Here is a 113,941-nt window from a genome sequence, read left to right on the forward strand (position 1 = left end):
CTCGACCGCGACCTGCCCGGGATGTCGGGCGACGAGCTGTGCCGCGAGATCGTCGCTTCGGGCGAGCTGACGCGGGTGCTCATGCTCACCGCGAGCAGTTCCGTCTCCGACCGGGTCGACGGGCTGTCCCTCGGTGCGGACGACTACCTCGCGAAGCCCTTCGCGTTCCCCGAGCTGGTCGCCCGCGTGCGCGCGCTCGGCCGCCGCGCGACGCCGGCCGCGCCACCGCTGCTCACGGCGGGCGACGTGGAGCTGGACCCGGCGAAGCGCATCGTGCGCCGCGCGAGCGGGCCGATCGACCTGACGCGCAAGGAGTTCGGCGTGCTCGAGGTCCTGCTGTCGGCTTCGGGTTCGGTGGTCAGCAGCGAGGAGCTGCTGGAACGGGTGTGGGACGAGAACGCCGACCCGTTCACCACGACGGTGCGGGTGACCGTGATGACCTTGCGCAAGAAGCTGGGTGAGCCGGGGATCATCGAGACCGTCGTGGGCTCGGGCTACCGCGTGCCGGTCGCGGAGGCCGGCGCGTAGTGAACCTGCCCGGCACACGCAGCCTGCGGGCCCGGGTCACGATCCTCGCGACCGTGCTGGTGGCCGCGGCCGGGCTGCTCCTGCTGTGGCTGGCGTGGTCGCTCGTGGGCGACGCGGTGGACGCCGTGCCGCACATGCCGCCCGGCACGATCGTGCGTGTGGACGGAGTCGACGTCGACGCGTCCACGCTCGCGCAGCACCTGCGCACGCACGCCGTGAACCGGGTGCTGATCTTCGGCTCGCTGGCGTTCTGCTTCGTCGTGGCCGCGGCGGCGATCCTCGCGTGGACCTTCACTTCGCGCGTGCTGCTGCCGCTGCGCGAGATCACCGGCACCGCGCGGCGGCTGTCGGTGGAGTCGATGGGCGAGCGCATCGGCGAGATCCGCTCGCGCGACGAGCTGGCCGAGCTGGCCCAGACCTTCGACGACATGCTCGACCGCCTGCAGGCCGCGTTCGACGCGCAGCGCCACTTCGTCGCCAACGCGAGCCACGAGCTGCGCACGCCGCTTTCGGTCATCCGCACCGAGCTCGACGTCACGCTGTCTGACGAGGAAGCCGACGAGGCGGAACTCCGGCGGATGGGCGGCGTGGTCCGCGACGCCACGGAACGCGCGGGCCAGCTCGTGAACTCCCTGCTGCTCCTGGCCCGCACCGACGGCGCCGGCTTGGTGCTGCGGGAGCCGGTGGACTTGGCGGTGCTCGTCGGACGCGCGTGGGCGGCTGTGCGCGCGGAGGCTTCGGCGCGTGGCCTGCGGGCCGAGTTCGCCACCGTCGCCGCGCCCGCGTTCGGCGACCCCGCGCTCCTCGAACGCATCGCCGGCAACCTCGTCGAGAACGCTGTGCGCCACAACGTCGACAACGGCTGGCTCGAGGTCACCACGACACCGGGCCCCCAGTGGTCCACGCTGCGCGTGCGCTCGTCGGGCGGCCTGTTGGACCCGGCGGCTGTGCCGGAGCTGTTCGAACCCTTCCGCCGCGCCGGCGTCGCCCGCACCGCCCGCTCCGGCGCGGGCCTGGGCCTCTCGATCGTCCGCGCCGCCGTCCAGGCCCACGGCGGCGCGATCTCCGCGGAACCTGTGGTGGGCGGCGGGTTGACGGTGACAGTGCACCTTCCGGCGGGTCCGCAAGGAGTTCCCGCCCGGTAACGTTCCCGCGCGCCGCGCTGATGATCGTGCGTGGGGATTCGCTTGTGGCGCTGGTTGGCGCCTGTTCTCGTGGCCGCGCTCGGCGCGGGTGTCGGCTTGGCCTTCGTGGTCGGCATGGCCGTGCGGCCGGATCCGCTGCCGATCGACCGCACGCCGGTGCCGCTCGCCGCACACCAGCTGTGCCGGGATGTGCAGGCGTACTTCGACACCGACGAGCAGATGCGGCGCGCGGCCGGCTCGTTCCACGACGATCCCGACGCGCGGCTGGTCTTCGTCGAGACCAAACATGAGTCCTTCCTCTCTCTGCGCGACGGCTTCAAGGACCATCCGGAGATCCTGAACGGCCTGGGCGGCGAGGAGAGCTCGCCCGCGGTGGTCACCGTCGTGCCGCCGCCCGCCACCGACCTCGTCGCCTACACCGCCCGCCTGAAGACCCGCTTCCCGGACGCGCAGGAGGTCTACTCCCTCGACGTCAACGCCTTCAACGAGAAGTTCGGCAAACCTCGCGACGCCCCGACCTGCCCACGTGCGGGCGAGTACTGACGGGGACCGGTCCCGGCCGCGTGGGTGATGATCGAATGATGGGGATTCGTATCTGGCGCTGGCTCGCCCCGGTGCTGGTGCTCGCACTGGGCGCGGGCGTCGGGCTGGCGTTCGTCGTCGGGGCGGCCGTGCGGCCGGCTCCGCTGCCGGTGGATCGCACACCGGTGCCGCTGGCAGGGCATCGGCCGTGCGCGGCCGTTCAGGTGTTCTTCGACGCCGGTGCGCCCGGGCGGGATCTCGACCAGGAGATGCGGAGGGCCGCCGCCGCGCTCGCCGACGACCCGAAGGCGCGGCGCGTGTACACCGAGACCCAGGCCGAGGCGTGGGTGCGCTTCCAGGAGCTGTTCAAGGACCACCCCGATCTGCTGGCCGAGGCAGGCCCGGAGAACATGCCGGCCTCGGTGACCGTGATCCCCGTGCCGGGCACCGACCTCACCGCCTACGCGACAGAGCTCGGCAAGCGGTTCCCGACCGCGAAGAACGCCCAGCCCTTCGACATCAATGCCGTCAGGGACAAGCTGGAGCCGGACAAAAGGGGCCCGGCCTGCCCGCGCGCGGGAGAGTTCTGACGGGTCAGGAAGAATCGGCGCATGGGGATTCGTTTGTGGCGCTGGCTCGCGCCCGTCATGGTGGTTGCGCTCGGGGTGGGCGCCGGTGCCGCGTTCCTCGTCGCCGGGGCGGTGCGGCCCGTGGTGTTGGCGGCGAACCGGACATTGCCGCCGACAACCGGACATCAGTCTTGCATGGCCGTGCAGGTCTACTTCCGCGACGACGATGCGATGCGGAGCGCCGCCGCCGTGCTCCGGAACGACCCGAAGGCCCGCCGGGTCTACCTCGACACCCAGGCCCTGACCTGGATGGAGTTCAAGAAGATCTACCAGCAGGATCCGGCGAAAATCGCCGCGACGAGTGAGAGCGCCATGCCGGCGACGGTGGCCGTGCTTCCGGTGCCGGGCACCGACCTCAATGCTTACGCCGCGGAGTTGAAGCAGCGGTTCCCGGACGCGCAGAAGACAAAGACGTTCGACCTCGAGGCCGCGCAGGAAAAGTACGCCCCGGAGGCACAGGGCGACGTCTGCGCGTAAGCGCCGAACCGGGGCGGCCGTCCACACAGGACAGCCGCCCCGAGAACATCAAGCCACCGGCACCGAAGCCACACCCGGAGCCAGGAACGGCTTACCGTTCACCCGCTCCGAAACCCCCGCGCGGTCCAGGTACGGCGTGATGCCGCCGTTCCAGAACGGCCAGCCCGCGCCCAGCAGCAGGCACAGGTCGATGTCCTGCGCTTCCGCGACCACGCCCTCGTCGAGCATGATGCGGATCTCCTCGGCGATCGCGTTCAGCGCGCGGTCACGCACCTGCTCGGCCGTGGAGGGCGACCCGCCGCGCGTCCAGAGGGCGTCGACCTCCGGGTCGACGGACGCGGTGCCCGAGGAGTCCCAGGTCCACACGCCCTTCTTGCCCGCCTGCACGAACTTGGCGAGGTTCTCGCTCACCGTGAAGCGGTCGGGGAACGAGCCGTGCAGCGTCTCGCCCACGTGCAGCGCGATGGCGGGGCCCACGAGCTGCATCAGGTTCAGCGGCGACATCGGCAGGCCGAGCGGCTCCAGCGCCGAGTCCGCGACCTCGAACGGCGTGCCCTCGTCGACGGACACCAGCACCTCGCCGAGGAAGCGCAGCAGGAGCCGGTTGACGACGAACGCCGTGGCGTCCTTTACCAGCACGCTCGACTTCTTCAGCTGCTTGCCGACCGAGAACGCCGTGGCGAGCGTGGCGTCATCGGTCTGCTCGCCGCGCACGATCTCCAGCAGCGGCAGCACGGCGACCGGGTTGAAGAAGTGGAAACCCACCACGCGCTCGGGGTGCTGCAGCTTCGAGGCCATCGCCGTGATCGACAGTGACGACGTGTTGGTCGCCAGGATCGCCTCGGGCGACACGTGCTGCTCCAGCTCCGCGAACACCGCCTGCTTCACGCCCAGCTCTTCGAACACGGCCTCGATCACGAAGTCGGCGTCGGCGAACGCGGCCTTGTCGAGCGACCCGGTCACCAGCGCCTTGAGCCGGTTGGCGCCGTCCGGCGACACGCGCTTGCGGGCGAGCAGCTTGTCGATCTCGTCGTGGACGTAACCCACGCCCTTGTCGACGCGTGCCTGGTCGACGTCGGTGAGCACCACCGGCACCTTGAGACGGCGCACGAACAGCAGCGCGAGCTGGCTCGCCATCAGGCCCGCGCCCACGATGCCGACCTTGTTCACCTTGCGCGCCAACGACTTGTCCGGCGCACCGGCCGGCCGCTTAGCGCGCTTGTTCACGAGGTTGAACGAGTACAGCCCGGCGCGCAGCACGTCGGACATCAGCAGCTCGGCCAGCCCGTCCGTCTCGGCGGCGTACCCGCGGTCGAGATCGTTCTCCCGCGCCAGCTCCAGCAGCTCCACGGCCTTCGTCGCGCCCGGCGACGCGCCGTGCGTGCGACCGTCCACGATGGACTTCGCCCGCGCGACGGCCGCGTCCCAGCCGGCGCCCCGGTCGATGTCGCGCCGGGCCGGGGTGACTTCGCCGTTCACGACCTTGGCGAGCCACAGCAGCGACTGCTCGAGGTAGTCGGCCGAGCCGAACACCTCGTCCACGATGCCGAGCTCGGCCGCCTGCTTGACGTTGAGCATCTTGTTCTGCGCCAGCGCGTTCTCGATGATCACGGTCACGGCGGCGTCGGCCCCGATGAGGTTCGGCAGCAGCTGCGTGCCGCCCCAGCCCGGGAACAGGCCGAGGAACACCTCGGGGAACGCGATCGCGGCGGTGTTCTCCGACAGCGTGCGGTAGTGGCACGACAGCGCGAGCTCGAGCCCGCCGCCCATCACCGCGCCGTTGACGAAGCCGAACGTCGGGATCGTCGACTCGGTGAGCCGGCGGAACACGTCGTGGCCGGTCTGCGCGATCTTGCGGGCCAGCGCCGGGTCCGACACGGCCTCCACACCGGACAGATCCGCGCCGACGGCAAAGATGAACGGCTTGCCGGTGACCGCGATCGCCGCGGGTTCGGCCTCGAATGCCACGTCGAGCGCGGCGTTGAGCGACACGAGGCCCTGCGGGCCGAACGTGCTCGGCCGGGTGTGGTCGTGGCCGTTGTCGAGCGTGATCAGCGCGACCGGCTTCGCGAGCCCGGGCACCTTCACCAGGCGCGTGACGGCGGTGGTCACGACCTCGTCGGGGAACGCGGCCTTGGCCTCTTCAGCGGTGAAAGTCATTTACTTCGCCCCCTCGAACGCCGGGTTCTCCCAGATCACAGTGCCGCCCATGCCGATGCCGATGCACATGGTGGTCATGCCGTAGCGCACGTCGGGGCGCTCGGCGAACTGGCGCGCCAGCTGCGTCATCAGCCGCACGCCGGACGAGGCCAGCGGGTGCCCGCACGCGATCGCGCCGCCCCACTGGTTCACGCGCGGGTCGTCCTGGTCGATGCCGAAGTGGTCGAGGAAGGCGAGCACCTGCACGGCGAACGCCTCGTTGATCTCGAACAGGCCGATGTCGTCGATCGACAACCCGGTGCGCTTGAACAGCTTCTCCGTCGCCGGGATCGGGCCGATGCCCATGACCTCGGGCTCGACGCCGGCGAACGAGTAGCCGACCAGCCGCATCGCGACGGGCAGGCCCAGCTCGCGCGCGGTTTCCTCGTCGGCGAGGAGCGACGCGGTGGCGCCGTCGTTGAGGCCCGCGGCGTTGCCCGCGGTGATGCGGCCGTGCGGCCGGAACGGCGTCTTCAGCTTCGCCAGCTGCTCCACGGTCGTGCCCGGGCGCGGCGGCTCGTCCTCGGTCGCGAGGCCCCAGCCCAGTTCCTTCGACCGGATCGCGACCGGCACGAGCTCCGGGCCGATCTTGCCGGTCTTCACGGCCTCGGCGTAGCGCTCCTGGCTGCGCGCGGCGTAGGCGTCGGTGCGCTCCTTGGTGATCTCGGGGAACCGGTCGTGCAGGTTCTCCGCGGTCTGGCCCATGACGAGCGCGGTCGGGTCCACGAGCTTGTCGGCGATGATGCGCGGGTTCGGGTCCACGCCCTCGCCCATCGGGTGGCGGCCCATGTGCTCGACGCCGCCGGCGATGGCGATGTCGTAGGCGCCGAAGCCGATGCCGCTCGCGACCGTGGTCACGGCCGTCATCGCGCCGGCGCACATGCGGTCGATCGCGAAACCCGGCACGGACTTCGGCAGGCCGGCCAGCAGGGCGGCCGTGCGCCCGATGGTCAGGCCCTGGTCGCCGATCTGGGTCGTCGCGGCGATGGCGACGTCGTCCACGCGCTCGGGCGGCAGCTCGGGGTGCCGCCGCAGCAGCTCACGGATGGCGTTGACGACCAGGTCGTCCGCGCGGGTCCCGGCGTAGATGCCCTTGTCACCCGCCTTGCCGAAGGGGGTGCGTACCCCTTCGACGAACACGACGTTGCGTACCCCACGCGCGGTCGGCGCAAGAGGCGGCGTTGCTGGTGCGGCCACGAATGCTCCTGAAGTAGACAGAAATCCTGTCCGCACGATAGCCCTTGTTACCCACGGGTAACCAGGGGAGTGGCCCGGACGAGTGGGCGACGGCACACTCCCGGGCGGCCCCGGCCCTCAGGAACGCAGGTGGGCGAGCCAGCCACCTTTCGCCGAGATGTCCTCCGCGGCGGCGAGCGCCGCGGGCTCGCACAGGAACCCCGAGACCTCCGAACCGTCGTGCAGGCGCACCCGTCCGATTGCCAGCGGTGCCGGGACCGCCGCCACGAACGCGCCGAAGCCGGCCACCGGGAGGTCCCACACTTCGGCCGCGATCGCGACACCGTCTTCGGCCACGCGCACGAGCCCCGGTTTCGGCGGGGTCGTGGCCAGCGCGTGCAGCCGGTACTCGGGCGCGGTCTCGGTTTCGGCGACGAAGCGGCCGCCGCGCGAGGTCAGCTCGTGGTTGAGCGGCTGCCCCCGCAGGTGCGCCCCGACGACGGCCAAGCGCACACGATTCTCGACGCCGCGGGCCAGCGCCGCCAGCTTCGAGTCCGCGTTGGCCGGGCCGACGAGCATCACCCCGAACGGTCGCCCGCCGACCGTCCCCGCGGGCACGGCGAGCGCGGACAAGCCGAGCAGGTTGGCGAAGTTCGTGAAGCGGCCGAGGGCGGCGTTCGTGCTGACCGGGTCCGCGGCCACCTCGGCGAGCGTCGGGTGCCCGGTGGTGGTCGGCAGCAACAGGGCGTCCACAGTGGAGAGCACGGCATCGGCCTCGCGCTTGAGCCCGGCGAGCGTGGCCCGGTCGGCGAACACCCGGTGCGCGGGGAGGTGGCGGGCGGCGGTGATGATGCCCGCGACGGTCGGGTCGACGTCGTCGCGGTGCTTCTCGACGAACTCGCCGACGGCGGTGTAACGCTCGGCGACGAACGAACCCTCGTACAGCAGCCGCGCCGCGGCGAGAAAAGGCGACAAGTCCACAGTGGTCACCACCGCGCCGGCCGCGGCGTAGTCCGCCACCGCGGCGGCGTACGCCTCGGCCCAGCCGTCCTGCAGTGGGCCCAGGGAAGCCGGGACACCGATCCGGACCGCGCCCTCTTTCGACAGGCACCGCAGCGCGAGCTCCGCCTCGCCCACCGTGCGCGCGAAGATCGACACGCAGTCGATGCTCGCGCAGGCCGGCACAACGCCGTCCGTCGGCAGCAGCCCCGGCGTCGACTTCAGCCCGACGATCCCGTTGAACGCCGCCGGGACGCGGCCCGAGCCCGCCGTGTCCGTCCCGAGCGCGAGATCCGCGATCCCCAGCGCGACGGCGACCGCGGACCCCGAGCTCGACCCGCCCGACACGTACGCCGGATCGATCGCGTTGCGCACCGCGCCGTACGGGCTGCGCGTGCCGACCAGCCCGGTGGCGAACTGGTCGAGGTTCGTCGTGCCGAGCACCAGCGCACCCGCCGCCTTCAGCCGGGCGACGACGGGTGCGTCCGTTTCGGGCTCGTAGGCATACGCCGGGCACCCGGCGGTGGTCGGCAACCCGGCGACGTCGATGTTGCCCTTGACCGCGGCGAGCCGCCCGTAGAGCGGGAGCGGATCCCCGGCGGTGTACCGAACCTCGAGTGCTTCGGCTTCGGCCAGCAGTTCGGCCTCCGGGCGCAGGTCGACCCAGATTTCGGGCCGGTCGACCTGCTCGATCCGCCGGTAAGCGGCGTGCACGCGTTCGCGGATCATCCGAGCACCACCAGCGGGGTACCGGGCGCGACCTGGTCACCGGGGGACACGAGCACCTCGAGCACCTTTCCGTCGGCGGGCGCGGGGATGCGCGCCTCGGTTTTCATGGCTTCCAGCGTGACCAGCGACTGCCTGTGGTCCACCCGCGTGCCGGGCTCGACGTCCACCCGCCAGACCGTGGCGGCGAACGGGGCCTCGACGACGTGGCCGCCCGGCGGTGCCTGCACGCGGGCCGGCGGCCTCGTGACGGGTTCCGGCTTCGGGTCGAACTCGCCCGCGGCGGCCCACGCGCGGCGTTCCGCCTCGAACGCCGCCGACTGCGTGGCACGGAACCCGGCGATGCTCTCGGCGTTGTCGGCGAGGAACCGCTGGTAGTCGGCGAGGCGGAACTCCCCGTCGGTGATGTCGAGCTCCAGCTGCCCGGCGGAGCCGCGCGCCCGCAGGTCCAGCAGTTCGTCGGCCGACACCGGGTACCACGAGATCCGGTCGAAGAACCGCAGCAGCCACGGCGACCCCGGCTCGAACGCACCGCGCTGGTGCCAGCCGCTCCACACCTGCACGGTGCGGCCGACGAACTGGTACCCGCCCGGCCCTTCCATTCCATAGATGCACAGGTAGGCGCCGCCGATGCCGACGGAGTTCTCGGCCGTCCACGTCCGGGCCGGGTTGTACTTCGTGGTCACCAGCCGATGCCGCGGGTCCAGCGGGGTGGCGACGGGCGCGCCGAGGTAGACGTCGCCGAGGCCGAGCACGAGGTACTCGGCGTCGAACACCGTGCGGTAGACCTCGTCCACAGTAGACAGACCGTTGACGCGGCGGATGAACTCGATGTTCCACGGGCACCAAGGGGCGTCGTCGCGCACGCCCGTCATGTACCGCTCGATCGCCTCGCGCGTCGCCGGGTCGTCCCACGACAGCGGCAGCCGCACCCCGCGGCTGGGCACCACCAGGTCCGCGGTGCCCGGCAGGTCGCCTTCCAGCTCGCGCACCAGGCCGAGGGCCTTGCCGACCGGGAGCGCGTCCGGGTCGACGTGCACCTGCAGCGACCGGATGCCCGGCGTGAGGTCGACGATCCCCGGCACACCTTCGGCGGCCAGCCGCTCGGCCAGCGCGTGGACGCGCATCCGCAGCGCGAGGTCGAGGGTCATGTCGCCGTATTCGACGAGCAGGTTGTCGTCGCCGCTGCGCCGGTAGGTCACCGACGGCTCGCCGTCCTGCGCGGTCCGCCGGGCGAGCACGCCGCCGTCGTCGAGGGCGTCTCGGCTGGCGAGCAGCGGCACCGCCGGTCGGCGGCGCAGGGCCGCGGCGTGGTCGGTGTCGATCGGGACGAAGCGCACGGTGTCACCCGGGCGCAGCTGGCCGAGTTTCCAGCGCTCGCCGGTGGCGACCGTCGCGGGGCACACGAACCCGCCGAGGCTCGGGCCGTCCGGGCCCAGCAGGATCGGCAGGTCGCCGGTGTAGTCGACGGCGCCGATCGCGTAGGGCGTGTCGTGGATGTTGGACGGGTGCAGCCCGGCTTCACCACCGTCCTCCCGCGCCCACTGCGGGCGCGGCCCGACGAGCCGGACGCCGGTGCGCGCGGAGTTGAAGTGCACCTGCCAGTCGGTGCGGTAAAAGGTCTCGATGTCGGCCGGCGTGAAGAACTCCGGTGCGGCGTGCGGTCCTTCCAATGCGCCGATCGTCCACTGTGTACCCAGCCGCGGCCGGTCGCCGGCGGGGACGGCGCCGGCGACCGGGTCCGCGGGCTCGGCGCCGGGCGTGAGCACGTCGCCCGCCGCGAGCGCCCGGCCGCCGTGGCCGCCGAACCGGCCGAGCGTGAACGTCGCCGCGCTGCCGAGGAACTCGGGCACGGCGAGCCCGCCCCGCACGAGCACGTAGCTGCGCAGCCCGGCCGTGCCCGCGCCGACATCGAGCGTGCCGCCGGCCGGAACCACGATCGGCGTCCACCCGGGAGCCGGGGCGCCGTCGAGCAGCACGGGTGCGGTGGCGCCGGTGACGCAGACGGTGGTGTCGGTGGAGAACCGCAGCGTGACACCGTCCACAGTGCACTCCAGGCCGGCCGCGCCCTCGGGGTTGCCGAGCGCCAGGTTGCCCAGCCGCAGCGACAGGTCGTCCATCGGGCCGGACGGCGGCACCCCGACGTGCCAGAACCCGGTGCGGCCCGGCCACTCCTGCACGGTGGTCATCGTGCCCCCGCGCACGACGTCGATCCGCGGCTCGTCGTCGGTGACGCCGTCGAGCGTGGCGGTGTCGTGAGTGGCGCTCGTGAACGCCGGATCGACGGCCGCGGCGCGGAGCTGGCCGAGGTTGGTGCGCAGCCCGCCGACAGCGGTGGCCGCGAGGGCCGCACGCAGGTTCGCCAGCGCGTCCGCGCGATCGGTTCCGGTGCAGATCACCTTGGCCAGCAGGGGATCGTAGTGCGTGGTGACGGTGGTGCCGGCCTCGATCCACGTGTCCACGCGGACGCCCGGCGGCAGCGAGACGCCGGTGACCAGTCCGGCGCTCGGCCGGTGGTTCGCGCTCGGGTCCTCGGCGTACACGCGGGCCTCGAACGCGTGCCCGCGCGGCTCGGGTGCGGTGGTTCCGGGTGCGGTGGCGAACATCCCTCGGTCGCCCTGGGCGAGCCGCAGCATCCAGCCGACCAGGTCGATGCCGTACACCGCCTCGGTCACCGGGTGCTCGACCTGCAGCCGCGTGTTGACCTCGAGGAACGCGGCCTCCTCGCGGACGGGGTCGTAGACGAACTCGACCGTGCCGGCCGAGCGGTAGCGCACCGACGAGCACAGCGCCACGGCCGCGTCGGCGAGCTGCCGCCGCACCGCGTCCGGCAGATCCGGCGCCGGGCACTCCTCCACGACCTTCTGGTTGCGCCGCTGCAGCGAACAGTCGCGCGTGCCCAGCGCGAGGATCTCGCCGGCGCCGTCGCCGAAGACCTGCACCTCGACGTGCCGGGCGCTCGTCACCAGCCGCTCCAGGAACACGCCGGAGCTGGCAAAGCTCTTGGCTGCGACGCTGCGCACGGTGTCCCACGCGGCGGACAGCTCCTCGGCCGACGCGCACGCGCGCATCCCGATCCCGCCGCCGCCCCCGGTCGCCTTGAGCATCACCGGGTAGCCGATCCCGGCCGCTTCCGCCAGGGCTTCGTCGAGGTCGCCGAGCAGCCCGGTGCCGGGCAGCAACGGCACCCCGGCCGCGATCGCGGCCTCGCGCGCGGTGTGCTTGCTGCCGAACACCTCCAGGTGCTCCGGCGCCGGGCCGACGAACGCGATCCCGGCGCTCTCGCAGGCACGGGCGAACGCGGTGTCCTCGCTGAGGAAGCCGTACCCCGGGTGGATCGCGTCCGCCCCGGTGTCGAGCGCGGCCCGGATGATCGCGTCGGCCCGCAGGTAGCTTTCGGCCGCGGGTGCCGGGCCGAGCCGCACGGCCTCGTCGGCCAGGCGGACGTGGGGTGCGGTGCGGTCGGCGTCGGAGTACACGGCGACGGTGGGGATGCCCAGCTCGCGGGCTCCGCGCAGCAGGCGCACGGCGATCTCGCCGCGGTTGGCGACCAGCAGCTTCACGCCGCACGCTCCGGTTCGGTCACGACCATCCGCACCGGCGTCGGGTCGAACCCGTTGCAGGGGTTGTTGATCTGCGGGCAGTTGGACACGAGCACGAGCACGTCGGTCTCGGCGCGCAGCCGGACTTCCAGGCCCGGCGCGGAGAGGCCGTCGACGATGCCGAGCGTGCCGTCGGCCTCGACGGGCACGTTCATGTACCAGTTGACGTTGCTCACGAGGTCGCGTTTGCCGAGGCCCCACTTGCTGCCCTCGATGAGGAAGTTGTCGGCGCAGGCGTGCTGGAACCGGGTGTGCTGGCCGTAGCGGAGGCTGTTGGACTCCTTGCTGCACGCGCCGCCGAGCGTGTCGTGGCGGCCGCAGGTGTCGGCGACGACGGTGACCAGCGGCGCGCCCTCGCCGGTGCGCAGCACGCTGCCCGTGGTGAGGAAGATGTTCCGCTGCGCGGCGATCGTCACCGCGGCGCTGTAGCGGCGGGAGGTGTCGTTCGCGTCGTAGCAGAGGAAGTCGACGGCCTGGTTGCCGCCGAGGTCGATGATCGTGAGCTCCTGGCCGCGGCGCAGCACGGTGGAGAACGGCGCCCGCGCGGGCACTTCGACGTCGAGCACGGTCGTGGTCATGCGAGCCCCCGGGCGGTGAGGTAGTCGGCGGTGTTCTCGAAGGCCCGCCGAGCTTCCGGAGTGTGGGTCCACTCCGGACTGTCCGGAGTGCTGGGCCGGTCCCGCCAGGCGAGGATGCGCAGCGGCGTCACGGTGTAGTCCTCGCGCGGGTCGAGCGGATGCGCGGTGTTGGCCAGGAGCACGACCACCGGCAGTTCGACGCGCAGGTCGACCGAGGCCCCGGCGCCCGCGGAGCCGGTGAACTCGAGCCCGCCCTCCGCGTCGACCCGCACGCCCTGGAAGAACGACAGGCTGGGCGGCAGATCCCGTGGCCCCAGGCCGTTTTTCGCCGCCGCCAGCGTGAACAGCGGTACCCCGGCCGGCGAGGGTCCTTCAGGTGCGCCGTCGCCGTAGCGCTCGGTGTTGCCGTCCACAGTGGACGTGCCGCACAACGCGTCGTGCCGGCCGCCGGTGTCGGCCACGACGGTCGCGAGCACCCGGGCCTGGTCCGAGAGCAGTGCGACGGATTCCCCGAGGTAGGCGTTCCACTGCACCTTCACGGTGTCGGCGACGTTGAGCCGTTCCCAGGGCCCGTCGGCGTTGAACAGCAGGAGGTGCGCGCAGGCGTCGCCCTCGAGGTCGGTGAGCCGCAGCCGGGTGCCGCGGGCGAGGACCTTGTGCGTGTAGCCGCCGCCCGCCACGGTCTCGGCCCAGGTCAGCGTGGCGGGCTCGACTCCGGGCGGCGCGGGCCACCCGGTCGCCGGGATCGTCGGCATCGTGTCGACGACCGTGCCGGCTTGGGCGCGGGCGTGGTCGCGCGCACCGTGCGTGGTTGCTGTGGTGCTCATGGACGTCCTCTCAGACCGCGGGTTCGAGGGCGGGGGCGGTGGTCCGGCGCAGCCGCAGCCAGCAGAACCAGCCGATCAGCAGGGCGGCGCCGACGAACTCGACGGGGAACAGCAGCAGCCAGGGCGAACCCGAACCGGCGAGGTCGTAGATCTCCGCGCGGGGCCAGGCGATGTTCACGATCATCACCACGCCGTAGGCGACCGCGGCGACGTTCACCGGGACCGCCCAGCGTCCCAGCGAGAACAGACCCGGCTCGGCGGGGAAGCGCCCGCGCAGCCGGCGCACCAGCAACGGGCCGGTGACCAGCAGGTACGCGAGGTAGACCACGACCACCGAGGTGCCGGTGATCGTGCTGAACAGCGTCGGGTTGCCGACGTTCACGCCGAGCAGCGCGATCGCCAGCGCGCCGGAGATGACGGCGGGCCACAGCGGGGTGCCGGTGCGCGGGTTGACGCCGGACAGGCGTGCGGAGAACGGCAACGCGTTGTCGCGGGCCATCGCGTAGATCAGCCGGATAGTGCCGGTCTGGATGGTGAGCGTGCAGACGATCACTGCGATCGCGACGTCGGCGAGGAAGACCCGGCCGAAGGTGTCGCCGAAGACGGCCGTGATCACGTACGGCAGGCCGTGTCCGGCGAGCTCGCCGTCGGTGAGGCTCGGTGCGGCCATGAGCGCGGTGAGCACCACGGCGAGGCCGCCGAGGCCGGACACCAGCACCGCGCGCAGCACGGCTCGCGGTGCGGCCCGGCGGGCGTCGCGCGTCTCCTCCGCGACCGAGGCCGCGGTGTCGAACCCGTACAGCACGTACGCGGCCATCAGCGCCGAAGCGAGCACGCCGCCGATCCCGGCCGCGGAGGCGCCGTCGCTCACCGGGACGCTGTGCACCACGACCTGCGGCCCGCGCACGGCGAACAGCGCCAGGCCGCCGATGAGCACGACGACGCCGATCAGCTCCGCGGCGACCCCGACGTCGTTGATCCGGGCCATCACGCGGACTCCGGCGGCGTTGACCACCGTGGTGAAGACGATTAGCAGCGTGCCGAGCAGCACGGCGTTCGTGGCACCGGTCGGCGACGTCACCGACGGGTCGCCGCCGACGAGCTGGAACCCGCTCCACACCGAGGGGAGCACGATCTGCAGCGCGATCGCCGCGGCGGCGAGCGCGACGACGCAGCCGAGCAGCATCATCCAGCCGGCGAGCCAGCCGGCGAAACCGCGCGCGAGCTGCTTGGCCCACTGGTAGACGGATCCGGCGAGCGGGTAGCGGGCGGCCAGCTCCGCGAAGACGAGCGCGACGAGGATCTGCCCGGCGAGCACGAACGGCCACGACCAGAAGAACAGCGGGCCGCCGAAGGTGTAGCCGAAGCCGAAGAGCTGGAAGACGGTGGTGAGGATCGAGACGAAGGAGAAGCCGGCCGCGAAGGCGGAAAAGCCGCCCAAGCTGCGGCGGAGCTCCTGGCGATAGCCGAACTGCGTGAGGTCGTCGGAGGGGACCGAGGGCGCGGGCATGCGAGGCTCCCGTCTGCTGGCGGGTATTTCGATCGGTTGACCGAAATTAAGCCGCCGGTGGGTCGCTGCCGTCTCGCCCGCGTAAGGCGAGTGTTAACGCGTGTTTCCGGAAGGGGCTGTCGCGCGTAACACGGCGGGGCGCCTGGCAGGATCGGTCGGGTGGGCGGGAAGGCGACGGGAGTGGGGCGGCCCCGCGCGAGCGGCGCGGCGGCGAGCCGCCAGGACGCGCGCGAGGCGGTGCTCGACGCGGCGGGGGAGCTGTTCACCGGCGCCGGGTACGCGGCGACCACCACCCGCGCGATCGCCGAGCGGGCGGGCCTGCGGCAGGCGTCGCTGTATTACCACTTCCCGGCCAAGGAGGACATCCTGGCCGAGCTGCTGGCGGCCACGGTCCGGCCTTCCCTGGCGGTCGCGGTCGGGCTGGTCTCGTCGCCCTCGGCTGAGCCGGCGAGCGTGCGGCTGTGGGCGCTGGCCTACGCGGACGTGCGGCTGCTCGGCGGGGCGCGGCACAACATCGGCGCGCTGTACCTGCTGCCCGAGGTGTCGTCGCCGAACCTCGCGGGGTTCCGCGCGGAGCGGGCCGAGCTCAAGGCCGCGTACGGCACGCTCGTGCGGATCGCCGGTGCGCCCGCGATCCGCACTGACCTGGTGTTCGGCCTGGTGGAGAGCACCGCGATCACGCGCCGCGACGACCCGGCGCTCGACGTCGAGGCCCACGCCCGCGAAGCGGCCGACGCCGTCGTCCGGCTGGCCGGCCTCGGCGAACCGGACGACACGCTGCGAGCGGCGGCCCGCGCGCTGCTCAATCCGCCTGGTCGGACATAATGCGCATTGTGGACACGTCGTGGGGGTGGCGCTCGTGAAGTTCTTCCGCTCGCGGCCGGTGGACGAGGCGTCCGCGCTGCGTGGATCGGTCGCGTGGTCGCGCGGCCGGGAAGGCGCGCGTGACCTGCTGGAGCGCTTCGGGGTCGCCGTCCGGCTGGGCGAACTGGGCGAATGGCGCGACGCGGAGCCGGTCTTCCGCGAGCTGGTCCCGCCCATGACCCGCGAGTTCGGCCCGCGCAGCAAGGAGACGCTGGGCCTCTGGGTGCAGCTCGCGATGTCGTGGTCCGGGCAGGGCCGCCCCGACGAGGCCGTGCCGCTGCTGGCCGAGACCGAGGACGTCTACGAGCAGACCTGGGGCGCCGAGGCTGCCACGATCTGGTGCCGCCGCATGCTCGTCGAGGCCCTCGGCGTGGCCAACCGCATGGACGAACGCGTCGCCGCGTCGGCGTCGGTGGTTCGCTACTGCGCCGCCGAACTCGGCGACGCCGACCCGCTCACCCGCGAAGCCCGCTTCGGCGACCTCATCGCCCTGTGCGACGTCGACCGCCAGGACGAGGCGCTGCGCGAGCTGGCCGAGAAGATCGTGCCGTTCTTGAAGAAGCCCTTCGACCTCGACTGGGCGGAGGCCGCGCGCCTGGAGATCACCGCCGAGCAGGGCGACCCTGCCCTTGCGGTACCGCCATTGCGCGAACTCGCCGCCCGGCACCCGCGCCACGGCTTCTTCCGCCAATGCCTCGCCGACGTGCTGGTTCTGACCGACGACCACCCCGAAGCGGCCTCCCTGCTGACGTCCCTGGTCGCCGAGTCCTGGAGTGGCTGGCGCCAGACGCTGCGCAACCGGGGGACCCTGGCCCAGATTCACCCGGACCCGGAAGTGGCGGCGTTCCACGCCCGCGCGGTCCTCGCGGCGGTGGCGTGGCCGGTGGGCCATCCGGAAGTCGTTGCGGCGCAGGAGGTTCTGGACCGCCTGGGCTGAGGTCAGCGGGTCCACACGCGAAGGGCCCCGTCGCGCAGCTCGGCGAACCGGCCGGTGCGGGGATCGGCCGCGGTGGGCCGAAACCCGGGGACGAACGCGATCCGGGCGCCGTCAGCGGGGTCCCAGACTTCGAAGCCGCCGGCTGCGGTCACGTAAAGCAGGTTCTCGACCGCCCACATCGGACCGTTCGGCCCCGCGAACAGCCCGCGGCTTTCCTGCGTGACCGGGTCGAACAGCTCGACTCCGTCGATCGTCTCGCCCTCGTCCGGGCCGGGTTTCTGCAGGGCGAGCAGGTCGTCGGAGATCCAGGCCATCGGCGTGTCCCACACGTATCCACGGTCGGTGAGCACGGGCAGGTCGCGGGGTGCCCGTGCATCGCCGCCGAGCCAGGCCGAAAGGTCGATCACGGCCGGGACGCCGGCCGGGTGCCATACCCAACCGTCGTCCACGAGCCAGCGGCCCGACGGACTCGCGGTGAGACGGCCGTGGAAGTAGTCCGGGTCTTCGTCGTCCAGCGGCAGCCGGTCTCCGGTGGCGGCGTCGTACAGGTCGAGCCGGTTCCACGCGCTCGCGGCGACGAAATACCCCGGGAGAAAGGTGAACGGGAAGGGCACCTGCTCGCTGTTGTAGTCCCCGATGTCGAGCCACCGGATTACCTCGCCGGTGCGCGTCGCGAGAACCACTCCGTGGCTGCCGTAGTCGGTCACCACCGCGGTGCGTTCGCCGTCGGCCGACGTGGACAGCGCTGGACGCGGTTCGCGCATCCGCAGCGCCTTGTGCTTCTCGGCGGGCAACTGGATCGGACCGGTCAGTGGTTCGGGATCGCCGTCGTCCGGCAGAGCCACGAGGCCCTCGGCGGTCAGCGCGAGCCAGCCGTCGGGCAGGGGCGCGAGGCACTCGTCACCCCACAGCACGACCGCGCACGGGCGGGTGCACCAGGTGCCGCCGAGAGGTGAATCGCGATGGATCGGCTGCGGGGTGCCGACGAGGCGTTCGACGTGGATGGGCTGGTGCGTGGCCGCGACACAGCGCGGGCAGATGGTTCGGAGCTCGGCGGCAGGCCCGTCGGCGCAGGGCTCACAGAGCAGGTCGAATTCACTGGCGACTCCAGTGAAGACCAGACAATGGCGCGGGGAATCAGGAAAACCCAGGTGCGGGCACCGGCGGGTGGCCGAAGCCGGACCCGGGTGCCCGCAGGAAAGCACGTTCACAGCCATGAGCGTGGTAGCTCACGAGCCACCGGCGCACGTGAATTTCAGGCCGCAGCCGTCGTGTGCAACGCCTTGCTCAGCGCCCCCACCGTCAGCTCCACCTGCCACGGCCGGGCCCCACCGGCCTGCAGCACCGCGGCCACCCCGTCTTCCGACAGGTCGGCCGGCGGGCGCCAGCAGGTGCGGCGCACGAGGTCGGGCAGCATGAGGTTCTCCACCGGCAGCCGGCGGTCCTCGGCGATGGCGGCAAGGGCCGCGCGCGCTGCGGAGAGGCGGGCGGCCGCGTCGGGATCCTTGTCGGCCCAGCGGTTGACCGGGGGTGGGCCGTCGGACGGCTGGGTGGGGCTGGGGAGCTCGCTCGCGGGCAGCGTCTTGGCCGCCTGCAGGTGCCGCAGCCAGCTGGCGGTGTACTTGCGCTGCACGCGGCCGCTGAACACCGGCAGGGCCTGCAGCTCCTCGACGGTCTTCGGGTCGGAAGTCACGGCGTTGACGATGGCGCTGTCGGGCAGGATGCGGCTGGGCGCGCGGTCGCGTTTGCGGGCCAGCTCGTCGCGGGCCTGCCACAGCTCGCGCACGGCGGCGAGGCCGCGCGGGCTGCGGATCTTGTGCACGCCCGACGTGCGGCGCCAGGGTTCGGCGCGCGGGGCGGGCGGCGGCGCGGTGCGCACGGCCTCGAACTCCTGCCGTGCCCACTCGAGCTTGCCCTGGGACTCCAGCTCGACCTCGAGGCGTTCGCGCAGCTCGTTGAGGAGCTCGACGTCGAGGGCGGCGTAGTTGAGCCAGTCGACGGGCAGCGGCCGCTTCGACCAGTCGGCGGCGCTGTGGCCCTTCTCGAGCGTGTAGCCGAGCAGCAGTTCGACGAGCGTGCCCAGCGCCACGCGTTCGTAGCCCGCCAGCCGGCCGGCCAGCTCGGTGTCGAAGAGGCTCTTGGGGTGCAGGTCCAGCTCGGCCAGGCACGGCAGGTCCTGGGACGCGGCGTGGAGCACCCACTCGGTGTCGTTGAGGACTTCGCGCAGGGGCGCGAGGTCGTCGGCCAGCGCGATCGGGTCGAGCAGCACCGTGCCGGAGCCTTCGCGGCGCAGCTGCACGAGGTAGGCCTTGGGGAAGTAGCGGTAGCCGGACGCCCGTTCGGTGTCCACGGCCACGGCACCGGTTCCGGCGGTGAGCCGCGCGCACGCCTCGGCGAGCGCCGCCGGATCGGTCACCACGGGGGGTGTGCCTTCGGCGGGCTCGCGTAGCAGCACGGGCGATCCGGCGTCCTCGGTGGTGGTCTCTCCGGTCCGGGCGCCGTCCGCCTGTGCACTTCCCATAGCTGACGACCCTACGGGACGGGCGTACCGCGCCTGGTCCGCCCGCCCCGCAGGGCCTCTGTCTGCCTTCGTCAGCGGATCACACCGGCGCGCATAGCCAATGCGACCATCTGTGCCCGGTCACCCGTGCCGAGCTTGCGCCCGATGCGGGAGAGGTGCGACTTCACGGTGAGCGCGGAGAGGGAAAGCTCCTCCCCGATCTCCTTGTTCGACTGCCCGTCGGCGACGAGCTGGAGCACCTCGACCTCACGGGCGGAGAGCTCACGCGGGGTGTTGTCGGTACCCGCGACCCGCGTGCCGGTCGCCAAAACCGGGGCCACGCTCGGGTCGGCGTATACGCCGCCTTCCAGGACCCTGCGCACGCCGTCGGTGACAACCACCGGCGACGCGGACTTCAGCAGGTACGCCTGGGCACCGGCCTGGAACGCCGACCGAACCGCGTACGGGTCGTCGGACGATGCGAGCACCACCACGCGCGGCCATCCGTGGCTACGGAGTTCCGTAACCAGCTCGATGCCGCTGCCGTCCGGCAGTCCGAGATCGAGGATCGCCAGGTCGCACGGGCCGGTGGCCTGTGCTCGCGCCCTCGCCTCGGCCACCGTGGCGGCTTCGTGGACCGTGCCCGCACCCATCTGTGCGAGTCGTGCTGCGATTGCCTCCCTCAACAGCGGGTGGTCATCGACCACCAACACGGAAAAAAGCTCTTCCCGCGGGTGCGGAACCATGCTCGCCGGCAATGCACCGGCTGGCGTGGATCGAACGGCCTGAGAAATGCCGACGGTAGCCACGTCACTACCTCCCTGGAGTCGGTCGTGCCCCCCGACCGGCACCGGGACCTTCGGCCGTTCAGCCGCGCCAGCTTTAGACCGAAAGTGGTGTCGTCGAAGGCACTGTAGCCGCCCCAGGGCCGTTACGGGGGGATCGAATGGGTATCTATCTGAAACGACTCGTCACTCAGGGCGTTCACCGTCACACGATCGGGCTAGTGCTGAGCCCGTTGCTAACGGAACGGCTTCCGGAGGCGATGCAACAGAGTTACCGAACCCGAAACGCCCGTGCAGGTGGGCCGTGCACCTGCGGGTGCTTCCGCTCGGACGTCTCGTGAGCAGTCCACCAGACACCGGAAATCGCCCTCCTCCGGGGCAAGATCAACTTTCTTCACGTTTGCACAGAGGGTCTTCGAGGGGCTCCGGGCGAGGCTGTGTCGGGGGCTCCGGGGGTCTCGGGTGGCTTTGTGGGCGTGACCAGGGCATGACAGCCCGTGATCATGGGGTCTTCACGAACGTGGGCGTCCGCGCGTGCTAGCGCGTGCGGTCCCAGGTGGACGGATGTGAACGGCTCTCAGAATCGCGTTCGGTCCGCCGCCGGTGCCGTCGGTTGTCCAGACCACTTCGGGCGCTTCTGAACGTTCTGAGGGCGCGAGAAGGCGCCGGACGGGCGGCCCGTCCGGGTGAACTTCGGTGGATCAGGAGCTCTGGCGCTGTTCGAACAGCGTTACGCCGACCGGCGGCAGCCCCACGACGCTCGCCATCACCTGGCAGAACGCGTAGCCGTGGGCGCGCAGCGCGGCGTCGGTGGGCGTCCAGGACGCCCGCAGCTCGAGGTCGTCGGTGCGCGAGGGTCCGGAGATTTCGCCGAACCGCGCCGACGAGGTTTCCGTGACCGTGCCGCCCAGTGCCGTCCACGAGGCGCCCGAAGATTCCAGCGCATCGGTCAGCCACGACCAGCCGACGGCCGGCAGGAACGGATCGGTCGCCAGCTCGCGGTCGAGCTCCGCCCGCACGTACATGACCAGCCGCAGGACGCCGTCCCAGCCTTCTTGGCCGTCGGGGTCGTGCAGCAGCACCAGCCGCCCCGACGCCAGCACGTCCGCCGGCCCCTCCACCTCACAGCTCACGGCGAACGACCACGGCGCCAGCCGCTGCGGCGCCCGCATGGTCTCCAGCCGCACCTCGGGACGCGGCCGCACGGACTTCAGCGCCGCGACAGCTTCGCGGAAGAGTTCGGGCACTGGCGTCATCGCGGTCACGCAACGACTGTAGGGCGGCGACGCCCCGTTGCGGACGCAGGCGCGCCGAGGGACGACCCGACCGGCCCAGTGGTCCGCCGGGGCGTCGCCAGGGCGGACGAATCGGGTGCGGAGGCTTGATCAGGACGGCTTTCGCGGCAGTGCTGGTCGGAGCTTCGTCGTGGCGGGAACCGCGTCTGTGTGCTGACCGAACTCCTGCGATCGGATCCGATGCGCCCGGACTGCGTCGTCCGCCGGCCGCTTGTCCGGCGGGGTGATTCGGGCGCGGCGGCTTGAACCGGCCGGAAGGCTGGTCGAACTTCGCCGGGGCAGGCCGGCGGAGCGCGAGGACCGCGTGTGTGGGCAGGCGTGGCTTGACCGGAGGTCAGCGGCCGCTTGCGGCCGGAGCGCCGGTTGGGGTTGTGCGGCCGGTCCGGTGGCGTGATCGGTGCCGGCCGGCCGAACCTTCCGGCCGCTCGGTTGGCCCGACCACCACTCCGGCCGCCGCGGCTTGTATCCGGCCGGAGTGGTGGTCGGGCGGCCGGTCCGACAGCACGACCCCGGAGGCCACCGAGTGGCCCGCCGGCGCGTCGCCGGGGCGGACGAATCGGGCGCGGAGGCTTGAGCAGGCCGGCAGTGCTGGTCGCGGCTTCGGCGGTCGGGCCGAGGGGGTCGGGGAACAATGGGAGCCGACCCGGCGAGGGCGGAACGCAGCTCGGCGACCGGATCCGAAGGGCTGGGCGCGCAGGCCGCCGAGTGGCCCGCCGGCTGCTCGCCGCCCGCGAGCAACGGAGGACGAACGCGCCCGAACCCGGCGCTGGGGCCGCCCCGCCCAGGCGGGAGCACCAGGCGTGGGACGATGGGCTTCGTGCCTGAGCTTTCGTCTGTGTCTGAGTCCTTCGCGTCCGAAACCGCCCCGGCTGTCGCCGCGCGGCGTGTGCTGGCGGAGTCGCCGTTCCTGGCCGCGGCGCGCGGGGAGAAGCCCGTGCGCACGCCCGTGTGGTTCATGCGCCAGGCCGGGCGGTCGCTGCCGGAGTACCGGAAGCTGCGCGAGGGCGTCGCGATGCTCGACGCGTGCTTCGACCCTGAGATGCTCGCCGAGATCACGCTGCAGCCGGTGCGCCGGCACGGCGTGGACGCGGCGATCCTGTTCAGCGACATCGTCGTACCGCTGAAGGCCGCGGGCCTGGACATCGACATCGTGCCCGGCACGGGGCCCGTGGTGGCCGAGCCGGTGCGCGACCGCAAAGCCGTGCGGGGGATTCCGCTGCTGGAGACCGAGCAGGTCGAGCGTGTGGCCGAGGGCGTGGGCCTGCTGGTGGAACGCCTGGGCGACACGCCGTTGATCGGCTTCGCCGGCGCGCCGTTCACGCTGGCCAGCTACCTGATCGAGGGCGGCCCGAGCCGCAACCACGAGCACACCAAGGCGCTCATGCACGCCGAACCCGAGCTCTGGCACGAGCTCGCCGGCCGCCTCGCCGACATCGCGCTCACGTTTCTCCGTGCGCAGCTCGACGCGGGCGCCGACGCCATCCAGTTGTTCGACTCGTGGGCCGGCGCGCTGTCCGAGCGCGACTACCGCGAGTTCGTCCAGCCGCACTCGGCGAAGGTGCTGGCCGGCGTCGCGGGCTACGGCGTGCCGCGGATCCACTTCGGCGTCGGCACGGGCGAGCTGCTCGTGGCGATGCGCGACGCGGGCGCCGACGTCGTCGGGGTCGACTGGCGCGTGCCGCTCGACGAGGCCGTGCGCCGGCTCGGCGGCACGGCCGTGGTGCAGGGCAACCTCGACCCGGCGCTGCTCTACGCGGGCTGGCCGGTGATCGAGGCCGAGGTCCGCCGGATCGTCGACGAGGGCCGCGCGGCCGACGGGCACATCTTCAACCTCGGCCACGGCGTGCTGCCGAGCGTCGAGCCCGAGGTCCTCACCCGCGTCGCAGAGCTGGTGCACTCGCTGTGAAGCACGTCGCCGTCGTCGGCGGCGGCATCTCCGGCCTGACCGCGGCCTACCGCCTGCGGACGCTGCTCGGCGACGCCGTCGCGATCACCGTCTTCGAAGCCGCCCCCGCAGTCGGCGGCAAGCTCCGCACGGCCGAGGTCGGCGGCGTGCCCTACGACGTCGGCGCCGAAGCCTTCCTCGCCCGCCGGCCCGAGGTCACGGCGCTGGTCGCCGAGGTCGGGCTGGGCGAGCACCTGGTCCACCCCACGAAGGCGCGCGCCAAGATCCACGCCGGCGGCACCGTCACGGGCCTCCCGCCCGGCACGGTCATGGGCGTGCCCGCCTCCGCCGACGCCGTGGCCGGCGTGCTCTCGGAAGACGGCCGCCTCGCCGTCGAGAAGGAACGCTCCCTCGGCCCCGTCGAGCTCACCGCCGCCGACGTGGCCCTCGGCCCGCTGCTGCGCACCCGCTTCGGCGACGAGCTCGTCGACCGGCTCGTCGACCCGCTGCTCGGCGGTGTCTACGCGGGCGGCGCCGACGGCCTCGGCCTGCGCGCGACCATGCCCGGCCTGGCCAAGGCCGTCGCCGAGGGCGCCGGGTCGCTCACCGACGCCGCGGCCGCCCTGCTGCCGAAGACCCCCGGCATCGCGCCCGTGTTCGGCACGCTGACCGGCGGCCTGACCACACTCCTGGACCGCCTGCGCGAGCTGTCCCGCGCGACCGTGCGCACTTCCGCCACCGTCCGCGCCCTGACCCGCACCGCGAACGGCTGGCGCCTCGACGTGGGCGCCGCCGCCCCGGCCCACGCTCCCGAGGACACCCCGGTGGACGTCGACGCCGTCGTGCTCGCCGTGCCCGCCCCCGCCGCGCGCAAGCTGCTCGCCGACCTCGTCCCGGCCGCGTCCCAGGCGTTCGGCGAGGTCGAGCTGGCGTCGATGGCCGTGGTCGCCCTCGCGCTGCCGCCCGGCACCGACCTGCCCGACGCGTCGGGGATCCTCATCGGCGCAGGCGAGAAGGACGCCGAGGGCGTGCCCTACGCGTCGAAGGCCTTCACTTTCTCCGCCAACAAGTGGGCCCACTACGGCGCCGCCGGCCCGGTGCTCGTCCGCGGCTCCGTCGGCCGTTTCCGCGAGCCGGGCGCGCTGAACGGCGACGACGAAGCCCTGGTGCACGCCGTCCGCGACGACCTCGCCCGCCTCACCGGCGTCACCGCCGCGCCGCTCGACACGCTGGTCACCCGCTGGGGCGGCGGCCTGCCGCAGTACGGCGCCGGGCACCTCGAGCGCGTGACGCGCATCGAAACCGCCGTCAACGAGCTCCCGGGCCTGGCCGTCGCGGGCGCGACGCTGCACGGCGTCGGGCTGCCGGCGTGCGTCGCCACCGCCGACGCCGCCGCGAAGCGGATCGCGGCGAGCTTCACAGTGTGACGTGACGGAGGCGCTTGGCGCCCGAATGCCGCGCGGTGCGAGGATGGAGCCATGGCGCGGCTGAACTACAACGAGCTCAACGACAGCATCCGCTACACCGCCTGGTCGGTCTTCCGGGTCGAGCCCGGCCGCCTCGGCGAGGACCGCGGGACCGCGGGGCAGGAGACGGCGGAGTTCCTCGACGGGCTCGCCGACAAGGGCGTGGTGGTGCGCGGCGTCTACGACCTGTCCGTGCTCCGGGCCGACGCCGACTACATGGTCTGGTGGCACGCCGAGGAGATCGAGCAGGTCCAGGCCGCCTACAACGGCTTCCGGCGCACGCCGCTGGGCCGCGCGTCGACCCCGGTGTGGAGCCAGGTCGCGCTGCACCGCCCGGCGGAGTTCAACAAGAGCCACATCCCGGCGTTCCTCGCCGGCGAGGAAGCGCGCAAGTACATCTGCGTGTACCCGTTCGTCCGCTCCTACGAGTGGTACCTGCTGCCGGACGAGGAGCGGCGCAAGATGCTCGCCGACCACGGCAAGGAAGCCCGTGACTACCCGGACGTGCGCGCCAACACCGTGGCGTCGTTCGCGCTCGGCGATTACGAGTGGATCCTCGCGTTCGAGGCCGACGAGCTGCACCGCATCGTCGACCTGATGCGCCACCTGCGCGCGACGGAGGCCCGTCGCCACGTGCGCGAGGAGATCCCGTTCTACACCGGCACGCGCGTGGCGCCCGCCGAGCTCGTCGCGGCACTGCCGTAACCGCCGTGCAGGACGTGCTGGCCGGGGTGTGGCAGACGCTCACCGGAGAATCCCTCCCGGCCGTGTCCTTGACCGGCGACGAATCCTTGCTGCCCGGCACTTTCCGGGTCGAGGCCGCCGCGACGGCGGGCATCGCGGCCGCCACGCTCGCCGCAGGTGAGCTGCTGCGCCTGCGCGGCATCGACCCCGGCACGGTGGGCGCCGACACGCGCCACGCCGCGGCCGCCGTGCGCAGCGAAGCCTTCGTGCGCGTGAACGGCGAGCTGCCTCCGAGCCCGTGGGGTCCGATCGCCGGCGACTACCTCGCGTCCGACGGCTGGGTCAAGCTCCACGCGAACTACCCGCGCCACGAGGCCGCCGTGTGCTGGTCGCTCGGCGTGCCCGCGCAGCGCGAGTCCGTCGCGAAGACCGTGGCCGCCAAGACGGCCGCCGAGGTCGAGTCCGCCGTGGTGACAGCGGGCGGCGCGGCCGCGCTCATGCGTTCGCGCGACGAGTGGCTCGCGCACCCGCAGGGCCAGGCCGTCGCAGGCCTGCCGCTCGCCGAGATCCGGCAGATCGGCGACGCGCCGAAGAACACGCTGTTCGACTCCGACCGGCCGCTGGGCGGGGTCCGGGTGCTGGAGCTGACGCACGTGCTCGCCGGGCCCGTCGCCGGTCGCGTGCTCGCGGCCCACGGCGCGAACGTGCTGCACGTCGGCGCCGCGCACCTGCCGCGCATCCCCGCGCTCACGATGGACACCGGCCACGGCAAGCGTTCGGGGTTCGTCGCGCTCGACACCGAGGGCGGCCGCGCGCGGCTGAAGAAGCTCATCGCGCGCGCCGACGTGGTGCTGCAGTCGTTCCGCCCCGGCGCGCTGGAGCGAATCGGATTCGGTCCGGAGGTGTTGGCCGAGCTGAGGCCGGGTCTCGTCACGGTCGACCTGTCGGCCTACGGCTGGGCCGGCCCGTGGGCCCGCCGTCGCGGGTTCGACAGCCTGGTGCAGATGGCGTCGGGCATCGCCGAGGAAGGCGCTCGCGTCGCCGGCACAGACCGGCCGACGCCGCTGCCCGCGCAGGCGCTCGACCACACCACGGGCTGGCTCGCGGCCGCGGCGATCATGACGGCGGTGCGCCGCACGGTCGTCGAGGGTGGCAGCTGGAACGTGCGGTTGTCGCTCGCGGGAACGGGCCGGTGGCTGGATTCGCTGGGGCGCAAGGAGTCGGCTGTGTCCAGTGTGGACTCAGCGGATTACGGCGACCTCGTCGAAGAAGTCGACAGCGACTTCGGCAAGCTCACCCGCGTGAAGATGGCGGGCGACCTGCCGGGCGCCCAGCCGCACTGGGACCACGCGTCACACCTGCCCGGAGCCGACAGCGCGGTGTGGCACCCGGTCAGCTCCTGAACCAGCGCCGCCGCTTCGCGGGTTCTCGGGCGGCGACCCAGGCCGCGAACGCGTCGGCGTACTCGCGCGCCCGGATCGCGTCGGTTTTCGGGTGCGCGCCGGCGTAGGCGTCGAAGAGCGGGCCGAAGCGCTCGCCCAGGCTTTCGGCCAGGTCGGGGCGCAGATACGCTATGAGCCGGCGGCGTTTGGTGAGCAGGACGTCGGCTTCGACGCGCAGCCGGTCCGGCGCGAAACCCGGCGGGGGCGGGGCGCCGGTGAGCAACGCGTCGAGCAGCGCGGCCTGCCGAGCGGCGAGCTCCTCGCGGCTCACGCCGTCACCGTCGCGCGCAATGCGGCGAGCTCCGCGGCCAGCTCGGTGTCGGTGGGGTAGTCGTCGTCGCGTTCCAGCAGCACGCCCGGCGGGTCGGTGCGGCGGCGCAGCTCGGCGAGCAGGTCGAGCACCTCGGGCAGCACCGGGTGCGCGTGCGTGTCGTGGTAGACGCCGTCGCGCTCGACGCCGCCCGCCATGTGCACGTAGGCCAGGCGTTCCCAGGGAATCCCGTCGAGGAACGCCACCGGGTCGGTGCCGACGTTGCGCGCGTTGGCATACAGGTTCGCCACGTCGATGATCAGCAGGCACCCCGTGCGCTCGGTCAGCTCGGCGAGGAACTGCTCCTCCGACAACGTGTTCTCCGGCCACTGGAGCACGGCCGCGATGTTCTCCAGTGCCAAGGGGACGTCCACAATGGACTGGGCGAGGCGGACGTTGGCCACGAGCACGTCGAGCGCTTCGCGCGTGCGGGGTAGCGGCATGAGGTGCCCGGAGTCGAGCCCGCCCGCGCGGACGAAGCACACGTGGTCGCTCGCGAGCGGCGCGTCGAGCGCCCGGGCCAGCTCGGCGAGGTGCTCGACGCGCTTCGTATCCAGCGGCTCCGCCCCGCCGAGCGAGAGCGACACGGCGTGCGGCAGCACGGGCAGGCCGCGTTCCCGCAACGCCAGCAGGCTCTCGGGCAGGTGCGGCGCGTGAAGGTTCTCGGCGACGACCTCGACCCAGTCGACGCCCGGCAGCCGCGCGATCGACAGGTCCAGCTCGGCCCGCCAGCCGATGCCGACGCCCAGCCGGTCAACCACCGCAACCCCCGCCACCGCATGAGGAACCACTGCTGCACGAGGAACCACTGCTGCACGAGGAACCACCGCTGCACGAAGACCCGCTGCTGCAGGAGGACGAGGTGCTGCACGACGAACCACCGCTCGACGAGCCACCGCCGGACCCGGCGAACGGCTGGAACGGCGGGATCAGCGCCGCACTCAGCTCGTCGTCCGGATACATCGCGAGCCCGCCCAGCGCCACGGCGCCGGCCGCTCCGGCGAGCAGCAAGGCCGGCCGCACCGCACCCTGCGTGCGGCTCGAGAACCGGGCGTGCGTCAGAGCCCCCTGGCCCCTCGGCGTGATCCCCACGCGCTTGCGGCCGCGCACGACGGAGGCGACCACCGTCAGCACGAGGGCCACCACGAGCAGCAGGAAGAGCCAGCCGACAGGCCGGCCGTGCGACGCACCCGTCACGAACCGCACGGCGCCGATCGCCAGGAGAACCAGGAAGGCCAGCAAGATCGTGGTGTGGAACGGACGCGCTTCGCTGCCGGAGGTGAGCAGGCCGGCGCGCTGCATCTCGGCCTCGAGGTCGCTCATCGCCTTCGACCGGGCGGCCTTGGCCCGCAGGCTGCGCGTGGTACCGCCCTTGGCACCCTTGGCGCCTTCGTGCACCGAGCGTTCGATCTTGTGCCACGGGTGTTTCCCCGCGGCCGTCACGAGCCCTTCGCTGTTCACGCGCAGCAGGCCGCGGTCCACCAGCGCCGCGATCGCCGTGTCGGCCACGCGCTCGGGCCCGCCGGCGAGGTACGCGAGGTGGTAGACGTCCGGCAGTTCACCGGTGTGCTCGACCGCCCGCGTGCGCGCGACGCGCGGCCACACCACCTGCACCGCGAGCACGAGAGCCAGCGCTATTCCGTACCACGCCAGGAACTGCGGTCCTGAAATCCCCCAGGTTTCGTCCACGGTGTGCCTCCCTCACCCTCGCGATCGCCGGACCCTACCGACCCGGTTCACCGGGTGGGTCGGCACAACTGACGCCGTCCGCGGCGCCTCGGTTCCGTCAACAGCTGCCGGAACCGCCGCCGCACCCCGAGCCGCCACCGCAGCTTGAGCCGAGGTAAAGCCTGCCACCGCCGAGACGGGCGGGCCGGTAACCGATCTGAAGGGGCTTGGGTTTCCGGCCGGGCGGAGGAGACGTTCCGTGGCGCGGCCTGCCGCCGGCTCGCGGCTCGAGAACAGCGGAGGCCGCGCACCTGGGCACGCCGATCACAGTCCCGGCGATGGTGGCGATGAGTGTCATGGCGCCTCCCCGGTGCGTCGTGCCTGATGCACGCGGGAGAAAGCGCTGTGGTTGCCCGAAGACAGAAAAAAGCGCCCTCCCGGTGGGGGAGGGCGCTCTTCGGTGATCGTCGGTGTTACTCGGTCTCGGGAACGAGCTTCAGCGAGATCGAGTTGATGCAGTAGCGCTGGTCGGTCGGCGTGTCGTAGCCCTCGCCCTCGAAGACGTGGCCGAGGTGGCTGTGGCACGAGGCGCAGAGCACCTCGATGCGTTTCATGCCGAGTGTGCGATCTTCGCGCAGCAGCACGGCGTCGGAGTCCGCCGGGTCGAAGAACGACGGCCAGCCGCAGTGGCTTTCGAACTTCGTGTCGCTGCGGAACAGCTCGGCACCACAGGCGCGGCACTCGTACGCGCCGGTGGTCTTGGTGTCGGTGTACTCGCCGACGAACGGCCGCTCGGTGCCGGCCTGGCGAAGCACCGCGTACTCCTCGGGGTTGAGCTGCTCGCGCCACTCCTGCTCGGACTTCACCACACGGGGCGTGGTGCCGACCACGGGTTTCATACCTTTCACGTCGCCCACGTTACCCCGCCAGGAAAGCGATCGCGTGGGTCACGATCTGCCATGCGGTCACGATCACCCCGAGCACGATCAACGCCGCGATGAGCGCCGAAACCCAGTAGCGCAGCCCGCCCGCGCGGCTGCTGGAATCGGCGAAGTCGGAGACCTGGTCGAGGCACGCTTCGACGGTGAACGTCGGGCCCGTGCGCTCCATCCGGTCGAGGTGCGCGGCGAACGCGCGCGCCTCCGGGTCGTACGGATCCAGCCCGACGAGATCCTCGTGGAACCGAGGATTCCAGCCCGGCTGTACAGCTCCGCTCTCGGCCATGGCTCCACGGTAGGCCATCACCCCTGTTCACCACACTCCCCGCGCGGCGAGTCTCACTGGTTCGCCACCGTGGTGTAGCTCCTGGTGACGGCGGTGCCCGGCGCGTCAAGGGCACTGAGCGCCTACGGGCATTCCGCCCAGAGAATCGCCTTTGAGGTAAACGGCACTGATGAAAAAGGAATGCACGCCGTTCTCGACGCCGGTGGAAACCCAGACGTCATTTCTCACGACACCATTGTCCGAAATGGGTTCCCCGTGTGCCCAGCAGATGCCGAACACCGTGTAGTTGGCGGGGTAACTGCCTTGTTTCTTGCTGGTCGACCACGGAGTTTGCCGGATGTTGACGGCCTCGTAGGTGGTCACCATTGTGCCCGGAGCTCCGCTGGTCACGGCGTGGGGCGAGGCGTCGGCCTGGCTGCTGAGGCCGACCGTCAGCGCGGCGGCCGAAAGTGCGACAGCCAATGCCCGCTTTGCGAGGGATCTACGGTTTCGGGAATTCGTCCGATTGATCACCAAATGAAGCTATTGCATCGAGCTGTAGCGGCGTAAGTCGTCGGACGGGTGACAATTCCGATTTGTGTCGCGGTCAGCGGAATCCCGTGTCGGCGCGGGCGCGAATCAGCCCTGGGTGGCGTCCTTCTGACTCTTCGTGTTCGAGTCGATCAGGATCTGCCCGCCGGAGTTGACGACGCGGAACACGCGGGGCTCCGAGTGGTCGGGGAACACCACGGTGACCGAGATGGTCACCGAGTTGTCGGCGTTGTAACTGCCACGGGCGACCCTGCTGTTCACGTTGCCGAACTGCTGCCAGTACTGGCCGAACGCCGCCTGGTTGCCGTAGACCTGCTGGGCGGCCGGGGTGAGCATCGCCCACGCCGCCGCCGTGTCCTGCGGGAAGCTGTAGAAGTCGATCACCCGCTGGCCGGCGGGTGAGAGCGCGAGCTTGCCGCCGTCGTTCGGCGTCTGGCCGAGCCCGGCGACCGGCGGCGATGCGGACGGGCCGGCGCTGGGGGTGTTCGGCGCGCCGGTCGAGTTCGTCTGCTGCGGCTGGTTCGCGGTGTTCGAACCACCCGGGTCATCGCTGCCCGAGCTCAGCACCAGGAACACCACCACCGCGATCACGACCACGGCCGCGGCACCGCCCGCGAGCAGGGCGAACTTGCGCTTGTTGTCCGACGGCGGAGGCGGCGGCGTGCTCGACGCGTTGCGGTAGTTCGGCGCGGCGGCCGTGGGGGCCGGGCGGGGCTGCTGCTGCGTCGGCCGGACCGGGGGAGCCGGCTGGGGCCGCGGCGGCGTGTTGGGCGGCGCGGCGGGCGAGCGCATCGGCATGAACGCCGCCGTCGGGGTGCGCGGCGGGTTCGACGGGGCCTTCTGCGCGGGGATCGGGGCGCCGGGCTTCGGGCCGTCGACGCGCTGCCAGGGCGGACGTGAGCCGCCGCGGTCGAGGCGTTCGGTGGGGCCCGACGACAGCAGCTCGGGGCCGGCCGGCTCGCCCGACGCGAGCTTCGCCAGGCCTTCGCGGGCTTCGGCCATGCTCGGGCGCTCGCCGGGCTCGCTGCGCAGCAGGCTCATCAGCAGCGCGGTGGCCGGGCCGGCCTGGGTCGGCGGGTTGATCTGGCCGTTGGCGGCCGCGTAGAGCAGCGCGAGCTGGTTGGTGGTGTTGCCGTAGGGCGTCTGGCCCTCGATGGCCTGGTAGAGCGTGGCGCCGAGCGCGAACACGTCGGAGCTGGGCACCGGGTCGGCGCCGCGCGCCAGCTCGGGCGCGAGGTATGCCGGGGTGCCGCCGATGAGGCCGGTCTGCGTGAGCGTCATGTCGCCGGCCGCGCGCGAGATGCCGAAGTCGGTGATCTTCGCGGTGCCGGTCTCGTCGATGAGGATGTTGCCGGGCTTCACGTCGCGGTGCACGATCCCGGAGCGGTGTGCGGCGACGAGCGCGGCGGCCACCTGCTCCCCGATGCGCGCGACCTGGCCGACGGGCAGCGTGCCCTGCTCGGCCAGCACGGCCGAGAGGCTCGGGCCGTCGAGGAACTCCATCACGAGGCAGGGGTCGCCGCCGTGTTCGGCGATGTCGAAGACCACGATCGCGTTGGGGTGCTGGAAGCGGGCCGCGTTCTTGGCCTCGCGCATGGCGCGCTGGCGCATGTTGTCGCGTTCGGCCTCGGAGACGCCCGGCTGGGGGAGGATCTGCTTGATCGCCACCGACCGTTCCAGGCGCACGTCGACGGCGCGCCACACCACACCCATGGCACCGCTACCAATGTGCTCGACGAGGCGGTAGTGCCCCGCGATCAGCTGACCGGTGTCGATGGCGACCGCTCCTGACGAAATCCCGGTGATCGTGGCCTTACTCAGCGCGGATACCCCTCGCGCACCCGAACGAGTGTAGCGGTCGAGTGGATGTTGCCGCCGTCAGCCAGCCGGTGCGGAGACGGCGGGCTCTTCCTCGCCGACGGCGGGAGTGCGCTTCTTCAGCACCCTGACCAGGCCGACGGCTCCGGCCGCGGCGAAAACGGCGTAGCAAGCCAGGAGCACGGGCGGCGTGTCGCCGGTCAGCGCGTCGGCCAGCACCACCACGGCGACCGTGCCCGGCACGCTCCCCAGCAGCGTGCCGACGAGGTACGGCACCAGCTTCACCGTCGACACTCCGCACAGGTAGCTCAGCGGCGCGAAGGGGACGACGGGGATCAGCCGCAGCGAGGTGATCGCCAGCACACCGCCGCCGGAGAGCCGTTCGTTCACGATGCGCACGGGCGCCCGGTGCAGGTGGCGCAGCACGAGGTCCCGGCCCAGCAGCCGCGCGAGCGCGAACGACAGGCCCGCCGCGATCGTCGTCGCCACCAGGCCGATCGCGATCCCCGCGACGCTGCCGACGAGCAGCCCGGCCGCGAGGTTGAACACGGTGCGCGGAATGGGTGCAACGGTGAGCAACGAGTACGCGACCAGCAGCACCAGCGGCGTCGCCGGACCGGTCGCCTGGGCCCAGCGGCGCAGGTCCGACGGGCCGGGGATCGGCAGGAACACCGCGGCCGCCGCGAGGAGGGCGAGCACGGTGAGCGCGAGGATCAGCTTGGTTCTGCCGGACACCCGGTCCACGGTAGAGGAAAGCGTGATCGGCAGGCGCGCAGCGTGGATCCGGCTACGGTGGGCCCATGCCCAAGAACGGCGATCCGGTCGAGTACCAGGTGGGGGAGCGCACCGTCAGGGTCACGAGCCCGGACAAGGTGTACTTCCCGGAGCGCGGCATCACGAAGCGGCAGGTGGTGGAGCACTACCTCGCGGTGGGCGAGCCGTTGCTGCGCGCGATCGGCGAGCGGCCCACCACGCTCAAGCGCTACGTCGACGGCGTGGCGGGCGAGTGGTTCTACGCCAAGCGCGTGCCCAAGGGCGCGCCGGACTGGGTCCAGACCGCGCGGATCACGTTCCCGTCCGGACGGACCGCTGACGAGGTCTGCCCGACCGAACCCGCCGTGTTCGCGTGGGCGGCGAACCTCGGCACGTTCGACTTCCACCCGTGGCCCGTTCGGCGGTCCGATGTGGACCATCCGGACGAGCTGCGCATCGACGTCGACCCGCCGGACTCGGCCGGCTTCGACGACGCCGTCGCGGTGGCGCGCGTGGTCCGCGAGGTGCTGGCCGCCGCGGGGCTCACCGGCTACCCCAAGACGTCCGGCGGACGCGGGGTCCACGTGCTCGTGCGCATCCGGCCGGAGTGGGACTTCATCGCCGTGCGCCACGCGGTGATCGCGCTCGGGCGCGAGGTCGAACGCCGCATCCCGGACAAGGCCACCGTTTCCTGGTGGAAGGAGGAACGCGGCGGCCGCGTGTTCCTCGACTACAACCAGGCGGCGCGCGACCGCACCGTCGCCTCCACGTGGTCGGTCCGCGGGACGCAGCGCGCGACCGTGTCCACGCCCCTGACCTGGGCAATGCTCGACGACGTGCACCCGGACGACTTCGACGTGCTCACCGTGCCGGCCTTCCTGGCCGAGCACGGCGACCTCCATGCGCCGATGGACGAAACGGCGTTCGGCCTCGAAACCCTGCTGGAGTGGTACGAACGCGACGACCGCGACCTCGGCGGCGCGGAACTGCCGTACCCGCCGGACTACCCGAAGATGCCGGGTGAGCCCAAGCGCGTGCAGCCGAGCAAGGCGCGGCCCGACACCGAGTGATCGTCTCGTCGCCGCGGGTGCTCACCGTCCGTGATCAACTTCGGCGAACGCGAAGAATTCCCACCTTTACGGCTGCGTAACGTTCCCGCAGGTCAGGCTGGGAGTGGAGTAGCGTCCGGCGGGCTCGGGTTGTCCCCTGCGGCACATCCGGCGCGTAACGCCCCGGCGCCGCGCGGCGACTATCCCGCGCCGGAGGAGTCCGGCTCGAGGAGGGAGGCCTTTCGTGGACGACCTGATCGCGTTCCTCGCCGCGCGGGTGGGTCAGCGGCAGGCGCTGATCATGCAGGCGGTGCAGAAGGCGAAGACCGGCGAGGCGCTCAACCGCGGCGAGACGAAGGTCGCGGTCGAACAACGCGTGCGCGCGCTCGGCGACACCGACCTCGACGTCGTCAACCAGATGATCAACGAGGTCGAGGTCACGCGCCGCATCATGCTCGCCCACCGCACTACGGTGTCGGAAAAGGTCCCCGGTTTTCCTTTGTACGGCAGCGAATACTGGTGCGAGACCTGTCACGTCCCGGCCGACGAGGCGGGTTCGAACTGGTGTCTGACGCTGCGGCTGCTCGCCCTGCCGCACGCCGAGCACCCGGACTACAGCGAACGCTGGCGGCCGTAGCTCGTCACGCCGGGGAATCCGCGGCCACGCGGCCGTGTTGATCCAAGCGTGACGTTCCGGATCTCCGTGCTCGACCGTTCGCCCGCCAGGCGCGGGCGGGGTAGCGCGCAGGCGCTGCGGGACACCGTCGCGTTCGCGCGGGACATCGAGGGGCTCGGGTACCACCGCTTCTGGGTGTCGGAGCACCACAGCGTGCCCGGGGTGGCCGGGTCGGCGCCGACGGTGCTGGTCGCGGCGGTCGCTTCGGTGACGTCGCGGATCCGCGTCGGCACGGGCGGCGTGATGTTGCCGAACCACCGGCCGCTGGTGGTCGCGGAGCAGTTCGGGGTGTTGGAATCGCTGTTCCCGGGTCGGATCGATCTGGGGCTGGGCCGGTCCGTGGGCTTCACCGACGGCGTGCGGCAAGCGCTCGGGCAGGGGCGCGAGGCGGCCGAGGACTTCGGCGGCCAGGTGCGCGAGCTGCTCGCGTTCTTCAGCGGCGACCAGACGGCCTACCCCGGCGTGCACGCGATCCCGGCCGAAGGGCTGAGCCTGCCGACGTTTCTGCTGGCCACCGGCTCCGGCGCGGACCTCGCCGCCGAGCTGGGCCTGCCGCTGGTGATCGCGCCGGCGCGCGGGGAGCGGGCGATGGTCGAGGCCATCCGTCGGTACCGGGACACATTCGCAGGAGCGGGAACCGAGCCGTATGTCGTCGTGTCGACATCGGTCGCCGTCGCCGATACCCACGAACAGGCGCGCCGGCTGCTGGTGCCCGAGGCGTGGTCGACGGTGTACTCGCGCAGCCACGGCGTCTTCCCGCCGCTCTCGCCCGTCGACGAGATCCTGGCGCTGCCCAAGACCGACCGCGAACGCACGCGCCTCGACGACATCGTCGCGAGCCAGATCGGCGGCACCCCCGCCGAGGTGACCGGCCGGCTCGGCGAGCTGGTCGAGGCCACCGGGGCCGACGAGCTCCTGGTCAGCACGAGCACCTACGACCAGGTTGCCCGCGTCGAATCGTTCGCCGCGCTCGCGGAGCTGGCCGGGCTTTCGGTCTCAGCCTAAAAACGCTTACCCGCGGCGGAACACACTGCTACGGTGAACGCATGACTGCCGGGTCGGCCGAGAGCCGTGAGCAGACGGGGTACCCGGCCTTGCCGTGACCCCCCGGTGGGCCCGTGGCCCACCCTCCTGAAGCGAACTTCCGAGGACATTCCTGCGGTTCGCGAAGGGAGGTGAAATCGTTTGTCCACATCGGAAACCAGCGCCGCGGAAACCACTTGGCGCTCCTGGCTGTCCGAGCACGCCACGGGCGGAGTGCTCGACGGCGTGGTCGTGCAGCAGTTGCCGTTCGGCGCGTTCGTCGAGGTGGCGCCCGGCATCCAGGGCCTGCTCGTGACCGACCGCGGCGCCGCTCCTGAAGTCGGTGCGAGCCTGTCGGTGCGCATCGAGCAGATCGACGTCGAACGCCGCCGGTTCAGCCTCGTCACGGCGTGACGCGCGGGGCTGGGGCAGAAGTGCTGCTGCCCCAGCCCTCAGCTCACCTTCTTCAGTTCACCGCGGCCGAAATCGTGCGCGCCACCTCGGCCGGCGGCGTGCCCGCCGTGTCGACCACTGTGGCCGATTTCTCAAGCCACGGCAGGGCTTTCTCGTACGCGTCGAGGTGATCGAGCCGCCACTGCCGAATACCCGGCTCGTCGGCCTCGATGCGCCGGCGCAGCTCGTCGCGGTCGGCGTGCAGCACGAAGTGGTGCACCGTTATGCCGCTTGCGGCCAGCCCGTCGAAGATCTCCCGCGCGTACCGCTCGACGAGGATCGTCTGCGGCGCCACGAGCGGTCAATCCAGCTGCCCGGCGAGCTCACGCGCGGTCGTGGTCTTGCAGGCGCCGAACGTGCCGTTCAATCAGACGATCATCCCAGCGCCACCGGCCCGAAACCGTCCCACGACGGCGGAGCGGGCAGCCGGCCCGTCGCATACAGCAGCGCTTCCCGGTCGTCTTCCGACGGCAATGGCTGACCGGCGACGCCCTCCACGATCGCCCGCGTCGCAGCCAGTGTCGACGCCGGCGGACCGTCCACACCGGACAGGTGCAGCGTCAGGTCGAGGTGGTGCAGCGTCGCTTCGACCACGTACGTCGTGAGGAAGTCCGCGACCGTCAGCACTTCGTCGCGGGTTTGCACGCGAGTGGCGGGATCCGCGGCCGCCGCGGCTTTCCCGGCGGCGACGGCCAGGTCGTCGAAGTGGTGCGTGAGCGAGGCCGGCCCGGAGTACGCGACGGCGCCGCGGCGGACGAACGCCGACTCCGCGTCCGTGCCGGCACCCGGTTCGCCGGGCTCCCAGTAGGTCACGGCGTCGCGTGTCGCGGGCGCGTCGGTGGTCGTCACGAGCGTGACGAGGATGTCCTGCGCACCGATGACCAGGTGGAACACGAGGTCCTGCACCAGCCACCCGGCGCAGCCGGACGGCGCGACCCACTGCGCGTCGTCGAGGGAGTGGACGGCTTCCTGCAGGGCGCCCCAGGCCCGGGGGAAAAGATCCATGCCGCACCCTAGCGAGGCCGCACTCCGCCCCGCACAAGGTTTCTACAGCCGCAGCTGCAGCTGTGTGAGCAGCCGCTGAGCCGGATCCCCGAGATCGACACCGGATACCTCCGCTGCCCGCCGCACGCGGTACCGCACGGTGTTCGGGTGGATGTTCAACGCCTTCGCGGCCGCGCGCGCATCCCCGAACGCGTCGAGGTACGCGAGCACCGCCGGCACGAGGATGCCGCCGTGGTCGGCGTCGTGCGCCAGCAGTTCGGTCAGCCGCGGGTCGCGGATGCGCGGCTGGTCCGCGAGGTACGCCAGCACCTCCGACAGCAGCACGTCGGCGCGCACATCCGCCAGCGACGCGACGGCTTCGGGCCAGCGCCCGCGCGCCATCGCGAGCAGCACGCGGTCCGCGTCACCGCGAGACGCGACCGCCTCGGACAGCCGGGGGACCACGCCGCCGAGCGCGGCACGCACCGGCACGTCGAGGTGCCGCTCCGCCGCCGTCACGATCTCCTTGGCCAGAGCCAGAACCGCCGCGTCCGAATGCTCCGGCAGGTCGGGCAGCAACGCGTAGACGCGCGCGCCCAGCACGCTCACCAGGGCACTGCGCCGGTACGCGGCGGTGTGCACCGCGATCAGGTGCACCAGCTCCGCGCGCCGCAGCAGCCGGTCCGACGCGGCGGGACCGGTCGACGACAACGCGAACGTCAGCACCTGCGCGGGCCGCGCGGGATCGGCGCCGATGTCGTCGGCCACCGACTCGGCGTCGACGCGGCCTTCAAGCAGCCCGGCCAGCAGGTCTTCGCGCAGCCGCAGCTGGGGGCTCGGCAGCGTGCGGGCCCGGATGAGCTGCGGCGCCAGCGTGCGGCTCGCGCCGAGCAGCGCCACCTCCGCCTGTTCGGTGAGCGGCGTGGCGCCCTCCTGCACCCAGATCGTGCCCAGGGGCTGCGACCCCGCGTGGATGCCGGCCGCGATGCGCCGGCGGATGCCCAGCTCGGGCCGTTCGTCGATCCGCACGATCCCCTCGCCCGCGCGCAGCCGCTGGTAGACGCCCCATTCCCGCAGCATCGCCAGGTACCGCTCGGGTCCCTCGCGCCCGAGGATCGACAGCCGGCGCAGCTCGTCGACCTCGTCCGACGATCGCGAGTACGCCAGCACGCGGCTCGCGGTGTCCTCGATGCTGACCAGGCCGCCGGTGAGCGTCGCGACTGTCTGGGCCAGGGCGAACAGGTCGCCCAGCACCTCGCCGGTCTCGGCCTCGCCGCCGGCGCGGGCCGCGTCGACGACCCCGCGCGCCAGCGCCTCCACCTGCTCCCACCGCGCCTCGGCCCCCACCGTGAGCAGTGCGACGCCCGCGTCGGCCGCCACGTCCGTGCCGCCCTCGCCCTTCACCGCCACCGCGGCCGCGCCGCCGCGCCCGGCCGCTCGGATGGCCGCGGCCGCCGCCCGGCCGCGCGCGCCGATCACCAGCACGAGGTCACCCGGGTGGGCTTCCGGCGGGTCTTCGGGGTCGAGGATCACCACGTCGTCGACCCGCACGCCCAGCCCCTGAGGCGCCACGAGCACCCGTACGAGCGGCTCGCCCAGCGTCGCCAGCACGTGGCGCAGCGAGGTGGCGGGCAGGCCATCGGAAGCTTCGGCTGTCACCGGGCCACCTTCATCCGATCGGACAAGTTCATCACCCTGATTCTAGCCGGTCGGACAAACCTGCCGGCGCGTTACGGAGTTACCGTTCGGGCATCCCAGCAGTACAGAGCACCAGTACCTAGAAGCACCGCAGAAGAAAGACCCGAGGGAGCCGCCGTGGACGCCGTGACCCAGACACCCACCCCGAAGAACGAGCCGGTGTACACCTACGCACCGGGCAGCGCCGAGCGCGCCGAGCTGGAAGGGGCGCTGAAGAAACTGGGTCAGGCCGGTCCGGTCGACCTGACCGTGACCGTCGGCGGCGAGCAGCGCGCCGGGGGCGGCGAGAAGATCGACGTCGTCGAGCCGCACAACCACAGCCACGTGCTCGGCACCATCACCAGCGCGTCGAAGGAAGACACGCAGGACGCCATCGCCGCCGCCGGCAAGGCCGCCCCGGAGTGGCGCGCGCTGTCGTTCGACGACCGCGCCGCCGTGCTGCTGCGCGCCGCCGACCTGCTCACCGGCCCGTGGCGCGCCACGCTCAACGCCGCCACCATGCTCGGCCAGTCGAAGACCGCCACACAGGCCGAGATCGACGCCGCGTGCGAGCTCGCCGACTTCTGGCGCTTCAACGTCGAGTTCGGCCGACGCATCCTCGCCGAGCAGCCCTCCAGCTCGCCCGGCGTGTGGAACCGCATGGAGCACCGCCCGCTCGAGGGCTTCGTCTACGCGATCACGCCGTTCAACTTCACCGCGATCGCCGGCAACCTGCCCACCGCGCCCGCGCTCATGGGCAACACCGTGCTGTGGAAGCCCTCGCCGACGCAGAGCTTCGCCGCGCACTTGACCATGCGGGTGCTCGAAGAAGCCGGCATGCCGCCGGGCGTGATCAACCTGCTCCCCGGCGACGGCAAGGCCGTGTCCGAGGTGGCGCTGACGCACCGTGACCTGGCAGGCATCCACTTCACCGGTTCCACGCCGACGTTCCAGCACCTGTGGAGCACGGTCGGCGCGAACATCGCCGGCTACCGCGGCTACCCGCGTCTGGTCGGCGAGACCGGCGGCAAGGACTTCGTGCTCGCGCACCCGTCGGCCGACCTCGACGTGCTGCGCACGGCGCTGGTCCGCGGCGCCTTCGAGTACCAGGGCCAGAAGTGCTCCGCGGCTTCGCGTGCGTACGTGCCGCGCAGCCTGTGGGAGCAGCTGAAGGACGGCCTGGTCAGCGAGACCGAAGCCATCACCTACGGCGACGTCAGCGACCTGTCGCACTTCGGTGGCGCTGTGATCGACCGTCGCGCGTTCGACAAGCACGCGTCGCTGTTCGAGCGGGTGAAGGGCGACGCCGAGGTCGAGATCCTCACCGGCGGTACCGCCGACGACAGCGTGGGCTACTTCGTGCAGCCGACCATCCTCGTGTCGGGCAACCCGAAGCACGAGATCTTCAGCACCGAGTACTTCGGCCCGATCCTGTCGGTCCACGTGTACGAAGACGCGCAGTTCGACGACCTGCTCAAGGTCATCGACGAGACGGCCTCGTACGCGCTCACCGGTTCCGTGATCGCCAACGACCGCACCGCCGTCGCCAAGGCCTCGCAGGCGCTGCGCTACACGGCGGGCAACTTCTACGTCAACGACAAGCCGACCGGTGCCGTCGTCGGGCAGCAGCCGTTCGGCGGGGCCCGCGCTTCGGGCACCAACGACAAGGCCGGCTCGATCTTCAACCTGCTCCGCTGGACGAGCCCACGCTCGATCAAGGAGACGTTCGTGCCGCCGACCACCGTGCGCTACCCGCACCAGGGCTGAGGGAGAGACCGCCATGCTGCGTGCCCCGCTGCTCGCCGCCGCCCGATCCCGGCGGATGCGCGCGTTGATCGAAGCAGTGCCCGCGACGCGATCCGTCGTGCGCCGCTTCGTCTCCGGGTCCACGACCGCCGACGCCGTGCGCGCCGCGCGCGAGCTGGCCGCCGACGGCCGGTCGATCACCATCGACCATCTCGGTGAGGACACGACCGACGCCACCCAGGCGGCCACCACGGTCCGGGCCTACGAGGACCTGCTCTCGGCGCTCGCCGATCAGGGCCTCGCCGCCGGTGCCGACGTCTCGGTGAAGCTCTCCGCCGTCGGGCAGTTCCTGCCCGGTGACGGCGAGGGCGTGGCGCTGGAGAACGCGCGCAAGATCTGCGCGGCGGCCGAGGCGGTCGGCGCGACGGTGACGCTCGACATGGAGGACCACACCACCACGGACTCGACGCTCGCGATCCTGCGGGAGCTGCGCGGCGAGTACCCGTGGGTCGGTGCGGTGCTGCAGGCCTACCTCAAGCGCACCGAGCAGGACTGCCGCGAGCTGTCCGGCCCGGGGTCGCGCGTGCGGCTGTGCAAGGGCGCCTACGCGGAGCCTTCGTCGGTGGCGTTCGAGGACAAGGCCGAGGTCGACACGTCCTACGTGCGCTGCCTGCGCGTGCTGATGGCGGGCGAGGGCTACCCCATGGTGGCCTCGCACGACCCGCGGATGATCGCCATCGCGAAGAAGCTGGCCGCCGACAACGGCCGCAAGCCCGGCGACCACGAGTTCCAGATGCTCTACGGCATCCGCCCGGAGGAGCAGAAGAACCTCGCGGCCGAGGGGCGCACGATGCGCGTGTACGTGCCGTGCGGCGACGAGTGGTACGGCTACTTCATGCGCCGGCTCGCCGAGCGTCCGGCCAACCTGGCGTTCTTCCTGCGCGGGCTCGTCACCCGCTCCTGAGGACCTGCGAAGGCCCCCTCCACCACGTCATCCGTGGTTGAGGGGGCCTTCGTCGTTCGTGGCCCCTTGCTCGGGGGTGGTGCGTCAGGCCTGCTCCGGGGCGGCCTGCTCGGCCTGCTCTGCGGCGGCCTTCTTGACCTCGTCCATGTCGACCTCGCGGGCCTGGCGGATGAGGTCCTCCAGCGCCGGCTCCGGCAGCGAGCCCGGCTGCGCGTAGATCAGCGTCTTGTCGCGGATCACGGCCAGCGTCGGGATCGACCGGATGTCGAACGCGGCGGCCAGCTGCTGCTCGGCCTCCGTGTCGACCTTGGCGAAGACGATGTCGGAGTGCTTCTCCGACGACTTGTCATACACCGGCGCGAACTGGCGACACGGCCCGCACCAGCTCGCCCAGAAGTCGATCAGGACGAAGTCGTTGTCGGTCACGGTCTGGTCGAAGTTGGCGGTGGTCAGCTCAACGGTGCTCATGATGGGGTCAACGGACGGCGCCGGGCGGGAATTCCCCGGCGGCGGGTAGCGTCATGGGCCGGTTAGTACGAGGTGAGGAGGACCACCCATGGCGAACGGCGAGATCCTGGGCCGCATCGACGAGCTCATCGCGGAAGAGCACCAGCTGCGGTCGCGTTCAGTCGGTACCGGGCTGTCCGGTGACGACCAGACGAAGCTGACGAAGGTGGAGCAGGAGCTCGACCAGTGCTGGGACCTGTTGAGGCAGCGGCGCGCTCGGACGGAGTTCCACGAGAACCCGGATGAGGCGTCGGTGCGGTCTGTGGGTGAGGTTGAGGGGTATCGGCAGTAGGTTTTTGGGTGCCGGCTCGGCGCGCGGAGCGCACCATTGCCGGATATAAGGGTGTGTGGGTGGGCACCCCGATTATTAATTGTCACTACGGTCTGGGTCGGTTTGTCAAGGCGGGAAAGAGTACCTTGACAAACCGACCCAGACCGTGTTGTGGAAAAGAATCGGGGGGCCGGCCGGGGGAAGGTTGCGGGGAGGGGATAGGTGGGCTGGTGGGTTGCGCTGCCGGGTGGTGGTTGACTGGGGGCAAGAGCGGCGCAATTCGGGTGGTGTGGTTGCCTTTGAAATCGCGCGCAGTTATGCGGCCCCGGTTCGCTCAATTCTGAGTATTTTCGCCGCTTCCGGCTGGTGATGCGCCCTTCGGCTAGCCGGACGTCTAGCGCCGAAACGCTGAGTCCCAGTCCCAGCCCATACCCTGCGCCCCGCCTGCCGCCCGCCTGCACCGCACCTACCTCGGCGGCTTTTGCGACCTCTCAGTTCCCGGCCGCACATAGAACCCGCCACCCCCTCAATCCTGCGGGCTCTGGCCTCTACCCGCCTGCCTCGCGGCCGCGCGACTCACCCTCCACCCAAGCCCCCCTCGCTCTTGCCTCTACTCACCCTCAGCCCGGCGACGCAACTCACCGCCTACCTGACCTCCCCGCGTTCTTGCCTCTACCCAACCCCCACCCGGCAACGCAAACGAAGCTCTCCCAACCCCTCCCCGCAACCTTCCCCCGCCCGGCCCCCCGATCTCTACCGTAGTGACGATCAAAAATCGGGGTGCCCATCTCCGCCCCCGATATCCGGCAATGGTGCGCTCCGCGCCGAGCCGTCCCTACTTGGCTTTCCGAGAAACCATCTCCGCAATCCAGACCGGCGCATACGGCGACGTACAATTCGCCGGCGTCGGATAATCCTTCAAAACCCCCAACCGCTCCCCAATCCCCACCGCGCGACCCCTCAAACCCGGATGCTCAATCCCAATCTCCGCAAGACAATGATTCATCGCCCACTGCAACCGCTCGGGCGAATCCTTCATCTCACCCTCAATAACATCCAGCAACCCACCAAGATCCAGCCCATCAGGAGCCTTCGCCACAAGATCAGTAGTCAACGCCCACCCAGCACTGGCCACCACCGGATCCGAATCACCGAACCACGCAACCCGCAGCTCCTCAACATGAGGACACTTCTTCACGACATACCCCACCAGCCAGTCATGCACCTTCGGCGTCCGAGCCCCGCGCAGCATCGCGTCCAACTCAACAGGCTCAAACAACTTCGGCCGGCAAATCAGCACCGCCACCAGCCTCGCAGCACTGTCCCCAGTAGCCCAAAGCTCAACAGCAAGCTCATGCTGCGTCTTCAACCTCTTGGCCAGCGCACGCAACTTACCGAGATTCACCCCATGGTCATCACCATGTTTCTCGTTCACCGCACGAGATCTCGGGTCCTCGAGGGCGGCCAATTCGGCCAGCACCTCGGCCACAGTGCTGTCGGTCACGGTGAACCCCCTGTCAAGCCGGGCACAGAGTCCCGTCAGTCGGAACCTTCCCATCGATCAAAAACGCCTGAACAGCCGATGTCACACACGGCGACTGCCCGACCGCCCCATGCCCAGCGCCCTGCCACGAAATGGTCACCGCACTCGGCATCTGATCCGCAGCCCGCGTGGTCCCGATCTCCGGCGTCACCGGGTCAGCAGCCGTCGCAGCGACCAAAATCGGCGGTGCGCCAGGTGCCCCGGCAGCAGGCAACGGCTCCCGACGCACCGGCCACGCCCCACACCACGCGAGCTCCTGCGCAACAGCCGACCCGAACTGCGGATACTTGGCCCGCATGCCCTCGTCGACCTTGTTGATCTGATCAGCAGGCAGCCGGGTAGCCGCGTCGTTGCACCGAGTCGCCATCACGCCGCCGATCCGCGACGTACGCCCCTGCGCATCGACGATCACCGGGTCCGCGAACGACTCCAGCGCAGTCACGTCGCCGGACTTGGCCGCAGCCAGCGCATCGGCAAGCGCAGGCCACCGCGTGCGGTCAGCCAACCCGAGATACACGGCGTAAGTCGCGATACCGGGAGTCACCGTGACCCCGTCCGGAGTCGTCTCCGGCGCCGCGCGCAAGCGGTCGGTCACGGCCTTCAACGCCGCCTTCGGATCCCCCATCGAACACCCACGAGCCGCGCAATCAGCCCCGAACGCATCCAACGTCGCCTGCGCACCCGCCGCGACAGCGTCCAGCACCGCAGCACGATCCTGTCCAGGATCCGGCAGGCCGTCCAGAACCATCCGCCCCACCTGCGCGGGATAGCGCACGGCGTACTCCGACAGCACCTTCGAGCCATCACCGCGCCCGAGGGCGTTGAGGTGCGGCACGCCGAGCTGGGTCCGCAGCACCTCGAGATCGCCCGCGGTGCGCCAGCTGTCCAGCGCCGTCTGGGCCGTGTCGAGGTCGATGGCGCACTGCTGGCCGGCGCGGCGAGACGCGTCGAGGACGTCCGAGAGGTCGCCCTGGGCCGGGTCGGCGCCGAGCAGCGCTTCGCGTGCTTCCGGGGGCACGCATTGCACGCCGCCCGAAAGGCCGGTGCCGCGGCGGTCCACGCCGATCAGCGAGAACTTCTGCAGGAACGCGGGTGGCAGCTGCGAGGCCAGGCGCGCGGCGAAGACGGAGCCGGGTTCGCCGCCGATGTCGTTCACGACCACGAGCGGGATCGGGCCGTCGCCGGCCTTGAGCACGAGGATGCGCGCGAGCAGGTGCTGTGTGTCGTCGGGCGCGTCGAGCGGGCTGGTCAGGCGCGCGCACGTGAAGTGCAGCGAGTCCGGCGCGGCGGGGGAGCCCATGCGCTGGCGGGTGTCGTCGTCGCAGTCGGTCCAGCGCAGGCTGGACCCCTGCGGTTGCGCGAGCGGCGGCAGCGGCACGGGCGCGGCGCTGGGGGCCGGCGGCTGCGTGGCCTGACCGTCGTTGTCCACCACCGCCGGGCGCACCGACGGTCCCGTGGTGCAGCCCGCGACGGTCAACGCCGCCACCAGCACTGCCACCAGTGCACGCAGACGGGGGCGGCTGGTGGAACGGCGGCGCACGGGCTGGTCCTCACGTGGTATCGGTGGAGCTGTCCGACGAGCTTGGCACGCCGGGTGTGACGCGGAAGTTAGCGGGTCCGCACGACTTCGCCGCGGAACACCGCCGACAGGTCGTAGCGCGCCGGTTCGTCCAGCTGCGCGTAGCCGCACGACGCCGGTTCCCGGTCCGGGCGCCACCGCTTGAACTGCGCGGTGTGCCGGAACCGCGCGGGCTCGCCGCCCTCGGTGTGCTCGTAACCCACCTCGACCACGCGCTCCAGCTTCAGCGGTACCCACGCGTGCTCGGTCGAGCGCCAGCGCGTAATGCCGCCGGGGATCCGCTGGCCCTCGCGCACGGCGTCGCCCACCCACGGGTGCCCCTCGCCGTCGGTGATCAGCGGGGCCAGCTCCTCGGCCAGCTCACGGCGCCGCTTGACCGGGAACGAGCCGACCACGCCGACGTGGTGCAGCAGCCCGTCGGCGTCGTACAGCCCGAGCAGGAACGACCCGACGGCCTCACCCGGCTCGCCGTCGACGTGCCAGCGCAGCCCGGCCAGCACGCAGTCCGCCGTGCGAGAGTGCTTGTACTTGAACAGCACGCGCTTGCCCGGCGAGTACGGCTCGTCGAGCGGCTTGCCGATCACGCCGTCGAGCCCCGCGCCCTCGAACAGCTCGAACCAGTGCCGCGCGGTGTCCGGGTCGGTCGTGGCCGGCGTGAGGTGCACGCCTTCACCCGCGATGCCCTCCAGCCGCGCACGCCGCGCCGACGTCGGTTCGTCCATGAACGACTCCGAGCCCAGCGCGAGCACGTCGAATGCCACGAACTCGGCGGGCGTCTCCTTCGCCAGCAGCTGCACGCGGGAGTCGGCCGGGTGGATGCGCTCGGTCAGCGCGTCGAAGTCGAGCTTGCCGCCGCGGCCCACGACCAGCTCGCCGTCGAGCACGACCTGCTCGGGCAGCGTCGCCAGCAGCCGCTCCACGACCTCCGGGAAGTAGCGGTTGAGCGGCTTTTCGGCGCGCGACTGCAGGGTGAGCTCGTCGCCGTCGCGGAAGACCAGGCAGCGGAACCCGTCCCACTTGGGCTCGAACAGCAGCCCGCCGGTGTCGGGGATCGCCTTCGCCGGCTTGGCGAGCATGGGCTTGATCGGAGCCTGCACGGGGAGGGCCATGCGGGCATTCTGTGCGAAACGCGCGGTCAGCGCACGCGTGCCGGGCCCGTCGTGTCGAGTTCGAGCCGCACGGCCGTGGGCAGCGAGTCGAGCCCGAGCGCCTCGCGGGCGCGGGCGAGCACGTACGTGTCGAGGTCGGTCCAGATGCGCCGGACGTCGGTGCCTTCGCTCAGCCACAGCGTCACGCGCAGCGCCGGCTCGGCGGACGTGCCGACCGCGCGCGCCCTCGCCCGGGTGACGCCGGCGATGGTTTCGGCGTCGGTCTGCACCGCGCCGGCGAGCGCGCCGGCGGTCACGGTGAGCTCGGCGCCCGGCGTCTCGTCGAGCGCCAGGTCGGGACGGCGTTCGGGGCGCAGCGAGCGGAAGAACCACCACAGCCCCAGCACGAACAGCAGCACGCCGAGCACGACGGCGCCGATCCGCGCGGACAGCTGGTGCCCGGCCAGCCAGCTCACGGCCATCGGGTCGAGCAGCGGCCGCTGTGCGCGGAACTCGCCGAGCCAGCCCTGTCCGACCACGAGCGCGGCCGCGCCCGCGAGGACCGCGACCAGTCCGAGCAGGAACGTCAGCGTGCGCTCGGCGCTGTGTGAACGGGCCAGCGCACGGGCCGATGTACGGCTTGCGGTGGAGCCTGTCATCGGCGGTCCTTCGGTGAGTCGACGACCACGGACACCTTCGGCCGGCGCTCGAGCGGGACGTCGTCCAGCACCGTCGCGACGGTCTCCAGCAGCCGCGGCCGCAGCTGTTCCTCGTTCTCCAGCCGGCTGGTCGCACGCACGCGCACCTTCCGGGCGCTCGCCGTCACGCTCGCGCCGGTGACATTGGCCTGCGCGCGCACGGCGAGCCCGACCAGGCGCGCGAGTGCCCGCGGCGACGTGCTCACGCAGATCCCGTCGGCCGGGTCGGCCATCCGCACGGCCTGGCTGCCCGCGGTGAGGGCGAACAGCACGAACAGCAGCCCGGCCACGAGCACGACCACCGCCGTGACCCGCACGGACGTGCTGGTCCACGACAGCGCGGCGAGGTCTTCGCGCCAGCGTTCCCACGGCACGATCAGCGGTGCCCGGCCCGGCTGCCACCAGCGCCACCCGACCTCGATCGCCAGCAGGGCCCCGCCGACCGCGACTGCCAGACCGAGCACAGTGGACAGGAACCGCACGAGGAACCGCATCAGCGCACCCGCGCCCGGACGTCGGGCAGCAGCGCGGAAACCGTCACGGCGATCGAGCGCACGTGGTACGCCGTGATCCGCTCGACCTCCTCGGTCACCTTCGCGCGCACGTCACCCGTCACGGTCCGGACCGGCGCCGGGTACCGCAACGCGAGCTCCAGCGCCAGGTCCACGTCGTTGTCCTCGCCGTCGACCTTCGCGCTCGCGCCGGATCGGCCCCGGGTGAGGCCGGCGACGCGGCGTTCGGTCTGCACCGTGCCGGGCACGAGGTCCGCGGCGTGCTGCGCGACCTTGCGCACCACGGCGTGGGCGATGCTGAGGCTGCCGCGCTCCTCGGGTTCGGCCAGGTCGCCGCGCGGCAGGTCGACCGGGAGCGGCTGCCCGGTCACTTGTCGCGGCCCCGGCCGAAGAGGTCGCCGAGGTCGAGCTCACCGTCGACGACGCGGCCGATGACCAGCCCCACGACCCCCACGGCGAACGTGACCAGGAAGGCGGTGAACCCCTGGGTTGCGGCGAGGCCGAGAATCAGCCCGGCGAGGATCCCGGTCTGCGTTGCGTTCAACGTTTCCTCCTGGTGCTGGGTGGTCGGAGAGTCGCGCGGCGCTATTCCACGCGAGAGGACTCGGGTTCGTCGTCCTCGTCGGGCAGGTGGACGTCGTTGACCGCGATGTTCACCTCGATCACCTCGAGCGCGGTGATTTGTTCCACGGCCTCGATCACGTTGCGCCGCACGGCTCGTGACACCTCGACGATCCGCGCGCCGTACTCCACGACCAGGTCGAGGTCGATCGCCGTCTGCTTCTCGCCCACCTCCACGGCGACGCCCGCGGTGGACGTCGTGCCGGAGCCGGGAATCCGCTCCTTCAGCGCGCCGAACGCGCGCGACACCCCGCCGCCCAGCGCGTGGACGCCGGCGATCTCGCGTGCCGCGAGCCCGGCGACCTTCTGCACCACCAGCGACGAGATCGTGGTCCGGCCGGCGGACCCCTCCTCGTTGAGCGGTGTGGTGATCGCGGTTCCCGGAACATCGGTCCGGCGGGGGCTCGGCTGCACCATGGAGTTCGCTCCTCGCTGTCGGTGGGGGACGGCGCCGCTGGTGTCGGCGCCGGAAGCTTGCCCACTCCTACGATGTCCGAACCGGGGAAAAGCTCACGGCGGGTCACTCGAACGGGTGAGTTCGGCCCGGTGAGCGGTCGGTTCGGGGCGAGGGAACGACCGTGGCCGCCAGGGGATGCGGCCTCGGAACAGCGATTCGGAGATTCAGAGCTTGCGCGCCACGCCACCCGCGATGATCTGCTGCGCGATCGTCGGCTTCGTGTACCGCGGGCCGTCGGGCCACCACTCGGCCACGGGCACGATGTCGGCCTCGCCGACGGCGCTGGACGGGATGATCTCCAGCTCGTGGAACAGCTCGCGGATCTCGGTCTTGGTGCGCGCGGTGATGTCCCGCATGGAGCCCCGGCGGATGACCTCGAGGGTCGCCTGGAGCGTCGAGTCGTACTCGGAGCCGTCGTCCGGGTCGAGCACGTGGCTGATCACCACGAACGAGCCCGGCGGCAGGCGGTCGATGAACTGCTTGGTCACCTCGGCCGGGCGGCCCCGGTCGCCCTTGTAGTGGTGCAGCGCGGCCACGAACAGCAGCGCGATCGGCTGCGACCAGTCGAGCGCGCCGAGCACCTCGGGGTTGTCGAGGATGCTTTCGGGCTCGAAGATGTCGGCCCGCACGAACTTCGTGTTGTTGTTCTCCTCCAGCAGCGCGCGCCCGTGGGCGGCCACGACCGGGTCGTAGTCGACGTAGACGACCTTCGCCTCGGGGTGGATCCGCTGCACCACTGGTGCACGTTCTCGGCGGTCGGCAGGCCCGAGCCGCAGTCGAGGAACTGGCGCACCTCGGTGTTGTTCGCGAGGAAGCGGCACACGCGGGTCAGGAAGTTGCGGTTCTCCCAGGCAACGTCGGGCACCTCGGGCATCGCGGCGATGATCCGCTCGGCCTCGTGGCGGAAAGTCGACCGCGCGGGGTTGCTCCGCTTGGCCGGTGAGCGCTGGTTGTTCAGCCGGGACGCACGTCGACGACGTGGACGTTGACCCGCGGCGGCCGAGCTCGCAGCAGCCGGGTGAGCTCCGCGGTCAGGCAGTGCTGCAGCACGCGCGCGGCTTCGTCGGCGATCACGCCGAACCGGATCGTGGCCAGGATCTGCAGCTCGCCGTCGGCCAGGGCGACGGCGGAAACCGTGACGCCGTCGACGTCTTCGGCTTGATCGGTGGCCACGGTGCGGGCCAAGCGGACCAGCGCGGCTTCCGAAACGGTCAGCACGCCGTCGTCGCACGGCAGCTGGAGCGGCGGGCCCTGGCGGACGGCGGTCAGCGAGCGGAGCACGCGGCCGACCAGGCCGGGCGGCGTCGCGACGTGACGGCGGGCGGCGGCACGCACGAGGTCCCAGCGAGGATCCCGTTCGGGGTCCTCCGGGCCGCCGGCGCCCTCGTCCGTCATCACCGCTCCCTCAGCTGGCCGAGCAGCGCCACCCTGGCCCGGTGCAGGCGCGAGCGCAAGGCCGGGACGCCGACTTCGAGCACTTCGGCCACTTCTTCATAGCTGAGGCCTCGAGTTCGCGCAGCACGAGCGGTACGCGCTGCGCCACGTCGAGCCGGGCGATCGCCCGCAGCACGGCGTCCACCTGCTCGGCGTGCACGACCTGGCGTTCGGGCGTGCCGTCGGCGACGAGGTCCGGTGCCTCGGCGATCGACACGCTTTCGATCGACACGGTGGGGCGGTGGCGGCGCAGCAGATCGAGGGCGCCGTTGGTGACCACGCGGTAGAGCCACGTGGACACCGCCGACTCGTGCCGGAACGTCGCGAGGGACCGCCACGCGGCCAGCCACGCCTCCTGCACCACGTCCTCGGCCTCGGCCGGGCTGCCGGTGATGCGCAGCGCGACGCGGTACATCATCGGCGTGTGCCGGCGCACCAGCGTGTCGAACGCGGCGTGGTCACCCGCCGCCGCGGCCGCGACGAGCGCCTCGCTGTCGGCCATCAGCCGCGGCCCCGCCGGTAGCGCAGCAGCGTGAAGCCGTCGTCCACGAGGATCGACGCGAGCTCCATCCGGCGCGGCGGCCGCGCGGCCGGTCCCGCCGCGATCCGGCTCGCGTCGCCGCCGACGAGCAGCGGGGCGACGGTGAGGCAAAGCTGGTCGACGAGGTCGGCCGCGATCATCGCCGCGAACAACCCGGGCCCACCTTCGCAGTCCACGCGCCGCAGGCCGCGTTCGGCCAGCATCGCCAGTGCTCTCGGCAGATCCACGTCTTCGTCACCGGCCACGAGCACGTCGGCTCCGGCCTCCCGCACCGCAGCGGTGTCGGCGCGCGAAGTGGTGACGACCAACGGCGGCACGCGCGTGTCGGTGAACAGCGGGCCCGCCGGGTCGAGTGAACCCGTCCGCGTGACGACGGCGATGGGCGGCGCCGGCGCCAGACCCAGCCGCGCGCGCCGGGCCGAGCGCACCGCGTTGGTCCGGGCGCCGCGGTAGTTCTCGGCGCGCGCGGTGCCGCCGCCGACGAGGATCACGTCGGCGAGGTCGCGCGCGAGCAGGAACACACGGCGGTCGGCCGGGTGCGAAAGGCCCTTCGACAGCTCGTCCACGGCTACCGCGCCGTCGGCCGACGCCACGAAGTTGACCTGCACGAACGGGCCGGCCAGGTCGGTCAGGTCTTCGGGGTAGCCGTAGACGCGCTCCAGATCCTCGTCGGACAAGGGCCCGGTCCCGCCCGGTGATGGTGGCCACACGCTCCGCACGTCCGCTATCCCAGCACGGGCACCGACCCCGCCCCGACCGGGGGATACGCGGGTGCGGACACCCGGACCGCCCGCGCGCGGGGCCTGGTTAGGCTCTGCAGCCATGCCCGCAGCTGCCCTGACGGACCGGTTTCCCGAGCTCGGGGCCGACGAGCTGATCTCCTCGCTGGTGCCGCCGCCGCGGTTCGGCGAGGCCCGGTTCTCCACGTACCTGCCGAACCCCGACGAGCCGAGCCAGGCCGCCGCCGTGAAGTCGTGTTCGGCGTTCGCCGGGCGCATCGGGGACCGGCCGGCGAAGAAGTCGCGGCTGCGTTCGCTCTTCGGCGGCGGCGAGGCGGCCCCGGCCGGGCCGATGGGCCTCTACCTCGACGGCGGGTTCGGGGTGGGCAAGACCCACCTGCTCGCGTCGGTGTGGCACGACGCGCCTTCGCCCAAGGCGTACGGCACCTTCGTGGAGCTCACGCACCTGGTCGGCGCGCTCGGGTTCGCCGAGGCCGTGCGGCGGCTGTCGGAGCACCGGCTGCTGGCGATCGACGAGTTCGAGCTCGACGACCCCGGCGACACCACGCTCGTGAGCCGGCTGCTGCAGGAGCTCACCGACGCGGGCGTGTACATCGCCGCGACGTCCAACACGTTGCCCGACAAGCTCGGCGAGGGCCGCTTCGCCGCCGAGGACTTCCTGCGTGAGATCCAGGCGCTCTCCCGTCGCTTCGAAGTGGTTCGCGTGGACGGGCCGGACTATCGCCACCGCGGCCTGCCCGACGCGCCGCCGCCGGTGAGCGACGAGGAGCTCGACGCGTCGGCCGCCGCGCACGAGGGGTCCACTGTGGACGAGTTCGACGCGCTCGTGGCGCACCTGGCGAAGCTGCACCCGTCGCGCTACGGCAAGCTGCTCGACGGAGTGCGGCGCGTGCACCTCAAGCACGTGACGCCGGCGCCGGACCAGAACGTGGGGCTGCGGCTCGTGGCGTTCGCCGACCGGCTCTACGACCGCGCGATCCCCGTCGTGGTGTCGGGCGTGCCGCTGCCGGAGCTGTTCACCGAGGAGATGGTGAACGGCGGCTACCGCAAGAAGTACCTGCGGGCGGTCAGCCGGCTGACGGCGCTGGCACGCGACGCGGTGTGACGGCGCGCAGCCCGGTCACCACGGCGGTGGCGAAGAACGTGCCGCCGACGATGTCCGTGAGGTAGTGGTAGCCGAGGCCGATCATGCCGATCGCCGCGCAGCACAGGAGAACCACGCTGACCACGACGGTGACCACCTTCGGCTTTGCCAGCAGGATCAGCACCACGAGCACGGTCACCAGGCTCACCGTGTGGCCGCTGGGGTAGACGAGGATGTCGTTCTTCCAGCGGTCGAACAGCGGCTTGAGCACCCAGGTGTTGAGCGCGAGGGCGAGCGCCGGGCCCGCGACGGCCAGCAGCGCGTCCGTGCGGCGGCGCAGGTAGAGGCAGGTGCCGGCGATGACCACGATGGCCGGGATCAGCACGTACGGTTCGGTCGGCAGCACTAGCACGTTCAGTGTGGTGTGGCTCAGGCCGGCGATCGCTTGCGCGGCGCCCGCGTCGAGTGCGCCGGGGGAGTGCCCGCCCGCGTAGACGAGTCCCAGTGCGACGGTCACCAGCGCGCCGAGCACGGCGACGAGCGCCAGAATGCGGCTCACGGTTTCTCCCCTCCCCGGAGCGAGCCTACGCGGATGGCGGGTGGCGCCGATGGCCCGGCTTCGGCCACGATCACGGGCGGGAGCACCAGCGGAGGGAGCGGCATGCGGATCACCGTGACCGGCGGCGGGGTCGTCGGGCTGAGCTGCGCGTACCGGCTGGCCGAGGCGGGCCACAGCGTGACGGTCGTGACGGCGGGCAAACCGGCGGAGACGACGTCGGCCGTGGCGGGCGGGCTGATCTACCCGCCGGTGGTGCGGCCGGACGAGCGCGTGGTGCGCTGGACCGAGACCACCGTCGGCGTGTACCGCTCGCTGCTCGCCGCGCCCGGGATCCGGTTCCTGCCGGGCTGGATCCGCGTCCCGGAAGACGTGCCCGACCCGCGCTGGCTCACCGCGATGACCGACGTGTCACGCGAGGGCTCGGTGCTCGCCTTCACCACGGCGCTCGTGGACACGCCGGTGTACCTGACGTGGCTGGCCGAGCAGGTTGCCGCGCTGGGCGTGCGGACCGAGTACCGCACGGTCACCTCGCTGGCCGACCTCGACGCCGACGTGGTCGTGAACGCCACCGGCCTCGCCGGCGGCACCCTCGCGGGCGACGACACGCTCGTCCCGGTGCGTGGCCAGGTCGTGCACCTCGCCGACCCGGGGCTCACGTCGTGGTCGGTCGAAGAGGCCGACGGCGACCTGACGTACGTGATCCCGCACGGCCGCCACGTCGTGTGCGGTGGCACCGAGGAGATCGGCCGCAACGACCTCGAGCCGGACTCCGCCGTGGCGGCCGCGATCGTGCGCCGGTCCCGGGAGCTGGAGCCGCGGCTGGCCGACGCCGCCGTGCTCGGCACGCGCGTGGGGCTGCGGCCGGGGCGGCCGAGCGTGCGGCTGGAACGCATCGGCGACGTCGTCCACTGCTACGGCCACGGCGGCGCGGGGATCACGCTGGCGTGGGGCTGCGCGGAGGATGTGGCTTCGCTGGTCGCCTAACGCGGGCAACTTGGACTTCTACCGTCATCGCCGGGCTGCCGCGGGGATGGCGTTGTCGATGAGGACGGCAGCGATGGCGGTGGCGGCGGTGAACACGTCGGTGTTGAGGACTCGGGTGCGGGCTGCGGCGCCGTCCAGGAGCAGCGCCAGTTGCTCGCCGAGTTGTTCGGGGTTGGTGGCGCCGGCCTCTCGGGCGGTTTCGGCGAGCCGAGCGGCAAAGGCTTTCTTGTAGTCGCTGGCGTACACGCGTGCCGGGTGGCCCGGGTCGGGGATTTCGACGGCCGCCTGGATGAATGGGCACAGGGGTGCGTGCACGTCGAACACGGCAAGGAGTCGTTCGCGAGGCGTGAGGTCGGTGCGGTCGAACACTTCGGGCAGGATGTCGGGATCAAATCGGTGCAGGCATTCGGCGATCAGCTCGTCCTTGCCGGCGAAGTGCTGGTAGAGCGTGCGTTTGGATACCTCAGCCACCGCGCAGAGCTGGTCCATGCCGGTGCAGTTGATGCCCTGATCTCGGAACAGTTGTTGTGACGCGCTGAGGATGCGCTCTCGTGCGCCCCTGCCGCGGCGCAGGCCCCGCGGCCCTTTCTCCAAATCTGTCACACGCCCAGCGTAGCCCACCTGGGTACCGATCGGTGTGCATAGCTTGCACCCTGCGCGTCGGTTCGATACGTTAAGTACGCAGATCGGTGTACATAACATCGGCAGGGCAAGTGAAATGGAGTGGTTGTGGGAAAGCTCGATGGCAAGGTAGCGGTGATCACCGGCGGATCCACCGGCATGGCACTGGCCGGCGCCAAGCTGTTCGTCGAGCAAGGAGCTCACGTCTTCATCCAGGCTCGGCGGCAGGAAGCATTGGACGACGCCGTCAAGCTGATCGGCCGCAACGTCACCGCCGTGCAGGGTGACGCAGCCGACCTGGACGACCTGGACCGCTTGTACGACACCGTCAAGCGGGAAAAGGGCTCGATCGACGTGTTGTGGGCCAGCGCCGGGACGGGCGAACCCGCCGTCCTCGGCGAGATCACCGAGGAACAGTTCCACCGCGCCTTCTGGCTCAACGCGCGCGGCACCCTGTTCACCGTCCAGAAGGCACTGCCACTGATCAACGACAACGGGTCGATCTTCATGACCGGATCCAACGCCTCACTCGGCGCCTTCCCCGGCTGGAGCCTCTACGCGGGAAGCAAAGCCGTCCAGCAGGCCTGGGCCCGCGTCTGGCTCAACGAACTGCGCGACCGCAAGATTCGGGTCAACGTCCTGACCCCCGGCCAGGTCGCCACCGCCAAACAGGAAGAACTGTTCGACGAGGCCACCAAGGCCGCATTCGAGTCCCTCATCCCCCGCGGAGAGATGGGCCGCCCCGAAGAGATCGCCACCGTCGCCCTGTTCCTCGCCTCCGACGACTCCAGCTACGTCAACGGCCTGGAACTCGTTACCGACGGCGGCGCCACCGCCATCTGACCTACACAGAAGAGAGCACACCTCATGAGCAGCATCACCCTCATCGGTACGGGAAACATGGCCCGTACCATCGGCACGCTCGCGGTAGCGGGCGGCAACACCGTCGAGGTGATCGGCCGCGACGCGGCCAAATCCGCGGCCCTGGCCAAGACACTCGGCGGCGGCGCCACGGCCGGGACATTCGGTGCCGCCCCGGCCGGCGACATCGTCATCCTCGCGGTGCTGTCCGACGGCGCCGTGCCTGTCGTCCGCGAGTTCCGGGACGCGCTGGCCGGCAAGATCATCGTCGACATCACCAACCCCTTCAACGCCACCGGCACCGGGCTGGCCGTCCCCCACAACACCTCCGTCGCCCAAAGCGTGGCCGAGGCCGCGCCCGCGAGCGCCCATGTCGTGAAGGCGTTCAACACCCTTTTCCGCCACGTCCTGGCCCAAGGCGGCCCCGTGGACGTGTTCATGGCCGGCGACGATGTGCAGGCCAAGGCGAGCGTGTCAACGTTCATCGAGAGCCTCGGACTGCGCCCGCGGGACACCGGCGACCTGAGCATGGCCCACTGGGTGGAGGGAGCGGGCGTGTTGACGATGGGCTTGGCCCGCTACGGCGTGGGGAACTTCGACTTCTCCCTCGGCATCAACAACCTCGGCTGAGCTGCCGCCATCCGGCACGCGTATACGCCCACAACCACCACGCCGCCCTCTGCCTCGCCGCGGCCCTCCGCCGGCTCGACACCGGCATTGGCCGGTTCCGCCTCAGCCGGTGAACTCCGCGTGGTCAGCCTCCGTCTGATCGGCGTAACGCAGGGCGTACGCCCCGATCGCCTCGTCCAAGTCCTCGTCGTCGGCGAAATACCCGGCGAGCAGTTGGGGGTGCAGCGAGCGCGTGTGGGCGCGGGCGAGCAGGGCGCCGGCGAGGCGGCCGTAGTCGTCGAGGTGGTTCTCGCGCAGGGCGGCGGGGTCGATGGCGCCCTTGAGGTTGCGGAACTGGCGGACCACGAAGGGGATGCCGTCGATCGTCGTCCAGCCCAGGAGGATGTCGGTCTCGGCCTGGACGAGGCGGGCGCCGTCGACGATGCGGCGGCCTTCGTGGTCGGCGGGGGAGACGCCGAGGTAGGGCGCCAGCGCCGAAGGCTGCGCCTGTTTCACTTGCAGCACCAGGTCTTCGTCCTCGTTGCCGTGCAGCAGCACGACGTAGCTGCGCAGCCCGACGCTGCCCGTGCCGACCACGCGGAACGCGACGTCGGCCACGCGGTAGCGAGACACGAGCGTGCGCCGCGACTCGCGCAGGGTGTCCACATAGGACGCCAGACCGGCCACGACCGAGGCGGCCGTCGTGTCGTCGACGTGGGTGAGCACCGGCGGGTCCTCGACGAACCGGTGGCGCGCCAGGCCGGTCTCGTGGTCGTCGACGTGGCGGGTCCACTTGGCCACCACCTTGGCGCTGGTGTTGCGGCGCGCCTTCTCCTCGGCTTCGGCGAAGTCGTCGATCAGCTCGTCGGCGCGCGCCCGCGACACGGCCGACGCGTCGGGCAGCGCGTTCCACGACTGCAGGAACGGCAGCTGCGCCAGCGCGCGGATCGTGCGCCGGTAGGACTTCACCGCGTCCTCCGCGGCTTCGCGGCAAGCCGCCTCGCCGATCCCGCCCTCACGCCCGGCGAGCACGAGGCTGGCCGACAGCCGTTTGAGGTCCCACTCCCACGGCCCGGGCGCGGTTTCGTCGAAGTCGTTGACGTCCATGACGATCCGGCCCTCGGGCGTGCCGTACAGCCCGAAATTGGCCGCGTGCGCGTCACCGCACAGCTGCGCCGTCAGCCCCGACGACGGCGAACCCGCGAGGTCCGCCGCCATCAATCCGGCCGCCCCGCGGAAGAACGTGAACGGCGACGCCGCCATCCGCTCGCGCCGCAGCTCCACCAGCTCGGGCAGCCGCCCCGAGTTGCTCGCCGCGAAGTACTCCTGCACGCCCGGCCGGCCCGCGCCCTCCGCCGCGTGGTCGTGCGCGTCGACCGGCGCCCGCGCCCGCAGCTGCTTGCCGCGGGCGTACAGCTGCGCCGGGTCGACGTCGTCCGTGCCGACCAGCGGTCGTTCCACCCAGTCCCCTCGTCCCATACCGGACTCAACGAGCGAACCGGGCGAAACGCTCCCGCGAGCGGACTACCCGCGCACCACCTGGGCGATCGCGTCGATGCCACGGTCCAGCTCCTCGCGGCTGATCACCAGCGGGGGAGCGATGCGCAGCGTGTGGTCGTGCGTCTCCTTGCACAGCACGCCCAGCCCGGCGAGCGCCTCGGAAGCAGCCCGGCCCGCAGGGCCGCCCGGAGCGATGTCCACGCCCGCCCACAGACCGCGGCCGCGAACCGTCGACAGGCCGTGGCCGACCAAGGCCGACAGCCGTTCATGCAGGTGCGCGCCGAGTTCGATGGAACGCTGCTGGTACTCCCCGGTCTGCAAAAGCCGCACCACGGCGCGGCCGACGGCGCAGGCCACCGGGTTCCCGCCGAACGTCGAGCCGTGCTCGCCCGGCTTCAGCACACCCAGCACGTCGCGGCTGCCGACCACGGCGGACACGGGCAGGATGCCGCCGCCGAGGGCCTTGCCGAGGGTGTAGACGTCGGCGCGCACGCCCTCGTGGTCCAGGGCCAGCACGGTGCCCGTCCGGGCGAGGCCCGACTGGATCTCGTCGGCGATGAGCAGCACGCCGTTCTCGTCGCAGGCGCGGCGCACGTCGGCGAAGTAGCCGGCCGGCGGCACGATCACGCCGGCCTCGCCCTGCACCGGTTCCAGCAGGACCGCGGCCGTGCGCGGGGTGATGGCGGCGCGCAGGGCGGCCGCGTCGCCGTAGGGGACCGTGACGAAGCCCGGCGTGAACGGGCCGAAGCCGGCGCGCGCGGTCTCGTCGGTGGAGAACGAGACGATCGTGGTGGTGCGGCCGTGGAAGTTCGAGCCGGCGACCACGATCTCGGCCGTGCCGTCGGGCACGCCCTTGACCTGGTGCGCCCACTTGCGCGCCACCTTCACCGCCGACTCCACGGCCTCGGCGCCGGAGTTCATCGGCAGCACCATCTCGGTGCCGGTCAGCTCGGCGAGCTCGCGGCAGAACAGCCCGAGCTGGTCGTGGTGGAACGCGCGCGAGGTCAGCGTGACCCGGCCCAGCTGCTCCACGGCCGCGGCGATCAGGGCGGGGTGGCGGTGGCCGAAGTTCAGGGCGGAGTAACCGGACAGGAAGTCGAGGTAGCGCTTGCCCTCGACGTCGGTCACCGTCGCACCCTCGGCTTCGGTGATCACGACGGGCAGCGGGTGGTAGTTGTGCGTGCTCCACCGCTCGTCGAGCTCGATGAAGCCGTCGGCGGAGGCAGGGATGGCGGTCTCCCGACCGGCGAGCGTTGTCATGCGTTCAGGCTAGATCCAACTGGCGGGGACTTCAGCCGGGAAACGTTGCTTTCACCCGGCGTTCGTTGCGCAGTCAGGCGGTTCGACCGGCGAATCGATGCGTGGCATTGACGGCCGTCATTGGTAAGCTGTAACTTACCGTTCGTGGCGACTTACGGAAGCAACCAGCTCTCCGCCCTCGCCGACCCGTCGCGGCGCGCGATCTTCGAAGCGCTGCGCGACGGGCCGCGCGCGGTGGGGGAGCTGGCCGCGACGTTGCCGATCAGCCGTCCGGCGGTCTCGCAGCACCTGAAGGTGCTCAAGGAGGCGGGCCTGGTCGTCGACCAGGCGGCCGGGACGAAACGGCTGTACCGGCTTCGCCCCGAAGGGATCGCCGCGCTGCGCGCCTACCTCGACGAGATGTGGTCGGACGCGCTGAGTTCGTTCGCGAAGCAAGCTGAAGCCACCGCCCCCAAGCGAGGAAGCGAAGAGCCATGACACTCGAACCGATCCGCAAGACGATCACCGTCGCCTGCTCGCGCGAGCACGCGTTCAAGGTCTACACCGAGGGTTTCGACAGCTGGTGGCCCCGCGAGCACCATCTGGGCGAGGGCTCGCTCGCCGAGGTGGTCCTCGAATCGGGAGAAGGTGGACGCTGGTACGAGCGGCTCACCGACGGGTCCGAGTGCGTCTGGGGTCACGTGCTCGTCTGGGAGCCACCCGGCCGAGTGGTTCTGTCGTGGCAGATCGACGGGGACTGGAAGATCGATCCGGACCCGACACGCGCGAGCGAGATCGAGGTTGTTTTCACCGAGGAGGGGCCCGGGACCACGCGAGTCGAGGTCGAACACCGCGCGTTCGAGCGGCACGGCGCCACCGCCGAGAAGGTCCGCGACGGCGTGAACACCGAGGGTGGCTGGAACGGACTGCTGAAGCTCTTCGCCGCGAAGGCCGCTGCCTGAGGTTATCGTCGCCGGATGGCGAAGAACGACAACGGGACCCGGGTCCGCGACGCGCTCCGTGCCACGGCGGAGCTGCCGGATCCGGGGTCCTCACCCGTCGGGCCGGGCAAGAAGGGCAAGGGCGAGAAGAAACTTGCCACCGCCGGCGAGCGGCTCGACGCCTTGCAGGAGGCGCTGTATGCCGAGGGCACGAGCGGCGGCGGCCGCAGCGTGTTGCTCGTGCTGCAGGGCATGGACACCTCCGGCAAGGGCGGCACCGTCCGGCACGTGCTGGGCCTGGTGAACCCGATGGGCGTGCGCTACAAGGGCTTCAAGGTGCCCACCCCCGCCGAACGCCGCCACGATTTCCTGTGGCGCATCCGCAGGGAGCTGCCGGCGTCGGGCCAGATCGGCGTGTTCGACCGGTCGCACTACGAGGACGTGCTCGTGCCCCGCGTGTCCGGTCTGCTGACCGCGGCCGAACGGCGCAGCCGGATCTCGCAGATCAACGCGTTCGAGGAAGAGGTCGTGGCGGGTGGCACCACGATCGTCAAGGTGTTCCTGCACATCTCGCCCGAGGAGCAGCTGCGCCGGCTCGTCTCGCGGCTGGAACGGCCGGAGAAGATCTGGAAGTTCGCGCCGTCCGACGTCGAGGCCCGCGGCCGCTGGGACGCCTACGCGCAGGCGTACGCCGACCTGCTCGCGCGCACGTCCACCGAGCACGCGCCGTGGTACGTCGTGCCGGCCGACCGCAAGTGGTACCGCAACTGGGCTGTCGCCGAGCTGCTGATCGAGACGATGACGGAGATGGCGCCGCAGTTCCCGGAGCCGCACTTCGACGTCGGCGAGCAGCTGGCGATGCTGAAGGGTGATGGCGTGCCGGCCTGATCGTCTGGAAGAGTGCGGGCGTGACCGACTCTGTTCTCGACGACGTTCCGTTCCTCCGCCGCCAGGCCCGCACGCAGCGCTTCACCCTCGGCGCCCCCAAGCAGTTCCGCGTGGCCCCGGACGGCTCGCGCGTGCTGTTCCTGCGCAGCGAGACGGGCACGGACCCGCGGCACAGCCTGTGGTCGCTCGATCTCGCGAGTGGTGCGGAGTCCAAGCTCGTCGACGCCGCGGAGCTGCTGCCCGGCGAGGAGGACCTGCCGCCGGAGGAGCGGGCGCGGCGCGAGCGCGCGCGGGAGACCGGTGGCGGCGTGGTCGCCTACGGCGTGGACGACGCGTTCACCGTCGTCACCTTCACGTTGTCCGGCAAGCTCTACACGCTCGACTTGGCCACCGGCGCGACCGCGGTGCTCGTCGACGGCTCGGTCGTCGACCCGCGGCCCAATCCGACGGGCACGCACGTCGCCTACGTCCGCGACCGCCGCCTGCGCGTGATCGAGCTGGCCACGGGTACCGACCGCGCACTCGTCGGGGAAGACGGTGACGACATCGCGTGGGGCCTCGCGGAGTTCATCGCCGCCGAGGAGATGGACCGCACGCGCGGCTACTGGTGGGCGCCGGACGGGCAGAGCCTCATCGCCGAGCGCTCCGACCGCGGCCCCGTGCCGCGCTGGACCATCGGCGACCCCGCGAACCCGGACCACCCGGCCAACGTCGTGGCCTACCCGTCGGCGGGCTCGCCCAACGCCGTGGTGTCGCTCGCGGTGCTCGGCCTGGACGGCAGCCGCATCGACGTCGAGCGCGGCGACTGGGAGTACCTGGTCACGGTGCACTGGTCGGCCGGCGGCGCGCCGCTGCTCGCGGTGCAGCCGCGCGACCAGAAGCGTCTCACCGTGCTGGCGCTCGACCCGGCCGACGGCTCCGTGAGCGAGCTGCACACCGAGTCCGACGAGCACTGGGTCGACATCGTCCAGGGCGTGCCGGCGTGGACTTCCGACGGCCGGCTCGTCACCGCCAGCGCGGCTGACGGCGATCACCGGCTCGTGGTGGCGGGGGAGCCCGCCACTCCGCCGGGGACGCAGCTGCGCGCGGTGCTGCACGCGGGCGAGCAGGTGCTCTTCACCGCGTCGGAGGCCGACTCCACGCAGATCCACGTCTACCGCACCGGCTCCGGCGGCGTGCAGCGGCTGTCCACTCAGGACGGCGTGCACGGCGGCTCCGGCAGCGCGGAGTTGACCGTGCTCACGGAGTGGAGCCTCGCGCACAGTGGCCCGGTGGTCACCGTCCTGCGCGACGGCACCGAGGTCGGTCGGATCTCGTCGTCCACTGTGGACCCCGAGATCGACCCGAACCTCAGCTGGCTCACGCTGGGGGAGCGCGGCCTGCGCGCCGCCCTGGTGCTCCCGCGCGGCTACGAACCCAGTGAGGGCAAGCTGCCCGTGCTCCTCGACCCGTACGGCGGCCCGCACGCCCAGCGCGTGCTCCAGAGCCGCAACGCTTTCCTCACCCCGCAGTGGCTCGCCGACCAGGGCTTCGCCGTGCTCGTCACCGACGGCCGCGGCTCGCCCGGCCGCGGCCCGGCCTGGGAGCGGGAGATCGCGGGCAAGCTCGCCGACGTCACCCTCGCCGACCAGGTCGACGCCCTGCACGCCGCCGCGGCCGACCACCCGGAGCTGGACCTCGAACGCGTCGCCATCCGCGGCTGGTCCTACGGCGGTTATCTTTCGGCCCTCGCCGTGCTCCGCCGCCCGGACGTCTTCCACGCCGCCGTCGCCGGCGCGCCCGTCACCGACTGGGCCCTCTACGACACCCACTACACCGAGCGCTACCTGGGCACACCGCAGGACGCCCCCGCGGTCTACGAGCACAACTCCTTGATCGCCGACGCCGGCGAGCTGTCCCGCGCCCTGCTCATCGTCCACGGCCTCGCCGACGACAACGTCTTCCCGGCGCACTCCCTGCGCCTGTCCGGCGCGCTGCTGGCGAAGGGCCGCCCCCACGTCTTCCTTCCGTTGGCCGGGGCGACCCACATGACCCCGCAGGCCGAGGAGGTCGCGGAAAACCTGATGCGCACGCAGGTCGACTGGATCCTGCGTGAGCTCGCCGCCGTCACCGTCGACAAGGAGAACGCATGAACCGGTGGGGCCTGACCATCCCGCTCACGGGGGTGCCGCTGCTCGAGCACCGCGCCCTCGTGGAACAACTGCCCGACCTGGGCTACACCGACGCGTGGACGGCCGAAACCGCCGGCACCGACGCCTTCACCCCGCTGGTGCTGGCTTCGCAGTGGGCCCCGCAGCTACGCCTCGGCACCGCCATCGTGCCCGTGTATACGCGCGGCCCCGGCCTCCTCGCCATGAGCGCCTCGACCCTCGCCGAACTCGCCCCGGGCCGCTTCGTCCTCGGCATCGGCGCCTCCTCCCCGGTCATCGTCGAAGGCTGGAACGGCGCAGAGTTCAAGGACCCCTTCGCCCGCACCCGCGACACCCTGCACTTCCTCCGCAGCGCCCTGGCCGGCGAGAAGGTCACCGAGTCCTACGAGACCTTCTCCGTCAACAAGTTCCGCCTCGAACGCGCCCCCGACCCCGCCCCGTCGGTCATGCTCGCCGCCCTCCGCCCCGGCATGCTCCGCCTAGCCGCGGCGGAAGCGGATGGCGCCATCACCAACTGGCTGGCCGCCACCGACGTCCCCCAGATACGCAAGGTCATCGGCCCCGACGTCGAACTCGCCGCCCGCATCTTCGTCTGCCCCACCGAAGACAAAGACGCCGCCCGCGCCCTGGGCCGCATGATGATCTCCAGCTACCTCACCGTCCCCGTCTACGCCAAATTCCACGACTGGCTGGGCCGCGGCGACGCCCTCGCCCCCATGCACACCGCCTGGGCCGCCGGCGACCGCAAAAAAGCCAACGAAGTCATCCCCGACTCCGTCGTCGACTCCCTGGTCATCCACGGCAGCGTCGACTCCTGCCGCGACCAGATCCAGTCCTATGTGGACAACGGCCTCACTACCCCCATCATCGCCCTCCTCCCCACCGGCAACGACCCCTTCGACCTAGCCAAGGGCCTGGCCCCGAAGCGCTGACCCCCGCACCACCCAAACGCCCCAATGCGGCATCCGTTGCACCCACTGCACCGAGCGCCACATTGGGGCGCTTTTGTCACCCCTCAACCCCCACCCGGCAACGCAACTCGCCCACACCCCAGCTCCCCGCGCTCTTGCCTCTACCCAACCCCCACCCGGCCACGCAACTCACCGCCCCACCCAACCTCCCGCGCTCTTGCCCTCGGCAACTCCCACCCGGCAACGCAACCCACGAACTCCCCAACCCCTCCCCGCATCCTTCCCCCGCCCGGCCCCCCGATCTCTACCGTCGTGACAATCAAAAATCGGGGTGCCCATCTCCGCCCGAAAACCGGCAATGGTGCGCTCCGCGCGCCGAGCCGTCCCCAAACCGCCCTCCGACCCCCCCAATCGGCCGACGCAACAACCCCACCCGCCCCACCATCCTGAACACGCAGGAACACAGAGGACCCACCCCGTCCTCTACCACTGGGTATCCGTATTGTTGCATAGGGTAGGCAAGGTTACCCTAAGAAAGGCGGCTCCATGGGTGGAGATTCAGCGACCTGGCTGGCCGGCGGTCGCGACGGCGCAGCACACCTCACCGAACTCCTCCCCATCGCCGTCCACGGCATGGCAACAGGCATCACCGAACGCAACGGCCCCATCCCCTCCGGCGGCCCCGCCACCGTCGCCGCTTCCCTGGCCGCCTCCGGCGGCACCCAACACCTCCCCAAAACCGGCATCGGCGCCGAACAAGCCCTCCACCACTACTCAACCCTCCTAGCCGCCGGCACCGCCGACCCGTCAGACCCGGCCTGCGCCGCCCACCTCCACTGCCCCCCACTGGCCGTCTCCGTCGCAGCAGACGTAGTAGCCGCAGCCATGAACCCCTCCATGGACTCCTGGGACCAAGCCCCCATGGCCAGCGAACTCGAAGCAGAATTCCTCACCGGCATCGCCCACCTCTGCTTCCCCAACACCCCGACCGCCGACGCAGTAGTCACCTCCGGCGGCACCGAATCCAACCTCCTCGGCCTCCTCCTGGCGAGAGAATCCACGGCAGGAACCATCCGCCCAGTCTGCGGTGCGAACTCCCACCACAGCGTCGCCCGCGCCGCTTGGCTCCTCGGCCTCCCCGCGCCCGTCGTCGTCCGCTGCCAAGACGACCGCATGATCCCCGCCGCCCTCGCAGAAGCCCTGGCCCCCCTCGGCGCCTCCGCCGTAGTGGTCGCCACGGCCGGCACCACCAACACCGGCCGCATCGACCCCCTCGAGGAAATCGCCCGCATCTGCCGCCTCTCCGGCGCCCGCCTCCATGTCGACGCGGCCTACGGCGGTTTGCTCCTCTGCAGCGAATCCCTCGCCCCCCGCGTCGCCGGCCTGGAACTGGCCGACTCCGTCGCCCTCGACATGCACAAGTTCGGCTGGCAACCCGTCGCCGCAGGCCTCTTCGGCGCGAGAAACGCGGCAGATCTCTCCGCACTGACCGTCCGCGCCGAGTACCTCAACGCCGACGACGACACCGAAGCCGGTCTGCCCGACCTGCTCGGCCGCTCGATCCGCACCTCCCGCCGCCCCGACGCGTTCCGCATGGCCGTGACCGTCCGCGCGCTCGGCACCGAAGGCCTCGGCGCCCTCGTCGAACGCTGCTGCGCCACCGCGACCGAGGTCAACGAGCTGGTGGAACGCCACCCGGCGCTGCAGTCGTGGGGCAAACCGGAGCTGTCCACGGTTGTCTTCCGCCCGCGCGGCGCCGACGACGACCTCGTCGCCCGCGTCCGCCGCACACTGCTGGAAGCCGGCACGGCCGTGATCGGCCGCGGCGCCCTGCCGACCGGCCCGGACGGCGCCTCGCAGCTGTGGCTCAAGCTCACTCTGCTGCACCCGCACACCACCGCCGAGGACTACGTCGCCCTCCTCGACCAGGTCGTCGCCACGGCCGCGGCCGAGCGCGCAGTGACCGCACCGCAAAGCCCGGTCGCCTCGTGAAGCGCTTCGACCTCGCGGGCGTGGGGATCGGGCCGTTCAACCTGTCGCTCGCCGCACTGGCCGACCCGCTCGACCAGCTCGACGTGGTGCTCTTCGACGCGCGCCCGGAGTTCCGCTGGCACCCCGGGCTGCTGGTCGACGGCGCGACGCTGCAGGTCCCGTTCCTCGCCGACCTCGTGTCGCTCGTCGACCCCACCAGCCGGCACTCGTTCCTCAACTACCTGCGCGAACGCGGCCGCCTGCTGCCGTTCTACTTCGCCGAGCGCTTCCACCCGCCGCGCGCGGAGTACGACGACTACGGCCGCTGGGCCGCCGCCCGCCTGACCGCGTGCCGCTTCGGCCACGAGGTCACCGGCCTTCGCTGGGTGGCGGCGGAAGAGGCGTTCGAGCTGAGCGTGTCGGGCACTGAGCCGGTGCTGGCGTCGTCGGTCGTGCTCGGCGTCGGGACCCGGCCGAGCGTGCCTGAGCCGTTGCGGGACCTCGTCGCGGCGCCGGACGTGCTCGCGCTGCATTCGGCCGACTACCTCACCCACCGCGCCGAGCTGCTGGCCGCGGAGACGGTGACCGTGGTCGGGTCGGGACAGTCGGGCGCGGAGGTGTTCCTCGACCTGCTGCGCTCGCGGTCCACTGTGGACGGCCTGCGCTGGCTCGCGCGCACGCCCGCGTTCGCCCCGATGGAGTATTCGAAGCTGGGGCTGGAGCAGTTCACGCCGGACTACACGGCCTACTTCCACGGCCTGCCCGCGGCGGCACGCGACCGGCTGCTGCCGTCGCAATGGCAGCTGTACAAGGGGATCGACACGGAGACCATCGCCGCGATCCACGACGAGCTCTACCGCCGCAGCATCAGCGGCGGCTGGCCCGGCGCGGCGCTCACGCCGGGCGTCGAGGTCGTCTCGGCCACGGCCGGCGAAGGCGGGATCGAGCTGGGCCTGCGCCACGCCGAGCAGGGGAGCGCCGCCACGCACCGCACGGCGGCCCTCGTCTCCGCGACCGGTTACGCGGAAACGCCGACGGCTCCGTTGCTCCGGGAGCTCGACGTGCGCCGCGACGACCGCGGCCGCCTCGTCGTCGGCGCCGACCACCGCCTGGAGCTGGGCGGCGGCGTCACCGGCGCGGTGTTCGTGCAGAACGCCGAGCGCCACACCCACGGCCCCGGCGCACCCGACCTCGGCCTCGGCGCCTGGCGCGCCGCGGCGATCCTCAACGCGGTGTGCGGAAAGGCCGTCTACGACCTGCCCGACCGCACCGCGTTCACCACGTTCGGCCTGAACAACACAGGATCAGAAACCACGGAGGAGCAGTGACCCTGACCGATGCCGCCGCCTGGCGGGCCGCGGGCTCGCTCGTGACGCACAAGATGCTCGGCGAGCTGTCCTACGAGGCGATGCTGCGCCCGCGGCCCGGCGAACCGACCCGCGACGGCCACCGCACCTGGCTGCTCGACCTCCCCGGCGACGTCTCGTACCGCTTCGAGGCCCGCCGCGGCGCGTTCGAGTCGTGGACGGTCCTGCCGGGCAGCGCCGTCCGGCTCGCCGACGGCGCCGAAACGCCCGCCGACGACCCGCGCACCCTGGTCGTCGACGCGCGGGAGACCCTGGGCCTCACCGGGTTGCGCCTGGCCGACGTGCTCGCCGAGCTCACCGCCACCGTCACCAACGAGGCCGCCCGCCTGCGCCGCGCCCCGACCGCCGCCGAACTGACCACAATGGACTACAACCTCGCCGACGGTCACCTCACCGGCCACCCGCGGCTCGTGCTGAACAAGGGCCGCGTGGGGTTCTCCGCGCCTGACCGCGCCCGCTACGCGCCGGAGGCGGGCGAGGACGTCCGCCTGCGCTGGTACGCCGTGCACCGCGACCTGGCGCAGTTCCGCTCCGGCGCCGACCTCGACGCCGCCGCGCTGCTCCACCAGGAACTGGACGACGCCCAGCGTGAGGAGTTCACCACGCGGGTCGCCGCCGTCGGCGACCCGGCCGACTACGTGTGGGTGCCCGTGCACCCGTGGCAGGCCGACGAGATCCTCGGCACGCTGTACTCCGCAGAGCTGGCCACCGGGCGGATGATCGAGCTGGGGGAGAGCGCCGACGCCTACCGGCCGCACCAGACGGTGCGCACGTTCGCCAACCGCAGCTGCCCCGATCGCCACGACGTGAAAACCGCTGTGTCCGTGCGCAACACGCTGGTCTACCGCGGCCTGAACTCCGCGGCGACGCTGGCCGGGCCGTCGGTCACCGAATGGCTGCGGCGCGTCGACGCGGCCGACCCGCTGCTGTCGGAGAAGTACCGGTTCGCGCTGCTGGGCGAAGTGGCGAGCGTGTCCGTGCGCCACCCGCTGTTCGGCGCGCTCGAAGAGCTGCCCTACCGCTTCCACGAGACGCTCGGCGCGCTCTGGCGCGAGCCGCTCGTCGCGACGCTGGCCGAGGGCGAGCGCGCGATCTCGTTCGCCGCCTTGCCCTACCGCGACGCTTCGGGTGAGGCCGTGCTCACGCGGCTGATCACCCAGGCCGGCGACGGCGCCGAAGTGTGGCTGTCGTGGCTGTTCGACCTGCTGCTCACGCCGCTGCTGCAGTGGCTGCTGCGCTACGGCGTCGGGTTCTGCCCCCACGGCCAGAACCTCATCCTCGTCGTCGACGCCGACAGCCGGCCCGTGCGCGTGGCCATCAAGGACTTCGCCCAGGGCGTGGACCTGATGGACGAGGACCTGCCGTGTTACGCCGACCTCCCGCCCGAGGCCGACGCCGACATGCTCCGCTGGCCCGCCCACCTGCTCGCGCAGTCGCTGTTCAGCTCCGTGTTCTCCGGCCAGCTGCGGTTCTGGGCGGAGGTCCTGCTCGACGACGTCGGCCTGGCGCGCGGCGACTTCTGGGCCCTGGTGCGCGAGGTCGTCGGCCGCTACCGCGACGAGAACCCCGACGTGGCCGAGCGCTTCGACGCGTGCCGGCTGTTCGCGCCGGACGTGGAGCGGGTCACGCTCAACCGCGAGCACTTCGCCGGGCAGGGCTTCGACAAGGTGGAGCGCGACGACGAGTTCGACGTCCGCTGGGGCCGGGTGCCGAACCCGTTGCACGCGCCGGATCCGGACGGCGCGTGGTGACGCCGTTCGACCGGCCCGTCGGCGCGCGCTCGCTCACCGTGCGCGCGGAGGCGGGCTCGGCCGCGGCGGCCGTGCTGCGGCACGTGCTGGCCGAGGAGGGCACGCGGCTGGTGCTGCTCGTGCCCGACCCGCACGCGCGGTTCGCAGCGGTGGAGCTGGAGGCGCCGTTCGCCGCGTCGGTGCTCGACGACGGCTACGGCGTGTGCAGCTACGTCTTCGCCTGGACCCCGGAGCGGGAACCGTTGCCGGACAACGGTTCCCTGAGCGCCTACCTCGGCGGGTTCGGCGACCTGCGCATGCGCGCAGACGCCGCGACGGCCGTGCCGCTGGGCGATCGCACTTGGGCCGTGGTGTGCGACGCCGAACTGCCCTCGGGCGAACCGGCGGGCCTCGCGCCGCGCACGGTGCTGCGGACGCAGCTGGCCGCGCTCGAGGAGTTCGGTCTGGTGCCGTCGGTGGGAATCGAGCACGAGGTCGTGTTCCGCGACGACTCCGGCACCCCGCTGACCGGCCACGGTGTGGACTACGCGGTGGGCGGCACCGAACGCCTGGCCCCGCTCTTGGCCGACCTGCGCTCGGCCGCCTCGGTCCTGGGCGTGGAGTCCGCCCGCGCCGAATGCCACCCCGGCCAGTACGAGGTGGTGCTGCGCCACCGTGACGCGCTCACCGCGTGCGACGACGCCCTGCTGCTCCAGCTGCTCACCCGCCGCGTCGCGACCCGGCACAACGCGAGCGCCGACTACCTTGCCGCTCCGGAGACCGGCCAGGGCAACTCGTGTCACGTCCACCTGTCACTGTCGACCCCGGACGGCCCCGCGGGCTTCCCGTTCGGCCTCGGCGCTTTCCTCGCGGGCGTGCTTCGCGACGCGCGGGCGCTCACCGCCGTGTGGGCGCCGACGTGGAACAGCTATGTCCGCCTGCGCACCGCGTCGTTCTCCCCGCGCGTGCTGCGCTGGGGCCTGGACGACCGCACCGCCGCCGTCCGGCTCTGCGGCACCTCCGCGTCGCCGCGGCTGGAGTTCCGCTTCGCCGGCGCCGATGCCCAGCCGCACCTCGTCGTGGCCGCCCTGGTGGCGGCCGGTAACGCCGGCGTCGCCGACGGCCTGACGCCCCCGGACCCGGGCACGGTCGTGGGCGAACTCGCCCCGACGCCGTGGGAAGCGCTGGCGGAGCTGGAAAAGGGCCGCGTGAGCGAGCTGCTGGGGGAGGACGTCTCCACCCAGCAGCTCGCCTTGCTGCGTCAGGAACTCCACGCCGGGCTGGACGCCGTCACCGACTTCCAGCGCCGTCGCGGCTCCCTCCGTTCCTGACCGCCCAGTGCTGCGGTGCGGCCCCGACCGCCGCGCCGCAGCCACCCGGCCGGGCCGCTCACGAACCGGACGGCCGGATGTTCTGGTTGATGTGGAACAGGTTCTCCGGGTCGTACCGGTTCTTGACCTGCGCCAGCCGCTCGTAGTTGTCGCGGTAGGCGGCCTTCACGCGGTCGTCGCCCTCTTCCATCATGAAGTTGACGTACGCGCCGCCGGCCGAGGTCGGGTGCAACTCGGTCCAGTAGTCCTTCGTCCAGCGCGTGATCTTCTCCCGATTGTCGGGCGAGGGGTCGACGCCCACGATCACGCCGGACCAGCCACCGTCGCGGTAGGGGAACGCCGTGGCGTCGGCGGCGACACGGGCGGCGGCGCCGTCGATCGGGTACATGTGCATGGTGGAGTGCATGGTCGGCAGGGCCTCGCCGAAGCGGCGGTGGATGGCGATGGCCTCGTCGGAGATCTCCGTGGTGACGTCGGCACGCCAGTACCACTGCAGACCCGTCGGGTAGAGCGCGTCAAACGCACTCTGCAGCGCCGTGAAGGGCATCGGCTGCAGACCCACCAGCAGCGGCGAGCCGAAGGAGCGCACCGGCTCGAGGACCTCGTCGGCCCGCGCGTGTGAACCCGTGTAGCACCACACGATGGCGCAGGCCTTGCGGTTCCACAGCTCCTCGGGGAACGGCGGGGCCGGTGGGATGGTGATCAGGCCGAACCAGCCGCTGAGCTCCTCGGGCAGCGACGGCAGCAGCTCGCGGTACCAGCGCAGCACGTCTTCGGTGTCGTCCAGCGAGTACAGCACCGGGCCGCCGATGATCGTGCCGTGTTCGCCGATGTCGTGGCAGCGGAAGGTGAACGACGTGACGACTCCGAAGTTCCCGCCGCCTCCGCGCAGGGCCCAGAACAGGTCCGGGTGCGACTTCTCGCTGGCGTGCACGAAGCTGCCGTCGGCGAGCACGACGTCCGCGGAGAGCAGGTTGTCCACGGTCAGCCCGAAGCGCCGGGCCAGGTACCCGATCCCGCCGCCGAGGGTGAGCCCGCCGACGCCGGTCGAGCCGATGATCCCCGACGGGGTGGCCATGCCGAAGGCCACGGTCGCGTGGTCGACGTCGCCCCAGGTGCACCCGGCGTCGACGCGCACGGTGTGCGTCTCGGGGTCCACGGTCGTGCTGCGCAGCGCGGAAAGGTCGATCACCAGTGCGTCGTCGGCGATGCCGAGCCCGCCGGCGTTGTGCCCGCCGCCGCGCACGGCGAGGTCGATCCGGTTCTCCCGCGCGAAATTCACACACGTGACGACGTCCGCGGCATCCGCGCACCGGGCGATGGCGGCCGGGTGCTTGTCGATCATCCCGTTGTAGACGGCGCGCGCCTGGTCGTAGCCGTCGTCGCCGCGCGTCACGAGCTCGCCCCTCAGCGCGAGTGCCAGCTCGGGGAACGGTGCGGTGATGGTGGTCATGCGGTTTCTCCCTGATGTGGAACGGCCTCCCGGTCGGGCTGCCTGCCCCACCGAAGTTAGGCACGGGGCGTTCGCGCAGCGTTCGGGTTCGCCGAGGGGCCCGTTCGCGGCGTTCGGGGCGACGAGTTTTTTGCCGGTACCGGGGAACGGCTGCCGATCTTTTTGGCGGTCCACAAGGACTTCTCAACGACGCGCACCGCAGGCTGGCGAGCCGACCTGGCGCGGGAGTCATCCGGTGTGCCCACCGTCGGCGTGCGCCCGACTACCGTGCCTGGGCAGGAGGCACCCCGGGATGCTCTACGTGTCGCTGCTGGGCGAGCAGTCGGTCACCCACGGTGCGACCGGGCCGGCGGTGACCCGGTCGCCGCGGGCGATCGCGCTCGTCGGCTACCTGGTGACCCACGCGGGGCTGCCGCAGCCGAGGCAGCGGATCGCGTCGCTGTTCTGGCCCGATTCCTCCGATGCGCAGGCCCGCACGAACCTGCGCCGCGAGCTGCACCACCTGCGCCAGGTCCTCGGCGAGGACTCGGCTCTGCTCGCGACCGCGACGGATCTGTCCTGGCAGGACACTCCCCGCTGCCGCGTCGACGTGCGCGTGTTCGACGCCGAACGCCGAGCTGCCCTGGCCGCCGGCGAAGACGAGGAAGTCCGCGCCCACGCGGGCGCCGCGCTATCCGAGTACCGCGGCGAGCTGATGCCCGGTCTCGACGACGAGTGGCTCTTCGAACCCCGCAACGAGCTGGAACAACAGTGCGTGGCGCTGTGCGACCTGCTCGGCGACGCCCAGCGCCGCCTGGGTGACCTCGCGGGCGCCGCCGAGACGGCCCGCCGCCGCATCCGCCTGCGGCCGTTGGAGGAGCTGGGCTACCGCACGCTCATGGAGCTGCAGGCCGACCTCGGCGACCGCGCCGGGGCCGTGAGCACCTACCACCAGTGCGCGTCGGTGCTCGAACGCGAGCTGGGCGTGGTGCCCGACCGCGCCACGCAGGCGGCCTTGCGGCGGCTCCTGGCCGATGCCGTGCCCAGCCGCGAATCCCTGCTCGTCGGCCGCACCCGCGAGTTCACGCAGCTGCGGGAACGGTGGCAGCAAGCCGCGCGCGGACAGCCGTCGGTGGCGCTCGTGCGGGGCGACGCCGGCGTCGGCAAGACGCGGCTCGTGGTCGAGCTGGCCCGGCTCGCGCGCAGCCAAGGCGCGGTGGTGGCAGGGACGCAGTGCTTCGGGACGTCGGGCCGCCTCGCGCTGGCACCGGTGGCGGACTGGCTGCGCAACCCCGTGCTCCAGCCGTCTTTGGCGACGCTCGCGCCGGTGTGGCGCGCCGAAGTGGATCGGCTCGTCCCGGCCGGCAAGGACAGCGGACCGGCCCCCGTTGTGCGCACAGTGCGCGCGGTGGCCGACGCGTGGCAGCGGCACCGCTTCTTCGAAGGCCTCGCCCGCGCCCTCACCGGCGCCGGCCGGCCGACGTTGCTCGTGCTCGACAACGCGCAGTGGTGCGATCAGGAAACCCTGGCGTTCCTGCTCTTCTGCCTCGGTCTCGAACCGCGCGCGCCGCTGCTGCTCGCCGCGACGCAGCGGTCGGATCACGGCGACGGCACCCTGGCCGGCTGGACCGAACGCCTGCGCGCCACCGGCCGGCTGTCCGAAGTGGATCTGAGCCCGCTCGACGTCGACGACACCGCGCGCCTGGCCGAATCCGTCTCCGGCCTCCTGCCCACGGGCGACGAGCTCACCCTTCTGCACGTCGCGACCGGCGGCTTCCCGCTGTCCGTGGTGGAGGCGTTGCGCTCCGGCGGCCCGCCCGGAGACCTCGACGCCGTGCTCACCGAACGCCTGCGACAGCCGACCCCGGACGCCCGCGAGATCGCGGGCCTGGCCGCCGCCGTCGGCCGCGATTTCACGCTCGACCTGCTCACCGAGGCCAGCGACCTCGACGCCGAAGCCGTGGTGCGCGCCGTCGACGAGTTGTGGCGGCTGCGGATCCTGCGCGACTTCCGCGACGGCTACGACTTCTCCCACGACCTGCTCCGCGACGCCGCCTACCGGCAGGTGACCCGCGCGCGGCGTTGGTTGCTGCACCGCCGGCTCGCCCAGAGCCTCGAACTGCTGCACCCCGGCGACACCAGTTCGGTCTCCGCGCAGCTGGCCGAGCAGTACGCCCGCGGCGGCCGCCCCGATCGTGCGGTCGAGTTCTACCGCCGGGCCGCCGAGCTCGCGGCCGGCACCTTCGCCCACGGCGAGGCGATCCGGCTGCTGCGCGAAGCCCTGTCGCTGCTCGCCGGCGCCCCCGCCGGCCCCGAGACCGACCGTCGTGAGCTGGCGGTGCTCGAAGCCCTTTCCGGACCCCTCAACGCCCGGCTCGGCTACGCGTCCCCCGACCTCCAGCGGGCCCTCGAACGCTCGATTGTGCTCGCGGAACGCCTGGGGCAGCAGGATTCCACGCTCGTCGCCTTGGTCGGGCTGTGGACGTCGCGGTTCGTGCAAGGCCGCACCGCCCGTGCGCACGAGGCCGCGAAACGCGCGCTTGAACTCGTCGACGACGACCGCACAAAAGACGAGCTCAACGGCTCCGCGCACTTCGCGTTCGCCGGCTCGTCGGTGAGCCTCGGCCGGCCAGGGGAGGCGCTGCGCCACTTCGACCTCGCCGCCCGCCTCACGCGCGGCGCGCCGTCGCTGCCCATCGGCACGCGGCCCGAGGTGCACAGCCCGGCCTGGGCCGCGCACGCGCATTGGCTGCTGGGGCACGAGGACGAAGCGCTCCGCAGCAGCCGTGAAGCCGTGAGCCTGGCGCGCACGAAGACGCACCCGTACAGCCTCGCCGTGGCCCTCGCGTACGCCGGCATCACCCACCAGATGCGCGGCGACCTCGACGAGGTGAAGGAACGCTCGGCCGAGCTGCGCGAGCTCTGCGACCGCTACGGCTTCGCCTACTACCGCGAATGGGGCCTCGTCCTGGGCGGCTGGGTGCGCGGCGACGCCGACGGCCTCGCCGACATCCGCCGCGGCGTCGCCAACCTCAAGGCCGAGGGCTCGCTCGCCCGCATGCCCTACTGGCTCGCACTGCAAGCCGACCTGCTGGCCCGCCACGACCGCCCCGGCCCGGCCCGCGCCGCCCTCGACGCGGCCCTCGTCGTCGGCCAAGCCCGTGACGACCTCTGGTGGCTCCCCGAGGTGTTGCGGCTGCGCTCCGCCTACGACGGGCGCGAGCAGGGCCGGATCCGCCTGAAGACGGCGGTGGAGCTGGCTGCCGCGCAGGGGAGTACGACGCTTCGGCTGCGTTGTGAACGGGACCTCGACCGGTATTGAGAACGGTCTTTCGAGAAGGCCCCGGCGGGTCCTCGTGCGGGATCCGTCAGGCGGGTCGCTCAGGTTCACTGACCCGCTCGTGGACGAACACCCGGCACTTCTCCAGCGCGTCCTGGAGCCTCTGCGCTCGCTCCAGCACGAGTTCGAGCTCCAGGACCGTCGGCACCGTGGTTTCCCTGAGCCGCCACACGATTCCGGACATCTTCAGCGACAGCCCCCACGTGACCGCGTCGGCCGCGTCGACCAGCTCCTGCAACGCTCGACGCTCACCGGCCGGAAGCCCCGGCCGATGTGCAGGACTGTCCCCGGACGTGGGGGCCCTGCCGCCACCCGACGTGGCGGCAGGGGTCTGGGCGTGAGCAGTCACGGCTCAGCACTTCACCTTCGGCCGCTGACGGTCCTCGTAGTCCTCCAGCACCAACGGCTCCGCGTTTTCGCGCGACGCCAGCGGGATCCCCAGGGCTTTCCGGATCTTGTAGTCGCACCCCGCGCACGTCGGATCGAGCCACGGCTTGTCCGGCGTGTGCACATCCGCCTCGCCGACCTCCAGCCGGTAGCCGCACAGCGTCTTGAACGTCGCGCCGAGGTCCAGCACCCCGCGATGCACGGCCTGCCTGGCGTGCCGCTTTCCCGCTGCCTGCTGCCACACGTACACGAAGCCCTCCCCGGCTGATCAGCTGCAGGCCATCGTTGCATGCAGCAAAGCAAGGATGCGATGCATGCATCGGTTGCGCAACCCTCACGCAGGCCGCGATCGGGTGAATAACCGACTACTCTCAGCCGCTACTATCTGCTGCATGGCCAGCAACATGCCCACGCCGCGATCGCGCGAGTTCGGTTCGATCCTGCGCAATGCCGCCCAAGCGAAGGGGTATTCGACCAGGCACCTCGGGACCCTGATCCGGCGCAACGGCTCGCATGTCTCGCGCTACTTCCAGGGATTGCTCATCCCCTCGGAAGCCGAGACTGGCGCGATCTGCGTGCACCTCGGCATCGAAGGCGAGGCTCTCGAGGCCCTGCTGCAGATTCGGCTGGAAGCCGCCGACCCCAACTGGGTCACCGGGGTCAACCGGCAGCTCGCCGTGCTGAGTGAATACGAAGCTGCGGCATCGCTGATCTTCACTGCGCAGGCGCAGCGCATTCCCGGGTTGCTTCAGGCTCGGACCTACGCTGAAACCTTGATGCGCGCAACGGGTGACACCGAGGAGCAGGTCAAGGCCGGTGCTGACTTTCGCATGGGCCGGCAGGAGAAGATGCTCGCCTCGAAGGTCGAAGCCACTTTCGTCATCGGCGAGTACGCGCTGCGCTACCCGGAGTGCGACGACACAGCGTGGACCGAGCAGTTGCGGTTCCTGATCGAAGTTGCGCAGCTGCCCCAGATCTCGATTCAGATCGTTCCCATGGCCGCGCTGTACACGCCGCTTCGCGATGGTGGGTTCGTGTTGATCGAGGGTGCCGAACCTGGCGCCGATGTGGTTTACCTGGAGCAGTATGCGAGTAGTTCCACATTGACTGCGGATCAGTACATCCGTGGGTACAAGGAAGCGGCGGAACAGCTCCGCCGTGATGCGATGAGTCCTGACGATTCGGTCAGGCTGATCGGCGAGTTGATCGAGGAGGTGGAGACAAGAGATGACAAGTGACTTCCACTGGCGGAAGTCGTCGTTCTCAGGGAACGCGCAGCAAGAATGCGTTGAGGTCGGGTTCCCTGTGGCGGGTCCGCTCGATGAGGTGGCTGTCCGGGACTCCAAGGATCCCGAAGGGGGCCACTTCGCGCTCTCGCCGGCCGGCTGGCGAGGGTTCCTGGCGAAGCTGACCCAGAACGCGTCCGTCCGCTAGTCGCACCAGGTGAGCAGCGGTGCCCCAGCTTCCCGACGATGCTGGGGCACCGCTGTTTTCGCCACCGGATCTTGGGCCGTTCGGGTCGGCCGCGCGCGAACACAGCGTTAATGCGGCGTGGCGGGCGCGGGCCAGGGCTTGCGGCGCGGGGAGTGAGTGCGGAGGCTCACACGGTGAGCGAACACGACTACGACCTGATCGTCATCGGCTCGGGCCCGGGTGGGCAGAAGGCCGCCATCGCGGCCGCGAAGCTGGGGAAGAAGGTGGCGGTCGTCGATCGCCACGACATGGTGGGCGGGGTGTGCGTCAACACCGGCACCATTCCGTCCAAGACACTGCGCGAGGCGGTCCTCTACCTGACGGGGATGAACCAGCGCGAGCTCTACGGCGCGAGCTATCGCGTGAAGCAGGACATCACCATCGCCGACCTCATGGCGCGCACCCAGCACGTGGTGGGGCGCGAGGTCCAGGTGGTCCGGGCCCAGCTGCTGCGCAACCACATCGACCTCGTGCCGGGCACGGGGTCGTTCGCCGATCCGCACACGGTGCTCGTCGAGGGCAAGCACGTCGGCGACCGGCGCACGGTGTCGGGCGACAACATCGTGATCGCCACGGGCACGCGGCCCGCGCGCCCCGCGAACGTCGACTTCGACGCCGCGCGCGTGCTCGACTCCGACGAGATCCTGCGGCTCGAGGCGATCCCGTCGTCGCTCGTGGTGGTGGGGGCGGGGGTGATCGGGATCGAGTACGCGTCGATGTTCGCCGCGCTCGGCTCGCGCGTGACAGTGGTCGAGCAGCGCGACCAGATGCTCGACTTCTGCGACCCGGAGATCGTGGAGTCGCTGAAGTTCCAGCTCCGCGACCTCGGCGTCACGTTCCGGTTCGGGGAGAAGGTGGCGAACGTCGCGGTCTCGGACGAGACGACCGTGACCACGCTCGTCAGCGGCAAGCGCATCCCGGCCGACGGCGTGATGTACTCCGCCGGCCGCCAGGGCATGACCCATGAGCTCGCCCTGGAGAACGCCGGCCTGCTGGCCGACCAGCGCGGGCGCCTGTCGGTCGACGAGCACTACCGCACCGAGGTGGAGCACATCTACGCCGTCGGCGACGTCATCGGCTTCCCCGCACTCGCCGCCACCTCGATGGACCAGGGCCGGCTCGCCGCGTACCACGCGTTCGGCGAACCCGCGAACGGCCTCGGCGCCCTGCAGCCCATCGGCATCTACACGATTCCGGAGATCTCCTACGTCGGCGCCACCGAGGCCCAGCTGACGTCGTCCTCGGTGCCGTACGAGGTCGGCATCTCCCGCTACCGCGAGCTCGCGCGCGGCCAGATCACCGGCGACAGCTACGGCATGCTGAAACTCCTGGTGTCCACAGTGGACCGCAAACTGCTGGGCGTCCACGTCTTCGGCACGGGCGCCACGGATCTCGTCCACATCGGCCAGGCCGTCATGGGCTGTGGCGGCACCGTCGACTACCTGGTGGACGCGGTGTTCAACTACCCGACGCTCTCGGAGGCGTACAAGGTCGCGGCCCTGGACGCGACGAACAAGATCCGGGCGCTGGACCGGTTCCCGATCTGAGGTCTTGGGGGGTTTGCGGGCGCCGCCGGGTTTCTCCCGGCGGCGCTCACCGCCGAGGTGACCAGCTCAGTGAAGCCTTGCGCGACGGGTTGCTGCTCGGATCCGTGCCGACGAGAAGGATGTGCACGTCCGAGCTCGGCGAGCCGGCCGGCTGTCGTTGGCAGGCATAGACAACTGCTTTGCTGTCGACTGGTTTGTGGTGGCCCGCCCACTCGAGGGCTTCGGTGGCCTCGCAGTTCGTCAGCTCGTACTCGGCCAGACTCCATTGTTCACCGCTGCCGGGCTCGGCAACCCTTGTCCAAAACTCGATCAAGTAGACCGGCGACTCGACAGTCACGACGTTCCCCGAGCCGTGGTAGCCCTCGGATACCTTCATCGGATGATCCTAGGCTCCGCAGGAAAGCGTCGCCTGTGGGCTGTCGACCGTGGCGGCCTGGGGGATGCCGTGCCATACCGCGCTCACCGTCGCCCGTCCGAACCACGTGGTCGTTGTGGTGTCAGAGCAGCTGAAACCGATTCGCCTGTTTTCGACTGACACTTGGCCGACATTGGTGGAAGTCGGCCCATCGCCGCGAGCGGTCGGGCTTCCGTCGGCGATGGCGAACATCTGCCCGGTCAGCGAGATCGTGTCCATGGGTTCAGAGCAGGTGAATTTCGGCTTGAACCCGACGACCTTCTTCGCCCCGGAGGTTCTCAGGTAGGTATTGCCCGTTTGCAGCTCACAGTGTGGAGCGGGCGCGGCGGTGGAAACGGTTGCCGGCGCGGGGCTCAGCGAAAAGAGTAGCGCCACAGCGGAGAACGTCTCTTTGATCATGAAACTCACGTTGATGATCTTGGTGGCATTCGGGTCTCAGTCTGCCGAGATCGCCGCTTGCGTGTAACGGCCGTTCACGCTGTGTGCCCTCCTGGCGCGGCCGGGCTTGGCCGGCGTGAGCGTTCGAACACCTGTTTGACACACAATAGAACATGTGTTCGACTGGACGGGTGCGATGGGAACGACAACGTGCAGGGGAGGGCGAGCCGATCCTGCCTGGTCTGGACGGGCTGGTGCGGTCCGTGCGGTCACCGGAGTTCGACGGCGTCACCTTTCACGAGGTGCACGCCAAGTCCGTGCTGAACCGGGTGCCCGACGGGTCGCAGGTGCCGTTCCGGTGGACCGTGAACCCGTACCGCGGGTGTTCCCACGCGTGCACGTATTGCCTTGAAGGCGGCACACCCGTGCTGATGGCCGACGGGCGCGCGAAGCCGATCGCCGACCTCCAGGTGGGGGAGCGGATCCTCGGCACGCGCGGCCACGGCGTCGCGCGGCGGCTGGTGCCCACGGAGGTGCTGGCGCACTGGACGACGGTGCGCGAGGCGTACCGCGTGACGCTCGACGACGGCACCGCGCTCGTCACCGGGCCCGACCACCGGTTCCTCAGCGCGCGTGGCTGGAAGTACGTCACGGGCAGCAAGCTGGGCGCGGCGCAGCGGCCGCACCTGGTCGAGGGCACGGAGCTCGTCGGCGGCGGCAAGTTCGTGCGCACACCCGACGACACGCTCGGCTACCGCGCCGGCTACCTGTGCGGGATGTTGCGCTCCGGCGGCTTCGCGACGGAGAAGGACGCGGCGGCGCGGGCGGTGCGGTACCTGCCCGATTTCGGTTCGTCCGTGGGTTTCATGAGCCTGCCGGCGAAGCCCGACGCGCACTGGGCGCGCGGGTTCCTCGCCGGGCTGTTCGACCTGGCGGGCGCGTACCGGCGCGGGGTGCTGTCGATCGCGCACGACGAGACCGACGTGGTCGACGCGATGTTCGCCGCGCTGGACCGGTTCTCGTTCGAGCACGAGACGGTCGGCCACCGCGAGTACGCCGGCCGGCGCCAGGCGCGGCTGACCGGCGGTGCCGGGGAAGTGTTGCGGTTCCTGCATCTGACCGATCCGGCCGTCGCGTGGAAGCGCTCTCTCGACGGCACGACGATCGGGTCCGTGCGGCGCGTCGTCACGTCCGTCGAGTCGCTCGGCCTGGAGCTGCCGCTGTTCGACATCACCACCGGCACCGGCGATTTCGTGGCCGACGGCATGGTGTCCCACAACTGTTTCGCCCGCAACACCCACACCTACCTCGACTTCGACGCGGGCCACGACTTCGACACCCAGGTCGTGGTGAAGGTCAACGCCCCGGAAGTCCTTGCCGCGCAACTGAAACGCCCCAGCTGGCAGCGCGAGCACGTGGCCATGGGCACCAACACCGACCCGTACCAGCGCGCCGAAGGCCGCTACCAGCTCATGCCCGGCATCATCCGCGCCCTGGCCGATTCGGGCACGCCGCTGTCGATCCTGTCGAAGGGCACGGTCCTCACCCGAGACCTGCCGCTGCTGGAGTCGGTCGCCAAGGACGTCCCGGTCAGCCTCGCGGTGTCCATCGCGTTGCTCGACCGCGAGCTGCAGCGCCGTCTCGAACCCGGCACCCCGAGCCCGCAGGCGCGGCTCGACCTCGTGCGCAAGGCGCGCGCGGCCGGCCTGCCGTGTTCCGTGCTCGTCGCGCCGGTGCTGCCGTACCTCACCGACTCGGTCGAGGCCCTCGACGCGCTGTTCACCGAACTCGCCGACGCGGGCGCCGACAGCGTCAGCGTCATCCCCCTCCACCTGCGCCCCGGCGCGCGCGAGTGGTTCGCGTCGTGGCTCGGCCGCAACCACCCCGCGCTGGTGCCACGCTACAAACGCCTCTACGCGCGCGGCAGCTACGTCGACCGCGCCTACCGCCAGCAACTCGGCGAACGCGTCGGCCCGCTGCTGCGCCGCCACGGCCTGGCCCCCAAAACGGGCTACAACCCCCGCACAGCCGCCGAACCGGAAGTCCCGGAGCCCCGGGTGGAAGCCCCACCACCCGCCGAACAGCTCCGCCTGCTCTGAGCGCGCCACCCGGCCTTCCCCGACCGGCGCGGTCAGCAGCGGTGACCCGGCCGCGCCGCCCCCCGAACGGCCGGGTCACCGTCCCCCTCTCGCGCTCGGGCCTGCTCTCCCGGCGGTCGGCGCGCTCCGCGCATGACCGCCGGCGGAGTTGTCCACACCTGCCCCGAGATGTGGACAGCTCGGTGGCCCAGCGGCGTTCTCGCCGTTTTTGTCGGGGGTGCCGGATAGACTGGACAAGGGACGCCCCCCGGGGAGGGCGGGGTGTGTCTTCCCCCGGCCGATGCCCACAACCGGCTCTCCGCCATCCCGGCTCACGGCGACTCAAACTGAGAGTCAAACCTGGTCGCCGCGCTCTCCCCACCATTCGTTAGCCTCTGTGTTCGGCGAAAACCCGTCGACGAACCCGTGAACCCGTGGGCTAAGGAGAGCAGTCGCAGTGCTCCGCACTCATCAAGCCGGCACCCTGCGTGCCGAGCAGGCCGGTCAGACCGTCACCCTCACCGGCTGGGTGGCGCGGCGGCGCGATCACGGCGGAGTCATCTTCATCGACCTCCGCGACGCCAGCGGGGTCGCCCAGGTGGTCTTCCGCGAGGGCGAGATGGCCGAGCGCGCGCACGCGCTGCGGTCGGAGTTCTGCGTGAAGATCGTCGGCGAGGTGTCGAAGCGGCCCGAGGGCAACGCGAACGCCGAGATCCCCACGGGCGAGATCGAGGTCCTCGTGACCGAGCTCGTGGTGCTGTCCGAGGCCGCGCCGCTGCCGTTCCCGATCGACGACCGCGTGGACGTCGGCGAAGAGGTGCGCCTGAAGTACCGCTACCTCGACCTGCGCCGCAGCGGCCCGGCGGCCGCGATGCGCCTGCGCAGCCAGGTCAGCCGTGCCGCGCGCGCCGTGCTCGACGAGCAGGACTTCGTCGAGGTCGAGACGCCGACGATGACCCGCTCCACCCCCGAGGGTGCCCGCGACTTCCTCGTGCCGGCGCGCCTCAAGCCCGGTTCCTGGTACGCGCTGCCGCAGTCGCCGCAGCTGTTCAAGCAGCTGCTCATGGTCGGTGGCCTCGAGCGCTACTACCAGATCGCGCGCTGCTACCGCGACGAAGACTTCCGCGCCGACCGCCAGCCGGAGTTCACGCAGCTCGACATCGAGATGAGCTTCGTCGACCAGGACGACGTGATCAAGCTCGGCGAGGACATCGTGTCCGCGCTGTGGAAGCTGATCGGCCACGAGATCCCGCGCCCGATCCCGCGCATCACCTACCACGAGGCCATGGCCAAGTACGGCTCCGACAAGCCGGACCTGCGCTTCGACCTCGAGATCACCGACATGACGGAGTTCTTCGCCGACACTCCGTTCCGCGTGTTCCAGGCGCCCTACGTGGGCGCGGTCGTGATGGCAGGCGGCGCCGACCAGCCGCGCCGCCAGCTCGACGCGTGGCAGGAGTGGGCCAAGCAGCGCGGCGCCCGCGGCCTCGCCTACATCCTCGTGAACGAAGACGGCACGCTCGGCGGCCCGGTCGCGAAGAACCTGTCGGAGACCGAGCGCGAGAACGTGGCCAAGGCCGCCGGCGCGAAGGCCGGCGACTGCATCTTCTTCGCCGCCGGCAAGACCGCCACGACCCAGGGGCTGCTCGGCGCCGCGCGCGACGAGATCGGCAAGCGCCTCGGCCTCATCGACGAGGACGCCTGGTCGTTCGTGTGGGTCGTCGACGCGCCGCTGTTCGCGCCGGTCGAGGACATCGGCGACGACGTGGCCGTCGGCTCGGGCAAGTGGACCGCCGTGCACCACGCCTTCACCTCGCCCACGCCGGAGTGGGTCGACAAGTTCGAGCAGGACCCGGGCGCCGCCCTGGCCTACGCCTACGACATCGTCTGCAACGGCAACGAGATCGGCGGCGGCTCGATCCGTATCCACCGCGGCGACGTGCAGAGGCGCGTGTTCGCGCTGATGGGCCTCGGCGAGGAGGAAGCGCAGGAGAAGTTCGGCTTCCTGCTCGACGCCTTCGCCTTCGGCCCGCCGCCCCACGGCGGCATCGCGTTCGGCTGGGACCGCATCGTGATGCTGCTGGCGAAGGCCGACTCGCTGCGCGACGTCATCGCCTTCCCCAAGACCGGCGGCGGCTACGACCCGCTCACGGCCGCGCCCGCGCCCATCACGGCACAGCAGCGCAAGGAAGCCGGCATCGACGCCAAGCCCCAGGGCGCGAAGTCCGAGAACGCCAAGCCCCAGAACGCCGAGGCCAAGTCCCAGGCCGCCGAGCCCCAGAGCGCGAAACCGGCACAGCCCCAGGGCTGATGCTCCACCTCAGGGCCTTGTGCCCGCCGGATCGGACCCCCGAGGTGCTCGCGTACCTGCGAGCACACTCCGGGACCGCACACCTCGTGGTGCACCACGGGGTCGCCCTCGTGCCCGAGGGCGACCTCGTGGAGGCCGACGTCGCCCGTGAAGCCGCGGGCGACATCGTCGACGCGTTGTGCGCGCTGCACCTCGACCGCACGGGCGGGATCACGCTCGAGAACCTCGACACCGCGGTATCCGACGCGGCCGACGCCGCCGAGGAAGCCGCGCCCGGCGAGGGTGCCGACGCGATGGTGTGGCAGGAGCTGCTCGGCCGCACGGGCGAGGAGTCGCGGTGGAGCGTCACGTTCCAGGCGTTCCTGACGATCGCCTGCCTGCTCGCCGCCACGGGCGTGATCACCGACTCGCCGATCACGGTCGTCGGCGCCATGGTGGTCGGCCCCGAGTTCGGCCCGCTGGCCGCCGTCGCCGTGGGCCTGGTCCTGCGGCGCTGGGACCTCGTCCGCCGGGCGGCGATCGCGCTGGCGGTGGGGTTCCCGGTGGCGATGGTGATCACGGGCGTGGCGGTGCTGCTGGGGAGCGTGTCCGGGTTCTTCGACCCGACGAGCATCGTCGACAACTACAACGTCGACTTCGTCTACCAGGTCGGCGCGGCGTCGTTCGTGGTCGCGCTGCTCGCCGGCGCCGCCGGGATGCTCGCGATGACGTCGGCGAAGTCCGCCGCGCTGGTCGGGGTGTTCATCTCCGTGACCACCGTGCCGGCCGCCGGCTACGTGATGGTCGCGGCGGTCGCCGGACGCTGGGACCGCGCGGGATATTCGCTGCTGCAGCTGTTCGTGAACCTGCTCGGGATCGTGCTCGCTGCGGCTATTGTGCTGATACTTCGACGGCGCAAGCAACGTTCCGGCGCCCTGTTACGTCCGCTTTCACGCGGGTGATGAACTACGCGTCGGTTCGCGTGTTCTCGCCCGGATCACTGTGGTCATGGTTGCTCAGTCACGAGTAGGGTCGGTGCCAATGACAGTCGACACCTCCTCCGCCGGCGACGCGGGCGTCGGGGCAGGAGCCGGGCAGCTCGCTGTTGCCGCGGCGGTCGCGGCGGGCGAAGCGGTGCTCTCGCGCCGCTTCGGTAGCGCGATCACCCTGGTGTCACCGGAAGGACTCGAGGGCAGCGGACCGGCCACGGTCGTGCGGGCCCGGGTCGTGTCGTCGTCGTTCGCGCTGCCGCGCACGCTGGTCATCAAGTACTACCCCGACCCGCCCGAGCCCGGCGAGGCCGACCCGTTCGCGCAGGAAGCCGTGAGCTACCAGCTCTTCACGGCGTTGGCGCCCGACGAGCGCATGTGCCCCGAGCTGCTCGCCCACGACGGTCGTCACCGCGTGCTCGTGATCGAGGACCTCGGCCGTGCGCCGACGTTGCAGGACAAGCTCGCCTCGCGTGATTCCCGCGCGGCCGAGCGCGCGCTGCTGTCGTGGGCCCGCTCGCTCGGGCGCCTGCACGCGAGCACCGCCAGCCGCGAAGCCGACTTCAACGCGCTGCTGCGCCGCCTCGGCGGCCCGGTGCGCAACCAGGACGCGGGTCTCGCCGACTTCACCGCGGAGGTGCCGCCGATGCTGGCGGACCTGCTCGACGTGGTGGTCGCCGAGCCGGTCCACGACCGCGTCGCCCAGGCGGTCGCGCAGGCGCGCTCGGCGTCGTTCCGCGCGTTCAGCCCCGTGGACCTGAGCCCCGACAACAACCTCGTGACCGGCTCCGGCGTGCGGTTCCTCGACTTCGAACGCGGCCGTGTGCGCACGGCCCTGGTCGACGCCGCGTACCTGCGCCTGCCGTTCGCCTCCTGCGAAGACGCGCTGGCCCTGCCCGCAGGCATGAGCGAGGCGATGATCGCGGCCTGGCGCGCCGAGGTCGTGTCCGTGTGGCCCTCGTTCGCCGACGACGAGGAGCTCGCCGCGCAGCTCACGATCAGCGAGCTGCTCATGGTCTGGCTCATCACGCGCGAGACGCTGCCCAAGCTCGACCTCAGCCGCCACGCCACGCCCGTGAGCCGCGAGGCGGCGCTCGTCACGTGGTGGCGCGAGCTGGCGAAGCACGCGGGTTACGCACGCCTCACCGACATCGCCGAGCATGCACAGCGCGTGGCGGCGGCGCTCGGCGCGCGGCTGGGACCGCACGCGGACCTCGCGTTCTACCCCGCTTTCCGCTAGCCCGCCACCACCATCACCGGCGGCACACGGGGCTGGGTCGAACTACCCGGATCGGCTCACCGAGGCGCCTGACCATGCGATCGGCGACTCCCGCGGCGGTGGGGGATGGCCCGATTTACCCGAAAGATCCCGTTTCGCGCGGGTGAACACGGGAACCGGCAATCCCGACCCCGCCGGGCGGACAGGACATGCCAAGAGTTTCAGCCCCCGTCCATGCCGCGTTACCTGGTCATCACCGCAGGTGAGTTTCGGTGCCGGATGGTCTTCTGCGTGACCGTGATCAGCGTCGAAGTCACCCGCTTCCCCGAACCCGCCGATCCCGCGCCGCAGCGGCAGACCACCGACGCCGCGCCGGCCGACGAGCCGCGCCGCGCGCGCCGGCTGGCCATGCTGGGGGACTCCACCGCCGTGGGTCTGGGCGATCCGCTGCCGAACCGAGGCGGCTGGCGCGGGGTGGGGCCGCTGGTCGCCGCCGCGCTCGGGGTGGACGAGGACGGGTACCTCAACCCGTCGTTCGAAGGCGCGCGGATGAAGGACGTGCTGACCCAGCAGCTGCCGGCGGTGCTGGAGTTCCGGCCCGAGGTCGCGCTGCTCGTGGTCGGCATGAACGACACGCTGCGGCCCGATTTCGACGCCGAGCAGATCGCCGCCGACCTCACCGAGCTCATCCGCACGCTCGCCGCCCATGGCACGCTGCTGGTGCCGGTGCGCTTCCACGACCACGGCAAGGTGTTCCGCCTCCCGCCGTCGATCAAGCGCGCGCTCAGCGCCCGCGTCGCGGAGCTCAACGAGGTCATCGACGCGGTCGTGGCCGCCGAATGCGTGCCGTGCCTGGACCTCGACGCGATGCCCGGCGCCTACGACCTGCCGTCGTGGAGTGTCGACCGGCTGCACCCGTCGGAGCTGGGCCACCGGATGCTGGCGCTCGGCTACACCGCACTGCTGGCCGAAGCCGGGTTCGCGGTGCCGGAACCCGTGAGCCTGACCTGCTCGGGCGGCGTCCAGCCGAGCACCGCGAGCCACGTCGTGTGGCTCGTCGCGCGGGGCGTGCCGTGGCTATGGCGCCGCGGGCGCGAGTTCCTGCCCTACGCGGTGGCGATCATGTGGCGGTCGTTCCGCGAGCGCGTGGACTGAACACGCGCAACGCTTCCGCGTCCGACACCGGGTTGCGCACGAAGTAGTCCGCCCATTCTTCGATGTCGGCGTACCCCGAGCCAGCCAGCACTTCGCACGCTTTCGCGGTGTCGTAAGGGGTTCGGCGCAGCTGCACGCCGGGGCCGAGCAGGGCCCAGTGCGCACCCGTTGTGCCGTACGGCATTCCGACACTGCCGGGGTTGACGATCCGCGTGCGGTCCGCGAGCCGCACGAACGGCATGTGCGTGTGGCCGCACACCACGGTTTCCGCTGTGACGCCGCCGAGCACCTCCGCCCAGCGGGACAGCGGGCTGTCGACGAGGGCGACTTCCTCGTCGTCGCGTGGGGTCGCGTGGCAGAACAGCACCTCGCCGAGCCCGTCGACGTCGAGCGTGACGGTCAGCGGCAGCGCGGCGAGCAGCTCGACCTGGTCCGGGCGCAGCTGAGCCGCGGCCCACGGCGCGATCGGGTCGGGGATCTGCGTGGTGCCACCGCCGGCCAGTGACACGAGTTCGCGGTCGGCGTTGCCGCGCACCCACACCGCACGTTCGCCGAGCGCCCCGAGCCGGTCGAGCGTCTGCCGCGGCAGGGGACCAGCGGCGTGATCGCCGCACAGCACGACCACGTCGGCCGCCGCGACGTCCGGCTCCGCGAGCACGGCGTCGAGCGCGGGCAGCACCCCGTGGATGTCCGAAAGCACGGCGATCGAGGAGACCATCACCTCAGTCTGCCCGCCGGGACGCCGCCGGCGAGCGGTGTTCGCCGGCGGCGCAACGGTCCAGACGCGCAGATCGTCAAACGCTCAGCGGCAGCTTCGTCACGCCCGTCATCGCCGGGTTGGGCTGGAACGCCGGCGGCTCACCGGGAATCGTGCGCAGCGAGGGGTAGCGGTCGAGCAGGATGTTCAGCGCCGTGCGGCCTTCGAGCCGCGCGAGCGGCGCGCCGATGCAGAAGTGGATGCCGCGCCCGAACGCCAGGTGCGCGTGGGCGATGTCCTCGCGCGTCGGGTCGAACGAGTCCGGCTCGGCGAACACGCGCGGGTCGCGGTTGGCCGCGGCCACCCAGATCATGAGCATCTGGTCGGCCGGGATCGTGGTGCCGCCGACTTCCACCTCGCGGTTGGTCACGCGCGCCACGGCCCCGAACGGCGACAGGTAGCGCAGCGACTCCTCGATCACCGGCGCCAGCAGCGAACGGTCCGCCCGCACGCGCTCGTCCCACTCGGGGAACGCGTCGAGGCACAGCACGGTGTTGCCCAGCAGCATCGTTGTGGTGATGTGCCCGGCCAGCAGCAGCACCTGGGCGAAGTTCACGATCTCCGAACGCGTCAGCCGTTCTCCGTCGACCTCCGCCTCGACGAGCTTGGTGAGCAGGTCTTCGCGCGGGTTGCTGCGGCGTTCGTCCGCGTGCTCGCCGAGGTAGTCGGTGAACTTGCGGCTCACGGCAAGCTGTTCCTGCAGCCGCTTCTGCTGTTCCTCGGAGTCGTCGGTGAGCGAGAACTGCTCTGGGCTCTCGAACAGCCGGTCCACCCACTCGCGGAACAGGTGGCGGTCGCTCGCCGGCACGCCGAGCAGCTCGGCGATCACGATCACCGGCAGCGGGTAGGCAAGATCGGCGACGAGCTCGAGGTGGTCGCGCCCGGCGGCCTCGTCGAGCAGCTCGTGGGTCAGCTCGGCGATCCGCGGCTCGAGGTCGGCCACCACCTTCGGTGTGAAGGCGCGGCTCACGAGCTTGCGCATCTTGTTGTGCAGCGGGGGATCCAGCTGCAGCAGGTTGCCGGCCGAGAGCTCCTTGGTGTCGCCTAGGGTCTTCTCGGGCAGCAGCCGCGCGGTGTCGGAGGAGAACGTGGCCGGGTCGGACAGGATGGCGTGGGCCTCCGGGTGGCCGTAGACGTTCCACGTGCCCAGCTCGGGCTTGAACTCCACGGCGTTTTCGGGACGGTGGCCCCGCAGCCAGAACTGTTCCTTGTGGATGGTCCAGGCTTCGGGAAGTGCGGTGCTCATGGTGCGACAGCCCCAATCTGTCTTCAACTACTGGCCGGGATCAGCCGGCGCCGGTGGTGGGTTTCCCCGGGTAGATCACCGCGCGGGCGGCCGAGGCGTAGGCCTCGAACACCGTGCGGAGCTCGTCGGCCGCCTTCTCGACCATCCCCGGGTCGGGTTCGCCCGGCGGTTCGAAAGCGGCGCGGATCACGCGGGCCAGCGCGTCGGCCCTGGCCTCGAGCGGCGTGTCCGCGAACTCGGGATTGATGTTGCCGTAAAGGTAAAAACCGCTGGAGGCGGCGCCGAGCGCGAAGCGCACATCCGGGATGTCACCGCGCAGCAGGCCGCTGCCGAGGAACAGCTCGAAGGTGCGCTCGACCGCCTCCGCGGCCTCCCGCTGGGTCTCGGCCGCGCTGATCGCGTAGTCGCCGAGCAGCTCCGTGTCGTTCGCGAGCATCGCCGACAGCAGCGGGTCTCGCGTCGTGAGCAGGAACGTCGAGCGGAAGTAGCGGTGTGGCACGACCGTGTGCGGGTCGGCACGCAGCTCGGCCACCGACGCTTCGAGCAGCCGCACCGAAGCGCGCATCAGCAACGCGCCGAACAGTGAGTCTTTGGTGCGCCAGTGCAGGTAGACGGTGCCCTTGCCGATGCCGGCGCGGCGCGCGATGTCCTCGATCGTGACCTTGCGCGAGCCCCAGCGCACCAGCAGCTCGGCCGCCGCGTCGAGGATCCGGTCCGCGCGGTCGCGGTTCGGCTCGTCCGGCACCTTCGTCTCCCTTGATCGTTGACTCCGTGACCAGATTTGCTCATCTGGTCACGGGGTCAACGGTAGCGCGGGTACGCGGGCCGGGCAAGCGGAGTTGTCGGGGTGGTCGGTTAACGTCAACGGTGTGGCACAGGACGAACTCTTCACGGTGAACCCCGACCTGGGGCCGCCGCCGGAACCGACGCGCGCTGGTTCGTCGGCCGAACCGCAGGCCGACCCGGCGAGCTCGCCGCTGGCCGTGCGGATGCGGCCGCGCACGCTCGACGAGGTGGTCGGGCAGCAGCACCTGCTGCGCGAGGGCGCGCCGCTGCGTCGCCTCGTGGAGGGGGCCGCGCCGGCGTCCGTGCTGCTCTACGGTCCGCCGGGTACGGGCAAGACCACGCTGGCGAACCTCGTCTCGATCGCGACCGGCCGCCGGTTCGTCGCGATGTCCGCGCTGTCGGCGGGCGTCAAGGAGGTGCGCGGCGTCATCGAGGAGGCGCGGCGGCGCCGGCAGTACAACGCCGAGAACACCGTGCTGTTCATCGACGAGGTGCACCGCTTCTCCAAGACGCAGCAGGACGCGTTGCTGGGCGCGGTCGAGGACCGCACGGTGCTGCTGGTGGCCGCGACGACCGAGAACCCGTCGTTCTCCGTCGTGTCACCGCTGCTGTCTCGGTCGCTGGTGCTTCAGCTGCGGCCGCTGACCGACGAGGACATCGTGAAGCTGCTCGACCGCGCGCTGACCGACGAACGCGGCCTGGGCGGCTCGCTCAGGTTGACCGACGAGGCGCGCGACCACCTCGTGCGCCTGGCCGGCGGCGACGCGCGCCGCGCTCTGACGGCGCTGGAGGCCGCCGCCGACGCCGCGTCGGCAACCGAGGCCAAGACGATCGACCTCGCCACCGTCGAGTCCACTGTGGACAAGGCGGCCGTGCGCTACGACCGCGACGGCGACCAGCACTACGACGTGATCAGCGCGTTCATCAAGTCCATCCGCGGCTCCGACGTCGACGCCGCGCTGCACTACCTGGCCCGCATGATCGAGGCGGGGGAGGACCCGCGCTTCCTCGCGCGGCGGCTCGTGGTCCACGCGAGCGAGGACGTCGGCCTGGCCGATCCGACCGCACTGCAGGCGGCGGTGGCGGCCGCCCATGCCGTGCAGTTCATCGGCATGCCCGAAGGCCGCCTCGCCCTCGCGCAGGCCACCATCCACCTCGCCACGGCGCCGAAGTCCAACGCCGTGGTCACCGCCATCGACGCCGCCCTGGCCGACGTCCGCGCCGGTCTGGCCGGCACCGTGCCCCCGCCCCTGCGCGACGGCCACTACGCGGGCGCCAAGAAGCTCGGCAACGCGCAGGGCTACCGCTACCCGCACAACGTCCCGGAAGGCGTCCTGGCCCAGCAGTACCCGCCGGACGAGCTCGTCGGCCGCGACTACTACGAACCCACCCAGCGCGGCGGCGAACGCCCCCTGGCCGAGCGCGTGCCCCGCCTGCGCCGCACCATCCGCGACGAGCGGCAGTAGGGCTCACTCGGTCCGGATGGAGTCGGGCCGCATGGCGGTGCGCAGGGCGGGCAGCGCGAGGGCGGTCACGAGGAAGACGAGGGCGACGCCGGTGTCGGCGAGCGTGGTGATGGTGGCCCAGTCGACGGTCACCGACGCGCCCAGCAGCCGCGTCACCGGCGCGGCGAGGCCGATGCCGGTGCCGATCGCGGCGGCCACGGCCAGCACGAGCGGGACCGCCGTCTGCCAGAGCAACGACTTGGCCAGCACTGTCCCGCGCAGCAGCACCTCCGTGCATTCGGCCGAAGCGTTCATGCTTGCCCTCCCTCGGGTGATCCGTGCGAAGTGCGAGTGGCGGCGAGCTTCTCGGCGAGCCGGTCGAGACGGGCCGCGGCCAGCTCCAGCCAGCGCAGGTCGGCTTCGAGGTGGAACAGGGCGTAGTCGCCGATCAGCGCGTCGACGAGGTCGCCCGCGCGCTTGCGCCGGGTCAGCTCGCGCATCACGCGCAGGTGCTCGGCGCGCTGGACGTCGAGCACGTCGGCGGCGTCGCGGCCGGACAGCAGCGCGAGCACGACCTTCGTGTAGAGGATGTTCTGCAGGTGCGCGACCGGCTCTTCCGGCGTGCGCAGCCACGTCTCGATGTCGGTGATCCCGGCGTCGGTGATCGTGTAGCGCTTGCGGTCCGGCCCGCCGCCGGCCTCGACACCCGCGGCTTCGACGAGCCTGTTTTTCAACAGCCGCGACAACGTCGAGTAGACCTGCCCGTAGCGCAGTGGCCGGTCCTGGCCGAACCGTTCGTCGTAGGTCCGCTTGAGGTCGTAGCCGTGGCGCGGGTCGGTCTCCAGCAGCCCGAGCAGAGCGTGACTGATCGACATGCCGGCGACTATGCATGCCAGGTATACCCGCGATGTATAGTCGAGTTTGCGCAGTTCACCGCGCGTGGAGTGATCATCTGCCCCGCCAGGGCAGTGTTGGTTCCCCCTTCGATCCCGCTCGGTGAAACTCCCGTGAACGTCGCCACGTTCTTCCGTATAACGGCGAGAGCGGGAATGTCCGGCCGTCAGGTCGGTTGATTCCCGGTGACGGAGGGGGTGGCGATGACGCTGCTGACGGTGTGGCCCGACGACCAGCCCGGGCACGTGCTGCTGAGGACCGAGGACCCGGGGACGATCACGGCCGAGCTGGCCCGCGTCGGGGTCGAGTTCGGCCGCTGGCCGGTGGACGGGCCGCTGCCCGGCGCCAGTGAGTCCGAGGTGCTCGCCCGTTTCCAGGACCGCATCGACTCGCGCACCACGGCCGTGGGTTACCACGCCGTCGACGTGCTGACGGGCGACTTCGGCGCGGCCGAACGCAGCCTGCCGCGCGACGAGGACCGGTTCTTCGTGACCGGCTCCGCCGTCTGGTACCTGCACGCGGGCCGCCAGGTCCACGCCGTGCTGTGCGAGCCCGGCGACCTGCTCGGCATCCCGGCGCACACCCGCCACTGGCACGACGGCGGCTCGAACCCCGGCCACGTGACCGTCCGCGTGCGCCACCCGGCGTCGGGCTCGGGGACGGCGTCGGCCGAGCCGTTGCGCGCCACCGGGTTCCCCGGCTTCGACGAGCTGGTGGCCGGGCGGGCGTCGACCTGGCCCGCGCTGAGCCACTGACGGCACTGACCCCGTCTGCGGGCCGGGGTACCGACGGGCACGATGGAGCCATGACCACTGTCGCCTTCCTGGGCACCGGAATCATGGGCCACCCGATGGCCGCCAACCTCGTCCGCGCCGGCGTCTCGCTGCGCGTGTGGAACCGCACGCGCGGCAAGGCCGAGCCGCTGGCCGCCGACGGCGCCACGGTCGCGGACACCCCGGCCGAGGCCGCGGCGGACGCCGACGTGCTCGTCACGATGCTGTCCGACGGGCCCACGGTCGCCGAGGTCTTCGCCGCCGCGGAAGTCAAGGCCGGCACGGTCTGGCTGCAGATGAGCACGGTCGGCACGGAGTGGATCGCCACGCTGGCCGAGGCCGCCGAGAAGGCGGGTGTCGTGTTCGTCGACTGCCCGGTGATGGGCACGAAGGTCCCCGCCGAGCAGGCGCAGCTGCAGGTCCTGGCCGCCGGGCCGGACGACGTGCACGAGACCGCCGCGCTGATCTTCGACGCCGTCGGCTCGCGCACGCGCTGGCTGGGCACCGAGCCGGGCACCGCCACGCGGCTGAAGCTCGTGATGAACGCCTGGGTGCTCGCGCTGACCAACGGCACGGCCGAGAGCCTCGCGCTCGCCCGCGCTCTCGGCGTCGACCCGCAGCTGTTCTTCGACGTGATGGAGGGGACCGGCTTCGACGTCGGCTACGCGCGTATGAAGGGCCCGCTGATGCTCTCGGGCGACTACCCGACGAGCTTCCCCGCCGCGCTGGCCGCCAAGGACGCGCGGCTCGTGGTGGAGGCCGCGGGAGACGCGGTCGACGTGGCCGGGGCCGCGGCGACGCTCGCCCACCTGCAGGCCGCCGTCGACGCCGGCCACGGCGAGGAGGACATGGCGGTGCTGTACCGGGCGGTCGCCAAACAGGACGACTGATCGCCACCACCCGAACGCTGCGCCGGCTCGCCCGGTGGAGGTTCCGCACGGGGCACAACCGCAGGTCGGAACCGGTTCGGCTGCGCTGAGTGACCGACCGGCGGGGCGACACCGCCGAACGGCTGGCCAGGCGGTAACCTCACTGACACCGAAGACCCGTGCAACCCCGAGGAGGGCCCGTGTCGGCAGGGCAGATCGCCGCGCTGATCGCCGCAGGAGCATTCGTGGTGCTGGTCTTGCTGCTGGCGATCCCGCTGCTCAAGCTCGGCCGGACGCTGGACGAGGCGACGATCGCGATCCGCAAGGCCCACGAGAACACCGACCCGATCCTGCTGGGTGCCAACGAGACGATCACGCACGTGAACACCCAGCTCGAGCGCGTCGACGGGATCACCGCCAACGCGCAGGCCGTCACGGGCAACGTCTCGGCCCTGTCCTCGGTGTTCACCGCGACCCTCGGCGGCCCGCTCGTGAAGACCGCCGCGCTGTCCTACGGGATCAGCAAGGCGATCCGCGCGCGCCGCAAGAAGCAGGAAGCGAAGGCCCAGCGACCCGCTCGCCGGAGGAAGAAGTGAAGCGTCTGTTCTGGCTCGGCGTCGGCGTGCTCGCCGGCGTCGCGCTCACCCGCAAGGCCGGCGAGACGGTTCGTCAGGCCACGCCCTCGGGGTTAGCATCGAACCTGGGCGAGGCCGTGCGCGAGCTGGCCGGCGCCGTCGGTTCGTTCGGCGCCGAGGTGCGCGCCGGGATGAGCGAACGGGAGCAGGAGCTGCACGACATGGTCGAGGAACGGACCGGCTACATCGCGCCGCCGGGTGGCGCGGGCCGGCACGCCGCCGCGCGCCCGGTCCGGCGAGCTCGCCGGGCGGAAGGCTGATCTTCTCGCGTCCGCGAGCAGTGCCTTCCGCCGTCGCCGCCTCCCCCTTTTCCCGGTCCGATCTTCGCGCCGAGCGGTGCGCGGACCCCAGCCCGAGGACACACCCGTGGACACACACGAGATCACCGAACGATTCCTGCGCCATTACGAGGAGAAGGGGCACACCCGCGTGCCCAGCGCCTCGCTGATCCTCGACGATCCGAACCTGCTGTTCGTGAACGCCGGCATGGTGCAGTTCAAGCCGTACTTCCTCGGTGAGGCGCCGCCGCCGTACTCGCGCGCGACCAGCGTGCAGAAGTGCGTGCGCACGCCCGACATCGACGAGGTCGGCAAGACCACGCGGCACAACACGTTCTTCCAGATGGCGGGCAACTTCTCGTTCGGCGACTACTTCAAGGAAGGCGCCATCGAGCTGGCCTGGGAGCTGATCACCGGGCCGCAGTCCGAGGGCGGCTACGGGCTCGACCCCGACCGGATCTGGGCGACCGTGTTCGAGGACGACGCCGAAGCGGCGGGGCTGTGGCGCAAGCTCACCGGCCTGCCGTCCGAGCGCATCCAGCGGCGCGGCATGGAGGACAACTTCTGGTCCATGGGCATCCCCGGCCCGTGCGGCCCGAGCTCCGAGATCTACTACGACCGCGGCCCCGAGTACGGCCGCGAGGGCGGGCCCGTCGCGGACGAGGACCGCTACATCGAGATCTGGAACCTGGTGTTCATGCAGAACATCCGGGGCGAGGGCGCGGGCAAGAAGAGCTTCCCGATCCTCGGTGACCTGCCGGCGAAGAACATCGACACCGGCATGGGTGTCGAGCGCGTCGCGACGATCCTGCAAGGCGTCGAGAACGTGTACGAGACCGACCTCGTCCGCCCGGTGATCGGCCGCGCCGAAGAGTTCTCGGGCCGCCGCTACGGCGCCAACCACACCGACGACGTCCGCTTCCGCGTGATCGCCGACCACGCGCGCACCGGCGTGCTGCTGATCGGCGACGGCGTGACGCCGGGCAACGACGGCCGCGGCTACGTGCTGCGCCGGCTGCTGCGCCGTATCGTCCGCTCCACGCGCCTGCTGGGCGTGCAGGAGCCGGTGCTGCAGGCGTTCGCCGAGGTCGTGCGCGACACGATGGGCCCGACGTACGCGAACCTCGTCACGGACTTCGACCGCATCTCCGAGGTCGTGCGCGTGGAGGAGGAGGCGTTTCTCGCCACCCTCACCAGCGGTTCGCGCATCTTCGACCTCGCGGCGGCCGAGACGAAGAAGTCCGGCGGCGACCTCCTCGCGGGCGACAAGGCGTTCCAGCTGCACGACACCTACGGGTTCCCGATCGACCTCACCCTCGAGATGGCGGCCGAACAGGGCCTGACCGTCGACGAGGACGGGTTCCGCACGCTCATGGAAGAGCAGCGCACCCGGGCGAAGGCCGACGCGGCCCAGCGCAAGCACGGCCACGGCGACCTGTCGGAGTACCGCAAGCTGCTGGAGCGCAACGGCGAGACCGAATTCCTCGGCTACACCGACCTGCAGGCCTCGGCCAAGGTCGTCGGCCTGCTCGAAGACGGGCAGCCGGTGCGCAGCGTCGCCGCGGGCCACAAGGCCGAGCTGGTGCTCGACCGCACGCCGTTCTACGCCGAGAGCGGTGGCCAGGTCGCCGACATCGGCGTGCTGCTCGGCAACGGTGTGAAGATCAACGTGCTCGACGTGCAGAAGGTCGTGCCGGGTCTGTTCGTGCACCGTGTCGAGGTCGCCGAGGGCGAGGTCGGCATCGGCACCGAGCTCACCGGCTCGGTGGACGGCGCGCGTCGCCTCTCGATCGAGCGTTCGCACTCGGCGACGCACCTCGTGCACGCGGCCGTGCGCGGGGCGTACGGCAAGCGCGCGGCGCAGGCCGGCTCGCTCAACTCGCCGGGCCGGATGCGGTTCGACTTCACCACGCCCGCCTCGGTGTCGACCGACATCCTCACCGAGGTCGAGGAAGAGGTGAACGACTACCTGCAGACCGACGTCGAGGTGCAGAGCTACATCACCACCAAGGACAAGGCGCTCGAGCTGGGCGCGGTCGCGCTCTTCGGCGAGAAGTACGGCAACGACGTGCGCGTCGTCGACATGGGCGACTACTCGCGCGAGCTGTGCGGTGGCACGCACGTGGACCGCATCGGCCAGCTGGGCCTGGTGAAGCTCGTGGGCGACTCATCGATCGGGTCTGGTGTGCACCGCGTCGAGGCGCTGGTGGGCCCGGACGCGCTCAAGCACGTGCGCAAGGAACAGCTGCTCGTGTCGCAGCTGGCGAACACGTTCAAGGTGCCCACCGACCAGCTGCCCTCGCGCATCGAGGACGTGCTTTCGCGGCTGAAGAACGCGGAGAAGGAGATCGAGCAGCTGCGCACGCAGCAGGTGCTCGGCTCGGCGGGCGCGCTCGCCGACAAAGCGCAGGACGCCGGCGGCGTGTCGGTGGTCGCGGAGGTCGTGCCGGACGTCGACGGCAACGGGCTGCGGGCGCTCGCGTCCGACGTCCGGGGCCGGCTGGGCGCCCGGCCCGGCGTGGTGGCGCTGTTCGCGCCGTCGGGCGACAAAGTGGCGTTCGTCGTCGCGACCACGGCCGCGGCGCGCGACCAGGGCATCGCGGCGGGCAAGCTCGTGCCGTCGTTCGCCGAGGCCATCGGTGGCCGCGGCGGCGGCAAGCCCGACATGGCACAGGGTGGCGGCAGCAACCCGGCCGGCGCGCAGCAGGCCGTCGAGGCGCTGCGTGCGGCGGTCGCCGGCGTTGGCCGCTAGCTCGCGGCGGGGCCCGGATCGACCCGGTGAGTCCGATCCGGGCCGCGGCAGGCGGCTCGGGGTCGATGTCGGGTCTGTCCGGGTGGGGGTGGCGCTGAGCGATCCCGCCCCCATCCTCGCGAGCCCGCTCGTTACCCTCTCCCGTGATGCGAAGGACGACAGCGATCTGGACAAGCTTGCCGAACTCGTCACCGAACACGAGGTGGTCGAGGTGATCGTGGGCTTGCCGAAGACACTGGCGAACCGAACCGGACCCGCCGCGCAGATCGCGGTGGAGTACGCCGACAAGCTGGCCACGCGGGTCGGCGACGTGCCGGTGCGCCTCGCCGACGAACGGTTGACGACGGTCACGGCGTCCCGAATGCTTTCCCAGCGGGGGGTCAAGGGACGCAAGCAGCGGGCGGTGGTCGACCAGGCCGCCGCCGTCGAGATCCTGCAGGCCTGGCTCGACGCCGCCGCCGCGCAGCGCGCCCGGAAAGGCGAGTCATGACCGAGCCCCGCGGTCCCGAAGACCAAGGCGGCCGCCGACGGTTGCGCGATCCCGGCACCCCACCGCCGGGCGGGCCGCGGCGAGCCCGGCGCACGCCGCCGCCGTCCGGCGCCCATGAGCAGCCGCCGCGTTCCCACCACGCCGCCCCCGAGCCGTACGACGACGCCCCGCCGCCCCCACCGAGCGGCGGCCGACGGCGCCGTCGCGAGGCCTCGGACGAGGTGCCGCCTCCTCCTCAGGCCCCTCCGCCGGGCCCACCGGGCTCTCCGCCCGCCACCGGCCGTCGCCGCCGACGCGATCCCGCCGACGTGCCTCCGCCTGACTTCCCGCAGCCCTCGGGTGACTCTCGCCGAGGCGATCCGCCGCAGCCTTCCGGCGACCCGCGGGGTGCCGGCGAGATGCCGCCTCCGCCGCCGGGCCCGCCCACCGGGCCGCGCCGCCGTCGCCGCGCCGAGCCGGGCGACGTGCCTCCGGCACCGCCGCGCCGCCGTCCGCGCTCGGACACCGGCGACCTGCCGCTGCCCGGCGACCCCGGCCCTTCGCGCCCGGTCCGCCGTCCCGGCCCTCCGGACGGCTCCATGCCGCCGGATCCACGTTTCGCAGGTCCTGTGGACGGCTCGATGCCGCCCGACCCGCGCTTTGCCGGCCCGGTGGACGGTTCGATGCCGCCCGACCCGCGTTTCAACGGCCCGGTCGATGGCTCCATCTCCATGCCGCCGGACCCCCGGTTCGCCGGCCCGCCTGACGGCTCCATGCCTCGCGACCCCCGCTTCGCCGGTCCCGTTGACGGTTCGATGCCGCCTGACCCGCGCTTCGCCGGCCCGCCCGACGGCTCCATGCCGCCCGACCCGCGGCTCGGCAGGCCGGGTCCGTCGCCGAGGCGCAGGCCGCAGCCGGTCGAGCACCCGACCGACGTGATCCCGGCCGTGCCGGACTCGGCGCCGCAGGAGCGTGAGCAGCTCGACGACCTGTTCGGCGACGATGACTACGAAGACGAGTACCGCGAAGACGGCGAGTACGACCAGGCGTACGACGACGAGGAGTACGGCGAATACGAGGACGCCGAGTACGAAGACGAGGAGTACGCCGAAGAACCCGCGCCCGCCAAGAAAAAGAAGAAGCGCAAGCGCAGCAAACGCGCGCTCGGCTGGGTCGCGGCGCTGCTGGTCCTCGTGGTGTTCGCCGGCGGCGCGTACTACGGCTACCAGAAGATCTTCGGCTACAACGACTTCGACGGCACCGGCGAAGGCAGCGCGCTCATCCAGGTCGAAGACGGCGACACCACGTCGGCGATCGGCGGCAAGCTGGTGGACGCGGGCGTCGTCGCGAGCACCTCGGCGTTCGTGAAGGCCGGCGCGGAGAACACCGCGCTGAGCCGGATCCAGCAGGGCTACTACCTGCTCAAGCAGCACATGTCCGGCGAGAGCGCGGTGTCGCTGATCACCTCGCCGGGCGCGCACGTCGGCCGGCTGGAGATCCGCCCGTACACGCAGCTCGACGACGTGAAGCAGCCCGGCGACAAGGTCGCGCCGGGTATCTACTCGGCGATCTCCAAGGCCTCGTGCGCCGAGCTCGACGGCAAGAGCACCTGCGTCTCCACGGACGCGTTGCGCAAGACCGTCGCGGACGCCGATCTCAAGACGCTCGGCGTGCCCGACTGGGCAGTGGACCCCGCGCAGAAGGCCCTGAGCAAGGACAAGCGCATCGAAGGCCTGATCGCGCCGGGGCTCTACGACGTCAAACCGGGCTGGACTGCGTCGGAGCTGATCACGAACCTCGTGAAGCAGTCGGCCTCGGCCATCCAGGCCGCGGGCTTGAGCGCCCAGAGCACCGGGCCCAAGCAGACGCCGTACCAGACGCTGATCGTCGCGTCGCTCATCGAGCGCGAGGCGATCACCCCCGATTTCCCCAAGATCGCGCGGGTCATCTACAACCGGCTCGACCAGAGGATCAAACTCGGCTTCGACTCGACCGTGAACTACGTGGTCGACAAACCGACCCTGCTCACGAACAAGGCGGATCGAGAAGCCCCGGGGCCGTACAACACGTATCTGAACTACGGCCTCCCGCCGACCCCGATCGGGGTGCCCAGCACCGACGCCATCAAGGCGGCGCTCGACCCGCCGGACGGCGACGAGCTGTACTTCGTGAAGTGCGAGAAGGACGGGCACTCCTGCTTCGCCACGACGCTGACCGACCACAACAAGAACATTGATCTGGCGCATTCCCGTGGCGTCTTCTGACGGGCCCCGCAAGGCCGCGGTGCTGGGCAAGCCGGTCGAGCACTCGCTTTCGCCGGTGCTGCACCGCGCGGCGTTCGACGCGCTCGGGCTCACGGGCTGGACGTACGAGCGCGTGGAGACCGGGGCCGACGAGCTGCCCGGGTTCGTCGACGGGCTCGGCCCCGAGTGGGTCGGCCTGTCGGTGACGATGCCGGGCAAGCGCCGGGCGCTCGACCACGCGGCCGAGGTCACGCCACGCGCGGCGGCGGTCGGTGCGGCGAACACGCTGGTGCGCGTCGAGGGCGGCTGGCTCGCCGATTGCACCGACGTCGACGGCGTCACGGGCGCACTGCGGGCCGCGGGTGGGTACGCACCTTCGCCGGGCGACCGGGCGGTGGTGCTCGGAGCCGGCGGAACGGCGGCGGCCGCGGTGGTCGGGCTCGCCGCGCTGGGCGTGGCGTCCGCGAGTCTCGTGGTGCGGGAGCCTAGGCGGGCGGGGGAGACGCTCGACGCGGCCAAGCGCGCGGGCCTCGATGTCGAGGTGCTCCGGTGGTCCGAAGTGGACTTCCCGGCGCTGGCGGCGCGCACGGCCGTGCTGGTGAACACCGTGCCGCCAGAGGCGGTGCTGGCTCACATCTCCGCGCTCGCGGGCGTGCCCAGCGTGCTGGACGTGATCTACCACCCGTGGCCGACGCCGCTGGCCGAAGCCGTCGCCGCTCGCGGTGGCCGGCTGGCGACGGGGCTGGACATGTTGCTGCACCAGGCGTTCGGCCAGGCGGAGCACTTCACAGGCCGGCCCGCGCCGCGTGAGGAGATGCGCGCTGCCCTGCGGGCGGCGACCGGGGACATCCTGCCGCTGCCGATTTCCTGAGGCGTGCCGGCTGCCGAATCGCTATCCTGGCCGACTGCCCATTCGCCGTTGATCAGGGGGATCCTTGCCGTCCACGAGCCAGCAGCCGCACACCGACGACGAAATCCGCGAGTCCTGGGTCGACGAGCCGCCGCGCCTCGACACCACGGTGACGCTTGCCGAGTACGACTCACAGTGGCCGGTGTTGTTCGAACGCGAAGCTGAGCGAATCCGCACAGCTCTGGGGGAGAACGTGGTGCTGCTCGAACACGTCGGGTCCACTTCGGTACCCGGCCTCGCCGCCAAGCCGATCATCGACATCCTGCTGGAAGTCCCGGACTCCGACGACGAGGACGCCTACGTGCCGGCGCTCGAAGCCGCGGGCTACCGGCTCGTGATCCGCGAGCCGGACTGGGAGAAGCACCGCTGCTTCACCGGGACCGACCCGAAGGTCAACCTTCACGTCCATTCCCCGGGCAACGGCCAGACCGAGCGATACCTGCTCTTTCGTGATCGGATGCGCACACATCCTGAGGAGCTGGCGACATACCTTGCGAAGAAACGCACACTGGCTGCGAAAACCTGGACGTACATCCAGCACTACGCGGACGCGAAGAGTGAGGTCATCGACGAGATCGTCGGCCGCGCCCGCGCCGCGCGGCTCGAAACGGCGCAGTACGACGGGTTCAGCCAGGCCTACGCCGAGCATGCGGCGAAAAGCGTGACGAACGCGCTGTACGACCGCCCGGCGATCGTGGAGCTGGCCGGTGACGTGGCCGGCAAGCGGGTCCTTGACGTCGGGTGCGCGGCCGGTCATCTGAGCGCGTTGCTCGCCGGCCGTGGTGCCGACGTGCTGGGTGTTGACATCAGCAAAGGCCTGATCTCCTTGGCGCGCAAGGAGTTCGGTGACCTGGCGAAGTTCGAGGTCGCCGACATCGCGAAGCCACTGTCCCTTGAGGACGGTTCGATCGACGTCATCACCGCGTCCCTTGTCCTGCACTACCTGGCAGATTTCGGACCGACGTTGTGCGAATTCCACCGCGTGTTGCGCCCGGGCGGACAGCTCGTGTTCTCGGTGCACCACCCCGGCGAGGACTGGCACTGGTTCGAGCGCGAGAACTACTTCGAGACCGAGCTGCTCGACGACGAGTTCCTGCTCGGTTCCCACCGTCAGGCGGTGCAGTTCTACCGCCGGCCGCTCAGCTGGACGTTCGACGCGGTGCGCGACGCGGGGTTCACCGTCGACCGGCTGGTGGAACCGATGCCCGTGGCCGAGGCCGACGCGGCCGACCCGCGGATCGCAGAGGGGCTGCGGACGAAGCCGCGGTTCCTGTACTTCCGTTGTGTGGCAGGAGAAGCATGATCCTGGAGTGCCGTGCGGTGCTGTTCGACGTCGACGGGGTGCTGGTGGACTCCACGGCTTCGGGCGAGCGGTCGTGGACGCGGTGGGCGCGAGAGCACGGGCTGGACCCGGCCGTCGTGCTCGACGGGGTGCACGGCCGCCGGTCCACGGAGACGGTGCGGATGCACCTGCCCGAAGCCCAGGCCGACGAAGGCCTGCGCCGGATCGACGAGCTGGAGATCGGCGACGCCGGCACCACCGTCGCGATCCCCGGCGCGGCCGAGCTGCTCGCGAGCGTGGCAGGGAACTGGGCCGTGGTGACCTCGGCGTCGCGGCCGTTGCTCGAAGCCCGGCTCGCCGCCGCGGGCCTGCCGCTCGCGCCCGTGGTGGTGACGGCCGCCGACGTGTCGCGGGGCAAACCGGACCCCGAGGGCTATCTGCTCGGGGCGCGGCGGGTCGGCGTGCCGATCGGCGAGTGCGCGATCTTCGAGGACAGCGGCAACGGCCTGGCCGCCGCGGTGGCGGCCGGCCCCGCCGCCGTGGTGGGCGTGGGCCGCGGCGCGCTGGACTCGCCCGCCGCGCCCGTGGTCCAGGATCTGGCCGGGATCCGCTGGACCGGCGCCGGCTTGCGGGTGGACGCTGTTCTGCGCGCCTGAGCGGACTACGGTGGGGCGCATGAAGATCGCGATCCTCGACGACTACCAGAACGTCGCGCTCAGCTACGCCGACTGGGACTCCCTCGGTGCCGACATCGAGGTCATCACCGAGGCCTTCACCGGCCCCGACGACGTGGTCCGGAAGCTGGCCGGCTTCGACGTCGCCGTGGCGATGCGCGAGCGCACGCGGTTTCCCTCGGAGGTGCTCGATCGACTGCCGGATTTGCGCCTGTTGGTGAGCACCGGCCGTCGCAACGCGGCGATCGATGTCGCGGCGGCGAAGCGCAACGGGGTCGTCGTGTCGGCGACGGGGTACCTCGGCCCGCCGACGCTGGAGCACACGTGGGCGTTGATCCTGGCCGCGGCGCGGAACCTGCCGGCGGATGTGCGGTCCATGCAGGAAGGTGGGTGGCAGGTCGGCGTCGGGACCGTGTTGAGCGGGAAGACGCTGGGCCTGCTCGGGTTGGGGCGCCTGGGGAGTGCTTCGGCGAAGATCGGGCAGGCGTTCGGAATGGAGACGATCGCGTGGAGCCCGAATCTGACGCCCGAGAAGGCCGCGGAGCACGGGGTGACGGCTGTCGGCAAGGAAGAGCTGTTCGAGCGTAGTGATGTGTTGTCGGTGCACGTGGTGCTGTCCGACCGTAGCCGCGGGTTGGTCGGGGCCGCGGAGCTGGCGCGGATGAAGCCGACGGCGTTGCTGGTGAACACGTCTCGTGGGCCGATTGTGGATGAAGCCGCGTTGGTGGATGCCTTGCGCTCGCGGCACATCGCCGCGGCGGCGTTGGATGTGTATGACGTGGAGCCGTTGCCGGCCGATCATCCGGTTCGTGGTCTCGACAATGTGATTCTGACGCCGCACGTCGGATATGTGAGCCGGGAGACGTACGAGATCTTCTATCGGGATGCGGTGGAGGATATTGCGGCTTTTCAGGCTGGGGAACCGATCCGCGTCATGGAGTGAGGTTTTCGGTTCGTCGCCTTGGGTGGTGGGCCTGGTTGCGTAGGTCCGTCGCCTTGGGTGGTGGGGCAAAACGCCCCAATGTGGCGTTGGTTGCGTTGAGCGCACCGAACGCAACATTGGGGCGGTGAGTCAGCCCTTCAGTTCTGCCAGTACCGCATCCGTGAACGGGGGCCACACCTCGGCTGCCCACGGGCCGAACGAGCGGTCCGCCAGGGCGACGCAGGCGTGGCCTGCTTCGGGGTCCACCCAGAGGAAGGTGCCGGACTGGCCGAAGTGGCCGAAGGTGCGCGGGGAGCTCGCGGAGCCGGTCCAGTGCGGGGACTTGTGGTCGCGCAGCTCGAAGCCGAGGCCCCAGTCGTTGGGTTTCTGGTAGCCGAAGCCGGGGAGGACGCCGTTGAGGCCGGGGAAGGCGACGTCGGTGGCGGCGGCGAGGGTGGAGGGCGCGAGGAGCTTCGGGGACTGCAGTTCGGCGGCGAAGCGCAGTAGGTCGTCCACAGTGGACGCGGCGCCGGAGGCAGGGGAGCCGTCCAGGGCCGTGGTGGTCATGCCGAGGGGGTCGAGCAGGGCTTCGCGCTGGTAGTCGGCGAAGGCGATGCCGGAGTGTTCGGTCAGGGTTTCGGCCAGGACCTCGAAGCCGGCGTTGGAGTACAGGCGGCGGGTGCCAGGCGGGGCCATCTCCTTGTGCGCGTCGAAGGCGAGGCCGGAGGTGTGGGCGAGCAGGTGCCGCACGGTGGAGCCCTCGGGGCCGGCGGGCGTGTCCAGCTCGACCACGCCCTCCTCGAGCGCGATGTGCGCCGTGTACGCGGTGAGCAGCTTGGTCACCGACGCCAGGCGGAACACGCGGGCGGAATCGCCGCGGCGGTCGCGCACCGCGCCGTCGGCGGAAACCACCCCGGCCGCGGCGTTGTCCACCGGCCACTTGTCGATCAGGCGCAGGCTTTCCATGTAGCCAGCTTAAACATCCCGGTTACGCGCGAAGGGGCCACCCGGTGTCGGGCGTCCTCTGCGGGCCTGGATCGGCTGCCTGCATCGTCTGGTCGGTGCTGGTCAGGGCGATCGGGCAGTGGTGACTTGATCACTCGATTGGCGGGTTTTCGCGTGTGAGATTGCCGGATACTGTCGAGATCGCAGGGGGAGGGGACGAGGTGGCGGTTTACTGCCGTCGCAGATTTTAAACTGTGCTTTCATTGGCGGCTTGGAATAACAGCCACTGGGCTGGCCATGCAATTTTCGCTGTGTCTGTCGACGCAGTTCTGTGGATTGTCGCCTGAAAATCTCCCGTCGTAGGTTTACATTAACGTTTGGGAAGGAAGCGCTATGTCGACCGATGCGAGGGAAGGGTTTCTTGGTCGCATTGAGGAAGATCTTGCCGCCCCAGTGCCGGCGAGGCGGTCGGGATCGGGACGCCGCGCCTTGAAATCTGGGCTGGCTGTGGGCGCTTTGGCTGCTTCTGCGGTGCTTTCCGGGTTTGGTGGTGTCGCTTCGGCTGAGTCGATGTCTGCGAGCTCGGCCGCAGCTCCCGCGAGTTGTTCGACGCCTGATCCGATTCCGCGGACGCAGTCGAAGTGGTGCAACCTGGCCAATTTCGTTTTTGCCTATGAGTACGACTATTCGCCCAATGGTGGAATCGTGTATTGCTATGTTTTCGATCTCACTGTCTATAATGCGCCGTGCGGCGGCACGGTTCATGTTGGAGAGAAGGAAGCATGCGCGTGACCGCGTGACCGCGTGACCGCGTGACCGCGTGACCGCCAGGTTTTCTGGGCGTGGGGCGAGTTTTCACGTCTTGCCTCACGCCCGCCTGCCGAAGGGGGACAATATGAGATATTTGCCGGTCCACGTGGTGATTCTGGCCAAGGATGAAGAGCGTTGTATTGGCCGCTGCCTTGACAGTGTCATCGGGCGCGGGTTCTCGAGCATTGTGGTCCTGGACACGGGGTCGGTGGACAGTACTTGCGAGTTGGCGGCAAGTTACGAGGCACATGGCGTGCAATTGGTTCGGATTCCATGGATGGAATCCTTTGCGGCCGCCAGAAATCGGGCACTTGAGCTATTTGACAGCGTCTGGGTCTTTTTCGTTGATGCTGACGAATGGCTCCCCGTGGGAGAGGTTGAGAAACTCTTTGGCGGATTGAGCGCACTTGCCAATCAGCCTCGGGAAGATCTGGCCATCGCGCCGGTTATTTACGATGTCGACCGCGATTCCTGGGTAAATGAAGTGCCGCGTGTGTTCTTCGCAAGCGGCTGCATAGAGTACCGAGGTGAAGTTCACGAGTATCCGGTGGTGTCGGCTGATGGTGACTCGCCGGTTCGCCTGCATAAACTCAACTTCACGCTCAATCATGACGGTTACGGTAGGGAGGTGGCTGTCCGGAAGCGAAAGACGCAGAGAAATCTGGCGCTGCTTTCGGCTGCGCGAGAGCGCGACCCTGAAAACCCGAGATGGCTGTATTTTAGTATCCGCGACGGCCTTCCATTGCACAGTCCTGAATTTCTCCTGCAGGCCTGCAATAAACTCGTAGAAATGGCTGATCACAAGTCGTCTGGCGGTGACCGTACGAACGCCGGCGAGTATCTCCGGCGCGCTCTTCCTCTCGCGTCTCAGAACCTGGGGTTCCACGGCTGGTGGAGCGAGGTGGAACGGAACTGTGTCATACTTGACGAGTTGGACGGCGAATGCAGTCCAGATGCACAGTATTTACGCAGGATTTCGGATCTCTGGCTAGGTGGTCTGCCTGATTCCTCGTTGAGCGAGCTCATTCGCATTCGTAAGGATGACCGAATCGTAGCGAAGAGTACCCTCTGTCCGCAGGGAAGGCACTTGGATGCGGTTATCGCGGCCGGAATTGAGGCGCGATACGGAGGCGACGAGGCTGACCGATACCGGGATATGTGTGCGCCCTGGGATGACATGTTCTTCGTGTCATCGAGAATTCGGATGCCTCAGGCGGAGTTGGCTTGAACGCTGGTAGCCAGTGGTTCTTGAAGCCGCAAAGGGCGGGGGCGGAGTGTGAATCCGCCCCCGCCCGAGCAGCCTGTCAGTTGCCGTCGAGATCCGTGGCGACGAGCTCCGCCACCGCTTCGATCGCGGCGTCGGCGCCCTCGCCCTCGGCGCTGATGACCACCTCGTCGCCGAAGGCGGCGGCGAGCGTCATCAGGTTGAGCACGCTGCCGGCGGCCACCGCGTCGCCGCCGGCCTTGGCGATGGTCACCGCGACGGGTTGCGCCGCGGCCGCCTTGGCGACCAGCGCGGCCGGCCTGGCGTGCAGGCCCACCTTGCTGGCCACGGTGACTCGTTTCTCCGGCATGGTCGTCCTCTCTCGGTTTTCTTGTGGTCGAGCTTACTTCGCGGCCGTGCGGTCGAGGTCGGCCTCGATGGAGTCGTCCTCGCGGCCCGGTGTCTTCAGGTTCCACTTCGTGATCACGAACCGGAAGACCACGTAGTAGATCGCGGCGAAGACCAGGCCGATCGGGATCAGCCAGACGACGTTGTGCGCGGTGTCCAGCGACGAGTTCAGGGCGAAGTCGATCGCGCCGCCCGAGAACGAGAAGCCGAGGTGGATGTTGAGCGCGTTGCAGACCGCCAGCGAAACACCGGTCATGATCGCGTGGAAGATGTAGAGCGGCCACGCCACGAACATGAACGCGAACTCGATCGGCTCCGTGACACCGGTGATGAACGAGGTCAGCGCAGCCGAGATCATGATCGAGCCCACGAGCTTCTTCTGGCCCGGCTTCGCGGTTTGCCAGATCGCGAGCGCCGCGGCGGGCAGGGCGAACATGAAAATCGGGAAGAAGCCGGTCTGGAAGATGCCCGAGCCCTGGACGTGGTTGTTCAGGAAGTTCGGGATGTCACCGCCGTTGAAGACGAACCACACCGGCACGTTGAGCAGCTGGTGCAGGCCGATCGGGATCAGCAGGCGGTTGAGCACGCCATAGATGCCGCCACCGACCACCGGGGAGCCGACCACAGCCTTGCCGACGTCGTTGATCGCGGCGTCGACGTACTTGAAGACCAGGCCGAAGATCACGCCGAGGATGATCATCGCGAACGCGGTGACGATCGGCACGAAGCGGCGGCCGCCGAAGAAGGCCAGCCAGCTCGGCAGCTTGATCCGGTAGTAGCGCTGCCACAGCAGGGCGGCGACGATGCCGCTGATCACACCGGTCAGCACGCTGTAGGGCCAGTGGATCGGCGACGCGTCCCACGCGGGCTTGTAACCCTGCTGGCTGCTGATCGGCGCGATGGCCTGGATCACCTTGTTGAACACGATCCAACCCACGACCGCGGCGACGGCTGTCGAGCCGTCGCCCTTACGCGCGAAGCCGACCGCGATACCGATGGCGAACAGCAGCGGCAGCCAGTCGAACAGGCCACCGCCCGCTGCGCCGATCACGGCCGAGACCTTGTCCCAGCCCAGGCCCTTGCTGCCGAAAACGTCGTCCTGGCCCAGCCGGTTGAGAAGACCGGCAGCGGGCAAGACGGCGATGGGCAGCATCAGGCTGCGGCCGAAGCGCTGCAGCCCGGCGAGCCCGCCGCCGCTCTTCTTGCCCTTCGCCCCCTCTGTGGTGGTGGCGCTCATCGTCGGGTACCTCCGTGGTGGGGTTGGTGGCCGGAATCCGGGGTGTTCCGGTCCAACTGCATGGTCACCTGGTAGTGGTCTCCCCGGTACCAGGACGTCATGTCCTCCACCGGTTCTCCGCCTGCGCTGGAGACCCGGCGGAAAACGAGGAGCGGAGTGCCGGTGCGCATGCCGAGCAGGCGCGCCGTCTCGCGATCCGCGGACTCGGCCCACACCGTCTGGTACGCCTGGTCCGGCCGCAGGTCGTAGGCCTCGGCCAGCTGGGCGTACAGGGAACGGGTGAGGTCGAGGTCGAGCAGTCCGGGCGTGCGGCCCGCGTGGTACCAGCCGCGTTCCACGGCCAGCGGCACGCCGTCCGCGCGCCGCAGCCGCACAAGCCGGTGGGCCGCCACGCCCTCGGCGAGGCCGAGTGCGTGCGCCGAGGTCACCGGCGGGACCTCGAGCGACGTGGACACCACCTCCGTGGTCGGGGTGAGCCCGCGCCGGCGCATGTCGTCGGTGAAGGACATCAGGTAGAGCTGCAACTCCATGCGGCGCGCGGCGGTGAACGTGCCCTTGCCGCGCACCCGGGCCAGCAGGCCCTCTTCGACGAGCTTGCCGATCGCCGAGCGGACCGTGAGGCGCGAGACACCGTAGCGCTGGGCGAGCTCCCGCTCCGACGGGATCGGCGAACCGGGCGGGAGCTCGCGCTCCACAGACCGGCGCAGGATCTCGCGCAGCTGGGCGTGCTTGGGCGTGGGCCCGTTGATCACCCGGTCGACCCGGTCGACGCCGTCGGGCGGCGGGACGTGCGCGGCAGCGCTCATCGATGTCACCCTCCTCGTGTCGTCGCACCGGGCGACCGGTGCTCGCGTCTTCGCCGGAAGATTGGTACGTTCCGGTCTAGACCAATAATTCCGATGGGGCAGAATGCTCCGCCTCGCGAGTGGGTGTCAACCACCGTTATACGTTCGTGGCCTGCGGCGACGTGCATGCCGACGAACGGCGTAGTACTGGTGGAGCGCACTGGCTCACGTGGGGAACCAACGGGAAACGAGGAGGCCGCGATGGCGGATGACAGGCCTGAGAAGATTCTCGCGGCGCTCGGCGGCGTGGACAACGTCGTCGAGATCGAAGGCTGCATCACGCGCCTTCGCTGCGAGCTGGAGGACACCAGCCTCGTCGACGAGGCGGCGCTCAAGGCCGCGGGCGCGATGGGCGTGGTGAAGATGGGCTCCGCGGTGCAGGTGATCGTCGGCCCCGAGGCGGACACGATCGCCAGCGACATCGAGGACCTGATGTGAGCCTCGAAATCCTGAGCCCCGTCGCGGGCGAGGTCGTCGCGATCACCGAGGTGCCCGACCCGGTGTTCGCCGAGGCGATGGTCGGCCCCGGCATCGCCGTGAAGCCGAGCGGCGGGCGCTCCGACGCCGTCGCGCCGGTCGACGGCACCGTCGTGACCCTGCACCCGCACGCCTTCGTGGTGGCGACCGAGGACGGGCGCGCCGTGCTCGTGCACCTCGGCATCGACACGGTGAAGGAGAAGGGCGAGGGCTTCACCCTCCACGTGGTCAAGGGCGAGTCGGTGCGCGCCGGCCAGCCGGTGATCGGCTGGGACCCCGAGGCCGTGACGGCCGCCGGCTACTCGCCGATCGTGCCCGTGGTCGGGCTCGACGCCCAGGCCGACGTGCTCGCGGGCCTCGAGCCCGGGCGCACGGTCGCGGCGGGCGACCCGCTGTTCAGCTGGAACGGCTGAGGAGTTTCACGCCGAAAGGGCCCCTTGTGGACGGTGATCGTCCACAAGGGGCCCTTCGCGTGCGTTGGGTGGTTTACGTCGTCAGGCGGTGACGACCTCTCCGTTGTCGACCTTCACGTTGATCTTCGGCAGCGGCTTCTCGGCCGGGCCGTTCTTCACCGCACCCGTGAGCGAGTCGTACACCGAACCGTGGCACGGGCAGTGGATCTCGGCGCCCTGCGGCGGGTTCACGGTGCAGCCCTGGTGGGTGCAGATGGCGCTGAAGCAGTTCACGGTTCCGGCGGTCGGCTGGGCCACGATCACGTCCTGGCCGTCGGGGGTCTTGGCGGACTTCGCCTGGCCGACGGGCACGTCGGACAGCGCGATCACCTTCCCGCCGGGCTTGGGGGCGTCGCCGCCCGAGGAGCCCGAGTCCGAGCCGGCGCCACAGGCCGCGAGGGCGACGGTGCCCACGGCGACGCCGGCGACGGCGGCCCCGGTGGTGAGAACGGAGCGGCGGGTGTGCAGTTCGGCAGTCATGCCCCTACTAACGAGATGATCGCCCGGCTGGTTCACCCGTTCACCGCAAAGCGTTGTCCGGTGAACCGGATCGGCCGTGTCCCCGTGTAATGGGGGAGAGGATTCAGACGGGGTGAAGGAGAACATCATGCTGGCCAACTGGATGCGAGGGTTGGGCGCGATCGGGCTGGTCGGGTCCGCCGCGGTCCACTTCTACCTGTACTTCGGCAGCGGCTACTCGGACATCGCCGTGGTCGGTCCGCTGTTCCTGGTGAACGGGATCGCCGGGATCGTGATCGCCGTCGCGCTGCTGTTCTGGCACCACTGGGTGCCGCCGTTCTTCACGCTCGGCTTCGGCGGCGTGACGTTGCTCGCCTACCTGCTGTCGGTGACCGTGGGCCTCTACGGCGTGCACGACCAGTTCAACAGCCAGTTCGAGTACTGGGGCGTGGTCACCGAGGCGCTGTGCGTGATCTGCGGCCTGGTGCTGCTGGTGCAGGAGGTGCGCGCCAGGCAGTCTTCCGGCGGGCACGCGGTGCCGGCCGGACGCTGACCGGGGCTTTCCGTGGCGAGGAGTGACGTCGAGGACCAGCTGATGCGCGCGCTGCACGAGGAACACGCGGCCGCGCTCTGGTCCTATGCCCTGCACCTGACGGGCGGCAACAGGAACCACGCGGAGGACGTGGTGCAGGAGACGCTGCTGAGGGCGTGGCGGCACACCGACGTGCTGGACCAGTCACAGGGCTCGGCCCGCGCGTGGCTGTTCACGGTCGCGCGCCGGATCGCCATCGACGGGTGGCGGTCGGCGACCTCGCGCTCGGAGGTCGTCACCGACGCTCCGCCCGAGCGCGCGGTGGCCGACGGCACCGAGCGGGCCGTGCAGGGATGGCTGGTGGCCGAGGCGCTGGGCGAGCTCTCGGTGCGCCACCGCGAGGTGCTCGAACTGTGCTACTTCCAGGGGTACTCGGTGGCCGACGCGGCCCACCGCCTGGGGATAGCCGAGGGGACGGTGAAGTCCCGCACGCACTACGCGCTGCGGGCGCTTCGCCTGGCTTTGGAAGAGCGGGGGGTGACGCAGTGACCGCCGACGAGTTCGCGACCTACGACGCCGCGTACGTGCTCGGTGCGCTGTCACCGGAGGACCGGCAGGCGTTCGAGGAGCACCTCCAGGAGTGCGACCGGTGCGCCGCCGCGGTCCGCGAGCTGGCCGGGCTCCCGGGTTTGCTCGCGCAGACCAGAGGTGGTTCGCCGGGGGGAGCCTTCGGGCCCGGCGAACGTGAGCGCGGCGGCGCGGGGGCGCCGCCGGATCCGGGGCCGGTGCCCGATCTGGTGATCGTGCCGGGTTCGGGGCCGGGTTCGGGGCCGGGTTCGGGGCCGGGCTCGGATGTGCCGGGTGTGCCGGGGTTTGTACTGGGTGTGCCGGGATCGGATGTGCCGGGACATGTGCCGGGTGTGCTGGGCTCGGATGCGCCGGGTATGCCGGGACCGGGCTCGCGGTCGGTGCCTGACCTGTCGGCGATGTCGTCGACGCCGGGCTCCCAGGCGATGCCGGACTTGCTGCCGATGCCGGACTTGCTGCCGGTGCTGATGCGGAAGGTGCGGCGCCGCCGGCGGATCCGGGACGGGGTGACCGGGGGAGTGGCCGCGCTGGCCGTCGCTGCCGGGGTGGCTTTGGCGGTGTCCGTTTCGCTGCCGGACGTGTCTCCGCCGCCCGCTGTCGCCGCGCCTCCGCCACCGCCTGCGCTCGCCATGTCGGCCCTCGGCGAATACCCGATCCAGGCCGCGGCCCGCATCGACCCCCAGTCGTGGGGCACCGAGGTCCAAATGTCCTGCAGCTACCGCGGCGGCAAGGGCGGGGACTACTCGCTCGTCGCCCTCGGCCGCGACGGCACCGCGACCGAACTCGCCACCTGGAAGGCCCTTCCGGAGAACACGGCCAACGTCGTGGTGGGCACACCGATGAAGTCCCAGGACATCGCCTCGCTGGAGATCCGGAGCGTACGGACGGGGAAACCGTTGATGCGCCTGGTTTATCCATGACTCGCTGACTCACGGGCTCGCTTCGGCCCACCCCAATGTGGCGTTGGTTGCGTTCAACGCACCGAACGCCACATTGGGTGCGCCCAGCGCACCCAATGCCGCATTGGGGCGCTTGGCGCGACCTCCGGATGCTGTGAGTGGCCGGCTCGAGTTGTTGGCGCGTAGCTGCTGACGGGCTCGGGTTCTTTGTGTGCCGGCCGGTTTGGGCTGCCCGGTCGAGTGAATCGAGCGGGTTTTCGGCGCGAGCGGTCCACTCGCGACAGGCGCGGCTTGGCGTGGTGGGCGGGGGCTGCGAACGTGGGTGCATGTCCTGGGGAATGGTCGTTGTGGGTGGGGCGGTGGTGCCCCTCCTGGTGTGGTTGCTGAGGCGGGCGGGTGCGCCCGTGTCGCCGGTCGTGGCTGTCGCCGTGGTGGTGGCTGCGCTGCTCGTCGTCGTGTGGCGGTGGCAGGAGGGGCGCTGGGCCGAGTGGTGGTGGCCGGTGCCGTGGGTGCTCACGGTGGTCGGGGTGCCGTTGTGCCTGGCGGATGTCCGGCATCGGAGGTTGCCGGATGTGCTGACGTTGTCGGCGTACCCCGTCATGGCGACCGCGATGACCGTCGCCGCCGTAAGCGGGGGCGGGGCGACGCTGCTCGTGAGCGCGGCGGAGGGCGTGCTCGTGTTCGGCGGCGTCCATCTCGTCGTCCACCGGGTCAGGCCGGCGCAGCTCGGGGCAGGAGACGTGAAGCTCGCCGGCGTGCTCGGCGCGGTGCTGGGTGCGCTCGGCTGGGCGTCGGTGGCGGTCGCGGCGGTCGCGGCGGCCGGCCTGAGTGCCGTCGTGGCCGTGGGAGCGCAGGTGCCGGCCATCGCCGAGCGGGCGCGCCGCACCCAACGAGCGAGCGGCCTTCCGGCATCGGCCACCTCGCCGAAGGGCGCATCCCGCGCAGGTAGCCATCCGGCATCGGCCACCTCACCGAAGGACGCGCCAGGCGCGCATCCGGCATCGGCCACCCAGGAGACATCCCCACCACAAGCCAGGGACGGGCCTTGCGCCCATCGG

At 71.2% G+C, this 113,941-nt stretch carries 111 protein-coding genes and 3 pseudogenes (2 of these 114 only partly in view); 60 read left to right on the top strand and 54 right to left on the bottom strand.

Going from position 1 to position 113,941, the window contains the following annotated elements; translation table 11 throughout:
- The 5 genes in view from K1T34_RS31325 to K1T34_RS31345 are tightly spaced (at most 38 nt apart) and all read left to right on the top strand, a layout consistent with a single transcriptional unit that may run on beyond the window.
- On the top strand, nt 1–528 hold the 3' portion of the coding sequence (locus K1T34_RS31325) for a response regulator transcription factor (RefSeq protein ID WP_220238356.1). 147 nt of this gene lie to the left of the window's left edge; the window shows 528 of its 675 coding nt (coding positions 148–675); the start codon falls outside the window, past its left edge; its stop codon occupies nt 526–528.
- Complete coding sequence (locus tag K1T34_RS31330) at nt 528–1,673, top strand: cell wall metabolism sensor histidine kinase WalK (RefSeq protein WP_220238357.1); 1,146 nt, start codon at nt 528–530, stop codon at nt 1,671–1,673. The genes K1T34_RS31325 and K1T34_RS31330 overlap by 1 nt, the downstream gene beginning before the upstream one ends.
- Before the next feature lie 30 nt (nt 1,674–1,703).
- The gene (locus K1T34_RS31335) at nt 1,704–2,216 is read left to right on the top strand and encodes a hypothetical protein (RefSeq protein WP_220238358.1); all 513 of its coding nucleotides are present in this window, start codon (nt 1,704–1,706) and stop codon (nt 2,214–2,216) included.
- 38 nt (nt 2,217–2,254) lie between these two features.
- The gene (locus tag K1T34_RS31340; RefSeq protein ID WP_220238359.1) at nt 2,255–2,785 is read left to right on the top strand and encodes a permease-like cell division protein FtsX; all 531 of its coding nucleotides are present in this window, start codon (nt 2,255–2,257) and stop codon (nt 2,783–2,785) included.
- A gap of 21 nt (nt 2,786–2,806) precedes the next feature.
- A complete protein-coding gene (locus tag K1T34_RS31345) occupies nt 2,807–3,301 on the top strand; it encodes a hypothetical protein (protein WP_220238360.1) in 495 nt (164 codons plus the stop codon).
- Nucleotides 3,302–3,349: 48 nt separating this feature from the next.
- Here the strand turns inward: K1T34_RS31345 and K1T34_RS31350 are convergent, their stop codons facing one another.
- The 7 genes from K1T34_RS31350 to K1T34_RS31380 form a co-directional block, all read right to left on the bottom strand.
- The gene (locus tag K1T34_RS31350) at nt 3,350–5,461 is read right to left on the bottom strand and encodes a 3-hydroxyacyl-CoA dehydrogenase NAD-binding domain-containing protein (protein ID WP_220238361.1); all 2,112 of its coding nucleotides are present in this window, start codon (nt 5,459–5,461) and stop codon (nt 3,350–3,352) included.
- Entirely contained in the window at nt 5,462–6,697 is a 1,236-nt protein-coding gene (locus K1T34_RS31355) for a thiolase family protein (RefSeq protein WP_220238362.1), read from the bottom strand.
- A 117-nt stretch (nt 6,698–6,814) separates the two neighbouring features.
- On the bottom strand, nt 6,815–8,404 hold the full coding sequence (locus K1T34_RS31360) for an allophanate hydrolase (protein WP_220238363.1): 1,590 nt from the start codon (nt 8,402–8,404) through the stop codon (nt 6,815–6,817).
- Nucleotides 8,401–11,964 (bottom strand): urea carboxylase, encoded by a 3,564-nt coding sequence (gene uca / locus K1T34_RS31365; RefSeq protein WP_220238364.1) that lies wholly within the window; start codon nt 11,962–11,964, stop codon nt 8,401–8,403. The genes K1T34_RS31360 and uca overlap by 4 nt, the downstream gene beginning before the upstream one ends.
- The gene (locus K1T34_RS31370; protein ID WP_220238365.1) at nt 11,961–12,581 is read right to left on the bottom strand and encodes an urea amidolyase associated protein UAAP2; all 621 of its coding nucleotides are present in this window, start codon (nt 12,579–12,581) and stop codon (nt 11,961–11,963) included. Before K1T34_RS31370 ends, uca begins: the two co-directional genes overlap by 4 nt.
- The gene (locus K1T34_RS31375) at nt 12,578–13,408 is read right to left on the bottom strand and encodes an urea amidolyase associated protein UAAP1 (RefSeq protein ID WP_220238366.1); all 831 of its coding nucleotides are present in this window, start codon (nt 13,406–13,408) and stop codon (nt 12,578–12,580) included. The genes K1T34_RS31370 and K1T34_RS31375 overlap by 4 nt, the downstream gene beginning before the upstream one ends.
- 10 nt (nt 13,409–13,418) lie before the next feature.
- On the bottom strand, nt 13,419–14,918 hold the full coding sequence (locus K1T34_RS31380) for an amino acid permease (RefSeq protein ID WP_220238367.1): 1,500 nt from the start codon (nt 14,916–14,918) through the stop codon (nt 13,419–13,421).
- A 159-nt stretch (nt 14,919–15,077) separates the two neighbouring features.
- Between K1T34_RS31380 and K1T34_RS31385 the strand changes: the two genes are divergently transcribed.
- Nucleotides 15,078–15,743: a TetR/AcrR family transcriptional regulator gene (locus K1T34_RS31385; protein WP_220238368.1), complete on the top strand. Its 666-nt coding sequence runs from the start codon at nt 15,078–15,080 to the stop codon at nt 15,741–15,743.
- Between the two features lie 19 nt (nt 15,744–15,762).
- Complete coding sequence (locus K1T34_RS31390; protein ID WP_220238369.1) at nt 15,763–16,719, top strand: hypothetical protein; 957 nt, start codon at nt 15,763–15,765, stop codon at nt 16,717–16,719.
- A 2-nt stretch (nt 16,720–16,721) separates the two neighbouring features.
- On the opposite strand, the gene K1T34_RS31395 is transcribed toward K1T34_RS31390, so the two are convergent.
- From K1T34_RS31395 to K1T34_RS31410, 4 genes are all read right to left on the bottom strand, one after another.
- Nucleotides 16,722–17,930: a hypothetical protein gene (locus K1T34_RS31395; RefSeq protein WP_220238370.1), complete on the bottom strand. Its 1,209-nt coding sequence runs from the start codon at nt 17,928–17,930 to the stop codon at nt 16,722–16,724.
- A 44-nt stretch (nt 17,931–17,974) separates the two neighbouring features.
- A complete protein-coding gene (locus K1T34_RS31400; protein WP_220238371.1) occupies nt 17,975–19,240 on the bottom strand; it encodes a ribonuclease D in 1,266 nt (421 codons plus the stop codon).
- Between the two features lie 71 nt (nt 19,241–19,311).
- The gene (locus K1T34_RS31405; RefSeq protein WP_033261886.1) at nt 19,312–20,028 is read right to left on the bottom strand and encodes a response regulator transcription factor; all 717 of its coding nucleotides are present in this window, start codon (nt 20,026–20,028) and stop codon (nt 19,312–19,314) included.
- A gap of 677 nt (nt 20,029–20,705) precedes the next feature.
- Nucleotides 20,706–21,269 (bottom strand): DUF3000 domain-containing protein, encoded by a 564-nt coding sequence (locus K1T34_RS31410; RefSeq protein ID WP_220238372.1) that lies wholly within the window; start codon nt 21,267–21,269, stop codon nt 20,706–20,708.
- Between the two features lie 838 nt (nt 21,270–22,107).
- Between K1T34_RS31410 and hemE the strand changes: the two genes are divergently transcribed.
- Genes hemE through K1T34_RS31430 form a run of 4 tightly spaced genes read left to right on the top strand, consistent with a single transcriptional unit; the run spans nt 22,108 to nt 26,737 of the window.
- On the top strand, nt 22,108–23,205 hold the full coding sequence (gene hemE, locus K1T34_RS31415; RefSeq protein WP_220238373.1) for a uroporphyrinogen decarboxylase: 1,098 nt from the start codon (nt 22,108–22,110) through the stop codon (nt 23,203–23,205).
- Complete coding sequence (gene hemG / locus K1T34_RS31420) at nt 23,202–24,611, top strand: protoporphyrinogen oxidase (RefSeq protein WP_220238374.1); 1,410 nt, start codon at nt 23,202–23,204, stop codon at nt 24,609–24,611. The genes hemE and hemG overlap by 4 nt, the downstream gene beginning before the upstream one ends.
- 51 nt (nt 24,612–24,662) lie before the next feature.
- Nucleotides 24,663–25,355, top strand: coding sequence for a hydrogen peroxide-dependent heme synthase (gene hemQ, locus K1T34_RS31425; protein WP_220238375.1), 693 nt, complete (start codon nt 24,663–24,665; stop codon nt 25,353–25,355).
- Between the two features lie 5 nt (nt 25,356–25,360).
- Entirely contained in the window at nt 25,361–26,737 is a 1,377-nt protein-coding gene (locus tag K1T34_RS31430) for a CoA transferase (protein WP_220238376.1), read from the top strand.
- Here K1T34_RS31430 and K1T34_RS31435 read toward each other — a convergent pair.
- From K1T34_RS31435 to K1T34_RS31470, 8 genes are all read right to left on the bottom strand, one after another.
- Entirely contained in the window at nt 26,727–27,047 is a 321-nt protein-coding gene (locus K1T34_RS31435) for a hypothetical protein (protein ID WP_220238377.1), read from the bottom strand. The two genes, K1T34_RS31430 and K1T34_RS31435, sit on opposite strands and share 11 nt — an antisense overlap.
- On the bottom strand, nt 27,044–27,847 hold the full coding sequence (locus tag K1T34_RS31440; protein ID WP_220238378.1) for a DUF692 domain-containing protein: 804 nt from the start codon (nt 27,845–27,847) through the stop codon (nt 27,044–27,046). The genes K1T34_RS31435 and K1T34_RS31440 overlap by 4 nt, the downstream gene beginning before the upstream one ends.
- Nucleotides 27,840–28,775 (bottom strand): TIGR04222 domain-containing membrane protein, encoded by a 936-nt coding sequence (locus K1T34_RS31445; RefSeq protein WP_220238379.1) that lies wholly within the window; start codon nt 28,773–28,775, stop codon nt 27,840–27,842. The genes K1T34_RS31440 and K1T34_RS31445 overlap by 8 nt, the downstream gene beginning before the upstream one ends.
- Before the next feature lie 452 nt (nt 28,776–29,227).
- A complete protein-coding gene (gene msrB, locus K1T34_RS31450; protein ID WP_220247509.1) occupies nt 29,228–29,653 on the bottom strand; it encodes a peptide-methionine (R)-S-oxide reductase MsrB in 426 nt (141 codons plus the stop codon).
- 19 nt (nt 29,654–29,672) lie between these two features.
- A complete protein-coding gene (locus K1T34_RS31455; protein WP_220238380.1) occupies nt 29,673–29,978 on the bottom strand; it encodes a hypothetical protein in 306 nt (101 codons plus the stop codon).
- Between the two features lie 105 nt (nt 29,979–30,083).
- The gene (locus K1T34_RS31460; RefSeq protein WP_220238381.1) at nt 30,084–30,491 is read right to left on the bottom strand and encodes a hypothetical protein; all 408 of its coding nucleotides are present in this window, start codon (nt 30,489–30,491) and stop codon (nt 30,084–30,086) included.
- A gap of 105 nt (nt 30,492–30,596) precedes the next feature.
- Nucleotides 30,597–32,270 carry a serine/threonine-protein kinase gene (locus K1T34_RS31465; RefSeq protein ID WP_220247510.1) on the bottom strand — a complete coding sequence of 558 codons (1,674 nt, stop codon included), beginning with the start codon at nt 32,268–32,270 and terminating at the stop codon, nt 30,597–30,599.
- Nucleotides 32,271–32,387: 117 nt separating this feature from the next.
- Nucleotides 32,388–33,062: a TVP38/TMEM64 family protein gene (locus K1T34_RS31470; protein ID WP_220238382.1), complete on the bottom strand. Its 675-nt coding sequence runs from the start codon at nt 33,060–33,062 to the stop codon at nt 32,388–32,390.
- Nucleotides 33,063–33,127: 65 nt separating this feature from the next.
- On the opposite strand from K1T34_RS31470, the gene K1T34_RS31475 reads away from it, so the two are divergent.
- From K1T34_RS31475 to K1T34_RS31490, 4 genes are all read left to right on the top strand, one after another.
- Nucleotides 33,128–34,150, top strand: a complete 1,023-nt coding sequence (locus K1T34_RS31475) for a DNA polymerase domain-containing protein (protein ID WP_220238383.1) — start codon at nt 33,128–33,130, stop codon at nt 34,148–34,150.
- Nucleotides 34,151–34,373: 223 nt separating this feature from the next.
- Nucleotides 34,374–34,766 carry a DUF6221 family protein gene (locus tag K1T34_RS31480; RefSeq protein WP_220238384.1) on the top strand — a complete coding sequence of 131 codons (393 nt, stop codon included), beginning with the start codon at nt 34,374–34,376 and terminating at the stop codon, nt 34,764–34,766.
- Between the two features lie 48 nt (nt 34,767–34,814).
- Nucleotides 34,815–35,810 carry an LLM class flavin-dependent oxidoreductase gene (locus K1T34_RS31485; RefSeq protein WP_255637695.1) on the top strand — a complete coding sequence of 332 codons (996 nt, stop codon included), beginning with the start codon at nt 34,815–34,817 and terminating at the stop codon, nt 35,808–35,810.
- A gap of 180 nt (nt 35,811–35,990) precedes the next feature.
- The gene (locus K1T34_RS31490; RefSeq protein ID WP_220238385.1) at nt 35,991–36,242 is read left to right on the top strand and encodes a S1 RNA-binding domain-containing protein; all 252 of its coding nucleotides are present in this window, start codon (nt 35,991–35,993) and stop codon (nt 36,240–36,242) included.
- 52 nt (nt 36,243–36,294) lie between these two features.
- Here K1T34_RS31490 and K1T34_RS31495 read toward each other — a convergent pair whose 3' ends face one another.
- From K1T34_RS31495 to K1T34_RS31505, 3 genes are all read right to left on the bottom strand, one after another.
- Nucleotides 36,295–36,576 (bottom strand): hypothetical protein, encoded by a 282-nt coding sequence (locus tag K1T34_RS31495; protein WP_220238386.1) that lies wholly within the window; start codon nt 36,574–36,576, stop codon nt 36,295–36,297.
- Nucleotides 36,577–36,656: 80 nt separating this feature from the next.
- A complete protein-coding gene (locus K1T34_RS31500) occupies nt 36,657–37,286 on the bottom strand; it encodes a maleylpyruvate isomerase N-terminal domain-containing protein (RefSeq protein WP_220238387.1) in 630 nt (209 codons plus the stop codon).
- Nucleotides 37,287–37,328: 42 nt separating this feature from the next.
- Nucleotides 37,329–38,924 (bottom strand): CdaR family transcriptional regulator, encoded by a 1,596-nt coding sequence (locus K1T34_RS31505; RefSeq protein ID WP_255637696.1) that lies wholly within the window; start codon nt 38,922–38,924, stop codon nt 37,329–37,331.
- A 156-nt stretch (nt 38,925–39,080) separates the two neighbouring features.
- Here K1T34_RS31505 and pruA point away from each other — a divergent pair, with 156 nt between their 5' ends.
- Together pruA and K1T34_RS31515 are read left to right on the top strand one after the other, a co-directional pair.
- Complete coding sequence (gene pruA / locus K1T34_RS31510; protein ID WP_220238388.1) at nt 39,081–40,709, top strand: L-glutamate gamma-semialdehyde dehydrogenase; 1,629 nt, start codon at nt 39,081–39,083, stop codon at nt 40,707–40,709.
- 13 nt (nt 40,710–40,722) lie between these two features.
- Nucleotides 40,723–41,652 carry a proline dehydrogenase family protein gene (locus tag K1T34_RS31515; RefSeq protein WP_220238389.1) on the top strand — a complete coding sequence of 310 codons (930 nt, stop codon included), beginning with the start codon at nt 40,723–40,725 and terminating at the stop codon, nt 41,650–41,652.
- A gap of 84 nt (nt 41,653–41,736) precedes the next feature.
- Here the strand turns inward: K1T34_RS31515 and trxA are convergent, their stop codons facing one another.
- Nucleotides 41,737–42,120 (bottom strand): thioredoxin, encoded by a 384-nt coding sequence (trxA, locus tag K1T34_RS31520; protein WP_220238390.1) that lies wholly within the window; start codon nt 42,118–42,120, stop codon nt 41,737–41,739.
- Nucleotides 42,121–42,208: 88 nt separating this feature from the next.
- Between trxA and K1T34_RS31525 the strand changes: the two genes are divergently transcribed.
- A complete protein-coding gene (locus K1T34_RS31525) occupies nt 42,209–42,451 on the top strand; it encodes a DUF2630 family protein (RefSeq protein ID WP_220238391.1) in 243 nt (80 codons plus the stop codon).
- 814 nt (nt 42,452–43,265) lie between these two features.
- Here K1T34_RS31525 and K1T34_RS31530 read toward each other — a convergent pair.
- The 12 genes and pseudogenes from K1T34_RS31530 to K1T34_RS31585 form a co-directional block, all read right to left on the bottom strand.
- Nucleotides 43,266–43,934: a DNA alkylation repair protein gene (locus K1T34_RS31530; protein ID WP_220238392.1), complete on the bottom strand. Its 669-nt coding sequence runs from the start codon at nt 43,932–43,934 to the stop codon at nt 43,266–43,268.
- Between the two features lie 13 nt (nt 43,935–43,947).
- The gene (locus tag K1T34_RS31535) at nt 43,948–45,513 is read right to left on the bottom strand and encodes an alpha/beta hydrolase (RefSeq protein ID WP_220238393.1); all 1,566 of its coding nucleotides are present in this window, start codon (nt 45,511–45,513) and stop codon (nt 43,948–43,950) included.
- Nucleotides 45,514–45,581: 68 nt separating this feature from the next.
- Complete coding sequence (locus K1T34_RS31540) at nt 45,582–46,661, bottom strand: ATP-dependent DNA ligase (RefSeq protein ID WP_220238394.1); 1,080 nt, start codon at nt 46,659–46,661, stop codon at nt 45,582–45,584.
- 26 nt (nt 46,662–46,687) lie between these two features.
- A complete protein-coding gene (locus K1T34_RS31545) occupies nt 46,688–47,299 on the bottom strand; it encodes an alkaline shock response membrane anchor protein AmaP (protein WP_220238395.1) in 612 nt (203 codons plus the stop codon).
- A complete protein-coding gene (locus tag K1T34_RS31550; RefSeq protein ID WP_220238396.1) occupies nt 47,296–47,832 on the bottom strand; it encodes a DUF6286 domain-containing protein in 537 nt (178 codons plus the stop codon). Before K1T34_RS31550 ends, K1T34_RS31545 begins: the two co-directional genes overlap by 4 nt.
- Nucleotides 47,832–48,221, bottom strand: coding sequence for an Asp23/Gls24 family envelope stress response protein (locus tag K1T34_RS31555; protein ID WP_255637697.1), 390 nt, complete (start codon nt 48,219–48,221; stop codon nt 47,832–47,834). The genes K1T34_RS31550 and K1T34_RS31555 overlap by 1 nt, the downstream gene beginning before the upstream one ends.
- Nucleotides 48,218–48,394, bottom strand: coding sequence for a hypothetical protein (locus K1T34_RS31560; protein ID WP_220238397.1), 177 nt, complete (start codon nt 48,392–48,394; stop codon nt 48,218–48,220). The genes K1T34_RS31555 and K1T34_RS31560 overlap by 4 nt, the downstream gene beginning before the upstream one ends.
- A 41-nt stretch (nt 48,395–48,435) precedes the next feature.
- Nucleotides 48,436–48,888 (bottom strand): Asp23/Gls24 family envelope stress response protein, encoded by a 453-nt coding sequence (locus K1T34_RS31565; protein ID WP_220238398.1) that lies wholly within the window; start codon nt 48,886–48,888, stop codon nt 48,436–48,438.
- A gap of 204 nt (nt 48,889–49,092) precedes the next feature.
- Nucleotides 49,093–49,802 (bottom strand): annotated as a pseudogene (locus K1T34_RS31570) (SAM-dependent methyltransferase).
- A gap of 80 nt (nt 49,803–49,882) precedes the next feature.
- A complete protein-coding gene (locus K1T34_RS31575) occupies nt 49,883–50,323 on the bottom strand; it encodes a hypothetical protein (protein ID WP_220238399.1) in 441 nt (146 codons plus the stop codon).
- Nucleotides 50,323–50,864: pseudogene (locus K1T34_RS31580) on the bottom strand (RNA polymerase sigma factor). Before K1T34_RS31580 ends, K1T34_RS31575 begins: the two are co-directional and overlap by 1 nt.
- Nucleotides 50,864–51,622, bottom strand: coding sequence for a pyrimidine reductase family protein (locus K1T34_RS31585; protein ID WP_255637700.1), 759 nt, complete (start codon nt 51,620–51,622; stop codon nt 50,864–50,866). Before K1T34_RS31585 ends, K1T34_RS31580 begins: the two are co-directional and overlap by 1 nt.
- A gap of 103 nt (nt 51,623–51,725) precedes the next feature.
- Between K1T34_RS31585 and zapE the strand changes: the two genes are divergently transcribed.
- Nucleotides 51,726–52,748: a cell division protein ZapE gene (gene zapE / locus K1T34_RS31590; RefSeq protein ID WP_220238401.1), complete on the top strand. Its 1,023-nt coding sequence runs from the start codon at nt 51,726–51,728 to the stop codon at nt 52,746–52,748.
- On the opposite strand, the gene K1T34_RS31595 is transcribed toward zapE, so the two are convergent.
- The gene (locus K1T34_RS31595; RefSeq protein WP_255637701.1) at nt 52,711–53,286 is read right to left on the bottom strand and encodes a phosphatase PAP2 family protein; all 576 of its coding nucleotides are present in this window, start codon (nt 53,284–53,286) and stop codon (nt 52,711–52,713) included. The genes zapE and K1T34_RS31595 overlap by 38 nt on opposite strands.
- A 102-nt stretch (nt 53,287–53,388) precedes the next feature.
- On the opposite strand from K1T34_RS31595, the gene K1T34_RS31600 reads away from it, so the two are divergent.
- Nucleotides 53,389–54,270: an FAD-dependent oxidoreductase gene (locus K1T34_RS31600; RefSeq protein ID WP_220238402.1), complete on the top strand. Its 882-nt coding sequence runs from the start codon at nt 53,389–53,391 to the stop codon at nt 54,268–54,270.
- Nucleotides 54,271–54,294: 24 nt separating this feature from the next.
- Here K1T34_RS31600 and K1T34_RS31605 read toward each other — a convergent pair whose 3' ends face one another.
- Nucleotides 54,295–54,873, bottom strand: coding sequence for a TetR/AcrR family transcriptional regulator (locus K1T34_RS31605; protein WP_220238403.1), 579 nt, complete (start codon nt 54,871–54,873; stop codon nt 54,295–54,297).
- Nucleotides 54,874–54,999: 126 nt separating this feature from the next.
- Between K1T34_RS31605 and K1T34_RS31610 the strand changes: the two genes are divergently transcribed.
- Together K1T34_RS31610 and K1T34_RS31615 are read left to right on the top strand one after the other, a co-directional pair.
- Complete coding sequence (locus K1T34_RS31610; protein ID WP_220238404.1) at nt 55,000–55,734, top strand: SDR family NAD(P)-dependent oxidoreductase; 735 nt, start codon at nt 55,000–55,002, stop codon at nt 55,732–55,734.
- A 24-nt stretch (nt 55,735–55,758) separates the two neighbouring features.
- The gene (locus tag K1T34_RS31615) at nt 55,759–56,382 is read left to right on the top strand and encodes an NADPH-dependent F420 reductase (protein ID WP_220238405.1); all 624 of its coding nucleotides are present in this window, start codon (nt 55,759–55,761) and stop codon (nt 56,380–56,382) included.
- A gap of 102 nt (nt 56,383–56,484) precedes the next feature.
- Here K1T34_RS31615 and K1T34_RS31620 read toward each other — a convergent pair whose 3' ends face one another.
- Both K1T34_RS31620 and rocD read right to left on the bottom strand, forming a co-directional pair.
- Nucleotides 56,485–57,840, bottom strand: a complete 1,356-nt coding sequence (locus K1T34_RS31620; protein WP_220238406.1) for a DUF2252 domain-containing protein — start codon at nt 57,838–57,840, stop codon at nt 56,485–56,487.
- Nucleotides 57,841–57,885: 45 nt separating this feature from the next.
- Nucleotides 57,886–59,121 (bottom strand): ornithine--oxo-acid transaminase, encoded by a 1,236-nt coding sequence (gene rocD / locus K1T34_RS31625; protein WP_220238407.1) that lies wholly within the window; start codon nt 59,119–59,121, stop codon nt 57,886–57,888.
- A 144-nt stretch (nt 59,122–59,265) separates the two neighbouring features.
- Here rocD and K1T34_RS31630 point away from each other — a divergent pair, with 144 nt between their 5' ends.
- The 9 genes from K1T34_RS31630 to K1T34_RS31670 all read left to right on the top strand — a co-directional run bounded on the left by K1T34_RS31630 (nt 59,266) and on the right by K1T34_RS31670 (nt 70,389).
- On the top strand, nt 59,266–59,598 hold the full coding sequence (locus K1T34_RS31630) for a helix-turn-helix transcriptional regulator (RefSeq protein WP_220238408.1): 333 nt from the start codon (nt 59,266–59,268) through the stop codon (nt 59,596–59,598).
- The gene (locus K1T34_RS31635; protein WP_220238409.1) at nt 59,595–60,062 is read left to right on the top strand and encodes an SRPBCC family protein; all 468 of its coding nucleotides are present in this window, start codon (nt 59,595–59,597) and stop codon (nt 60,060–60,062) included. The genes K1T34_RS31630 and K1T34_RS31635 overlap by 4 nt, the downstream gene beginning before the upstream one ends.
- Before the next feature lie 15 nt (nt 60,063–60,077).
- The gene (locus K1T34_RS31640; protein ID WP_220238410.1) at nt 60,078–60,929 is read left to right on the top strand and encodes a PPK2 family polyphosphate kinase; all 852 of its coding nucleotides are present in this window, start codon (nt 60,078–60,080) and stop codon (nt 60,927–60,929) included.
- 20 nt (nt 60,930–60,949) lie between these two features.
- Nucleotides 60,950–63,061, top strand: coding sequence for a S9 family peptidase (locus K1T34_RS31645; protein WP_220238411.1), 2,112 nt, complete (start codon nt 60,950–60,952; stop codon nt 63,059–63,061).
- The gene (locus tag K1T34_RS31650; RefSeq protein WP_220238412.1) at nt 63,058–64,011 is read left to right on the top strand and encodes an LLM class F420-dependent oxidoreductase; all 954 of its coding nucleotides are present in this window, start codon (nt 63,058–63,060) and stop codon (nt 64,009–64,011) included. Before K1T34_RS31645 ends, K1T34_RS31650 begins: the two co-directional genes overlap by 4 nt.
- Before the next feature lie 525 nt (nt 64,012–64,536).
- Nucleotides 64,537–65,982, top strand: a complete 1,446-nt coding sequence (locus K1T34_RS31655; protein ID WP_220238413.1) for an aminotransferase class V-fold PLP-dependent enzyme — start codon at nt 64,537–64,539, stop codon at nt 65,980–65,982.
- On the top strand, nt 65,979–67,289 hold the full coding sequence (locus tag K1T34_RS31660; protein ID WP_220238414.1) for a lysine N(6)-hydroxylase/L-ornithine N(5)-oxygenase family protein: 1,311 nt from the start codon (nt 65,979–65,981) through the stop codon (nt 67,287–67,289). Before K1T34_RS31655 ends, K1T34_RS31660 begins: the two co-directional genes overlap by 4 nt.
- Complete coding sequence (locus K1T34_RS31665; RefSeq protein ID WP_220238415.1) at nt 67,286–69,079, top strand: IucA/IucC family siderophore biosynthesis protein; 1,794 nt, start codon at nt 67,286–67,288, stop codon at nt 69,077–69,079. Before K1T34_RS31660 ends, K1T34_RS31665 begins: the two co-directional genes overlap by 4 nt.
- Nucleotides 69,076–70,389, top strand: coding sequence for a glutamine synthetase family protein (locus tag K1T34_RS31670; protein WP_220247515.1), 1,314 nt, complete (start codon nt 69,076–69,078; stop codon nt 70,387–70,389). Before K1T34_RS31665 ends, K1T34_RS31670 begins: the two co-directional genes overlap by 4 nt.
- A gap of 58 nt (nt 70,390–70,447) precedes the next feature.
- On the opposite strand, the gene K1T34_RS31675 is transcribed toward K1T34_RS31670, so the two are convergent.
- Nucleotides 70,448–71,842 (bottom strand): FAD-binding oxidoreductase, encoded by a 1,395-nt coding sequence (locus tag K1T34_RS31675; RefSeq protein ID WP_220238416.1) that lies wholly within the window; start codon nt 71,840–71,842, stop codon nt 70,448–70,450.
- Between the two features lie 292 nt (nt 71,843–72,134).
- On the opposite strand from K1T34_RS31675, the gene K1T34_RS31680 reads away from it, so the two are divergent.
- Nucleotides 72,135–75,143, top strand: coding sequence for a BREX system ATP-binding domain-containing protein (locus K1T34_RS31680; RefSeq protein ID WP_220238417.1), 3,009 nt, complete (start codon nt 72,135–72,137; stop codon nt 75,141–75,143).
- A 46-nt stretch (nt 75,144–75,189) separates the two neighbouring features.
- Here the strand turns inward: K1T34_RS31680 and K1T34_RS31685 are convergent, their stop codons facing one another.
- A complete protein-coding gene (locus K1T34_RS31685; RefSeq protein WP_220238418.1) occupies nt 75,190–75,399 on the bottom strand; it encodes a hypothetical protein in 210 nt (69 codons plus the stop codon).
- A gap of 114 nt (nt 75,400–75,513) precedes the next feature.
- Nucleotides 75,514–75,798 (bottom strand): zinc finger protein, encoded by a 285-nt coding sequence (locus tag K1T34_RS31690; RefSeq protein ID WP_220238419.1) that lies wholly within the window; start codon nt 75,796–75,798, stop codon nt 75,514–75,516.
- Nucleotides 75,799–75,940: 142 nt separating this feature from the next.
- Between K1T34_RS31690 and K1T34_RS31695 the strand changes: the two genes are divergently transcribed.
- The 3 genes from K1T34_RS31695 (at nt 75,941) to sthA (ending at nt 78,568) form a co-directional block, all read left to right on the top strand.
- The gene (locus tag K1T34_RS31695; protein ID WP_220238420.1) at nt 75,941–76,786 is read left to right on the top strand and encodes a helix-turn-helix transcriptional regulator; all 846 of its coding nucleotides are present in this window, start codon (nt 75,941–75,943) and stop codon (nt 76,784–76,786) included.
- Nucleotides 76,776–76,982 carry a DUF397 domain-containing protein gene (locus K1T34_RS31700; protein ID WP_220238421.1) on the top strand — a complete coding sequence of 69 codons (207 nt, stop codon included), beginning with the start codon at nt 76,776–76,778 and terminating at the stop codon, nt 76,980–76,982. The genes K1T34_RS31695 and K1T34_RS31700 overlap by 11 nt, the downstream gene beginning before the upstream one ends.
- Nucleotides 76,983–77,155: 173 nt before the next feature.
- A complete protein-coding gene (gene sthA / locus K1T34_RS31705; RefSeq protein ID WP_220238422.1) occupies nt 77,156–78,568 on the top strand; it encodes a Si-specific NAD(P)(+) transhydrogenase in 1,413 nt (470 codons plus the stop codon).
- Nucleotides 78,569–78,614: 46 nt separating this feature from the next.
- On the opposite strand, the gene K1T34_RS31710 is transcribed toward sthA, so the two are convergent.
- Entirely contained in the window at nt 78,615–78,944 is a 330-nt protein-coding gene (locus K1T34_RS31710) for a hypothetical protein (RefSeq protein WP_220238423.1), read from the bottom strand.
- Between the two features lie 9 nt (nt 78,945–78,953).
- On the bottom strand, nt 78,954–79,391 hold the full coding sequence (locus K1T34_RS31715; RefSeq protein ID WP_220238424.1) for a hypothetical protein: 438 nt from the start codon (nt 79,389–79,391) through the stop codon (nt 78,954–78,956).
- 143 nt (nt 79,392–79,534) lie between these two features.
- Between K1T34_RS31715 and K1T34_RS31720 the strand changes: the two genes are divergently transcribed.
- From K1T34_RS31720 to K1T34_RS31740, 5 genes are all read left to right on the top strand, one after another.
- Nucleotides 79,535–81,460, top strand: coding sequence for an intein-containing Rv2578c family radical SAM protein (locus K1T34_RS31720; protein WP_255637705.1), 1,926 nt, complete (start codon nt 79,535–79,537; stop codon nt 81,458–81,460).
- Between the two features lie 436 nt (nt 81,461–81,896).
- Nucleotides 81,897–83,750: an aspartate--tRNA ligase gene (aspS, locus tag K1T34_RS31725; RefSeq protein ID WP_255637707.1), complete on the top strand. Its 1,854-nt coding sequence runs from the start codon at nt 81,897–81,899 to the stop codon at nt 83,748–83,750.
- A complete protein-coding gene (locus K1T34_RS31730; RefSeq protein WP_220238426.1) occupies nt 83,750–84,691 on the top strand; it encodes a DUF389 domain-containing protein in 942 nt (313 codons plus the stop codon). The genes aspS and K1T34_RS31730 overlap by 1 nt, the downstream gene beginning before the upstream one ends.
- A gap of 79 nt (nt 84,692–84,770) precedes the next feature.
- Nucleotides 84,771–85,958, top strand: coding sequence for a phosphotransferase (locus tag K1T34_RS31735; protein ID WP_220238427.1), 1,188 nt, complete (start codon nt 84,771–84,773; stop codon nt 85,956–85,958).
- Between the two features lie 258 nt (nt 85,959–86,216).
- On the top strand, nt 86,217–87,092 hold the full coding sequence (locus K1T34_RS31740; RefSeq protein ID WP_220247516.1) for an SGNH/GDSL hydrolase family protein: 876 nt from the start codon (nt 86,217–86,219) through the stop codon (nt 87,090–87,092).
- On the opposite strand, the gene K1T34_RS31745 is transcribed toward K1T34_RS31740, so the two are convergent.
- From K1T34_RS31745 to K1T34_RS31755, 3 genes are all read right to left on the bottom strand, one after another.
- Nucleotides 87,058–87,810: a metallophosphoesterase gene (locus tag K1T34_RS31745; protein WP_220238428.1), complete on the bottom strand. Its 753-nt coding sequence runs from the start codon at nt 87,808–87,810 to the stop codon at nt 87,058–87,060. The genes K1T34_RS31740 and K1T34_RS31745 overlap by 35 nt on opposite strands.
- A 76-nt stretch (nt 87,811–87,886) precedes the next feature.
- On the bottom strand, nt 87,887–89,095 hold the full coding sequence (locus K1T34_RS31750) for a cytochrome P450 (RefSeq protein ID WP_220238429.1): 1,209 nt from the start codon (nt 89,093–89,095) through the stop codon (nt 87,887–87,889).
- Nucleotides 89,096–89,135: 40 nt separating this feature from the next.
- Nucleotides 89,136–89,840: a TetR/AcrR family transcriptional regulator gene (locus tag K1T34_RS31755; RefSeq protein WP_220238430.1), complete on the bottom strand. Its 705-nt coding sequence runs from the start codon at nt 89,838–89,840 to the stop codon at nt 89,136–89,138.
- 124 nt (nt 89,841–89,964) lie between these two features.
- Here K1T34_RS31755 and K1T34_RS31760 point away from each other — a divergent pair, with 124 nt between their 5' ends.
- The gene (locus tag K1T34_RS31760; protein WP_220238431.1) at nt 89,965–91,347 is read left to right on the top strand and encodes a replication-associated recombination protein A; all 1,383 of its coding nucleotides are present in this window, start codon (nt 89,965–89,967) and stop codon (nt 91,345–91,347) included.
- Between the two features lie 3 nt (nt 91,348–91,350).
- Here K1T34_RS31760 and K1T34_RS31765 read toward each other — a convergent pair whose 3' ends face one another.
- Together K1T34_RS31765 and K1T34_RS31770 are read right to left on the bottom strand one after the other, a co-directional pair.
- On the bottom strand, nt 91,351–91,641 hold the full coding sequence (locus K1T34_RS31765) for a hypothetical protein (RefSeq protein ID WP_220238432.1): 291 nt from the start codon (nt 91,639–91,641) through the stop codon (nt 91,351–91,353).
- The gene (locus tag K1T34_RS31770) at nt 91,638–92,201 is read right to left on the bottom strand and encodes a PadR family transcriptional regulator (protein ID WP_220238433.1); all 564 of its coding nucleotides are present in this window, start codon (nt 92,199–92,201) and stop codon (nt 91,638–91,640) included. Before K1T34_RS31770 ends, K1T34_RS31765 begins: the two co-directional genes overlap by 4 nt.
- Before the next feature lie 222 nt (nt 92,202–92,423).
- On the opposite strand from K1T34_RS31770, the gene K1T34_RS31775 reads away from it, so the two are divergent.
- From K1T34_RS31775 to K1T34_RS31825, 11 genes are all read left to right on the top strand, one after another.
- Complete coding sequence (locus K1T34_RS31775) at nt 92,424–92,975, top strand: cupin (RefSeq protein WP_220238434.1); 552 nt, start codon at nt 92,424–92,426, stop codon at nt 92,973–92,975.
- Between the two features lie 50 nt (nt 92,976–93,025).
- Entirely contained in the window at nt 93,026–93,883 is an 858-nt protein-coding gene (locus K1T34_RS31780) for an NAD(P)-dependent oxidoreductase (RefSeq protein ID WP_220238435.1), read from the top strand.
- A 179-nt stretch (nt 93,884–94,062) separates the two neighbouring features.
- Nucleotides 94,063–94,458, top strand: a complete 396-nt coding sequence (locus K1T34_RS31785; protein WP_220238436.1) for a DUF948 domain-containing protein — start codon at nt 94,063–94,065, stop codon at nt 94,456–94,458.
- Nucleotides 94,455–94,757 carry a hypothetical protein gene (locus tag K1T34_RS31790; protein WP_220238437.1) on the top strand — a complete coding sequence of 101 codons (303 nt, stop codon included), beginning with the start codon at nt 94,455–94,457 and terminating at the stop codon, nt 94,755–94,757. Before K1T34_RS31785 ends, K1T34_RS31790 begins: the two co-directional genes overlap by 4 nt.
- 106 nt (nt 94,758–94,863) lie before the next feature.
- A complete protein-coding gene (gene alaS / locus K1T34_RS31795; RefSeq protein ID WP_220238438.1) occupies nt 94,864–97,527 on the top strand; it encodes an alanine--tRNA ligase in 2,664 nt (887 codons plus the stop codon).
- Nucleotides 97,517–98,017 (top strand): Holliday junction resolvase RuvX, encoded by a 501-nt coding sequence (gene ruvX / locus K1T34_RS31800; protein WP_220238439.1) that lies wholly within the window; start codon nt 97,517–97,519, stop codon nt 98,015–98,017. Before alaS ends, ruvX begins: the two co-directional genes overlap by 11 nt.
- A 398-nt stretch (nt 98,018–98,415) precedes the next feature.
- Complete coding sequence (gene mltG, locus K1T34_RS31805; protein ID WP_255637709.1) at nt 98,416–100,260, top strand: endolytic transglycosylase MltG; 1,845 nt, start codon at nt 98,416–98,418, stop codon at nt 100,258–100,260.
- Nucleotides 100,247–101,110 carry a shikimate dehydrogenase gene (locus K1T34_RS31810; RefSeq protein ID WP_220238441.1) on the top strand — a complete coding sequence of 288 codons (864 nt, stop codon included), beginning with the start codon at nt 100,247–100,249 and terminating at the stop codon, nt 101,108–101,110. Before mltG ends, K1T34_RS31810 begins: the two co-directional genes overlap by 14 nt.
- Nucleotides 101,111–101,174: 64 nt before the next feature.
- Complete coding sequence (locus tag K1T34_RS31815) at nt 101,175–102,452, top strand: GrpB family protein (RefSeq protein WP_220238442.1); 1,278 nt, start codon at nt 101,175–101,177, stop codon at nt 102,450–102,452.
- Nucleotides 102,449–103,087 carry an HAD-IA family hydrolase gene (locus K1T34_RS31820; RefSeq protein ID WP_220238443.1) on the top strand — a complete coding sequence of 213 codons (639 nt, stop codon included), beginning with the start codon at nt 102,449–102,451 and terminating at the stop codon, nt 103,085–103,087. The genes K1T34_RS31815 and K1T34_RS31820 overlap by 4 nt, the downstream gene beginning before the upstream one ends.
- A 19-nt stretch (nt 103,088–103,106) precedes the next feature.
- The gene (locus K1T34_RS31825; RefSeq protein WP_220238444.1) at nt 103,107–104,048 is read left to right on the top strand and encodes a D-2-hydroxyacid dehydrogenase family protein; all 942 of its coding nucleotides are present in this window, start codon (nt 103,107–103,109) and stop codon (nt 104,046–104,048) included.
- A gap of 129 nt (nt 104,049–104,177) precedes the next feature.
- Here K1T34_RS31825 and K1T34_RS31830 read toward each other — a convergent pair whose 3' ends face one another.
- Entirely contained in the window at nt 104,178–104,993 is an 816-nt protein-coding gene (locus tag K1T34_RS31830; protein ID WP_220238445.1) for a serine hydrolase, read from the bottom strand.
- A gap of 372 nt (nt 104,994–105,365) precedes the next feature.
- Here K1T34_RS31830 and K1T34_RS31835 point away from each other — a divergent pair, with 372 nt between their 5' ends.
- The gene (locus tag K1T34_RS31835; protein ID WP_220238446.1) at nt 105,366–105,764 is read left to right on the top strand and encodes a hypothetical protein; all 399 of its coding nucleotides are present in this window, start codon (nt 105,366–105,368) and stop codon (nt 105,762–105,764) included.
- Between the two features lie 124 nt (nt 105,765–105,888).
- Nucleotides 105,889–107,010, top strand: coding sequence for a glycosyltransferase (locus K1T34_RS31840; RefSeq protein ID WP_220238447.1), 1,122 nt, complete (start codon nt 105,889–105,891; stop codon nt 107,008–107,010).
- Nucleotides 107,011–107,086: 76 nt separating this feature from the next.
- Here K1T34_RS31840 and K1T34_RS31845 read toward each other — a convergent pair whose 3' ends face one another.
- The 3 genes from K1T34_RS31845 to K1T34_RS31855 are packed head-to-tail and all read right to left on the bottom strand — an operon-like array spanning nt 107,087 to nt 109,437.
- Nucleotides 107,087–107,356 carry an HPr family phosphocarrier protein gene (locus K1T34_RS31845; RefSeq protein WP_220238448.1) on the bottom strand — a complete coding sequence of 90 codons (270 nt, stop codon included), beginning with the start codon at nt 107,354–107,356 and terminating at the stop codon, nt 107,087–107,089.
- A 33-nt stretch (nt 107,357–107,389) separates the two neighbouring features.
- Nucleotides 107,390–108,631, bottom strand: coding sequence for a PTS transporter subunit EIIC (locus K1T34_RS31850; protein ID WP_220238449.1), 1,242 nt, complete (start codon nt 108,629–108,631; stop codon nt 107,390–107,392).
- On the bottom strand, nt 108,628–109,437 hold the full coding sequence (locus K1T34_RS31855; RefSeq protein ID WP_220238450.1) for a GntR family transcriptional regulator: 810 nt from the start codon (nt 109,435–109,437) through the stop codon (nt 108,628–108,630). The genes K1T34_RS31850 and K1T34_RS31855 overlap by 4 nt, the downstream gene beginning before the upstream one ends.
- Before the next feature lie 165 nt (nt 109,438–109,602).
- On the opposite strand from K1T34_RS31855, the gene K1T34_RS31860 reads away from it, so the two are divergent.
- Together K1T34_RS31860 and K1T34_RS31865 are read left to right on the top strand one after the other, a co-directional pair.
- Nucleotides 109,603–109,914 carry a glucose PTS transporter subunit EIIB gene (locus tag K1T34_RS31860; protein WP_255637710.1) on the top strand — a complete coding sequence of 104 codons (312 nt, stop codon included), beginning with the start codon at nt 109,603–109,605 and terminating at the stop codon, nt 109,912–109,914.
- Nucleotides 109,911–110,366 carry a PTS glucose transporter subunit IIA gene (locus tag K1T34_RS31865; protein WP_220238451.1) on the top strand — a complete coding sequence of 152 codons (456 nt, stop codon included), beginning with the start codon at nt 109,911–109,913 and terminating at the stop codon, nt 110,364–110,366. The genes K1T34_RS31860 and K1T34_RS31865 overlap by 4 nt, the downstream gene beginning before the upstream one ends.
- Nucleotides 110,367–110,447: 81 nt before the next feature.
- On the opposite strand, the gene K1T34_RS31870 is transcribed toward K1T34_RS31865, so the two are convergent.
- On the bottom strand, nt 110,448–110,885 hold the full coding sequence (locus tag K1T34_RS31870) for a Rieske (2Fe-2S) protein (RefSeq protein ID WP_220238452.1): 438 nt from the start codon (nt 110,883–110,885) through the stop codon (nt 110,448–110,450).
- 127 nt (nt 110,886–111,012) lie between these two features.
- Between K1T34_RS31870 and K1T34_RS31875 the strand changes: the two genes are divergently transcribed.
- From K1T34_RS31875 to K1T34_RS31890, 4 genes and pseudogenes are all read left to right on the top strand, one after another.
- Nucleotides 111,013–111,417, top strand: coding sequence for a hypothetical protein (locus K1T34_RS31875; RefSeq protein WP_220247518.1), 405 nt, complete (start codon nt 111,013–111,015; stop codon nt 111,415–111,417).
- Nucleotides 111,418–111,459: 42 nt separating this feature from the next.
- Nucleotides 111,460–111,945, top strand: coding sequence for a sigma-70 family RNA polymerase sigma factor (locus K1T34_RS31880; protein ID WP_220247519.1), 486 nt, complete (start codon nt 111,460–111,462; stop codon nt 111,943–111,945).
- Nucleotides 111,942–112,187 (top strand): annotated as a pseudogene (locus K1T34_RS54755) (anti-sigma factor); the annotation flags it as partial. The gene K1T34_RS31880 and the pseudogene K1T34_RS54755, both read left to right, overlap by 4 nt.
- A gap of 1,022 nt (nt 112,188–113,209) precedes the next feature.
- Nucleotides 113,210–113,941: the 5' portion of an A24 family peptidase gene (locus K1T34_RS31890; RefSeq protein WP_255637711.1), read on the top strand. It continues 99 nt past the right edge of the window; only the first 732 of its 831 coding nucleotides appear in the window; its start codon is at nt 113,210–113,212; its stop codon lies beyond the right edge, outside the window.

It is taken from the genome of Amycolatopsis sp. DSM 110486 (genome assembly GCF_019468465.1).
Taxonomy (GTDB): domain Bacteria; phylum Actinomycetota; class Actinomycetes; order Mycobacteriales; family Pseudonocardiaceae; genus Amycolatopsis.

Coding starts and splice junctions, on each gene's coding strand:
- K1T34_RS31340 (WP_220238359.1), top strand. CDS start 2,255: ATGGGGATTCGTATCTGGCGCTGGCTCGCCCCGGTGCTGGTGCTCGCA.
- K1T34_RS31345 (WP_220238360.1), top strand. CDS start 2,807: ATGGGGATTCGTTTGTGGCGCTGGCTCGCGCCCGTCATGGTGGTTGCG.
- K1T34_RS31350 (WP_220238361.1), bottom strand. CDS start 5,461: ATGACTTTCACCGCTGAAGAGGCCAAGGCCGCGTTCCCCGACGAGGTC.
- K1T34_RS31360 (WP_220238363.1), bottom strand. CDS start 8,404: ATGATCCGCGAACGCGTGCACGCCGCTTACCGGCGGATCGAGCAGGTC.
- K1T34_RS31370 (WP_220238365.1), bottom strand. CDS start 12,581: ATGACCACGACCGTGCTCGACGTCGAAGTGCCCGCGCGGGCGCCGTTC.
- K1T34_RS31375 (WP_220238366.1), bottom strand. CDS start 13,408: ATGAGCACCACAGCAACCACGCACGGTGCGCGCGACCACGCCCGCGCC.
- K1T34_RS31380 (WP_220238367.1), bottom strand. CDS start 14,918: ATGCCCGCGCCCTCGGTCCCCTCCGACGACCTCACGCAGTTCGGCTAT.
- K1T34_RS31400 (WP_220238371.1), bottom strand. CDS start 19,240: ATGGGAAGTGCACAGGCGGACGGCGCCCGGACCGGAGAGACCACCACC.
- hemE (WP_220238373.1), top strand. CDS start 22,108: ATGGGCTTCGTGCCTGAGCTTTCGTCTGTGTCTGAGTCCTTCGCGTCC.
- hemQ (WP_220238375.1), top strand. CDS start 24,663: ATGGCGCGGCTGAACTACAACGAGCTCAACGACAGCATCCGCTACACC.
- msrB (WP_220247509.1), bottom strand. CDS start 29,653: ATGAAACCCGTGGTCGGCACCACGCCCCGTGTGGTGAAGTCCGAGCAG.
- K1T34_RS31455 (WP_220238380.1), bottom strand. CDS start 29,978: ATGGCCGAGAGCGGAGCTGTACAGCCGGGCTGGAATCCTCGGTTCCAC.
- K1T34_RS31475 (WP_220238383.1), top strand. CDS start 33,128: ATGCCCAAGAACGGCGATCCGGTCGAGTACCAGGTGGGGGAGCGCACC.
- K1T34_RS31500 (WP_220238387.1), bottom strand. CDS start 37,286: ATGGATCTTTTCCCCCGGGCCTGGGGCGCCCTGCAGGAAGCCGTCCAC.
- K1T34_RS31515 (WP_220238389.1), top strand. CDS start 40,723: ATGCTGCGTGCCCCGCTGCTCGCCGCCGCCCGATCCCGGCGGATGCGC.
- trxA (WP_220238390.1), bottom strand. CDS start 42,120: ATGAGCACCGTTGAGCTGACCACCGCCAACTTCGACCAGACCGTGACC.
- K1T34_RS31525 (WP_220238391.1), top strand. CDS start 42,209: ATGGCGAACGGCGAGATCCTGGGCCGCATCGACGAGCTCATCGCGGAA.
- K1T34_RS31540 (WP_220238394.1), bottom strand. CDS start 46,661: ATGGCCCTCCCCGTGCAGGCTCCGATCAAGCCCATGCTCGCCAAGCCG.
- K1T34_RS31545 (WP_220238395.1), bottom strand. CDS start 47,299: ATGACAGGCTCCACCGCAAGCCGTACATCGGCCCGTGCGCTGGCCCGT.
- K1T34_RS31550 (WP_220238396.1), bottom strand. CDS start 47,832: ATGCGGTTCCTCGTGCGGTTCCTGTCCACTGTGCTCGGTCTGGCAGTC.
- K1T34_RS31565 (WP_220238398.1), bottom strand. CDS start 48,888: ATGGTGCAGCCGAGCCCCCGCCGGACCGATGTTCCGGGAACCGCGATC.
- K1T34_RS31575 (WP_220238399.1), bottom strand. CDS start 50,323: ATGACGGACGAGGGCGCCGGCGGCCCGGAGGACCCCGAACGGGATCCT.
- zapE (WP_220238401.1), top strand. CDS start 51,726: ATGCCCGCAGCTGCCCTGACGGACCGGTTTCCCGAGCTCGGGGCCGAC.
- K1T34_RS31600 (WP_220238402.1), top strand. CDS start 53,389: ATGCGGATCACCGTGACCGGCGGCGGGGTCGTCGGGCTGAGCTGCGCG.
- K1T34_RS31615 (WP_220238405.1), top strand. CDS start 55,759: ATGAGCAGCATCACCCTCATCGGTACGGGAAACATGGCCCGTACCATC.
- K1T34_RS31620 (WP_220238406.1), bottom strand. CDS start 57,840: ATGGGACGAGGGGACTGGGTGGAACGACCGCTGGTCGGCACGGACGAC.
- rocD (WP_220238407.1), bottom strand. CDS start 59,121: ATGACAACGCTCGCCGGTCGGGAGACCGCCATCCCTGCCTCCGCCGAC.
- K1T34_RS31635 (WP_220238409.1), top strand. CDS start 59,595: ATGACACTCGAACCGATCCGCAAGACGATCACCGTCGCCTGCTCGCGC.
- K1T34_RS31640 (WP_220238410.1), top strand. CDS start 60,078: ATGGCGAAGAACGACAACGGGACCCGGGTCCGCGACGCGCTCCGTGCC.
- K1T34_RS31650 (WP_220238412.1), top strand. CDS start 63,058: ATGAACCGGTGGGGCCTGACCATCCCGCTCACGGGGGTGCCGCTGCTC.
- K1T34_RS31655 (WP_220238413.1), top strand. CDS start 64,537: ATGGGTGGAGATTCAGCGACCTGGCTGGCCGGCGGTCGCGACGGCGCA.
- K1T34_RS31675 (WP_220238416.1), bottom strand. CDS start 71,842: ATGACCACCATCACCGCACCGTTCCCCGAGCTGGCACTCGCGCTGAGG.
- K1T34_RS31680 (WP_220238417.1), top strand. CDS start 72,135: ATGCTCTACGTGTCGCTGCTGGGCGAGCAGTCGGTCACCCACGGTGCG.
- K1T34_RS31695 (WP_220238420.1), top strand. CDS start 75,941: ATGGCCAGCAACATGCCCACGCCGCGATCGCGCGAGTTCGGTTCGATC.
- K1T34_RS31700 (WP_220238421.1), top strand. CDS start 76,776: ATGACAAGTGACTTCCACTGGCGGAAGTCGTCGTTCTCAGGGAACGCG.
- K1T34_RS31710 (WP_220238423.1), bottom strand. CDS start 78,944: ATGAAGGTATCCGAGGGCTACCACGGCTCGGGGAACGTCGTGACTGTC.
- K1T34_RS31720 (WP_255637705.1), top strand. CDS start 79,535: ATGTGTTCGACTGGACGGGTGCGATGGGAACGACAACGTGCAGGGGAG.
- K1T34_RS31730 (WP_220238426.1), top strand. CDS start 83,750: ATGCTCCACCTCAGGGCCTTGTGCCCGCCGGATCGGACCCCCGAGGTG.
- K1T34_RS31735 (WP_220238427.1), top strand. CDS start 84,771: ATGACAGTCGACACCTCCTCCGCCGGCGACGCGGGCGTCGGGGCAGGA.
- K1T34_RS31740 (WP_220247516.1), top strand. CDS start 86,217: ATGGTCTTCTGCGTGACCGTGATCAGCGTCGAAGTCACCCGCTTCCCC.
- K1T34_RS31745 (WP_220238428.1), bottom strand. CDS start 87,810: ATGGTCTCCTCGATCGCCGTGCTTTCGGACATCCACGGGGTGCTGCCC.
- K1T34_RS31750 (WP_220238429.1), bottom strand. CDS start 89,095: ATGAGCACCGCACTTCCCGAAGCCTGGACCATCCACAAGGAACAGTTC.
- K1T34_RS31765 (WP_220238432.1), bottom strand. CDS start 91,641: ATGAACGCTTCGGCCGAATGCACGGAGGTGCTGCTGCGCGGGACAGTG.
- K1T34_RS31770 (WP_220238433.1), bottom strand. CDS start 92,201: ATGTCGATCAGTCACGCTCTGCTCGGGCTGCTGGAGACCGACCCGCGC.
- K1T34_RS31775 (WP_220238434.1), top strand. CDS start 92,424: ATGACGCTGCTGACGGTGTGGCCCGACGACCAGCCCGGGCACGTGCTG.
- K1T34_RS31780 (WP_220238435.1), top strand. CDS start 93,026: ATGACCACTGTCGCCTTCCTGGGCACCGGAATCATGGGCCACCCGATG.
- mltG (WP_255637709.1), top strand. CDS start 98,416: ATGCCGCCTCCGCCGCCGGGCCCGCCCACCGGGCCGCGCCGCCGTCGC.
- K1T34_RS31820 (WP_220238443.1), top strand. CDS start 102,449: ATGATCCTGGAGTGCCGTGCGGTGCTGTTCGACGTCGACGGGGTGCTG.
- K1T34_RS31825 (WP_220238444.1), top strand. CDS start 103,107: ATGAAGATCGCGATCCTCGACGACTACCAGAACGTCGCGCTCAGCTAC.
- K1T34_RS31830 (WP_220238445.1), bottom strand. CDS start 104,993: ATGGAAAGCCTGCGCCTGATCGACAAGTGGCCGGTGGACAACGCCGCG.
- K1T34_RS31835 (WP_220238446.1), top strand. CDS start 105,366: ATGTCGACCGATGCGAGGGAAGGGTTTCTTGGTCGCATTGAGGAAGAT.
- K1T34_RS31845 (WP_220238448.1), bottom strand. CDS start 107,356: ATGCCGGAGAAACGAGTCACCGTGGCCAGCAAGGTGGGCCTGCACGCC.
- K1T34_RS31850 (WP_220238449.1), bottom strand. CDS start 108,631: ATGAGCGCCACCACCACAGAGGGGGCGAAGGGCAAGAAGAGCGGCGGC.
- K1T34_RS31855 (WP_220238450.1), bottom strand. CDS start 109,437: ATGAGCGCTGCCGCGCACGTCCCGCCGCCCGACGGCGTCGACCGGGTC.
- K1T34_RS31860 (WP_255637710.1), top strand. CDS start 109,603: ATGCCGACGAACGGCGTAGTACTGGTGGAGCGCACTGGCTCACGTGGG.
- K1T34_RS31870 (WP_220238452.1), bottom strand. CDS start 110,885: ATGACTGCCGAACTGCACACCCGCCGCTCCGTTCTCACCACCGGGGCC.
- K1T34_RS31875 (WP_220247518.1), top strand. CDS start 111,013: ATGCTGGCCAACTGGATGCGAGGGTTGGGCGCGATCGGGCTGGTCGGG.
- K1T34_RS31880 (WP_220247519.1), top strand. CDS start 111,460: ATGCGCGCGCTGCACGAGGAACACGCGGCCGCGCTCTGGTCCTATGCC.